Origin of the sequence: Marinihelvus fidelis, from assembly GCF_008725655.1 — a bacterium.
GTDB lineage: Bacteria > Pseudomonadota > Gammaproteobacteria > Xanthomonadales > SZUA-36 > Marinihelvus > Marinihelvus fidelis.
Window position 1 is genome coordinate 403,351 of record NZ_VYXP01000002.1, and the last position, 115,109, is coordinate 518,459.

Annotated in this window: 104 protein-coding genes (2 of these 104 only partly in view); 44 read left to right on the forward strand and 60 right to left on the reverse strand. The window is 64.3% G+C overall.

Annotation, left to right across the window (positions count from 1 at the left end; translation table 11 throughout):
- From F3N42_RS03185 to F3N42_RS03210, 6 genes are all read right to left on the reverse strand, one after another.
- Positions 1–2,372: the 5' portion of a hypothetical protein gene (locus F3N42_RS03185; RefSeq protein WP_150862925.1), read on the reverse strand. The gene continues 232 nt to the left of window position 1, outside the view; only the first 2,372 of its 2,604 coding nucleotides appear in the window; it begins with the start codon at positions 2,370–2,372; its stop codon lies off the left edge, out of view.
- Positions 2,369–2,758, reverse strand: coding sequence for a DUF2304 domain-containing protein (locus F3N42_RS03190; protein ID WP_150862926.1), 390 nt, complete (start codon positions 2,756–2,758; stop codon positions 2,369–2,371). Before F3N42_RS03190 ends, F3N42_RS03185 begins: the two co-directional genes overlap by 4 nt.
- Before the next feature lie 32 nt (positions 2,759–2,790).
- A complete protein-coding gene (locus F3N42_RS03195) occupies positions 2,791–3,483 on the reverse strand; it encodes a glycosyltransferase family 2 protein (RefSeq protein WP_150862927.1) in 693 nt (230 codons plus the stop codon).
- Entirely contained in the window at positions 3,480–4,637 is a 1,158-nt protein-coding gene (locus tag F3N42_RS03200) for a glycosyltransferase (protein ID WP_150862928.1), read from the reverse strand. Before F3N42_RS03200 ends, F3N42_RS03195 begins: the two co-directional genes overlap by 4 nt.
- Before the next feature lie 69 nt (positions 4,638–4,706).
- On the reverse strand, positions 4,707–5,816 hold the full coding sequence (locus tag F3N42_RS03205; RefSeq protein ID WP_150862929.1) for a sensor histidine kinase: 1,110 nt from the start codon (positions 5,814–5,816) through the stop codon (positions 4,707–4,709).
- Between the two features lie 91 nt (positions 5,817–5,907).
- Entirely contained in the window at positions 5,908–6,663 is a 756-nt protein-coding gene (locus F3N42_RS03210; protein WP_150862930.1) for a hypothetical protein, read from the reverse strand.
- Between the two features lie 113 nt (positions 6,664–6,776).
- On the opposite strand from F3N42_RS03210, the gene F3N42_RS03215 reads away from it, so the two are divergent.
- Positions 6,777–7,397, forward strand: coding sequence for a LysE family translocator (locus tag F3N42_RS03215; protein WP_150862931.1), 621 nt, complete (start codon positions 6,777–6,779; stop codon positions 7,395–7,397).
- Positions 7,398–7,414: 17 nt separating this feature from the next.
- Here the strand turns inward: F3N42_RS03215 and upp are convergent, their stop codons facing one another.
- Together upp and F3N42_RS03225 are read right to left on the reverse strand one after the other, a co-directional pair.
- The gene (upp, locus tag F3N42_RS03220) at positions 7,415–8,074 is read right to left on the reverse strand and encodes a uracil phosphoribosyltransferase (RefSeq protein ID WP_150862932.1); all 660 of its coding nucleotides are present in this window, start codon (positions 8,072–8,074) and stop codon (positions 7,415–7,417) included.
- A gap of 84 nt (positions 8,075–8,158) precedes the next feature.
- Entirely contained in the window at positions 8,159–8,689 is a 531-nt protein-coding gene (locus tag F3N42_RS03225) for a phosphatase PAP2 family protein (protein ID WP_150863158.1), read from the reverse strand.
- Positions 8,690–8,875: 186 nt separating this feature from the next.
- Between F3N42_RS03225 and F3N42_RS03230 the strand changes: the two genes are divergently transcribed.
- From F3N42_RS03230 to F3N42_RS03245, 4 genes are read left to right on the forward strand one after another with little or no spacing between them, the layout of a single operon-like run.
- Positions 8,876–9,997 (forward strand): ABC transporter permease, encoded by a 1,122-nt coding sequence (locus F3N42_RS03230; protein WP_150862933.1) that lies wholly within the window; start codon positions 8,876–8,878, stop codon positions 9,995–9,997.
- Positions 9,997–10,794 (forward strand): ABC transporter ATP-binding protein, encoded by a 798-nt coding sequence (locus F3N42_RS03235; RefSeq protein ID WP_150862934.1) that lies wholly within the window; start codon positions 9,997–9,999, stop codon positions 10,792–10,794. Before F3N42_RS03230 ends, F3N42_RS03235 begins: the two co-directional genes overlap by 1 nt.
- On the forward strand, positions 10,784–11,713 hold the full coding sequence (locus F3N42_RS03240; protein WP_150862935.1) for an MlaD family protein: 930 nt from the start codon (positions 10,784–10,786) through the stop codon (positions 11,711–11,713). The genes F3N42_RS03235 and F3N42_RS03240 overlap by 11 nt, the downstream gene beginning before the upstream one ends.
- A gap of 1 nt (position 11,714) precedes the next feature.
- Positions 11,715–12,332, forward strand: a complete 618-nt coding sequence (locus F3N42_RS03245) for an ABC-type transport auxiliary lipoprotein family protein (protein ID WP_150862936.1) — start codon at positions 11,715–11,717, stop codon at positions 12,330–12,332.
- 18 nt (positions 12,333–12,350) lie between these two features.
- Here the strand turns inward: F3N42_RS03245 and F3N42_RS03250 are convergent, their stop codons facing one another.
- From F3N42_RS03250 to F3N42_RS03260, 3 genes are read right to left on the reverse strand one after another with little or no spacing between them, the layout of a single operon-like run.
- Positions 12,351–13,538 carry a GNAT family N-acetyltransferase gene (locus F3N42_RS03250; protein ID WP_150862937.1) on the reverse strand — a complete coding sequence of 396 codons (1,188 nt, stop codon included), beginning with the start codon at positions 13,536–13,538 and terminating at the stop codon, positions 12,351–12,353.
- Complete coding sequence (murD, locus tag F3N42_RS03255) at positions 13,535–14,905, reverse strand: UDP-N-acetylmuramoyl-L-alanine--D-glutamate ligase (protein WP_191621206.1); 1,371 nt, start codon at positions 14,903–14,905, stop codon at positions 13,535–13,537. The genes F3N42_RS03250 and murD overlap by 4 nt, the downstream gene beginning before the upstream one ends.
- Positions 14,892–16,220, reverse strand: a complete 1,329-nt coding sequence (locus tag F3N42_RS03260) for an endonuclease domain-containing protein (protein ID WP_150862939.1) — start codon at positions 16,218–16,220, stop codon at positions 14,892–14,894. Before F3N42_RS03260 ends, murD begins: the two co-directional genes overlap by 14 nt.
- Positions 16,221–16,516: 296 nt before the next feature.
- On the opposite strand from F3N42_RS03260, the gene fusA reads away from it, so the two are divergent.
- The 3 genes from fusA to F3N42_RS03275 all read left to right on the forward strand — a co-directional run bounded on the left by fusA (position 16,517) and on the right by F3N42_RS03275 (position 20,392).
- Positions 16,517–18,538, forward strand: a complete 2,022-nt coding sequence (gene fusA / locus F3N42_RS03265; RefSeq protein WP_150862940.1) for an elongation factor G — start codon at positions 16,517–16,519, stop codon at positions 18,536–18,538.
- 151 nt (positions 18,539–18,689) lie between these two features.
- Positions 18,690–19,112, forward strand: a complete 423-nt coding sequence (locus F3N42_RS03270) for a hypothetical protein (protein ID WP_150862941.1) — start codon at positions 18,690–18,692, stop codon at positions 19,110–19,112.
- Positions 19,109–20,392, forward strand: coding sequence for a tail fiber domain-containing protein (locus F3N42_RS03275; protein ID WP_150862942.1), 1,284 nt, complete (start codon positions 19,109–19,111; stop codon positions 20,390–20,392). Before F3N42_RS03270 ends, F3N42_RS03275 begins: the two co-directional genes overlap by 4 nt.
- A 24-nt stretch (positions 20,393–20,416) precedes the next feature.
- On the opposite strand, the gene F3N42_RS03280 is transcribed toward F3N42_RS03275, so the two are convergent.
- The 8 genes from F3N42_RS03280 to rfbB all read right to left on the reverse strand — a co-directional run bounded on the left by F3N42_RS03280 (position 20,417) and on the right by rfbB (position 30,314).
- The gene (locus F3N42_RS03280) at positions 20,417–24,826 is read right to left on the reverse strand and encodes a glycosyltransferase family protein (RefSeq protein WP_150862943.1); all 4,410 of its coding nucleotides are present in this window, start codon (positions 24,824–24,826) and stop codon (positions 20,417–20,419) included.
- Between the two features lie 27 nt (positions 24,827–24,853).
- The gene (locus F3N42_RS03285; protein ID WP_150862944.1) at positions 24,854–25,444 is read right to left on the reverse strand and encodes a hypothetical protein; all 591 of its coding nucleotides are present in this window, start codon (positions 25,442–25,444) and stop codon (positions 24,854–24,856) included.
- Positions 25,445–25,503: 59 nt separating this feature from the next.
- Positions 25,504–26,520, reverse strand: coding sequence for a glycosyltransferase (locus F3N42_RS03290; RefSeq protein ID WP_150862945.1), 1,017 nt, complete (start codon positions 26,518–26,520; stop codon positions 25,504–25,506).
- Between the two features lie 13 nt (positions 26,521–26,533).
- Positions 26,534–27,148: a class I SAM-dependent methyltransferase gene (locus F3N42_RS03295; RefSeq protein ID WP_150862946.1), complete on the reverse strand. Its 615-nt coding sequence runs from the start codon at positions 27,146–27,148 to the stop codon at positions 26,534–26,536.
- Positions 27,149–27,258: 110 nt separating this feature from the next.
- The gene (locus F3N42_RS03300) at positions 27,259–27,828 is read right to left on the reverse strand and encodes a hypothetical protein (protein ID WP_150862947.1); all 570 of its coding nucleotides are present in this window, start codon (positions 27,826–27,828) and stop codon (positions 27,259–27,261) included.
- A 1-nt stretch (position 27,829) separates the two neighbouring features.
- Positions 27,830–28,369: a dTDP-4-dehydrorhamnose 3,5-epimerase gene (rfbC, locus tag F3N42_RS03305; protein ID WP_150862948.1), complete on the reverse strand. Its 540-nt coding sequence runs from the start codon at positions 28,367–28,369 to the stop codon at positions 27,830–27,832.
- On the reverse strand, positions 28,366–29,244 hold the full coding sequence (gene rfbA / locus F3N42_RS03310) for a glucose-1-phosphate thymidylyltransferase RfbA (RefSeq protein ID WP_150862949.1): 879 nt from the start codon (positions 29,242–29,244) through the stop codon (positions 28,366–28,368). Before rfbA ends, rfbC begins: the two co-directional genes overlap by 4 nt.
- Positions 29,241–30,314, reverse strand: coding sequence for a dTDP-glucose 4,6-dehydratase (gene rfbB, locus F3N42_RS03315; RefSeq protein WP_150862950.1), 1,074 nt, complete (start codon positions 30,312–30,314; stop codon positions 29,241–29,243). The genes rfbA and rfbB overlap by 4 nt, the downstream gene beginning before the upstream one ends.
- A 100-nt stretch (positions 30,315–30,414) precedes the next feature.
- Here rfbB and F3N42_RS03320 point away from each other — a divergent pair, with 100 nt between their 5' ends.
- The gene (locus F3N42_RS03320) at positions 30,415–31,428 is read left to right on the forward strand and encodes a glycosyltransferase family 2 protein (RefSeq protein WP_150862951.1); all 1,014 of its coding nucleotides are present in this window, start codon (positions 30,415–30,417) and stop codon (positions 31,426–31,428) included.
- Positions 31,425–32,294, forward strand: coding sequence for a sulfotransferase (locus F3N42_RS03325; protein ID WP_191621207.1), 870 nt, complete (start codon positions 31,425–31,427; stop codon positions 32,292–32,294). The genes F3N42_RS03320 and F3N42_RS03325 overlap by 4 nt, the downstream gene beginning before the upstream one ends.
- Before the next feature lie 13 nt (positions 32,295–32,307).
- Here F3N42_RS03325 and F3N42_RS03330 read toward each other — a convergent pair whose 3' ends face one another.
- The 8 genes from F3N42_RS03330 to F3N42_RS03365 all read right to left on the reverse strand — a co-directional run bounded on the left by F3N42_RS03330 (position 32,308) and on the right by F3N42_RS03365 (position 42,214).
- The gene (locus F3N42_RS03330; RefSeq protein WP_150862953.1) at positions 32,308–33,171 is read right to left on the reverse strand and encodes a sulfotransferase; all 864 of its coding nucleotides are present in this window, start codon (positions 33,169–33,171) and stop codon (positions 32,308–32,310) included.
- 9 nt (positions 33,172–33,180) lie between these two features.
- Entirely contained in the window at positions 33,181–34,431 is a 1,251-nt protein-coding gene (locus tag F3N42_RS03335; RefSeq protein WP_150862954.1) for a cysteine desulfurase, read from the reverse strand.
- Complete coding sequence (gene sufD / locus F3N42_RS03340; protein ID WP_150862955.1) at positions 34,428–35,708, reverse strand: Fe-S cluster assembly protein SufD; 1,281 nt, start codon at positions 35,706–35,708, stop codon at positions 34,428–34,430. The genes F3N42_RS03335 and sufD overlap by 4 nt, the downstream gene beginning before the upstream one ends.
- Positions 35,705–36,484: a Fe-S cluster assembly ATPase SufC gene (sufC, locus tag F3N42_RS03345; RefSeq protein ID WP_150862956.1), complete on the reverse strand. Its 780-nt coding sequence runs from the start codon at positions 36,482–36,484 to the stop codon at positions 35,705–35,707. The genes sufD and sufC overlap by 4 nt, the downstream gene beginning before the upstream one ends.
- A gap of 158 nt (positions 36,485–36,642) precedes the next feature.
- The gene (sufB, locus tag F3N42_RS03350) at positions 36,643–38,091 is read right to left on the reverse strand and encodes a Fe-S cluster assembly protein SufB (RefSeq protein ID WP_150862957.1); all 1,449 of its coding nucleotides are present in this window, start codon (positions 38,089–38,091) and stop codon (positions 36,643–36,645) included.
- A gap of 137 nt (positions 38,092–38,228) precedes the next feature.
- On the reverse strand, positions 38,229–38,687 hold the full coding sequence (locus tag F3N42_RS03355) for an SUF system Fe-S cluster assembly regulator (protein WP_150862958.1): 459 nt from the start codon (positions 38,685–38,687) through the stop codon (positions 38,229–38,231).
- A gap of 118 nt (positions 38,688–38,805) precedes the next feature.
- Entirely contained in the window at positions 38,806–40,284 is a 1,479-nt protein-coding gene (locus tag F3N42_RS03360) for an alkaline phosphatase PhoX (RefSeq protein ID WP_150862959.1), read from the reverse strand.
- A gap of 214 nt (positions 40,285–40,498) precedes the next feature.
- Positions 40,499–42,214, reverse strand: coding sequence for a hypothetical protein (locus F3N42_RS03365; protein WP_150862960.1), 1,716 nt, complete (start codon positions 42,212–42,214; stop codon positions 40,499–40,501).
- 135 nt (positions 42,215–42,349) lie between these two features.
- On the opposite strand from F3N42_RS03365, the gene F3N42_RS03370 reads away from it, so the two are divergent.
- The 7 genes from F3N42_RS03370 (at position 42,350) to F3N42_RS03400 (ending at position 49,476) form a co-directional block, all read left to right on the forward strand.
- On the forward strand, positions 42,350–43,339 hold the full coding sequence (locus F3N42_RS03370) for an aminoglycoside phosphotransferase family protein (protein ID WP_150862961.1): 990 nt from the start codon (positions 42,350–42,352) through the stop codon (positions 43,337–43,339).
- Positions 43,327–44,019, forward strand: coding sequence for an N-acetylmuramate alpha-1-phosphate uridylyltransferase MurU (gene murU / locus F3N42_RS03375; RefSeq protein WP_150862962.1), 693 nt, complete (start codon positions 43,327–43,329; stop codon positions 44,017–44,019). The genes F3N42_RS03370 and murU overlap by 13 nt, the downstream gene beginning before the upstream one ends.
- A gap of 136 nt (positions 44,020–44,155) precedes the next feature.
- Positions 44,156–45,304 carry an NAD(P) transhydrogenase subunit alpha gene (locus tag F3N42_RS03380; protein WP_150862963.1) on the forward strand — a complete coding sequence of 383 codons (1,149 nt, stop codon included), beginning with the start codon at positions 44,156–44,158 and terminating at the stop codon, positions 45,302–45,304.
- 12 nt (positions 45,305–45,316) lie between these two features.
- Positions 45,317–45,619: an NAD(P) transhydrogenase subunit alpha gene (locus F3N42_RS03385; protein WP_150862964.1), complete on the forward strand. Its 303-nt coding sequence runs from the start codon at positions 45,317–45,319 to the stop codon at positions 45,617–45,619.
- Positions 45,616–47,028 (forward strand): NAD(P)(+) transhydrogenase (Re/Si-specific) subunit beta, encoded by a 1,413-nt coding sequence (locus F3N42_RS03390; RefSeq protein ID WP_150862965.1) that lies wholly within the window; start codon positions 45,616–45,618, stop codon positions 47,026–47,028. The genes F3N42_RS03385 and F3N42_RS03390 overlap by 4 nt, the downstream gene beginning before the upstream one ends.
- A gap of 246 nt (positions 47,029–47,274) precedes the next feature.
- Positions 47,275–47,640 carry a DUF805 domain-containing protein gene (locus tag F3N42_RS03395; protein WP_150862966.1) on the forward strand — a complete coding sequence of 122 codons (366 nt, stop codon included), beginning with the start codon at positions 47,275–47,277 and terminating at the stop codon, positions 47,638–47,640.
- Between the two features lie 105 nt (positions 47,641–47,745).
- Positions 47,746–49,476 carry a hypothetical protein gene (locus tag F3N42_RS03400; protein ID WP_150862967.1) on the forward strand — a complete coding sequence of 577 codons (1,731 nt, stop codon included), beginning with the start codon at positions 47,746–47,748 and terminating at the stop codon, positions 49,474–49,476.
- Here the strand turns inward: F3N42_RS03400 and hda are convergent.
- From hda to F3N42_RS03415, 3 genes are read right to left on the reverse strand one after another with little or no spacing between them, the layout of a single operon-like run.
- Positions 49,445–50,161, reverse strand: coding sequence for a DnaA regulatory inactivator Hda (hda, locus tag F3N42_RS03405; RefSeq protein ID WP_150862968.1), 717 nt, complete (start codon positions 50,159–50,161; stop codon positions 49,445–49,447). The genes F3N42_RS03400 and hda overlap by 32 nt on opposite strands.
- Positions 50,162–51,238: an AI-2E family transporter gene (locus F3N42_RS03410; RefSeq protein WP_150862969.1), complete on the reverse strand. Its 1,077-nt coding sequence runs from the start codon at positions 51,236–51,238 to the stop codon at positions 50,162–50,164.
- Entirely contained in the window at positions 51,235–52,350 is a 1,116-nt protein-coding gene (locus F3N42_RS03415; RefSeq protein ID WP_191621208.1) for a DUF2066 domain-containing protein, read from the reverse strand. Before F3N42_RS03415 ends, F3N42_RS03410 begins: the two co-directional genes overlap by 4 nt.
- Positions 52,351–52,447: 97 nt before the next feature.
- On the opposite strand from F3N42_RS03415, the gene purM reads away from it, so the two are divergent.
- The 3 genes from purM to F3N42_RS03430 are packed head-to-tail and all read left to right on the forward strand — an operon-like array spanning position 52,448 to position 54,905.
- The gene (gene purM, locus F3N42_RS03420) at positions 52,448–53,500 is read left to right on the forward strand and encodes a phosphoribosylformylglycinamidine cyclo-ligase (protein ID WP_150862971.1); all 1,053 of its coding nucleotides are present in this window, start codon (positions 52,448–52,450) and stop codon (positions 53,498–53,500) included.
- Positions 53,497–54,156 carry a phosphoribosylglycinamide formyltransferase gene (gene purN, locus F3N42_RS03425; protein WP_150862972.1) on the forward strand — a complete coding sequence of 220 codons (660 nt, stop codon included), beginning with the start codon at positions 53,497–53,499 and terminating at the stop codon, positions 54,154–54,156. Before purM ends, purN begins: the two co-directional genes overlap by 4 nt.
- Positions 54,153–54,905: a DUF3108 domain-containing protein gene (locus tag F3N42_RS03430; RefSeq protein WP_191621209.1), complete on the forward strand. Its 753-nt coding sequence runs from the start codon at positions 54,153–54,155 to the stop codon at positions 54,903–54,905. The genes purN and F3N42_RS03430 overlap by 4 nt, the downstream gene beginning before the upstream one ends.
- A gap of 11 nt (positions 54,906–54,916) precedes the next feature.
- Here F3N42_RS03430 and F3N42_RS03435 read toward each other — a convergent pair whose 3' ends face one another.
- Positions 54,917–55,150: a BolA family protein gene (locus tag F3N42_RS03435; protein WP_150862974.1), complete on the reverse strand. Its 234-nt coding sequence runs from the start codon at positions 55,148–55,150 to the stop codon at positions 54,917–54,919.
- 95 nt (positions 55,151–55,245) lie between these two features.
- Here F3N42_RS03435 and F3N42_RS03440 point away from each other — a divergent pair, with 95 nt between their 5' ends.
- The 16 genes from F3N42_RS03440 (at position 55,246) to F3N42_RS03515 (ending at position 70,174) form a co-directional block, all read left to right on the forward strand.
- On the forward strand, positions 55,246–56,229 hold the full coding sequence (locus tag F3N42_RS03440) for a calcium/sodium antiporter (protein ID WP_150862976.1): 984 nt from the start codon (positions 55,246–55,248) through the stop codon (positions 56,227–56,229).
- A gap of 32 nt (positions 56,230–56,261) precedes the next feature.
- Positions 56,262–57,233: a KpsF/GutQ family sugar-phosphate isomerase gene (locus F3N42_RS03445; RefSeq protein WP_150862977.1), complete on the forward strand. Its 972-nt coding sequence runs from the start codon at positions 56,262–56,264 to the stop codon at positions 57,231–57,233.
- Entirely contained in the window at positions 57,234–57,773 is a 540-nt protein-coding gene (locus tag F3N42_RS03450; RefSeq protein WP_224784662.1) for a KdsC family phosphatase, read from the forward strand.
- The gene (lptC, locus tag F3N42_RS03455) at positions 57,773–58,339 is read left to right on the forward strand and encodes an LPS export ABC transporter periplasmic protein LptC (protein WP_191621210.1); all 567 of its coding nucleotides are present in this window, start codon (positions 57,773–57,775) and stop codon (positions 58,337–58,339) included. Before F3N42_RS03450 ends, lptC begins: the two co-directional genes overlap by 1 nt.
- Positions 58,320–58,868 (forward strand): lipopolysaccharide transport periplasmic protein LptA, encoded by a 549-nt coding sequence (gene lptA / locus F3N42_RS03460; protein ID WP_150862979.1) that lies wholly within the window; start codon positions 58,320–58,322, stop codon positions 58,866–58,868. Before lptC ends, lptA begins: the two co-directional genes overlap by 20 nt.
- 1 nt (position 58,869) lies before the next feature.
- Entirely contained in the window at positions 58,870–59,589 is a 720-nt protein-coding gene (gene lptB, locus F3N42_RS03465) for an LPS export ABC transporter ATP-binding protein (RefSeq protein WP_150862980.1), read from the forward strand.
- A 17-nt stretch (positions 59,590–59,606) separates the two neighbouring features.
- Entirely contained in the window at positions 59,607–61,067 is a 1,461-nt protein-coding gene (locus tag F3N42_RS03470) for an RNA polymerase factor sigma-54 (protein WP_150862981.1), read from the forward strand.
- Between the two features lie 165 nt (positions 61,068–61,232).
- On the forward strand, positions 61,233–61,559 hold the full coding sequence (gene hpf / locus F3N42_RS03475; RefSeq protein ID WP_150862982.1) for a ribosome hibernation-promoting factor, HPF/YfiA family: 327 nt from the start codon (positions 61,233–61,235) through the stop codon (positions 61,557–61,559).
- A 39-nt stretch (positions 61,560–61,598) separates the two neighbouring features.
- On the forward strand, positions 61,599–62,054 hold the full coding sequence (gene ptsN / locus F3N42_RS03480) for a PTS IIA-like nitrogen regulatory protein PtsN (protein WP_150862983.1): 456 nt from the start codon (positions 61,599–61,601) through the stop codon (positions 62,052–62,054).
- A gap of 10 nt (positions 62,055–62,064) precedes the next feature.
- Entirely contained in the window at positions 62,065–63,027 is a 963-nt protein-coding gene (gene hprK, locus F3N42_RS03485; protein WP_150862984.1) for an HPr(Ser) kinase/phosphatase, read from the forward strand.
- Position 63,028: 1 nt separating this feature from the next.
- Entirely contained in the window at positions 63,029–63,901 is an 873-nt protein-coding gene (rapZ, locus tag F3N42_RS03490; protein ID WP_150862985.1) for an RNase adapter RapZ, read from the forward strand.
- Positions 63,898–64,281, forward strand: coding sequence for a PTS sugar transporter subunit IIA (locus F3N42_RS03495; RefSeq protein WP_150862987.1), 384 nt, complete (start codon positions 63,898–63,900; stop codon positions 64,279–64,281). The genes rapZ and F3N42_RS03495 overlap by 4 nt, the downstream gene beginning before the upstream one ends.
- Positions 64,281–64,547 carry an HPr family phosphocarrier protein gene (locus tag F3N42_RS03500; RefSeq protein ID WP_150862988.1) on the forward strand — a complete coding sequence of 89 codons (267 nt, stop codon included), beginning with the start codon at positions 64,281–64,283 and terminating at the stop codon, positions 64,545–64,547. Before F3N42_RS03495 ends, F3N42_RS03500 begins: the two co-directional genes overlap by 1 nt.
- 1 nt (position 64,548) lies before the next feature.
- Complete coding sequence (gene ptsP, locus F3N42_RS03505; protein ID WP_150862989.1) at positions 64,549–66,303, forward strand: phosphoenolpyruvate--protein phosphotransferase; 1,755 nt, start codon at positions 64,549–64,551, stop codon at positions 66,301–66,303.
- A gap of 120 nt (positions 66,304–66,423) precedes the next feature.
- Positions 66,424–67,788 carry a magnesium transporter gene (gene mgtE, locus F3N42_RS03510; protein WP_150862990.1) on the forward strand — a complete coding sequence of 455 codons (1,365 nt, stop codon included), beginning with the start codon at positions 66,424–66,426 and terminating at the stop codon, positions 67,786–67,788.
- Between the two features lie 10 nt (positions 67,789–67,798).
- Positions 67,799–70,174 carry a glycosyltransferase gene (locus tag F3N42_RS03515; RefSeq protein WP_150862991.1) on the forward strand — a complete coding sequence of 792 codons (2,376 nt, stop codon included), beginning with the start codon at positions 67,799–67,801 and terminating at the stop codon, positions 70,172–70,174.
- Between the two features lie 44 nt (positions 70,175–70,218).
- Here the strand turns inward: F3N42_RS03515 and tsaB are convergent, their stop codons facing one another.
- Genes tsaB through mrcB form a run of 4 tightly spaced genes read right to left on the reverse strand, consistent with a single transcriptional unit; the run spans position 70,219 to position 75,799 of the window.
- On the reverse strand, positions 70,219–70,920 hold the full coding sequence (gene tsaB / locus F3N42_RS03520; RefSeq protein ID WP_191621211.1) for a tRNA (adenosine(37)-N6)-threonylcarbamoyltransferase complex dimerization subunit type 1 TsaB: 702 nt from the start codon (positions 70,918–70,920) through the stop codon (positions 70,219–70,221).
- A 9-nt stretch (positions 70,921–70,929) separates the two neighbouring features.
- Entirely contained in the window at positions 70,930–72,861 is a 1,932-nt protein-coding gene (locus F3N42_RS03525; RefSeq protein WP_150862993.1) for an ATP-dependent DNA helicase, read from the reverse strand.
- A 6-nt stretch (positions 72,862–72,867) separates the two neighbouring features.
- Complete coding sequence (locus tag F3N42_RS03530) at positions 72,868–73,401, reverse strand: tetratricopeptide repeat protein (RefSeq protein WP_191621212.1); 534 nt, start codon at positions 73,399–73,401, stop codon at positions 72,868–72,870.
- Entirely contained in the window at positions 73,388–75,799 is a 2,412-nt protein-coding gene (gene mrcB / locus F3N42_RS03535) for a penicillin-binding protein 1B (protein WP_150862995.1), read from the reverse strand. Before mrcB ends, F3N42_RS03530 begins: the two co-directional genes overlap by 14 nt.
- Positions 75,800–75,992: 193 nt before the next feature.
- On the opposite strand from mrcB, the gene F3N42_RS03540 reads away from it, so the two are divergent.
- Entirely contained in the window at positions 75,993–80,423 is a 4,431-nt protein-coding gene (locus tag F3N42_RS03540; RefSeq protein ID WP_191621213.1) for a glycosyltransferase, read from the forward strand.
- Between the two features lie 18 nt (positions 80,424–80,441).
- Here the strand turns inward: F3N42_RS03540 and F3N42_RS03545 are convergent, their stop codons facing one another.
- Both F3N42_RS03545 and hrpA read right to left on the reverse strand, forming a co-directional pair.
- On the reverse strand, positions 80,442–82,640 hold the full coding sequence (locus F3N42_RS03545; RefSeq protein ID WP_150862997.1) for a bifunctional (p)ppGpp synthetase/guanosine-3',5'-bis(diphosphate) 3'-pyrophosphohydrolase: 2,199 nt from the start codon (positions 82,638–82,640) through the stop codon (positions 80,442–80,444).
- A gap of 25 nt (positions 82,641–82,665) precedes the next feature.
- Positions 82,666–86,412, reverse strand: a complete 3,747-nt coding sequence (hrpA, locus tag F3N42_RS03550; protein WP_150862998.1) for an ATP-dependent RNA helicase HrpA — start codon at positions 86,410–86,412, stop codon at positions 82,666–82,668.
- A 66-nt stretch (positions 86,413–86,478) separates the two neighbouring features.
- On the opposite strand from hrpA, the gene F3N42_RS03555 reads away from it, so the two are divergent.
- Positions 86,479–88,410 (forward strand): winged helix-turn-helix domain-containing protein, encoded by a 1,932-nt coding sequence (locus F3N42_RS03555; protein WP_150862999.1) that lies wholly within the window; start codon positions 86,479–86,481, stop codon positions 88,408–88,410.
- On the opposite strand, the gene F3N42_RS03560 is transcribed toward F3N42_RS03555, so the two are convergent.
- Positions 88,376–89,272, reverse strand: coding sequence for a TolB-like translocation protein (locus F3N42_RS03560; protein ID WP_150863000.1), 897 nt, complete (start codon positions 89,270–89,272; stop codon positions 88,376–88,378). The two genes, F3N42_RS03555 and F3N42_RS03560, sit on opposite strands and share 35 nt — an antisense overlap.
- A 131-nt stretch (positions 89,273–89,403) precedes the next feature.
- Between F3N42_RS03560 and F3N42_RS03565 the strand changes: the two genes are divergently transcribed.
- The 3 genes from F3N42_RS03565 (at position 89,404) to F3N42_RS03575 (ending at position 92,718) form a co-directional block, all read left to right on the forward strand.
- A complete protein-coding gene (locus tag F3N42_RS03565) occupies positions 89,404–90,441 on the forward strand; it encodes a threonine aldolase family protein (protein WP_150863001.1) in 1,038 nt (345 codons plus the stop codon).
- A 7-nt stretch (positions 90,442–90,448) separates the two neighbouring features.
- Positions 90,449–91,759 carry an APC family permease gene (locus F3N42_RS03570; protein ID WP_150863002.1) on the forward strand — a complete coding sequence of 437 codons (1,311 nt, stop codon included), beginning with the start codon at positions 90,449–90,451 and terminating at the stop codon, positions 91,757–91,759.
- A gap of 107 nt (positions 91,760–91,866) precedes the next feature.
- A complete protein-coding gene (locus F3N42_RS03575) occupies positions 91,867–92,718 on the forward strand; it encodes a hypothetical protein (protein WP_150863003.1) in 852 nt (283 codons plus the stop codon).
- Positions 92,719–92,786: 68 nt separating this feature from the next.
- Here the strand turns inward: F3N42_RS03575 and F3N42_RS03580 are convergent, their stop codons facing one another.
- The 3 genes from F3N42_RS03580 to F3N42_RS15560 form a co-directional block, all read right to left on the reverse strand.
- Positions 92,787–93,170 carry a hypothetical protein gene (locus tag F3N42_RS03580; protein ID WP_150863004.1) on the reverse strand — a complete coding sequence of 128 codons (384 nt, stop codon included), beginning with the start codon at positions 93,168–93,170 and terminating at the stop codon, positions 92,787–92,789.
- Positions 93,171–93,384: 214 nt separating this feature from the next.
- Positions 93,385–94,071 carry a 3'-5' exonuclease gene (locus F3N42_RS03585; protein WP_150863005.1) on the reverse strand — a complete coding sequence of 229 codons (687 nt, stop codon included), beginning with the start codon at positions 94,069–94,071 and terminating at the stop codon, positions 93,385–93,387.
- A 344-nt stretch (positions 94,072–94,415) separates the two neighbouring features.
- Entirely contained in the window at positions 94,416–94,661 is a 246-nt protein-coding gene (locus F3N42_RS15560; RefSeq protein ID WP_191621231.1) for a hypothetical protein, read from the reverse strand.
- Between F3N42_RS15560 and F3N42_RS03590 the strand changes: the two genes are divergently transcribed.
- The 3 genes from F3N42_RS03590 to F3N42_RS03600 all read left to right on the forward strand — a co-directional run bounded on the left by F3N42_RS03590 (position 94,660) and on the right by F3N42_RS03600 (position 95,915).
- Positions 94,660–95,106 carry a JAB domain-containing protein gene (locus F3N42_RS03590; RefSeq protein WP_224784664.1) on the forward strand — a complete coding sequence of 149 codons (447 nt, stop codon included), beginning with the start codon at positions 94,660–94,662 and terminating at the stop codon, positions 95,104–95,106. The two genes, F3N42_RS15560 and F3N42_RS03590, sit on opposite strands and share 2 nt — an antisense overlap.
- Positions 95,107–95,162: 56 nt before the next feature.
- Entirely contained in the window at positions 95,163–95,528 is a 366-nt protein-coding gene (locus tag F3N42_RS03595) for a hypothetical protein (RefSeq protein ID WP_150863007.1), read from the forward strand.
- Positions 95,529–95,699: 171 nt separating this feature from the next.
- The gene (locus F3N42_RS03600) at positions 95,700–95,915 is read left to right on the forward strand and encodes a hypothetical protein (RefSeq protein ID WP_150863008.1); all 216 of its coding nucleotides are present in this window, start codon (positions 95,700–95,702) and stop codon (positions 95,913–95,915) included.
- Between the two features lie 101 nt (positions 95,916–96,016).
- Here the strand turns inward: F3N42_RS03600 and F3N42_RS03605 are convergent, their stop codons facing one another.
- From F3N42_RS03605 to F3N42_RS03690, 19 genes are all read right to left on the reverse strand, one after another.
- A complete protein-coding gene (locus tag F3N42_RS03605; RefSeq protein ID WP_191621214.1) occupies positions 96,017–97,768 on the reverse strand; it encodes a LamG-like jellyroll fold domain-containing protein in 1,752 nt (583 codons plus the stop codon).
- Positions 97,769–97,820: 52 nt separating this feature from the next.
- Entirely contained in the window at positions 97,821–98,621 is an 801-nt protein-coding gene (locus tag F3N42_RS03610; RefSeq protein WP_150863010.1) for a glycine-rich domain-containing protein, read from the reverse strand.
- Positions 98,618–98,989, reverse strand: a complete 372-nt coding sequence (locus F3N42_RS03615) for a hypothetical protein (protein WP_150863011.1) — start codon at positions 98,987–98,989, stop codon at positions 98,618–98,620. The genes F3N42_RS03610 and F3N42_RS03615 overlap by 4 nt, the downstream gene beginning before the upstream one ends.
- 4 nt (positions 98,990–98,993) lie before the next feature.
- Positions 98,994–101,627: a phage tail protein gene (locus F3N42_RS03620; RefSeq protein ID WP_150863012.1), complete on the reverse strand. Its 2,634-nt coding sequence runs from the start codon at positions 101,625–101,627 to the stop codon at positions 98,994–98,996.
- Positions 101,624–101,956 carry a hypothetical protein gene (locus F3N42_RS03625; protein WP_150863013.1) on the reverse strand — a complete coding sequence of 111 codons (333 nt, stop codon included), beginning with the start codon at positions 101,954–101,956 and terminating at the stop codon, positions 101,624–101,626. Before F3N42_RS03625 ends, F3N42_RS03620 begins: the two co-directional genes overlap by 4 nt.
- Positions 101,956–102,441, reverse strand: coding sequence for a hypothetical protein (locus F3N42_RS03630; protein WP_150863014.1), 486 nt, complete (start codon positions 102,439–102,441; stop codon positions 101,956–101,958). Before F3N42_RS03630 ends, F3N42_RS03625 begins: the two co-directional genes overlap by 1 nt.
- Positions 102,441–106,001 carry a hypothetical protein gene (locus F3N42_RS03635; protein ID WP_150863015.1) on the reverse strand — a complete coding sequence of 1,187 codons (3,561 nt, stop codon included), beginning with the start codon at positions 105,999–106,001 and terminating at the stop codon, positions 102,441–102,443. The genes F3N42_RS03630 and F3N42_RS03635 overlap by 1 nt, the downstream gene beginning before the upstream one ends.
- Entirely contained in the window at positions 105,991–106,326 is a 336-nt protein-coding gene (locus tag F3N42_RS03640; RefSeq protein WP_150863016.1) for a DUF1799 domain-containing protein, read from the reverse strand. Before F3N42_RS03640 ends, F3N42_RS03635 begins: the two co-directional genes overlap by 11 nt.
- Before the next feature lie 32 nt (positions 106,327–106,358).
- Entirely contained in the window at positions 106,359–106,718 is a 360-nt protein-coding gene (locus F3N42_RS03645) for a hypothetical protein (protein WP_150863017.1), read from the reverse strand.
- A 154-nt stretch (positions 106,719–106,872) separates the two neighbouring features.
- A complete protein-coding gene (locus F3N42_RS03650; protein ID WP_150863018.1) occupies positions 106,873–107,820 on the reverse strand; it encodes a phage tail tube protein in 948 nt (315 codons plus the stop codon).
- Between the two features lie 3 nt (positions 107,821–107,823).
- Entirely contained in the window at positions 107,824–107,976 is a 153-nt protein-coding gene (locus tag F3N42_RS15565) for a hypothetical protein (protein ID WP_191621215.1), read from the reverse strand.
- A gap of 2 nt (positions 107,977–107,978) precedes the next feature.
- Complete coding sequence (locus tag F3N42_RS03655; RefSeq protein WP_150863019.1) at positions 107,979–108,368, reverse strand: phage tail terminator protein; 390 nt, start codon at positions 108,366–108,368, stop codon at positions 107,979–107,981.
- The gene (locus F3N42_RS03660) at positions 108,365–108,940 is read right to left on the reverse strand and encodes a hypothetical protein (protein ID WP_150863020.1); all 576 of its coding nucleotides are present in this window, start codon (positions 108,938–108,940) and stop codon (positions 108,365–108,367) included. The genes F3N42_RS03655 and F3N42_RS03660 overlap by 4 nt, the downstream gene beginning before the upstream one ends.
- Before the next feature lie 2 nt (positions 108,941–108,942).
- Positions 108,943–109,224 carry a head-tail joining protein gene (locus tag F3N42_RS03665; RefSeq protein WP_150863021.1) on the reverse strand — a complete coding sequence of 94 codons (282 nt, stop codon included), beginning with the start codon at positions 109,222–109,224 and terminating at the stop codon, positions 108,943–108,945.
- A gap of 15 nt (positions 109,225–109,239) precedes the next feature.
- Positions 109,240–109,509, reverse strand: coding sequence for a hypothetical protein (locus F3N42_RS03670; RefSeq protein WP_150863022.1), 270 nt, complete (start codon positions 109,507–109,509; stop codon positions 109,240–109,242).
- Between the two features lie 60 nt (positions 109,510–109,569).
- Positions 109,570–111,426: a phage major capsid protein gene (locus F3N42_RS03675; RefSeq protein WP_150863023.1), complete on the reverse strand. Its 1,857-nt coding sequence runs from the start codon at positions 111,424–111,426 to the stop codon at positions 109,570–109,572.
- 4 nt (positions 111,427–111,430) lie between these two features.
- Positions 111,431–112,864, reverse strand: a complete 1,434-nt coding sequence (locus F3N42_RS03680; protein ID WP_191621216.1) for a phage portal protein — start codon at positions 112,862–112,864, stop codon at positions 111,431–111,433.
- A 74-nt stretch (positions 112,865–112,938) separates the two neighbouring features.
- On the reverse strand, positions 112,939–113,460 hold the full coding sequence (locus F3N42_RS03685) for a hypothetical protein (protein WP_150863025.1): 522 nt from the start codon (positions 113,458–113,460) through the stop codon (positions 112,939–112,941).
- Positions 113,461–113,467: 7 nt separating this feature from the next.
- Positions 113,468–115,109, reverse strand: partial view of a phage terminase large subunit family protein gene (locus F3N42_RS03690; protein WP_191621217.1) — the 3' portion only. It continues 140 nt past the right edge of the window; only the last 1,642 of its 1,782 coding nucleotides appear in the window; the start codon falls outside the window, past its right edge — the gene reads right to left on this strand; the stop codon is at positions 113,468–113,470.

Here is a 115,109-nt window from a genome sequence, read left to right on the forward strand (position 1 = left end):
GGGAGCAGTTGATACTTGCTGCGCCAGGCGAAATACTTGGGCTGGTTACGATCATAAAGAACCAGTATTCGGGCGGCTTCACCCGAAGGCAGTTTTTCTGCCACTTCGCTCAACCACGGGTCGAGGCGCCCCAGTTCGGTCTCTGACATCCGGTTTTCCACGGGCTGGGACAGTGCAGCCACTGAAAGGGCCATGCGCTGCACCCTGTTGACCAGCCAGCGCGCATCCAGCATGAACCATGCGACCAGCATCGCCAGCAGGATCACGTTGATCCTCTGGCCGCGAGGACCGAGCCACAGGGCCAACAGGACAACCACCAGCAGCCATGCCGCCACCAGCGTGGGCAGCGCCAGTCGCTGTGATTCGGCCCCACCCGCCAGTGAATGCGCGGAGCGCTGGGTCCACGGCTCGTACCCGAACCACTCTTCTGCCAGCAGGGCCATGGCCGAATCGACCCCTTTTTCCTCGATCACCGCTTTGCGCACACTAGCCTCCGCCCCTGCGCTTTCGAGGAACAGGAACCCGACCTCGGTCACGGTGCCGGACCAGTCTTCCGAGCTGCCAAGGTCGACCAGTTCGTCGTGATCCAGCAGCGTAATCCGGCTCACTTCGCCAGGTTGTGCCTGCAGGCGCCAGAAAAACGCCGGTGCGTCATCCGGGTCGATAATGCCATCGGCAAAACTCACATCCAGCCGCAGCAGGTCGCTGGTCCCGGCATCAATCTCGATAGGGCCGGAAGTAAGCAGCGCGACACCATCCTGGTAACGGTCAATGACGTAGGCATCGCCCTCGCGGTGCCCTTCTCCCATGACAAACTGCATATCACTGAATGGCTCGATGCCAGGTGCCCTGGCATCACCGGGTGTTGCGAGCCATATTCCCCCCAACAGAACCGCGACGGAAAGCAGCAGCGCGCCTGCGTACAGCCCTGTCACGCGCAGGCGCTGACCCGCCAGGGGGTTGCCGGCACTGGCGTCGGGAACCAACTCCTGGATCAGCAACATCGCCGCAAAAACTACGGCAGGGTAAACCTGCAGGGGCAAGCGGTTGATCGCGGTGTAGTCCGCCGCCCATTCGCCCTGGCTGGTAAAGCCGAAAATCAGCACCTGGGTGACAATAACGACGCCGAAGAATGCGAACACGACCCGGCGAACGGGCGCGCTGACCCTGCGACTGAGCACGGCCAGCAAGGCCAGTACCAGCAGGCTGGGCCAGGCCAGGTGCCAGTTGTCACGCACCAGCGTGTTCTGGACATAAGCGGCCCCGACATCGTGCCGGGCAATGGGAATCGCGCCTTTCAGCGGCACATGGAGCGTATTTTCGGCGATACCGATCGTACCGACGATTGGGAGTTCAATGATCCCGGGCTGCCACCAGAGCAACACAAGAACGGTGGCCAGCAGGCCGACAAGCACCCACCACAGGCGCCGCGAAGACGAGAGCGCGACGGCGAGGAACACGAACCCGGCGCATAACCACACCAGCCCTTCCGCCTTGACCAGCAGCCCCATCAGCAGCATGACCAGGCCCAGCGCCAGTTGCGACCGGTCCGAGCGCAGCACCCCGACCATCAGCGCGACGAAGCCCAGGCCAGCAAAACCCGCCAGCCAGATATCCGCGTAACCTCCCAATGACATGTGTGCGGCAAAAATCGGTGTGGAAACCAGGACCAGCAGCCCCAGCGCGGCCACCGGTGCCGCCACACCCATCGACCTGACCTGTCCATGCATCGCCAGTACGATCGCCAGGCCACACAAGATGACCGGGGTGTTGACCATCGCATCGTGCCACTGTCCCATGGACATCGCCGCCCACAACGGGATGATGGAAGGCAGCAACGGGTAGCTCAACGCCGGTTGTGTATAGGCCGCAGGCACTTCGGCTGACAACCAGCGGCCCATGTCGACGAAATCGAAGAGTTCGCCGTTCAGGAACCAGGCCTTCGCGCGGAATCCCCAAACAGTCCAGGCATCCCACGGGAACATCGGCAGGGTAATGATTTCCAGCGCAGACAGGGCGATGTGGATCGTGGCCACAGCCAGCAACACGCGGGTCATCACTCGGCCCAGTCGCCCGGGAGCTGCCGCGACAGGATCAGGGCCGCCTGAAGGGGCCGCAGGACTGAGCCTGGACATGGCAAAGGCCAGCGCCGTGACCACCAGCAGCAGGGCCAGGGCGGACCAATAGGCCAGTCCACCCGCCAGTTGATGGCTCACCAGCACGGCACCAAACACCATCACCGCACCAAAAAAGAAGCCATAACCCAGGTTCCGGTTGACCCAGGCCAGCGAACGCCCGCCGAGAACGGCGGAAAAAAGGAAATACCCGGCGGCCCAGGGAACCAGCTGGCCTGGAAGCAGACCCAGGCTCATTCGTCCCGGCTTGCCTGCTTGACCACTTCTGCCCCCTCGGGTCGCGACTCACGCTTGAGGCGATCAATCTCTGATTCGAGCATGGCGACCCGCTGCACCAGCCGGACAATCCGCGTTTCGTTTCGCGAAGACGCAATGTCAATGGTCAGAATCTTGATGACAAATACCGTCAGGCCGATGGTCAACGCCAGCACCGGGCCGGAAGCAATGCCCAGGAAGGATGCAAGCCGGTCCACGGCACCGGGATAGAAGCCGAGAACGACAAACACGGCGGCGACGGTGATCCACCAGATACCGAATCGGACATGCAGGTGGTCCCTGCGAATCAACAGGATGATGGAGATGGCCGCGGCCAGCCCTATGGCGCCTGATACCCAAGAAAACATCGTTAGACCCGTCGTGGAAGCGGCGCTTCCGGTTATCGTCGAACCCGCCGCTTGCTGAACCCCAGCAGGATCGTGTGGCACATGTAGTAGATCACGGCGAACCAGGAATGGTAGACCCGCGACGTACCGCTGCGTCGAGGGAGCATTGTAACCTCCACGTCATGGGTATCCAGTCCGGCGTTGCGAAGCAGAACCAGCACGCCGACATCCTGGTACTCCAGCAAGGTCGCCTGGCGCGATGCCAGCAGCCTGAAGGCGTCGCGATTATAGGCCCGGAACCCCGACGTGATGTCCTCGCGGGTCAACCCGGAAACCGCCTTGAGTATTTTCCAGGCAATTTTTCGCATCCACGAGCCACGTCGCACGCAGCAGCCGATGGTCACGTCGGACGTCCCCGACTCGACCGGGCCCAGCAGGTTGGGGATCCAGACGGCCTCATGCTGGCCGTCGGCATCCATGGTCAGCACGTTGTGATATCCAGCGCGGAGCGCGTAGCGCATACCGGCCTGTATCGCACCCCACGCACCCAGTTGTATGGATAACGGCAGGACCAGCGCACCGGCCTGCCTGGCCTTTTTGACGGTCGCATCGGTGCTGGCGTCATCGACGACGACGACATCCAGCCCGTGGTCCTCTCGAACTTCACGAACGACCTGGGCAATATCGCCCTGCTCGTTGTGCGCGGGGATCACGACCAGGCACCGCAAGTTGCGCACCGCTGTCATGCGGCCACCTCCTGGTAGACATCCACCAGGGCATCCACCGAGCGGTCAATGGTAAAACGCGCGTCGAACCGCTCACGACCGTTACGCCCCAACTGTTCGGCCCATTCACGGTCATCCCGAAGGGTTGCCATGGCCCCGGCCAGGGCGGTCACGTTCCTGGGCTCGACCTTCAGGCCGGTCACATCACCTTTCACGACCCATCCCATGCCTGAGCCCGGAACGGCGCTGGCAATGGTTGCACGGCCAAACTGCATGGCTTCGAGCAGGACCAGGCCAAAGGCCTCGGTTCGCTCGATGGACGGCAGGCAGACGCAGTCGCAGTGCGCCAGCATTGCCGCAAGTTCCGCATCATCGGCCTTGCCGTGAAAGCTGACACGGCGAGCCACCCGCAACTGTCGGGCCAGTGCCCGCAGTTCACGGCGCAGTTCACCCTGGCCAACGATATGAACATGCACGCCATCGACTTTCGCCAGCGCACGCAACAGCACGCCAAAGCCCTTGTAATACGTCAGCCGGCCCACCGCGAGGACATTCATCCTGCCGGGCTGGAAGGACGGCGGGCGCGGTGCTCCGGAATAGGCCTCGAACCGCGCCGGGTCCAGCCCCAGCGGCACGACCCGGCACTTGTCCGGGAACTCGGCCAGTGACTGGCTGCTGTCCAGGTACGACGGCGAGGTCGCGATGATGGCCGCGGCGCGCTGCAGCAGCTTGCGCTCCAGCGGCCGGTAAATGGCATACAGCGCCTTCATCAGCGCGCCCTGCTCGGTCGTAATCACGTCCGAATGCCAGTGAATCACCAACGGCACCGACCGCGCCTCGGCCAGGCTCAGCAGCCACAGCGCCGACGGATTGGGCAAGTGCACATGAATCACGTCAGGGCGAAATTCGCGAACCATGCGACGCAGGTCGGCGCGAAAGGCCGGGCTCAACGGGGTAAAGAACAGTTTCAACAGCGTACCGCTACGCCGGACGGCGAACTCGGCACCGTGATCTCCATGCGTCTCGCTGTGTCCTCGCACGGAGTGGTCGTGGTTGTGCACCAGCGCGGCCATATCCCAGCCACGGCGGGACAACGCGGTCATCACGTCCAGCAGGTAAGTTTCGACGCCGCCCTTGAATGGCGCGAAGTATTTTCCGATGTGCAGAACTTTCACGGAACGCGGAGACCCGGGGAAACCGCGTATTCTAACCGCCGGCCGGCGGCACGTACATTCAGGCGGGCATCAGGTTTCGTAGGGAATGCGGATACTGATGGTCAGGCCATGCGGGTCGGCCTGGCCCAGCCGGAAGCCATGACGGTCGCCGTACAGTTCCCACAGCCGCTCGCGGGTATTGCGCAGGCCCACACCGCAGGCGCCGGGAATCGCATTGTTCTCGATCTCTGCCCCGGGCCCGTCATCGGCCAGTTCCAGCAACAGTTCGCCGCCGAACACGCGCGCGGAAATGCTCAGTGATCCGCCTTCCTCGCGCTGCGCAATTCCGTACTTGATGGCGTTCTCCACCAGGGGCTGCAACAGCAGGCTGGGAATCAACGCGCGGCGGGCCTCGGGTTCGATGTCCTCGAGCAACTGCAGGCGCTCCTCAAACCGCACCTTTTCGATATCCAGGTACAGCCCGATGGCCTCCATTTCCTCGGCCAGGCTGACCTTCTGCATCGGGTCATTGTCGAGTGAGAAACGCAGGAACCGTGACAGCTTGTTAACCATGCGGTTGGCCAGCTCGGTTTCTCGCTCCAGCACCAGTGTCGAAATCGCGTTCAGGGTGTTGAACAGGAAGTGCGGGTTGAGCTGGTAGCGCAGCATCTTCAGCTGCGCCTCGTGTGCCATTGCCGCCGACTTCAGCGCGCTCTCCGACACACGCTGGAAAATCCGGTGATATTTAATGCCGAAATACAGCACGCTCCACGCCGCCATCACGGTCCAGCCGGAGGTAAACGTGGAAATATAGGAGACGCTCTGGTAGAGCTCGGCCGCGGCGCCCATCTTCTCCATCCAGGCGTCGTAATCCTTCTCCACCTCGATGAAGTTCATGAAGATCATGCTGCGCGCCTGCATCCACAGGAAACCGGCCACGGACGTACCCACCAGGAAGGCCACCGCCTGCAGCCATACTGCGCGTTCGATGACCGCCCGGTACAGGTAACGCAGTCCAAGCGTGATGACCATGCCGATGATCGAGATCACCACGACATAGACAAAGTAATACGGCGGCTGCTCACCCAGGATCTGGGTGGTATAGAGGTATTTCAGGAACACGCACCAGAAGCCCCATCCACCCAGGTGGAGCAGCCAGAAGAGCTTGCGCGGGTCCTTCATGATTCGATTCGGGATCATCCGCTCATTGTAGGGCTTTGGCGTTTAATGACACGTCTTTCCATCGGGCTGCCAGGGGCGTTTGTCCCGCCGGGCGTCGCTTTGTCGCAACTCAGTTCACCGCATCCTCGTCGACCCAGGGATCAACGACCACCAGGCCAAGCAACGTGCCATCGGCCGGGTTCAGTATCGCGGCGGCATCGCGCTCGCGCCCCATCACCGGCAGGAACGTTGCCATGTCGAGCGTCAAGCCTGCGTCTGTCACCGTTTTCCCGACAGGGCCCGCGCTCGCCGGCCGGGCCGCCACCAGCTCTGTCACCGGGCGCGTGGCCCGCGATATCACGCCCCGCCCGGCCACCCAGGGGCGCCAGAACTCCGGCCGGTGCTCGATATCGGGCAGGCCTTCGAACATGGTCTCCTGCAGAAGTTGCTGCGCGGCGTCCCCGGTGGGCATTTCCGCGTAGACGAGAACCGGCCCGGCGTTTCGGAGGCTGGCCGGCACCTGCGGCACCGGGCCCATGATCTCGCCGTTGCTGAGCACGTTCAGCCGGTCAACGGCGAACACCAGCCAGGCCGGCCGCTGCTGGCCCACCGCGTACACGCCCCACGCCAGCGCCCCGGCCTGCAACAGGGCGATGACGCACAGGTCGAACACCAGCCCACGCTTGCCCGGCTTGAACACCAGCGCCGTGAGCAATGGCCCGACGGCCAGGTGCGCCAGCACCATCACGCCCAGCATGACCCACGCGCCCTGCAGCACCGGGTACGGCCACGGATACCAGGCATGGAAGATCCAGCCCAGCACCGGCACCAGGACCGCCAGGCTGATGACGAGATGGATGGTGAAGGCCCGTTTTCTGCTTGTCATCGTTATCCGACCCACTTGGGAAGCAGCGAGATTATCAGGTTATCCGCCGGCTTGTGGCGGGCATCGCCGCTGCCGTAGCATGGCGCCATGCCTGCCGCCCGATATTCCAAGCCGTGACGCTGGCCGCGTGGTCGGCCGTGGCCGCCATCTGCGCGCTGGGCGCCATGACGCCCGGCCCCTCGCTGGCGGTGATCAGCCGCCATGCACTCTCGGGCGGGCGGGCGGCCGGTGCGGCAGCGGCCCTGGCGCATGCCCTGGCCATCGGCATTTACGCCTTTGCCAGCATCTCGGGTATCGCCGTTCTCGTGGCAAGCGGCACCACCGCCTACGCCATCCTGCAATGGGGCGGCGCGGCCTGGCTGGCGTGGATGGGTGTACGGGCGCTTTTCAGCGCGCCGGGCGACCCGGTTGCCGACACCCCGGCCACCACGCGCCGCGGGGCTGCCCGGGACGGGTTCCTGGTGGCCTTCCTGAACCCGAAAGTGGCGATCTTTTTCCTGGCGCTGTTCAGCCAGGTGGTCGGGCCGGACACGGCCACGGCCGAGCGGGTGCTGGTGGCATCCACGGCCATGGTCATTGACGGGGGCTGGTACCTGCTGGTGGCCTGGGGCCTGACCCGGCCGCGGTGGCTGTCATGGCTACGGCGGCATGGCCCGTGGCTGGACCGCCTGTTCGGTGTCCTGCTGCTGGGACTGGCGATTCGCCTGGTCTGGCAAGCGGTTACGGGCCCGTAGGCACCGCGCGGCCAGCGCTAGAGCTTGGTTCCGTAGGCCAGGTCGCCCGCGTCACCCAGGCCGGGCACGATGTAGGCCCGCTCGTCCAGGTCAGGGTCGATGGCCGCCACCCACAATGTCGCGCCATCGGGTAGCTGCCGCCGCGCCGCGTCCACGCCGGCCTGGCTGGCCAGCACGCACACCACGTGCAGTTCCGCCGGTTCACCCCGAGCCAGTAGGGCTTTCCAGGCCAGCATCATGCTGGTGCCGGTGGCCAGCATCGGGTCGCAGAGCAACAGGGTTCGCCCCTTGAGCGACGGGCTGGCCAGGTACTCGATCTCCACCTCGAACGAGGTTTCATCCCCGTCATGGCGTCGGTAGGCCGAAACAAACGCGTTGTCGGCCCGATCGAAGGCGTTCAGAAGCCCCTGGTGCAGCGGCAGGCCCGCGCGCAGCACGGTGGCCAGCACCGGCTGCCGGGCCAGCACCTGCGGACGCGCCAGCCCCAGCGGCGTCTGTACCTCGCGCTCGACATGCTCAAGGCGCTTGCTGATCTCGTAGGCGAAAATTTCGCCAATGCGCTCGATATTGCGCCGAAACCGCAAGGGGTCGTGCTGGATGCTGGTATCACGGAGTTCGGCCACCAGCGAGGTGACCAGCGAAGGGCGTTGGCCCAGGTTAACGAGTTCGACCGCCATAGTGGCCTAAAAGTACTTCAAGCCGGCAGGCGGGGCAACGCCGGTGGCGGTGACGGGTTCAGGCCCGGTCTTGCTGACCCGCGCTCAGGTGGGCAGCGGAATACTGGCGACGCCGGTAGCGACCAGGGCGCCAATGGTCGCGCCCAGCAGCACATCGGTGGGGTAATGGAGGCCCAGGATCACCCGCGAGGCTGCCACCAGGGCGGCGAATGGCACCAGCAGCCAGGCCCACACCGGGAATGCGGCGCAGACAATCAGCGTGAATGACACGGCGTGCAGCGTGTGCCCCGAAGGAAAGCTGTACTGGTCCAGCGGCGCGGCGCCCAGCATGATAGTGGCATCGTTTACGTAGGGCCGCTGCCGGTGGGTAACGTGCTTGACAAGCTTGTAGATGGCCACGCCCGCGACACCCGCCAATGCCATCCTCAGGCTCACGACCAGTCCGTCGCGACCATGCAGCGCCGGCAGCACCAGCATCAGCACGTACCAGAACTTGCCATCCCCCAGCTGGCTAATGGCGCGAAAGAAGCGCCGGACCGCGCGCCAGGCACAGGCGCGGTTGACCTGCTGGCACACGGCCAGGTCGATTTCGGCAAACCGCCTGGCATTCATCATCGGTCGGAACATGGCGGCGGACTCCGCAATGGCTCGATGCTCATAATGCGCCGCTGACATGTCCGGGTCGTGTCGATTTGGTGAAGCTTTGGTGACAGATATGGGCGGGACAGGCGATGGAATATGCTTTAATCTCGGGACCTTAACTGCGAGTTCCCGCCAGGGAAAAGGCCACCTGCGAACCGAATGGACGACAGCTTCCTCGATTTCGAGACGCGCGACGACACGCTGCTGGTCGATGTTCACGGTGAATGGGTGTTCGAGAACGTGTCGGCCCTGGAGCGCGCCAGTGCAAGTGTGCGTGACAGGGCGCAGCGGCATGTCGTGTTCCGCTGCTCGGGCGTCGAGTCCATGGACATCGCCGGCGCCTGGGTGCTCTATGACCGCTCACAGCAACTGACCGAAGACGGCGTCACCTCGGAGTTCGAGAACTTTCGCGCCGCCCACTTCAAGTTCCTGCGCCATATCATCAACATGGCCGCGCTCAGGGAGCCCGCACAGGGGCTGGAGCCACCTGGCCGGTCGCGCGCCGTGCAACGGGCGCTGGAACGGGTCGGCGAGCACTCGCTCAAGCGTATTGAAGACACCGGCCAGTGGGCCCGCTGGTTGTTTGATGCGCTGAGGCGCCCATCACGGCTGGTGATCGGCGAGACCCTCCAACAGGTTCACCAGGCCGGTGTTCGGGCCATTCCGGTGATCATGCTGATGACCTTCCTGATCGGCATCGTGCTCGCCTACCAGGGCGCCAGCCAACTGGAGCAGTTCGGCGCGCGGATTTTCGTGGTCGACATGGTCAGCATTGCGTTGACGCGGGAAATGGCCGGCCTCCTGGCCGCGGTCCTGGTGGCCGGTCGGTCGGGAAGCGCCTTCGCCGCCGCGCTGGGGACGATGAAGCTGAACGAAGAGGTGGACGCCATGCGGGTGCTGGGCCTGAACCCGAACCAGATCCTGATCCTGCCGCGGGTGCTGGCACTGCTGATCGCCCTGCCCGCGCTGACCGTGTTCGCCGATATCGCCGGCCTGGCCGGCGGCGCGCTGATCACCATCGGCGCGCTCGATATCACGCCGACGCAGTTCATCGAGCGGGTGACCCAGGCCACCAGCATCAATGACGTCATGGCCGGGCTGGTCAAGACGCCGTTCTTCGCCCTGCTGATCGCCGCGGTCGGCACCCTGCGTGGCCTGCAGGTCGAGCGCTCGGCCGAGGTCCTGGGCCGCAAGACCACCGATGCGGTGGTGCAGTCGATCTTCCTGATCATCTGCGCCGACGCCTTTTTCACCACCCTGTTCACCCGGATCGGCTTCTGATGAACGATACGCCCACCGATACGAGGCGCGAGCCGGCCATCCGGGTCCGCGGCCTGGTGAACCGCTTCGGGCGGCAGGTGGTGCACGACGAGCTGCGCCTGGACGTGGAGCGGGACGAAATCCTGGGCGTGGTCGGCGGCTCGGGCTCCGGCAAATCGGTGCTGATGCGCAGTATCCTGGGCCTGCACCGCCCCAATGCCGGCGAGATTACCGTGCTGGGCCAACGCATCCGCTACCAGGAGCCCGGCCCGCACACGCAGTGGGGTGTGCTGTTCCAGAACGGCGCGCTGCTGTCGAACCTGACCGTGCAGCAGAATGTTGAACTGCCCATCGCCCTGCACTCGGACATGCCGGTCGAGACCCGGCACGAACTGGCCAGCCTGAAGCTGCTGATGGTGGGCCTGTCGCTGTCGGTCGCGGACAAGTACCCCTCGGAGCTGTCCGGCGGCATGAAGAAACGCGTCTCGCTGGCGCGCGCGCTGGCCATGGACCCCAAGATCCTGTTCCTGGATGAGCCCACGGCCGGCCTGGACCCGATTGCCGCCACCGAGTTCGACGAACTGATCACCTACCTGCACGACAACCTCGATCTGACTATCATGATGATCACCCACGATGTCGACAGCCTGTTCAATACCTGCAACCGTATCGCGGTACTGGTGGATGGCAAGGTGCTGGTCGGCACCGCGGACGAAATCGTGGCCTCGCGCCACCGCTGGGTACGCAGTTACTTCGGTGTCCCGCGCGCCCGCCGCGCCTGGGCCGCCATGGACAAGGGAGACCGGCATGACGGCTAACAGGAATCTCTCGGTGGGCGTGTTCGTCACGGTTGCCCTGCTGGCCGGTATCGCGTTGACGCTCTGGGTGACCGGGCGCAAGGGCACGGAGCCCATGGAAGAATACGCCGTGGCCATCGAGGATGACGTCTCCGGCCTGGGCATGGGGGGGCCGGTCTACTTCCTCGGCGTCCGCGTGGGCGAGGTCGATGACATCGATATCGTCGCCGGCGACCCGCCACGCATCCGGGTTGGCATCCGTGTGCTGGCATCGACACCGGTCAACGCCGGCACCTGGGCCACGCTGGCCCCGCAGGGTGTCACCGGCATCTCGGTAATCAACCTGTCCAACGAACCCGGCAGCCTTGATCCCCTGGTGGCTGGCCATCGTGACCGGCCCGAGATTCCCTACCGCTCCTCCGGCTTTTCCGCGATCATGTCAACGGCGCCACAACTCGTGGCAAAAATGGAAGACCTTGTTGAGCGGGCAATCGCCTTCAGCAGTCCGGAGAATGCCGCCGCGCTGGGCCAGGTGCTGGCCAATATCGAATCGCTGACGAGTTCACTGGCGGAAAGGGAGTCGTCGCTGGCGGACCTGCCCGAAACCTTCAACCTGGCGATGCGTGATTTCCGCGCCACGGTCGGGCATTTCGACGCCCTGCTTGACCAGGCCGGGCCGGAAGCCGTCACCGCACTGCAGAACCTTTCCGTCGCCACGGGGCAGTTGAGCGTCACGCTGGAAAGACTGGAGCGCTGGACCTCGGTGAACCAGTCGGACCTGGACGAGTTCGCCGCCAACGGCCTGGGCCAGGTGCCGGCGCTGGTCACCGAGATGCGCTCGGCGGCACGCCAGCTGGAAAAACTCCTGGAACGCATCGAGGACAACCCGTCCAGCGTCATCTATAAACCGGCGCCGCGCGGCGTCATCGTGGAGGATTGAAATGCACGCCCTGCTTCGCCGAACCCTGCGCGCACTTCCCGGCGCCTGCCTGGCACTGGCAACCATGCTGGCGGCGGGCTGCACCACCCTGCTGGACAGTGAACAGCCCGCGCCCAGCACCTGGTGGCTGGCCCCCGCCACGCTCGATGTCACCACCATCGCCGGTCCGCCCCGGCCACTTTCACTGTCGATCAGCGTCGTGCCGGGGCTGGACACCGACCGCATCCTGACCCTGGAACCGGACGCGCGGCTGGATCACATCGCCGGTGCCCACTGGGCGGACCACCTTCCCGAACTGCTTGGCTCGCTGGCCATCCGCTCGCTGGAAGGTGCGCCCCGGTTCAGTGAAATCAGCATGAGTGACTACCGCCGGCCGGGCGAGTGCCGGCTGGCCATCGAGGCGCGTTCGTTCTGGGTCCGCATGGACGCCGACGGCCAGGCCCGTCACGTGGATGTCGAGCTGGCCGGTGCGTATCAATGCGATGACATCCGCACGCCCCTGGCCCTGACTGCCCGTGTACCGGTCAGCCAGACCCGCCTGCCGACCATCGTCGCGGCCTTCCAGGCGGCGACCGACGAGGTGTTCACACAACTGGCCGGTGTCCTCGCCGCGCCCTGACCACGCCCTTGTTCTGGCCTAGTCCTCGCCACTGGTGCCCGGGTCGGCACCGGTAGAAAACGGCAGGTACCGGACCGCATCCTCTCCGTACTGGCGGGCCGCCGGGCGCTCACGCTCAAGGTAGTCGTCGATAGCGCGGCGAAAACGGGTGTCGGCGATCCAGTGCAAGGATCGCGTGATGACCGGCTCAAAGCCACGCAACAGCTTATGCTCTCCCTGTGCGCCCGGATCGAAGCGGTGCAACCCCTGCTCAATACAGAATTCGATACCCTGGTAAAAACAGGTTTCGAAATGCAGCCCGCTGATCGGGGCGAGCGCGCCCCAGTAACGGCCATACAGCGCCTGCCGGTCATATAGGCACAAGGCGCTTCCGACGAGCTCGCCTTCGCGACGGGCCGTGACCAGCAGCAACTGTTCGGGCATGGCCTGGCGAAGGCGGGTAAAAAACGCCCGGTTCATGTAGCCGGCATGGCCGCTGTGCGCCTCGAACGTGCCGCGATAGCAACGGTAGAAGCCACCCCAGTCGTCATCGGTGATGTCCGGACCCGCCACCCGGGCCATGACCACGCCCTGCTCAGCGACCCGGCGCCGCTCTTTGCGCAGGTTTTTGCGCCGGGAAGACTTCAGGGTGGCCAGGAAAGCGTCGAAATCCGCATAACCGCGATTGTGCCAGTGAAACTGGATGTCTTCGCGGTGTAACAGGTGACCCGCCGTGACTTCGGCCTCAAGCAGGTCCTGCGACGCCCTTTCGGCAAACAGCAGGTGCCAACCCGAGCAGCCTTCCTGCTCCGCGAACTGCCGCAGGCCGTCGAGCAGCGCGGAAGCCGCGCCGTGGCGGTCAATGCCGGGTGCTACAGCGATCCGCGGCCCGGGTGACGGCGTAAATGGCGCCGCCGTCAGCAGCTTGGGGTAATACGCCAGGCCATGGCGCTCGTACGCGGCCGCCCAACCCCAGTCAAATACGAACTCGCCACTGGAATGAGTCTTCAGGTACATCGGCATGGCCGCGATCAAACGATCGCCGTCGTACAGGGCCAGGTGCCGGGGCGTCCAGCCGGTTTCGCTGGACACCGAACCCGAGGCTTCGAGCGCATGCAGGAAGGCATGGCGCATGAAGGGGTTGCGCATGCCGTCGTACTGCGGGAACAGGCCGTCCCAGGCCTGCGCGTAGACGGCGTCAATCGAGTCCAGGACCACGCATTTCATGCCGGCAACACCAGCCCCGCATGACGGGCGAAATCCTCGGCCCGCTCGATGTAGTCACGGTAGCGCGGAAAGCTGGGCGCCCCCGGTGACAGCACGACCAGGCCCGGTCGCCGGCTCACGGCCCGGGCGATGTCCAGCGCGTCGGCCATGTCCCGGCTCACATGCAGGCCGCCCGGGCATTGCAGCCCCCCGGCGACCAGCAGTTCCACCAGCTGCTCGCCACTGTCCGGCAGGCCAATGACCGCGTGCGGCGCGGTCTCGGCTATCGGCGCAACGAAAGGGCGCCAATCCAGCCCGCGGTCCAGCCCACCCACGAGCAGGGTCACGGCCTGCCCTGCCAGGGCCTGCAACGCCGCCAGCGTGGCGACGGGGGTCGTCGACAGGCTGTCGTCGACAAACGCCAGGCCGTCGCCGGACTCGCCCAGCCGCTGCAGGCGATGCGGCAAGCCCTGGAAGCTTTCCAGTGCCGACTGTGGGTCTGGCGGCGGCACACCCGCCAGGCGGGTCACCGCGACCGCGGCGGCGAGGTTCGCCAGGTTATGACGGCCCGGCAACGCCGCCGTCGGCTGCAACAGGCCGCCACCCAGCAGCTCGACCCCGGCCTGCCCCACCCGGTCGGCATGATCGACATTGAACCAGTGGACGTCGTCATGGCCCGCCAACGCCGCGCGCAACGCAGTGTCCGCACCATTGGCGACCAGCCCGCCCGGCCGGACCAGGCCGGCCAGGCGCAGCTTGTCCGCCCGATACCTGGCGGCGCCGCCGTGCCAGTCCAGGTGTTCGTCGGACAGGTTCAGCAGGACACCGTAGGCGGGCGCCCCCTCAAGGTCGCAGAGCTGGTAGCTGGACAGTTCCAAGACCACCCAGCCATCGTGGCCGGGGTCCAGGTCGAACAGCGGCCGGCCGATGTTGCCCGCCATCGTGACCGCGTGCCCCGCTGCCCGCAACAAGGTCGCCACCAGCGCGGTCGTTGTGCTCTTGCCCTTGGTGCCGGTCACCGCGATCACCCGGTCGCCGCCATGCTCCGCAAACCACAGCGACGATGCACTCGTGGTCCGTGAACCGGCGGCTACCGCCTCGCCCAGCGCGCCGCGGTACGGGCTGACACCGGGGGAGCGAACCAGGATGTCATGGCGGCACAGCTCCCGCGACGGCATGGGGCCGCAGACGAGCCGGTCCAGGCCGGGCCGGAGCTGCTCAATGAAGGCCGGTTCCGGCGCGTGTTCCGTGTACAGCGTCAACGGCCGCCCGGGGTGGCGCTCAACGAAACGGGCCCAGGTCGCACGCCCCTCCCGTCCGACACCCACCAGGCCGACATCGAGCGCGCCCAGTCGGTCGAGCGTCAGCGGCGGATCAGAGACGGACACGCGCGGCCACGTCCGCGGGTACGTGATGCGGGCCACGCCGTGCCAACAGCGCTTCCAGCGTGTCGTCACCCGTTTCCACACGCGGTGCCAGGTGCCGGATCACCGCACGGTCCTTCCACTCTTCCCGCGCTGCCAGCGCGGTGGCCAGGGCACGGCTTTCCGCCGCGGTGCCAACGCACTCGAAGGGCTTATCCGCTTCCAGCGCGCACAGGGCCTGGAAGCCCGGCAACTGGGCATCGTCATCCAGCAGCACCCGGCCGAAAATCCGTTCGATCGCCGGCGGCGGCAGGAACGGCGCCAGCGCCAGCGTGGTGAACCGGCACTTAGGGCAGTCGCCGCACCAGCGCCCGTCGATACGGGGGCCGTCGATGTGAAAGTTCCGGTTACAGCTGGAGAACACCTCGTGGTAACGCTCGAGCCCGGCAAACCGGCGTGCGATTTCCACTTCCCCCATGCTGCGCAGCAGGGAGAAGTACCCCACGCCGTCACCCAGGCGATCGTCCAGCAGGTCGGCCAGGCGTGTTTCGAAATCCAGGCTCTTGGCGTACTGGTGATTCACAGCGCGGCCATGGTCATCGACCAGGGTCGCCTCGTCTGCCGAGGCCTCGTTGGAGAACACCACCCAGCGATAGCCATAGAGCAGCGCCGCGCACAGCCCGACCAGGGAGTTGATCGCGGTGATCGGCACGTGGCCATTCCAGGCGCCGGCCGCGTTCATCTGCTGCAGCTCGGGGGCCAGGTGGCGCTCGATGCGGATGAACGGCAACCCGGCCGCGGCGACCGTCTCGGCAATCAGCGCCGAACCACCCACCGCGAAGGGCTGGATTTCGATCCCGGCCCCGCGCAGCATCTCCAGGCTGACCAGGCTATCCTTGCCACCCCCCATGGCCACCAGGGCACGGTCCGGCAGTGCCAGGTCCGTGACCCGTTCCGGGTACTCGCTGGTGATCCCGAAGCGGATCCGGCCGTCTAGATCGATTTCGTTAACATGCGCGAATTCCGCCAGCCCACGGGAGTAGAGTGTCTCCAGGAACACCGCGGTCGACGCGTCGATGGCATGGCTGCCGGTGTCGATCACCGGCGGCAGCCCGGCCTTGTAGTAGCTGACGCCGGCGACCAGGTGTAACAGCCCCATGACCTGGGTAAACGCGGCCTGGCGGGACGCATCGGATGGCCACGGCGCCCACGGAAAAACCAGTCGCTCGACCAGTGGCGGGCCGTCATCAAACGACCAGCTCATGCGCAGTTCACCCGTCGCCGGATCGTATCCGTAGTCGAGGAAATGGAAGGTTTCGGCGGTTTGGGGGCTGGTCATTTGGTGAGTGGTGAGTGGTGAGTGGTGAGTGGTGAGTGGTGAATGGTGACGGGTGGGGGGTGGCGGGTGCAAGGGCCAAGGGGCAGCGACCGTGGGCCGGCGTGTAAAAAGGCGCGGCGCCGAAGCGCCGCGCCAGGGTACGGGTCGCCACTTTGTGGCTCCCCGGGAGGGAGTGGAGTGTCGGGGTCATCATAGGCTCGCGTGCCTGAACGCCGGCTGAACTTGCCCGCCCCCGGCGCGAAGTCTAGGATGGTGTGTCCCGGTCCGGCGACCCGGACCCCGTCGAGGAGTTCCGTATGCCGTCTTATCGTACCGAGGACATCCGCAACATCGCGCTGGTGGGCCACACCGGCTGTGGCAAAACCACCCTCACAGAGGCCCTGCTGGCCGCCACCGACACCATCGGCGAGGCCGGCACCGTCGAGCGCGGCAGCACCATCACCGATCACGACAAGCTGGAGCAGCGCCACGGTCACTCGTTGGATTCCGCCATCGCCAGCTTTGATTTCGAAGGCATTCACGTCAATATCATCGATACGCCCGGATTCCCCGACTTCCGCGGCCCCACGCTGGCATCGATGACCGCCGTTGAAACCAGCGCCGTGGTGATCAACGCCAGCGCCGGCATCGAGCTGTCGACCCGCCGCCTGATGCGTCGTGCCAAGCGCCGCCGCCTGTGCCGCATGATTATCATCAACCGCATCGACGCGCCGGAAATCGACCTCGAGACCCTGGTCCGGGAAATTCGCGACGAGTTCGGCCCCGAATGCCTGCCCATCAACCTGCCCGCCGACGGCGGTACCACGGTACGCGACTGCTTCTTCGAAACCGACGGCGATACGGATATTTTTTCGCTGTCTGCCGCGCACGACGAGATCATCGACCAGGTGGTCGAGATGGACGACGAGCTGATGATGAAGTACCTGGAAGGCGAGCCGCTGGAGCGTGGCGAACTCCATGATGCCGCGGAACGGGCGCTGCGCCGCGGGCACCTGGTACCCATCTGCTTTACCTCGGCCACCAGCAGCGCGGGCATTCCGGAACTGCTGAAGCTGTGCAAACGGCTGGTGCCCAACCCCACCGAGGGCAACCCGCCCGCCTACCAGCGAGGCGGCGGCAGCGACGGCGAACCAGCCGAATGCAAACCCGACCCGGCTGCCCACGCGCTGGCGCACGTATTCAAGATCACCAACGACCCTTTTGTCGGCAAGATGTGCGTGTTCCGGGTCCACCAGGGGACGATCACACCGGACTCGATGTTGTTCATCGACGACGACCGCAAAGCCTTCAAGGTCAATCACCTGTTCCGCCTGCAGGGCGGCAAACACGAAGAGGTCGACGCCGGCATTCCCGGCGACATCTGTGCCGTCGCCAAGCACGACGAGATTCACTACGATGCCGTGCTGCACGACTCCCACGACGAGGATGGCTACCGTATGCGGCCGCTGGATTTCCCCCAGCCCATGTACGGCCTGGCGGTGACCTCGTCCCAGCGCGGCCAGGAGCAAAAGCTGTCGACGGCGCTGCACAAGCTGACCGAAGAAGACCCCTGCTTTACCGTCGAGCACCACCAGGAACTGAACGAGACCGTCATGCGAGGGCTGGGCGAACTGCACCTGAGGGTAATGCTGGAACGCATGGCGGAAACCTACAATGTCGACGTCGACACCCGTCCGCCGCGCATCGCCTACCGCGAGACCATCACCCGCCCGGCCGAAGGCCACTACCGCCACAAGAAACAAACCGGCGGCGCCGGCCAGTTCGGCGAGGTGTTCCTGCGCGTGCGCCCCCGCGGCCGCGGTGAGGGCTTCGAGTTCATCAACAAGGTCGTCGGCGGCTCAATCCCGACCTCGCTGATCCCGGCCGTGGAAAAAGGCATCCGCCAGATCCTCGACGAAGGCGCCATTGCCGGCTTCCCGCTCCAGGACCTGGAAGTCGAGGTCTACGACGGCAAGCACCACCCCGTCGACTCCAAGGAAGTCGCCTTCGTCACCGCCGCCCGCCACGCCCTGCTGGACGCCATCGAGCACGCGGGCCCACAGATCCTGGAGCCCATCGTCTCCGTGGACGTGACCGTGCCGGACGCGGTGATGGGGGACGTGACGGGCAACCTGGCCTCGCGCCGGGCGCGGATCAACGGCACGGAGTCTTTACGTGGCGGGTTGATGACGATCAAGGCGGATGTGCCGCTGAGCGAGCTGTCGGACTACCACACGGAATTGAAAAGCCTGTCGCAGGGCGCGGGGAGTTTTACGATGGAACTCAGCCACTACGACCCGGTGCCGGGCAATGTGCAGCAGAGGATGGTCAGCATTTAGACACAAGAATCCCCAGTCCCACTGTATTGCCTCCAGCAAAGTTTTTCGCCACTGCTATGTTTAGTGCAAGGCAGGCGCAACTTTCTTGAAGATTGTGCGTACTTCCTATTGCTAACCAAGAGCAATCTAATCACGAAAACGGAGGTTTACCATGTCTGGAAAGGACAGATTGAAGCTTGGGGCCTTGATATTGCTGACATTTGGGACATGCACGGCAATGGCAGGGTCTGTGGAAGACGTCACACTCGCAGATGTGAGTATTGGGACGGGGGAGGTCAGTTTTTCTACGTTGGACCAGGAATCGGAACATTTCCTGACGGTCAGTTGCACGAATGGCGAAGTCTCGCGACACAAATTCAAGAAGGGAGAAAACCCTTGGTTCATCCCCTTGAGTCAAAATGGCGAAATCATGAGCGACGCCAATTGCAGTTATGAACTACGGCTGGTCAGGGATGAATCCCTGGACCTGGAGCAAAGCGTTTCCTACATTCAAAGCGGCCAGTTCCAGGTTGACCGTGGACTGATTTACGTCGATGACACTTCAGCGTTTGACACAGCGGAGGTGCTGCAGTGAGAACACCCAGCAAAAAATTCCTTGCCTCATCGATTGCCCTGGCCATGGGGTTAGGCGCAACCAGTGCATACGCCCAGGTGCTTAACGGCGATCATATCGTTGAAGGGCAATTGTGCGCTTCACAATCAAACCTGTGTACTAATCCGGAATCCTACCCGACGGGTCCAAGCCTGAATGCCGATTTCAAGGCCAAGGACGACTATCCGATGATTTACCTGGAGGACAACGGAGACACGGACTGGAGCCTGTTGGTCGACTGGGATGCAACCGGTTCGTACTTTCCACGCGGTAGTTTCGCAATTGGCAGAACGCCTAACCCAAGCACAAATTACCAAGCCTATCCGTTTGTGATTCAAGAAAATGCGCCCAATCGTTCCTTGTACATCGGTTCCAGTGGGCGAATCGGTATGGGCACAAGCGCACCCACCGAAGAACTGGAAATCTCTTCCTTTGACCCAACAATCGCACTTTTCGACGTTGATGGCGTCACGTGGGAGATCAACAGCAACTCCAACAGTACGATTTTTGATATCGCCAATGCGACAGCTGGCACATCACCTTTCGTACTTGAATCGGGAGCGCCGTCGAACGCATTGCGAGTCGATAATGCTGGGAATGTCGGATTTGGAGTGGGAAATCCAGCACGTCAAGTTCACCTGTCAGGCACGAATGCCGTATTTCGGATGGACCGGCCCTCAAACACTGCCGCGTTCATGATCGTAAGGACAGACGGCGGCGGCACGCCAATGAAGACCTATGTGCTTGGCACCAATGCGTCTGATGTGAACAACGGAGAATTTGTCATCAACGATTTGGGTACCGCTGTTGGCGGCCCTGGTTCTCGCCGGATGACCATTCAGAATGACGGGTCGGTCGTATTTACAGGCGTTGTTTCCGCACCCAATTTCATCTCACCCAGTTCCAGGAAGCTCAAGGAAAACATTGAGGATATCGACGACCCGATCGGAATTGTCAATCGACTCCATGGCGTGAAATTCGACTGGATTGAGTCGGGTGAGCCGGCATTGGGATTCATCGCTGAAGAAGTTGCAGAAGTGCTTCCGGACATTGCTGCCCATGACAAGGATACCGGCGAAGTGGCTGGCATGAGCTATGTTGCCGTTATCCCGATCCTGGTTGAAGCACTCAAAGCCCAGCAGCTTGAAATTGCTGGCCTTCGTGAAGAGTTGGAAAGAATTGAGTCCGTTGAAGGTCGACTCGCACTGGTTGAGTCCATGTTGATTGGGCAAAACACCGAGCCACTCTTGGTTAAGCAATAAGCCACTGATCACCCGGCCAGGGGATTACTTACCCTGGCCGGGTTTCTTCTGTTCACTCAACAATCTCTGAATGTGTTGATGGAAGTGCCCAGCCCGAGCATCCATGCAATGTGACTTGGCTACAGCTTCTGCCAGGCTTTTTCGGTCCGGCATCCGAGATTCCGCTTCAGTCTTCGCCTGCTCGACACGGGCCTTCAAACCGGCCGGTGTACCATCATATTCGTAGACCAGGTTTCCAAAGAGCTCGGCAATTCCCGGTACCGAGTCGGAAACAACAACAGCGCCACAACCCGCCAGGTCAAACAGGCGGTTTGAAACAAATCCGTACTCGCGCATCGTTTCCCAATGATCGTTCAGGACGACTGCGCAATTGGCATAGGCGTCCGCGAGCTCAGCGTTGTCAATGTGCTCGCCGGCGATGTACTTGCGGTCTATCAGCTTTTCCCAATGCGTTCCATACACCTTGATATTGATACCCGCTTCAATCGCGTCCCTGACAATGTCACGCAGTACGCCCCTGGAGTTGCCAACGAAGAGGACGTCCTCATTGCGGACCCTGTCATCACGCCAGTTGAACCGCGCAGGGTCTGTGCACTGGAGCAAGGGCAGTACAGGGCGACTCAGCTCTTCGTCCAGTTTGTGCGCGTGCGCGACAGATGCGACGAACACCAGGTCATAGCGCTCGTATTCCGCCGACTCAATTTTGTCCGGGTGACTGATATTCCACATGATATTGAGCTGGTGTGAGCGCGGCTCGTACTCGGACAACCCCCTCATTACGATGACGACATCATCCTGCTCTGCCCGCGGTTCATACCAGTCAGAAAGCACATCCAGGCGCACGCGGTAGCCCAGTTTTTGCAGGGAACGCGCTAGTGCTGAGGCCAGGTGGTAATCGCCCCATTCATTGGCCAGGTCCCAACGAGGAACGGGCAACTTGATCGCAACCCGGGTCTTTTCCGCGAACTTTTCCAGGATGCTGTTGAGTGACCTGGCTCGCCTGTCGTACGTGTGCCTCTCAAGCACTAAGCCGCGTAGGCGGTTGACCAGCGCCTCCCGTTCACCAGGGTTGGACAGGTAATAGTCCACCAACTCGGTTAATTCATCCGCGGAGTCCCAGGTCGGTAATTCGCCATCAAACGTTTCGGCAGCGCCCCGCTGTCCATTACTGAGCACGAGCGCGCCTGATGCCAATGCGTCGAACACGCGACTGTTGACTGATCCCCATGGCCGAGTGACGTGGTTGGCATCATCAATGACGAGCTTGGTGCTTGCATACACGGCAGGAATATCGTCATAAGGCACGGGGCCGAACCAGCTGCCCTGGAACTGCTCATGGTCGTCCCATCCGCTTCCAAACAGTTGGAAGCGCCACGACAGCTCGTTCGGATCGAAGTCTTCAATGTCTCTCCTGGCGTTCCAATAGCTTCCGGTGAAGCAATAGTCGCTCTCGTACTTATCGTGGGAACTGCCTTGCACATCGAATCGCTTGGGGTTAGTTGCGATTTTCATTACTTCTACTGCAACTGGCGTTAACCGCGAAACGTAATTTGCGGACTTTTCGGAAGAACAAAATGCGATGTCGTACAGGTCAAACCAGTCGTGCCTGACCCAGCGATCGAACCAGTTTCGCAACCACGCCATCCTGACCAGGCCAGGTGCCGCGTTCTTGATGTTTCGCAGGTCATAGGCATCGATGAGCACGAGCACACCGTCAAGCCCGCGGCAGTCGTACCAATTAGTCGTTTTACTCAAACGAGGAAGAAAACGGCATTCCCACCCATACTGTTCAGTCAGCGACGAAGCGAGTTCCGACGCGGTGAAATAGTCCCCCGCCGTCGTATTCGGGTCATCGTCTGTGACGACGAGTCCCAGCCTGAATGGTGCGTTGTTTCCAGCGCCAGGGAATAGCTTGAGATAGTTTCTGGTGACGTATCTGTTATACCGCTCTCGGAACAGTTCTATATTTCCCAACCGCCGCTTGGCGACCGCCCTGTTATCATCTTTCTTTTGCGAGGCGCTCTCATCATGAATTGCCGACAGGGACGCATTAAGCACAATTTTCTTATTGAGGTTCCGATGGATGGTCAATGAAAGATCAACATCCTCGTAACCATAGACGTAGCCTTCATTAAATCCACCGACTGCCCAGAAATCCTCAAATCTGCATGCCATCAGCGCGGCAGTTACCGCTGGCACTTCGAAATTTCCTGGCGTATTTCGTTCCTGCGTGACGTTGTACGGACGGGGAAATTTGAATTGCTCGTCATAACGGAAATTGATGCCCCCATGCTGAAGCTGTCTGTCATGAGGGTTTTCTGATGGGTAATAGAGGTTGAGACCAACTGCGCCAATGCCCGAATCATCATCCAACGCTTTCGTAAGTTGCTGGATGACAGGGCGGTCGAAAATAATATCGTTGTTGCAGAACACCATGTGTCGGCCACGCGCGAACACCGTCGCAAGATTGTTCGATCTTGAATAGGTGTCATTGCGGTCAAGCTTGATATAACGCAACGGCAAACGCGACCCGAGCGACTCAACCAGGGCCTCAGTTTCGTCGTCCGAGGCGTGATCGACAATCAACCACTCCGCCAGCTCGCGACGATGGTGTTCAAGGTAGCTGGTGAAGAGGTTTTTCAGATGATGGGCGCCATTCCTGGTAAGCACAATGATGCTGGTCTCTGGAGAGCAGGCGGCCCACTGTGCGTTTGACGCCATCCTCTCGATCTGTTCCGTCGCGCCTCCTTCACAGGCTTTGAGACTTGCGCGAACACGGTGAAACTCTTGTTTGAGCAGGTCAAGGGATGTCTCACCGAACCCGGCTGTCGCAGGTGCCATCAACAGCCTGAGCTGGGGCTCAATTAGCTTCCAGCTCTTACTATCAAGAATGTCACCCAGCAACTGGACCAGTTGCCTGGCGGGGGCCAAAACTTCAGTGATACTGGAAACGGCGACGGACACCATGTCCATGGCAGCCAGGTTCTTGGCTCGGAGCCCCGAGGTTACGCTGGACACCAGTTCCGAACAGGTCTTGTGCGCTTCGCTGAGGCTTGCGAACTCAGCCTCGACATGAACCAGGCGATCCTGCAACTTGATATTGGCTGACTGGAAAGACGATTTTTCAGTGATTGCGCTCTTTAACTCGAACTCCAGGTTTTCAACCACTTTCCGGGCCGAATCAAATTGCTTCCTAAGCGCTTCGGTCTCTTCTCGAGCACGCGGAAGCTCCACTGCCATTTGCTCCAACAGTGTTTTTGATCCGTCAAGCAGCTGATCCAGCGCATGCCGTTGGTCGTTGACACTACTTAACAGTCCACGCATGTTGCGAAGCTCGGCAGCCACCAGGCTATGCTGACCCTCTTTCTGCCTATACAGGTGGGCCAGCACATTCTCCACCAGGACTTCATCCAGGCCGACCTTTATGCTCTTCTCCCCAATGCCCTTCAGCGATTCGAAGCCGACGGGAATTTCATGGCGTTCGAGTGTCAGTTCGGGCCGGGTAATTGCAACATATCGTGATTCGATGGACTGGAATCTTCCCCGCATCTGCTCCCATCGATTGAAGCGGATTTCATGTTCCCGGCGAAGAATTTCTGCCGTTGGCTCGACGATGTACTCCGGAACGTCCGGTAGCGCCCCACCCTGCATTTCGGTAAACCAGGCGGCGAGATGATGCGTTGCGGGCAATCGCTCGCCTTCGAATTGTGACCGGTACAGGCCCTTGTCTGAAAACGCGTTCAGACGCTCTTCGTCAATTTTCAATGATTGCCCTGTCTGGGCTTCCACGAACTGCTGGATTCGCACCAAAGGCTCCACTGGCCGAAGGACGAGATCTTCAAAATTAACCACAATGTGCGGGCGTTTTTTGGCCGCCTTAGTTGCGAGATGAAGGTACCGCTCGGTCAGAAAGTGGGTAAATTCAGGAGCGAAACCGTTTCGAGTTGCCAGGCTGGTCGCGATTTCTTCCGGCATCCGGTTAACGAAAACAGTAACGACACGCTGACCCAGTGCCTGATACCACAAGGGAGCCAGCAGACAGAGCCTGGGATCTTTGACGCCGATCAAATCATGACCTGAATTTGAGTCAATCGACGCGATAAACCTGCTAATCCATTCACTGTAGATACGAGTTGCTTCGTCTTCTGCGGTCAATGTCCGGTCATCAAAACCCGACACTTCCGCCCAGTCACACTGTTTGGAAAACAACAATTCGTCATTGCGATGACGAAGCTTCAGGTGCTCCCTGAAACCCTTTGGATTTTCCTCGTTTGGCGCCATGAAATCTGATGGCTCGCCGAAATAGACGCCTGCGGATTCCAGCAATCCACAAAGCAAAGAGGTTCCAGATCGGTGCATTCCAAGAACCAGCACAACTGGTTTGGAAACCGCTTGACCGTCCAGCGTTTGGCCCGTATCTCTTTCGTTTGTCATGAGTAACCGCTTAGCTCAGGGCTGTGCTCAACGAGGCGTCAGAAACAGGCCCATGTACTTGGCCAACGCGCGCGCTGAAACCAGACCAGGCTCAATCTCGAATACAGCCATACGGTTGTCGACGATTTCTGAGGGTTTTGTAAAGTTTTCAACGACGTGGTACTCGGACCGCTCAGCATAGTCATCAAAAATCAACCGGATCGGTCGGCGAGACCAAACGCATGTTGCCAAAAAGCAGGCCGGACGGAACCGACCATCGACCAGAACCAGGTCGGGAGAAAGGTCATGTTCTTCACAGTAGTCCCATGGTCGAAAGGCGTAATCAGGCCAGGCACGAAAGGCCTTTTCGTCCTCTGGATAACCCCACTTTCCAGTTAATCCGATGTCGACGTGAATTGGTACGACTTTTCCGGGCAAGTCCTGTTCTTTGTACGCACCCATGATCCCCAGGAGCCACTTGGGATCTGACTCAACCGATAGCACTGTTTTTCCAAGGCGCGCGCCAAGAAGTGTACTGCCTCCCGCGCCGTATTCGACGACGACACCCGCTTCTGCGTACGACTGTTCCAAATAGGCCTTGCACGCACTGGTCATCGCAACACTGAACTGATCAAACAATTTCCACCTCCATAAATGTCCATGAACTGGCGCAATGCGGCTGCCTGTTCAACCAAAACTCAATCGTGATTCGTCACGGCCGTTACCCGTTTCTGGGCTTCCCGCATTAATCGCGCACTGCGTTGCTCAGAGAGCATGTAGATTTTTGTGAATCGGCCGGAAACGAAATTTCTGGCTATCGCTGCGGGAGACATGATTCGCTGATAGTAGCGCTCAACTTTGCGCCGCATGTACCAGATCTTCCACCTGGGAGCCCGATAGATTTGCTGCAGTTTTGACTCCAGTTCATCCAGTGATTCGTAAATCACCGCCGTGTGACCATCCTTGAGTCCCGGGTGAAAGAGCTGAGCATAAAATGCGTGGATAACAGGAATGCACCCGACCGACATTGCTTCAGCAACGTTGTGGGAAAAGGGCATGTATACACCTGGGCAAGCAAGGTAGAAATCAAATCTTGCAAGTACGTCCAATAACCCATCGCGAGGAATCTTAAAGTTTGCGCTGTCCAGCACAACGCAATGTCGATCCAGTTGACGTTCCAGACGATCCTGGAACGCATCAAGGCTCGAGAATTGAACGGCTAGTTGCCGATCCAATAAATGCTGGCAAATTTTGTATCTGTTGGGGGTCTTGAATGGCGGAAAATTCTCAATCCGTTGATAGAGTTCAGCGTTCATGGATCCGATCATGAACACAGACTGATTTCTTCTGGTGCCCTTTTGACGAGACACCCTGGAACCAAACTGAAAGACAGCCGGATGAGGCGTTATCGGTACGTAGTAGTCATTCTTTCCAGCCGTGTCAGCCCGATCCAACACAATGTGATCGTAGTATCGTGGGCTCAGCAGGTTCTCAGTGACGTGAAAATGGTCGCCAACAGGGGGATGCGCCAAACTGACGATATCTTCCTTTAGCAGCATTTCCGTGAACCGGTTCGACGCCAATTCATCCTCTGTGGTCTTGTCTGGATTAAAGAAGACTCGGTGACCAGCAAAATCCAGGCACTTGACAAGGTTATACAGGTATCTGGAATAGGCTGCAGGCTTCTTGATGTCGAAATAAACAGGCATCTTCATGACATTGCCCGTGTCAGTGCCCGGAAGCTACATGCCGCAGAAACTCCGTTTGAAATAATTCCATGGCAGCAGGATTGATCTCAATATCCCTCGATCGGGTTGCCTCAATAATCAATAGGTTAGGAACCCCTGATCCTTTGCTGTACTTACCATGTCTTTCAATGTCACACAGTTCAGCGTGGCGGGAACACCCATAGTCCTCAAAACGAATATCCGTATATCCGAGTTGATCAAACAAATACTCCAGAAAATCGTGGTCGTATAGAAACTGGTGTCCCCAGCCGTGAAAAGCGCGGTTAGTCCGCAAGACATGCATGACACGCTCATCACTCGCAAACTCCCGAGCCAGGGGGTAGTGACTGAGCATCACCCATTCCAGGTTGGGCGTGGTCAACCTGATGGTCCCGCCGTCCCGCAGGGAATGCCCCGCATTCCTGAGAAACGCAATTGCATCCTCCAGGGCAAGATGCTCAATAAAGTGTTCACCATAGACAAAGTCAACGTCTTCGAAAGGCCATTCTTTGGTGACATCAAGTACTTGATCGACGCCCTTAAAACTTCGAATGTCGACATTGGTCCAGCCCTCCAATAGGTTATGAGGACCACAGCCAACATGGATTTTTTTCACAAACTCTCTCCTTCATTCGACACGGCCACACGTCCAAACTGCGACTGGGCGTCGCAGTTCGAATTAGCCAACAACGACTTCAATCAAATTCCGCTCAAAACCCACGCCGATCAACCACAATCCGCTTCGTAAAGCCGCTTTTCGAGACTGACCCAGACAGGATTCCTTTCGTAGGCTTCTTTCGTCAATGTTGACTGATTGTCAGGTGGAATTGTTTTCTTTGGCGCCTTGTTTTCATGCACATTAAACAATGCAGTTTTCTGTCCATCTGAAATGGGCAAAAACCGACCGACGACATCTATAAAATCGTTCGCCATGAACTCAACACGAATCCAATGTTTAATCGTCTGATATTCAAATAACTCAAGGCAGTAATCCGCAGGGGTCGGCGGTTTGGTTGGCCACCAAACCAATCCCTGTTCCGTAATTTCATCGGGGTTTTCGAGTCCGCGATGTCGGGCCATGTGTGCATTGTGACTCGCAATCCACTTGTGGAGTCGCCTGAAATTCAGAACCCGGACCTTGCCCTCTAGTGAAGGACTGAAAGCCCTGTGCTTTCGGGGTTCTGATACCGGGTCGATAATAAGCGTGCCGTTATCAATAATTTCGAACATTTTGTGGGTAGAATTTCCACCGGCCTTGCCGAGGTGCGCCCAAACAAACTGATCACCAATAACCATGTTACGTCCGACCAATTGCGAATAGCGCTGGCAGCGCATTGTCTTTATCGGACAACAACGCATCGCTCAGTGGCCAAGCAATATCGACATCTGGGTCATCCCACTTCAACCCAGACTCTCCTCCAGGGTCGTAATAGTCGGTGCACTTGTATTCAATATCCGCTATTGCCGAGATTACTTGAAACCCATGGGCATACCCGGGCGGGATGTAAATCTGGTTTTTCTTCTCCGAGCTGAGATAAACGCCCACCCACTGTCCGAAAGTCTCTGACATCGGATCGATATCTACGGCAACATCAAACACTTCGCCCGAAATACAACGTACCAGTTTGCCCTGCGGCTTGCGTGTCTGGGTGTGGAGACCCCGCAGTACGCCCCGGCTTGACCTGCTGTGGTTGTCCTGGACAAATCGCAAGTTAGGGCCGAGCACGTCCGCGTAGCGGTCTTCCCTGAACGTTTCCAGAAAAAATCCACGCTCATCCTCAAAAACACGTGGCTCGATAACGACGACACCTTTCAGTTTGGTTTCAACAATCTTCAAAGTTCGCGCTCCAACAGGCCTACGAGGTATTCACCGTAACCACTCTTGATCAACGGAGCCGCCAGTTTGCGAACGGTCTCGTCATCAATCCATCCCTTGTTGAGCGCGATCTCCTCCGGACAGGCCACCTTCAGCCCCTGGCGCTTCTCCAATGTCTGGATGAAATGCCCGGCCTCCATGAGCGCGTCAAAGGAGCCGGTGTCCAGCCAGGCCATGCCTCGCCCCATCCGCTCAACACTGAGGTCGCCCTGTTCCAGGTAGCGCTTGTTGACGTCAGTAATCTCGAGCTCACCCCGGGCTGACGGCTTAATGTCCTTGGCGATATCGACGACGTTCTGGTCATAGAAATACAGGCCAGTCACCGCGTAGTGGCTCTTGGGCTTTGCAGGTTTTTCTTCGATCGAGGTAGCGACACCCGCCTCATCGAACGCTACCACGCCGAAGGCTTCCGGATCACTCACCCGGTATGCGAACACCGTCGCACCATCGGCCTGGGCTGAAGCTGCTTCAAGCTGTTCCTGCAGCCCATGCCCGAAAAACAGGTTGTCTCCCAGGATCAACGTACTGTGATCGTTGCCGATAAAGTCCTCGCCAATAATAAACGCCTGTGCCAGCCCATCCGGTGACGGCTGCACGGCATATTCCAGGTTGATGCCCCACTGGCTGCCGTCGCCCAGCATGTTGGAAAACCGCCCAGTGTCGGCGGGCGTCGAGATAATCAGGATGTCCCGTATGCCCGCCATCATCAGCGTAGTCAGCGGGTAGTAGATCATCGGCTTGTCATAGACCGGCAGCAGCTGTTTGCACACGCCCAGCGTGACCGGGTGCAGGCGCGTGCCGGAGCCGCCGGCCAGGATGATGCCCTTACGCTTCATGCCACTTTCTCCCCGGAACCCAGCCGGCCCAGGCGGTAGTCGCCACTCAGTACGCGTGACCACCAGGCCTCGTTGCCCAGGTACCACTCGACGGTCTTTCTCATGCCGGTTTCGAAGGTCTCTTCGGGCTTCCAGTCCAGTTCGCGGTGAATCTTGCTGGCGTCGATGGCGTAGCGCACGTCGTGGCCGGGCCGGTCCTTCACGAAGGTCACCAGGTCGCGATAGGCGGCAACGCCAGCGGGCTTGTCCGGCCGAAGCTCTTCCAGCAGGTCGCACAGCGTGTGCACGACGGCCAGGTTGGCCTTCTCATTCCAGCCGCCGATATTGTAGGTCTCGCCCACGACGCCCTGCTCCAGCACCCGTACCAGAGCGCGCGCGTGATCGTCCACGAACAGCCAGTCACGGATTTGCTGGCCGTCGCCGTAGACCGGCAGCGGCTTGCCGTCCAGCGCGTTCAGGATCATGTGCGGGATCAGCTTTTCCGGGAACTGGCGCGGGCCGTAGTTATTAGAGCAGTTGGTCACCAGCACCGGCAGGCCGAAGGTCCGACCCCAGGCGCGCGCCAGGTGGTCGGAGCCGGCCTTGGTGGCCGAGTATGGCGAGCTGGGCGCGTAGGCGGTGTCCTCGGTGAAAAGGTCGTCGGTGCCTTCCAGGTCACCGTAGACCTCGTCGGTGGACACATGGACGAAGCGGAACCGGGACTGGGCCTCGGTATCGAGGCCGGCAAAGTGCTGGCGCGCGGCTTCGAGCAGGCGGTAGGTGCCGACCAGGTTGGTCTCGATGAAGTCGCCCGGCCCGTCGATGGACCGGTCGACGTGGCTCTCCGCCGCCAGGTGCAACACGGCATCCGGGGCGTGACGCTCCATGATGGCCGTAAGCGCGTCGCGGTCGCAGATGTCGGCATGCTCAAACGCGTACCGATCCGAGTCCGCAACATCCGCCAGCGACTCGGGGTTGCCGGCGTACGTCAGTTTGTCCAGGTTGACGACAGAGTGGGTCGTGTTCTCAATGATGTGGCGCACCACTGCGGAGCCGATAAAGCCGCAGCCGCCCGTAACCAGAATATTCAATGTAGCCCTCGGGTAGAGACGGAGGTGAATCAACGCGTGATTCTACCCCATACCGCCCCGGCGGGTTGCCCTCGACGGCGGATTCGGCAATATTGCCGCCATGCGCCCCGATTACGTTGAAGCCGTCCTCGAAGAAGCCCGACAACTGGATTTCGAGGTCCAGTCACCACGACCCGCAGCAGCCGACCGCCTGGCCCCTGTGTTGATTACCGTCGTACGCGACGAACGATCGGCCATGGAAGGTTTTCTCGCACACTACCGCCAGCGCGGCGTGCGCGAGTTCGTGGTCATCGACAACGGATCTACCGATGGAACACCCGACATGCTGGCCGCGGAGGACGACGTTACGGTCACCCCGGTCGACCGGCCATTTCACTGGACCGCCAAGCAGGCCTGGATCATGCGCGTCATCGAGACCATCGGCTTTCACCGCTGGTACCTGGTGGTCGACGCCGACGAACGGGTTGTATTCAGCGGCGATGACCACTATTCGTTTTCCAGCCTGGCCGCCCACATGGAACTGGAAGGCCAGTGGCGCGTGCGCGGCGTGCTGGTGGACATGTACGGGCCCGGCCCGTTGCTGGAAGCGCCCGAAGGCCCACTCGAGAGCACCCACACGCTGTTCGATGCGGAGGGCTATCACGAGGCCCTGACCGGGCAGATGGTGTCGGTGAAAGGCGGCCCGCGCCGCCGTGCTTTTCGGGCCGACGGTATCGAACTCGACCCGGAACTCAGCAAGTACCCACTGTTCAAACTGGCCGAGGGCGAGTTGATGGCCAATCCGCATCATCACTGGCCGTACGAGGAGAACTTCAAATCGCCATGTTACCTGGGCATCCTGCACTACAAATTTGGTGCGGGGCTCAGGGAGAAAATTGGCAACGCCATCGCAGAGAAAAACTACTGGAACGACAGCGCCGAGTACCGCGCCTACCAGGCCGCGTTCGCTGACGACCCCGCGCTTTCACTCGCCTTCGACGGCTCACGACGATACACATCGCCCGGTGACCTGGTCGACTGCGGCCTGCTCAGATCACCCGAATGGAAAAAACACCGCTGGCCGCGGCGGCTGAAACAGGCCCGCGCACGGCTGGCAGGACTGGTGAAATCATGAATACACCCGCGGGCCGACTGCCCGATTTTCTTTGCATCGGGGCGCAGAAGTCGGCGACGTCCTGGCTGAACGCCAACCTGATGCGCCACCCGGACATCTGGATTCCGCCCATCAAGGAACTCCATTTTTTCGATCACCTGTTTATCCCGCGATTCCGTACCTGGACCCGCCGGCATATTCACAATCACGTGGACAAGGCCATACGCCGGCACCTGAAGAACAACGAATCTCCGGACCTCGACTTCCTGCATTACCTGACCACGCTGGCGACGCAGGACCTGTTCACAGAGCGCTGGTACCGGGGCGCCTTCAGCTGGAAGAAAGGCGACGGCAAGTGCCTGGGTGAAACCACACCCGAGTATTCGACCATCCCGGCCGATGGCATCGCCTATCTGCGACAACTCCTGGGGGAACCCAGGCTGATCTACATCATCCGCGACCCTGCGGACCGGGCGATGTCACAAATGCGAATGAACCTGCTGAAGCGCTTTGGCGACCAGGCCGAGCCTGAAACATCCCGCTGGTCGCTGCGCCGGTGGCGCAAAGAGTTGGACAACGACGAAATCCATCAGCGCGGCCACTACTCGGCCTACGTACAGGAGTGGGACCGACAGTTCGCTCCTGAGCGGATGCTTTACCTTCCCTATGGCCGAATTGGTGAAGAGCCGCTCAAAGTACTGGCCGAGGTGGAGTCATTCCTTGGGTTGCGAGCGCACAATCGCTACCCAAAAGCCAATGAACGGATTCACCGTTTGCGACCGCTGCCCATTCCACCGGCCGCCGAGGAGGCGGCACGAGAGATTTTCGCGCGTGAAAGGGAATTCATTCGGCTCCGTTTTGGAGACGCGTTCGCGAACCTGACGTGAGCAGACTGCCTGATCAGATCCGATCCAGGAATGCCTCTCCGAAACGCGCCCGCAGGTAAGCGTACTGCGGGGCGCAAATCGCCTCGATCCGCTCCATCAATTCCGGCTCGATGGGCTGGCGACCACTGTGGCTGTTGGCCTTTGGCACGCGCGAAAAATCGATCGACTGGTGATCCAGCCCAAACGTGTTTTCCAACAGTTGCACCACGCTGGCCGGGTCGCCCACCAGGTCACGGAACGCGAAAACGCTGTAAGGGATGCCCGTCGCGTCCAGCTGTTCAAGTGCATGCCGGTAGTCACCCCGGGGCGGCTGCGATGATTCAAGCCACTCAATCCGTTGCCGGGCCGTTGCGCTCGCGAGTTCGGGCTTTCGGTTAATCGTCATTGAAAACCCGGACACCATACGCCTGACCGGGTCGCGAATGACGAGCATCGCATGAGCGTTGGGCAACAGGCGCCTGATGTGCTCGAAACCTTCACGCCCCATGGTCATGTAATGCGGTGTGAAATCGCACAGCACCGTGTCCAGGCCGCGCCGCAAGCGCGAACGGATGACTGGGTTCTTCAGAAAAAGGTCGCGATACCAGGCGTCGCTGCCAACACGCGCGGTGTCCCCCAACTGGCGCAGATAGGCCCGCTTGTAAAATGCCAGCCTTCTCGAGTTTTCAAGCGCCAGGTCGACTCTTTCTGTCACCCGCCCAACCAGGTAATCGGACGCCTCTCCCCCTGCCACCTGGGTAAAGAAGTGCACTTCCTTCAACGGTGAAAACTGGAACGCGTCATGCTGCCGGAGCGCCTTGTGCAGCCAGGTCGACGCCGTTTTCTGCGCGCCGATATGGATCAGCGCCGGCGTTTCGATCACCACGTCCTTCGGCATGGCCAATGCTCAGCCAAACATCTCGCGGACGCCATGCAGCGCCTCGACCAGAACATCAAACTCGGCCACGGTGTTGTAAACCGCCAGCGACGCACGCGCTGTGGCCGGCAGGCCGAACCGGGCGATCGCCGGCATGGCGCAATGGTGCCCCGTACGGATAGCAACGCCGTAATGGTCGATGATCGTGCCGATATCGTGGGGATGGACGCCATCGAGCGTGAACGAGATCACGCCGGCCTTCGCCCTGGCGGTACCGACGATGTTCAGCCCCGGCACGCTTTGCAGGCGCTCCGTGCCTGCGGCCAGCAACGCCGCCTCGTAGGCCGCCACGCGGTCCATGCCCAGGCCGTCGAGCCAGTCAACGGCGGCGCCGAAACCGACGGCGCCGGCGATGTTGGGCGTGCCCGCCTCGAACTTGTTGGGCGGCGCGGCGTACTCGGTGCCGTCGAAACTCACCTTGAGGATCATTTCGCCTCCGCCCTGGTACGGCGCCATGGCCTTCAGCGTCGCCATCGGCGCCCACAACGCGCCGACACCCGTGGGGCCGTACATCTTGTGCGCGGAGAAACAGTAGAAGTCGCAGCCCAGCGCCTGCACGTCCACGGCCTGGTGCGGCACCGCCTGTGCGCCGTCCAGCAGCACGGGGATGCCTTTTGCCTTTGCCCGCGCACAGATCTCGGCGACCGGGTTGACGGTGCCCAGCGCGTTGGACACGTGTACCACCGCCAGCAGCTTCACGCGCGGCCCCAGCAACTCGTCCATGGCGTCGAGGTCGAGCTCGCCCGCGTCATTGAACGGGATGACCTTCAGCGTCGCCCCCACCTGCTCGCACAGCATCTGCCAGGGCACGATGTTGGAGTGGTGCTCCATTTCGCTGACGACGATTTCGTCGCCCGGCTGCAGTCGCGGTCGCAGGAAGGCCTGCGCCACCAGGTTGATCGACTCGGTGGTGCCACGGGTAAAGACCAGCTCGTCCCGTGAAGGCGCGTTGATGAACTTCGCGACCCGTGTCCTCGCACTTTCGTACGCGTCGGTGGCTTCCTGGCTGAGCAGGTGCACGCCGCGATGAATGTTGGCGTTCTGCGTTTCGTAGAAACGGCTGACGGCATCGATGACCGCGCGCGGGCGCTGGGCCGAGGCCGCGGTATCGAAATACACCAGCGGCTTGCCATGCACCTGGCGCTCGAGGATCGGGAACTGAGCGCGGATCGACTCGACGTCCAGCGCCGGCGCCGTGCCGGTGGCGGCCAGGTCGCTCATTCCTCGACCCCGGTGTAGCGCGAAAGCTCGGTGGCCAGCAAGTCGCGGGCCGCGGTGTCACCGGCGCGGTCAACGGCGGCCCGGCAAAACGCGCCGATCAGCACCTCGCGCGCCAGCGCTTCGTCCAGGCCACGGCTGCGCAGGTAGAAAAGTGCCGTGTCATCCAACTGGCCGACGGTGGCGCCGTGGCTGGCGACTACTTCATCGGCCTCGATCACGAGTTCCGGCTTGGTGTCGACCTCGGCATCGGCCGACAGCAGCAGGTTGGCATTGGACTGGTGCGCCTCGGTGCCGTCCGCACCGGGCGCGACATGCACCTTGCCGGAAAACACCGCCCGGGCGCGGTCATCGACCACGCCGCGGAAAAACTGCTCGCTGGTGCAACCGGGCGCCGCGTGCTCGACGGCCAGGTGGTAATCCACGTGGGCCTCGCCGCGCGGCAGGTAGGCACCGTTCAATGCGCATTTCGCGCCTTCACCGGCCAGGCGAACGATCAGTTCATGCCGCGCCAACCCGGCGCCGATATCCAGGCCATCGTACTGGTAGCTACTCTGTCCGGCCTGTTCGACGTGGGTACGGGCGACCTGCATAGTGCCCTCCTGCGTCGTCTGGAGCCGTGCGTGGTTGAGCCTGGCACCTGCTGCCAGCCGTGCCTGCATGACGATATTCAGGTCCAGCTGCGCCGAAGCCTCGCCGCCATCCGATTCGACCAGCGACAGGCTCGCGCCCTCACCCAGGTCAATACACAGGCGGCTGTTACGCAGTCGCGCATCCGCGCCACCAACGCCGCGCCACTCCAGGGCCACGCGCCCGGCGTCGACCCCCGACGCCACCCGCAGCACCAGGCCGGCGCCCAACGTCGCGTTATTCAGCGCCACCAGGGCATCGGCCGCGCCATCGGCGGACGGTTCCGCCAGCCATTGGGCCAGCGCGCCGTCATCCGCTTCGATGGCCTGCTCCAGCGAGACCAGCTCGAGGCCATTCGGCAGCACCCCTTCAATACCCGCCAGCGCGCCATCCACCACCACAACACGGACGGCGCCCGCGATCGCTTTTGAACTCGCAGGCAACGACCCGGCCGTTACCGCTGGTGAATCACCAACAGGCCCAATGGGTCGACGGTTCAGCGGCGTGTACTTCCAGGCTTCGACCCGGGATGTGGGCAGGCCACTGACGCTGAAGGCCTGAGCCCCGCGCTCGCGCAACTGTCGCGCCCACTCGGGCCCGTCCGCGACGTTGGTCGCGAATGCCTGGAGCTGGTCGACCAGCGTGCTCATGCGGGCGCCGCCGCCTCGTCGAGGCCACCAATGCCGCCGTCCTCGAGCCACTGGTAGCCCTCTTCTTCCAGCCGCCTGGCCAGGCCCGGGCCGCCGCTGGCGACGATCTGGCCGGCCGACAGCACGTGCACGCGGTCCGGTTCGATGTAGTCCAGCAGGCGCTGGTAGTGCGTGACCAACACGATGGAGCGGTCTGGCGATCGCAGCCGGTTGACGCCCTCGGCGACGGCTTTCAGTGCGTCGATATCAAGCCCGGAATCTGTCTCGTCCAGGATCGCCAGCGTCGGCTCCAGTACGGCCATCTGAAAAATCTCGTTGCGCTTCTTCTCGCCGCCGGAAAAACCTTCGTTGACGGCGCGATGCAGCAGGTCGTCGCTGATGTCCAGCACCTTCAGCTTCTCCCGCACCAGCTTCAAAAAGCCCACCGAATCCAGCTCCGGCTCACCGCGGTACTTGCGCTGGGCGTTCAGTGCCGCACGCAGGAAATAGGTGTTGTTTACGCCGGGAATTTCCACCGGGTACTGGAACGCCAGGAACACGCCTTCGCAGGCCCGCTCCTCCGGCTCAAGCTCGAGCAGGTCCTTGCCCTGGTAGGTCACCGAACCGCCCGTGACCTCGTAACCCTCACGGCCCGCCAGCACGTTCCCCAGCGTGCTTTTGCCCGAGCCATTCGGCCCCATAATGGCATGAACCTCACCCGCCCCAACCTCCAGGTCAAGGCCCTTCAGTATAGATTTGCTCTCAACACTAGCGTGTAAGTTTTTGATACTCAACATAACGTTATACCAACCTTAAGTGCATTCTAGTTTCCGCAAATGACGCGAATGCCGCAAATTAACGCGAATATTTATTAACGAATATATTTTCGCGTAATTTGCGCAATCCGCGTAATCTGCGGTAAAAAGTTCGTGGAACCCACGCCCCAATCCGGCAACTACCCCACCGCCCCTTCCAAGGAAATCTCCAGCAAAGCCTTCGCCTCCACCGCGAATTCCATCGGCAGCTCACGGAACACCTGCTTGCAGAAACCGTCCACGATCATGCTCACGGCATCCTCTTCCGAGATGCCGCGCTGCAGGCAGTAGAACAGCTGGTCCTCGCCGATCCGGGATGTGGTGGCCTCGTGTTCGACCTTGGCCGTCGGGTTCTGCACCTCGATGTACGGGAAGGTGTGCGCGCCGCAGCGCTTGCCGATCAGCATCGAGTCACACTGGGTGAAATTGCGCGCACCCTCGGCCTTCTTGCCCACCTTGACCAGGCCCCGGTAGGCGTTCTGCCCGCGCCCGGCGGAGATGCCTTTCGAAATGATCTTCGAGCGCGTGTTACGCCCCATGTGGATCATCTTGGTGCCGGTGTCGGCCTGCTGGAAGTTATTCGTCAACGCGACCGAATAGAACTCGCCGACGCTGTTGTCGCCGCGCAGCACGCAGCTGGGGTACTTCCAGGTGATGGCGGACCCGGTTTCCACCTGGGTCCACGAGATCCGCGCGTTGTCTTCGCGGCAGTCTCCGCGCTTGGTGACGAAGTTGTAGATACCGCCCTTGCCTTCTTCGTCGCCCGGGTACCAGTTCTGCACCGTCGAGTACTTGATCTCGGCGTCTTTCAGCGCCACCAGCTCCACCACAGCGGCGTGCAGCTGGTTCTCGTCGCGCATGGGCGCCGTGCAGCCTTCCAGGTAACTGACATAGCTACCCTCTTCGGCCACGATCAGCGTACGCTCGAACTGGCCGGTCTCGGCCGCGTTGATGCGGAAATAGGTCGACAGCTCCATCGGGCAGCGCACCCCCTTCGGAATGTAGACAAAACTGCCGTCGGAAAACACCGCGGAGTTCAGCGCCGCGAAGTAGTTGTCGACTCGGGGCACGACGCTGCCCAGGTATTTGCGAACCAGTTCAGGATGGTCCTGTACCGCCTCGGAAAATGAGCAGAAAATCACCCCGGCCTTCTTCAGCTCGTCCTTGAACGTGGTGCCCACGGACACGGAGTCGAACACTGCATCGACGGCCACGCCGGCCAGGCGGGCGCGCTCATGCAGGGGCACACCCAGCTTGTCGTAGGTCTCCAGCAGCTTCGGGTCGACCTCGTCCAGACTCTTGGGCCGGTCCTTGTCGGACTTGGGCTGGGAGAAATAGGAAATGGCCTGGAAGTCGATCGGCTCAATCTCCAGGTGGGCCCACTCCGGCGGGCGCATCTTCAGCCACTTGCGATACGCGCCCAGGCGCCACTCCAGCAACCATTCCGGCTCGTTCTTGCGCGCTGAAATGGCCGCGATAACGGATTCGTCCAGACCGGGCGGCAACGAATCGGCCTCGATGTCGGTGACGAAGCCGTGCTTGTAACGGCCTTCCAGTCTGCGTTCGACTTCTGAATTTGCTGTGCTCATTTCGTTCTCGAAAAATCTCACTCGTTACGGACGGTGGGTTTGGAGCGAGGAGGGAGGAGTAAGGAGGGAGGAGTGAGTCGGAACCCCTTCCAGGAACACACGCTCCTTTCGCCTACCTCTTATCTCCTGCCTCCTACCTAGACCAACGTCGCTATGCGAAGCTTTGGCAACTCACCGATACCCGCCGAACTGTCCGGCGCGCCGGCCATGTCGGCCAGGCTGACCTGCTCCAGTGCCGTGGTCACGGCGCGGCTGATCTTCATCCAGTTCTCGCGTGCGTTGCAGCTGGCCTCGACCGAACACAGCCCCTCGTGGATGCTGCACTCGGTCATGGCAATGGGGCCTTCAATGGCGGCGATGATCTCCGCCACGCTGATCTCCGCTGCCGGCCGCTCGACCCGGTAACCGCCACGCGCACCCCGGAACGAACTCACGGCGCCGCTGCTGGCCAGCAGCTTCAGTATCTTGCTGGCGGTCGGCAGCTCGATGCCCGCGCGGTCGGCCAGCGCCTGTGCGCTGAGCACCTCGTCGCCGGAAGCGGCGAGTTCCACCATCAACAGGATGGCGTAGTCGGCAAGTTTGCTGATTCGCAGCACGTTGGATTCCACGTGGCCGTACAGGGATATATATAGTACCAGATCAGTACGCTTTAAACCTGCGGACACAAAAAAACCCGCGCGACCTGCGCCGCGCGGGTTCCTGGAACCAAGGGGTTCAGGGTGTCGGGAAGCCAGCCCCGCTCAGGTCAAACTTCCACAGTGAATCACCGATACCGTCCGTGACGTTGTCCAGATCGGTGCTCTCCGGGTGCTGCACCGTGATCATGAACTCGGTCGGAACCACCGGGTTGAAGATCAGGCCGGTGGCCTCGGATTGCGCCACGCGCAGCGACAGGAAGTGGTCGACGGACTCGGCCACGCCGTCACCGTCCACGTCGCGGGCAAACCAGACATCACCACCGGTGGACGAACCGTTCGGGGCGTCCTCGATGATGTAGATATTGCCGTGGACGTCCTGGGCCAGGTTATCCGGTGAGTTCATGGCCGCGGTGGTGCCGGCGTAGCCGACGTTTTTCGGCGTTTCGGCATCACCGGCGAAGACGCGGACCATGGCCTTGTCATCGCCCAGTTCCTCGACCGAGTAGACGATGCGCTCGGAGGTCGCGGCGAAGTACAGCACCTCGTTGCCGTTGGCCAGCTTGCCGACCTCGGCGTCTTCCGGGCGCCCGTAAGGCGTGGCACCCAGTTCGTCCGCGGCCGGACGGCCGCCACGGGTATCGTCGGCCGAGTTCGGGTCGTTGGTTGGGCCATTGCGGAACGGGCTGACCTGGGTCAGCGGCTTGCCGCCCGGGTTGGTCATCGGCACCCAGGTCGCCAGGCCCGTACGGGTGGCGGTGGCGTTGCTGCCTTCGTTCCAGTTCAGGTTGGCTTCGCCGGCGTAATCGTCGACGACCAGCACGAAGACCTGGGCCTTCTTGTCGTAGTGGCTGGCGGGCCCGCTCTTGCCCTTGCCACGACCCTCGCCCGGCCAGACCGCCTTGTACACGGCGCCGGAGTTCCACTCGTCAACAAAGTACAGCGCGCTGCCGTCGGCGCTGAAGCGCAGGCCCTCGTGGGCGGTGTTGGGAATGCTGTCCAGTTCGCGGATCTTGATATCTTCGACCGGGGCGAGCGGGTTCAGCACCTCGATGACACGGCCTTCGCCTGCCCATTCCTCGGCCAGCAGCAGCGTGCCCTCGGGCGTGAACGTGGACGGGTCGAATGCCGCGTAGTCGTTGCTCCAGTCGCCTTCCAGGCCGGCCAGGTCACCGGCGAACAGCACCATGGTCGTGTCGGTGACGGTGTCATACCGGGACACGCCGGCGCCCACCAGGGTCTCGTGCGGGATGAACACGTAACGGCCGGTCGGATCGTAGGCGACCATGTCGAACATGGACGCGTTGCGGCCCAGGCCGGGAACGCGCACCACGGACTGACCGGCCGCGGACTCGACCTCGGCCAGGCTGGTCAGCTGAGCCTGGGTCACACCAGCGGGGGCCACCCACGGCTGGCTGGCTTCTTCTGCCGAATTCGGCAGGGTGACGGAAGCGGACTCGGTTAACGGTGTAAACCAGGTATCGGTGCCGGCGAAGGCCGCGGGGGCCAGGGCCAGCGCGACAGCCGCCGCAACGGGCGCTTTAATCGTCTTGAACATCGGTAGCTCCTCTGGAAATTGGGGCCCATTCACGGGCCGTTGGGGAAGCAGGGGGCTGACGGACTGGCAGATGCGACCGCCCCACTGCCTCCCGCCAGTCTAGGAAGCGTTCATGACAGCAGGACGCAGAATCTTTGACGGTTTGCGGACAGTTTCGTGACAAAAAGGGCCGTAGGCTTAAAGCCGACTCTTTGCTGTCACGTGAGATGCCGGCTCAGGGGGAAGCCGAGGTCACCGCGCTGCCGGAGGCGGCGCGGTTACGCCAATCGAGTCGCATGTCCCACTCAAACACCCGCTCGTCGGGCAGCGTGGTCGCGGCCTCGTTGTCGACGTTCTCCAGCACGTTGACCGGCGGCGTGACCGTGGCGTCGCGGCCGAACACGAAATCCTGGTCGGCAACGATCACGCGATAGGCCTTGTTCAGCACCAGCGCGCGCTCGCGCGAGGGCGTGATCAGGCCGTAGACATCGCCGGCGGCGCGCACCGAGGCAATATCCAGTTCGCCGGCCTTGTTAAAGAAACGATCCTGCATCTCCGGGTTACTGCGGAACTCACCGCCGCCGCCGACACGCTCCAGGTAGACCTCGTACTCACCGCGTGTTTCGCCGTGATTGGGCGCGTCCGGCATGCCGGCCAGGTTGATATAGCCCCAGCCCTCGGCGCCGTCGACCTTGCGTGCGAAGCTGAAGACCTTGTCCGTGGTGCTGCCGATGGACGAGTGGCAACCCATGCAGAACAGGTTCTCTTCATAGGTGGCCGCGCGCAGCTGGCCTGACACACCCTCGATAAAGCCCTGCAATACCCAGCCCATCTCGTTGGCCAGGCCGTTCGGGCCCATCGAGATATAGCCCGGCATGTAGCCCTGGTCCTTGGCATAGCCCTCTTCCAGGTAGGCGTTATAGAGCCCGAACTTGGGCATGACGTAGAGCTTGCGCATGTAGCGCACCTCTTTCATTCGCGTCGACGGCGCGATCCGCCCCTCGGCGTCGAAACCGACATAGCGCACGGTGTGCAGGAACTCCGTTTCCAGCGGGTACAGGTGCGTGGCCTTGTACCAGTCGCTCGCCTGCCCCACCCATTGGTCCATGGCGACGATGCGCCGCGCGCGACCCAGCAAGCCATCGCCATCGAGGTCGACGCCGACGACGGATTCGTCGACGGGGCGCACATCAATCTCGTCCAGCGCCTTGATGTTGGCTTCCAGGATGGCGAGATTGGCGCGGTAGACATCCCGTGATGGCGCACCGTCCGCAGTACGGCGGAACGGCTCCGGCAGGCGGATCATCACGTCGTCGGTGGACCCGTTCGTCGGCCAGAAGGTGCTGGGCATCGGCTTGTAGTTGAAGGCGACCCAGTCGCTGCCGTCCAGGGCGAAGCCTTCGTCGTCGAAAGCCGCCGCGCCCCGCTGCAGGTTGTCCAGGTCCGGCACCCAGCCGCGGAATTCCGCCTGGCGCAGTCGCTCCGGCAGGGCCGAGTAGTTGTCCTCGGCGATCCAGTCGAGGATCTCTTCATCCGATATGGCCGCCACGCGTTCACTGCGGTCCTCGAACAGGTTGGCCCAGTGGTTGGTCATGCCCTGCTCGCTGAAGCTGTAGGCGCGCTGCAGGTGGCCATCATTCATGCGGTTCTCGTGGCCTTCGACCTCGGCCTGGTGGCACACGTAACAGGGGTTGAACACGCCCTCGGTGCGGGTGTAACACTGCGGCGGGATCACGGCCTCGCGGTTATAGGTGACCCGCGGCCCGTAACGGTCCGGCGTCCAGGGAATGACACTGTCATCCAGCTTCAGCCGGTCGATGATCTGCTGGTGCAACGCCGCATCTGACGCCGGCTCGGCCAGGGCGACCCGGTCGTCCAGGCGGCTGTTGGCGGCAGTAAAACTGATCATGACGGGCAACATCAGCCCGGTGAAGGCAACCAGGGAACGCATCAGAGACTATCCTCGAACAGGGGTCCCGGCGGCACCCATGACCGACGGGTCCGGACGAGGTTAGCGCCGGCCAATGACCACCCCGTGACGGAGATATGACATCCCAATGACGGTCGCAGCGGTTAGAATGCGCCGATGACCGTATCATCCGCATCACTGGCACAGACCGACCGCCGCGCCGGCCAGGCCCTGGCCTGGGCGGAAGCCCAATTACAGCGTGCGCTGGCCATCGAGCCGCTGGCCGGTGACGCCAGCTTTCGTCGCTATTTCCGACTCCGTGACGACGCATCGTCGTGGGTGGTCATGGATGCGCCGCCGGACCGTGAAAACTGCGCCCCGTTCATCGACGTCGACCGGCGCCTGCGCGACGCCGCCCTGCCCGCGCCGGCGATCATCGCCGCCGACCTGGACGCCGGCTTCCTGCTGCTGGACGACCTGGGCGACACACTGCTGCGGGATGCACTGACCACCAACAACGCCGATGCCTGGTTTCCGCCCCTGCTGGACATGCTCGGAAGTTTCGCCTCGTCGGTCGACGCCTCTGGGCTGCCGGCCTATGACCGCCAGCAGCTGCTTGTGGAACTTGAATTGTTTCCGCACTGGTACCTGGAGCGCCACAAGGCCTGCCGGCTCAGCTGCGAGGACTGGGATATCTGGGAGGCGCTGTGCACCCGGGTCATCAACACGGCGCTGGGGCAGCCGCAGGTGTTTGTCCACCACGACTTCCACTCCTGCAACCTGCTGGTGCAGCCGGACGACACCCTGGCCGTCATCGATTTCCAGGACGCCGTGCGCGGGCCGGTCACCTATGACCTGGCCTCACTGTTGTGGGACCGTTATATCCACTGGCCGAGATCACGCCTGGAGGGCTGGATGGAGGCCGCGCGACAGCGGCTGGCGCCGGATACCGACAGCGCCACCTGGGTCCGCTGGTGCGACTGGATGGGCCTGCAACGCAACCTGAAGATCGTCGGCATCTTCGCCCGGCTGCACCACCGCGACGGCAAGGCCGGCTACCTGCCGCTGATCCCGATGTTCTGGCGCTACCTGGGCGACGTGCTGCCGCGCTACCCCGAGTTCGCCGAATTCGCCGAGCTACTGGAGCGCCTCAAATGCGCGCCATGATCCTGGCGGCGGGCGCCGGTGAGCGCCTGCGGCCCCTGACCAACACGACGCCCAAGCCGCTCATCGATGTGGGCGGCAAACCGCTGATCGAGTGGCACCTGGACAACCTGGCGCGCGCAGGCTTCCGCAACGTGGTCATCAACACCGGCCACCTGGGCGAGCAGATTCCAGCCGCGCTGGGGCATGGCGAGCGCTGGGGCCTTTCGATCACCTATTCAAAGGAGCCGGCCGAGGCGCTGGAAACCGGCGGCGGCATCCACCATGCCCTGCCCCTTTTGGGCGATGGCCCGTTCCTGGTGGTGTCCGGCGACACCTGGACCGATTTTTCCTTTGCCGCGCTGCGGGCGGTGAAGTGCGACTACGCCCACCTGGTGCTGGTCGATAACCCGCCACATCACCCGGACGGCGATTTCGCCCTGGCCGGCGGGCGCGTGAACACCACCGGCGAGCCGCGCCTGACCTTCGGCGGCATCGCCGTCTACCACCCGCGCATGTTCAGCGGCTGCCAGCCCGGTCGCTGGCGCATCACCGGCCTGCTGCGCGACACCATCGACCAGCACCTGGTCACCGGCCAGCGCCACCGCGGCGCCTGGTTCGATTCCGGCTCACCCGAAAGGCTGGAGCGCCTGCGTGCCGAGGTATGCAAGCGTATGCAGACCGCTACGCAATCGGTTGCATAGGCTTATCCGCTTGATTTTTACGGGTCGCACGGCTACAAGATAGGCGCTCACCCGGGCGGGTCATGCCCCCGTCCAGAACAAATAAATTGGCGCGACCAGGTATCGCGCCGGAAATTGGATTCTGGGAGATCTGCCAATGCCTATCAGTGTCGCGGTCTTAAAAGAGACCGCCGGGGGTGAACGTCGTGTCGCGCTGGACCCCGCCAGCGCAAACAAGCTTGCCGCCAGTGGATTCAAGGTCCTGGTGGAAGCGGGAGCGGGAGCCCAGGCGGGCTTCAGCGACGCCCAATATGATCAATGCGAAGTGGTGACTGACCGCGCCGCCGCCCTGGGCCAGGCCGACGCCTGGTTGTGGGTCGCACCGCCTGTCGCCGCCGATGTCGCCGCGGCCAAGGACGGCGCGCTCGGCATGGGGCAGGTGTTCGCGCACCGCGACGAAGCCCTCGTCGATGCCTTCAACGGTCGCAACATGACCGTCATGGCCATGGAACTGGTGCCGCGCATTACCCGCGCGCAGTCCATGGACGTGCTGTCCTCGCAGGCCACCGTGGCCGGCTACGAGGCCGTGCTGCGCGGCGCCACGCTGGCGCCGAAGCTGTTCCCGATGCTGACCACCGCGGCCGGCACGCTGCGCCCCGCCTCGGTGGTGGTCATCGGCGCCGGCGTCGCCGGCCTGCAGGCCATCGCCACCGCCCGTCGCCTGGGCGCGCGCGTGGAGGCCTACGATATCCGCTCCGCTGCGCGTGAGCAGGTCGAGTCACTGGGCGCCAAGATGATCGACACCGGCGTCAATGCCGAGGGTGAAGGCGGCTACGCCCGCGAGCTCACCGACGAGGAAAAACAGCAGCAGGCCGACAAGCTGGCCGAACACCTGGCCAAGGCCGACGTGGTGATCTCCACCGCCGCCCTGCCCGGCCGCCCGGCGCCGAAAATCATCACCACGGCGATGGTCGAGGGCATGGCGCCCGGCGCCGTCATCGTCGACCTGGCCGCCGAGTCCGGCGGCAACTGCGAGCTGACCCAGCCCGGCCAGAGCGTCCTGCACGGCGCAGTCACCGTCGACGGGCCGCTGAACCTGGCCTCCGGCGCCGCGCGCCACGCCAGCGAGATGTACGCCCGCAACCTGCTGAACCTGATGGACCTGTTCCTGGGTGAAGACGGCGGCAACGGCTCGCTGAGCTTCGACTTCGAAGACGAGGTCGTCGACGGCACCGCACTCACCCACGGTGGCCAGCTCGTCCACCAGCGCACGGCCGAGCAGCTCGGCCGCACCACGAACGGCTGACCGGAGGCTCACATGGAAGGCTTTATCGCACTGTATATCTTCATGCTCGCGGCCTTTACCGGCTACGAGATCATTTCCAAGGTCCCGGTCATCCTGCACACGCCGCTGATGTCGGGCTCCAACTTCGTCCACGGCATCGTGCTGGTCGGCGCCATGGTGGCGCTGGGCCACGCCGACACCACCACCGAGCAGGTCATCGGCTTTATCGCCGTGCTGCTGGGCGCCGGCAACGCGGTGGGCGGTTACGTCGTCACCGAGCGCATGCTGGAAATGTTCAAGCCCAGCAACAAGGACAAGAAGGGTGACGCGTCATGAGTGAGTTCCTGGACCCGAAACTGGCCGGCTGGCTGATCGACGCGGCCTACTTCCTGGCCGCCATCCTGTTCATCCTCGGCCTGAAGAAAATGAGCCACCCGACCACCGCCCGCGGCGGTATCGTCTGGGCCGGCATCGGCATGGTCGTGGCCACGGTGATTTCCTACCTGACGCCGGACATGCACAACTACCTGCTGATGACCGCGGCGATCTTCGTCGGTGGTGTACTGGCGTGGTGGACCGGAAAGAAGGTCGCCATGACCGACATGCCGCAGATGATCGCGCTGTACAACGGCATGGGCGGCGGTTCGGCCGCGGCGATTGCGGCCGTGGAGCTGCTGCGCCTGATGACCGGCAAGGGCCTGTCGCACGACATACCGGCCGCGCGTGAACTGGCGGTGATCGGCGCGCTGATCGGCACCATCGCGTTTTCCGGCTCGCTGATCGCTTTTGCCAAGCTGCAGGGCTGGATGCGCAAGGTCTACCGCTTCCCGGGCCAGCAGGTCTTCAACGCGCTGGTATTCGTGGCGATTATCGTGCTGGGCTTCATGCTGGCGCTGACCGATTTCACGGCCTGGCACTTCATCGCGTTCTTCGGCCTGGCGCTGCTGTTCGGCGTGCTGATGACGGTGCCCATCGGTGGCGCCGACATGCCGGTGGTCATTTCGCTGTACAACGCGCTTACCGGCCTGGCGGTCGGCTTCGAGGGCTACGTGCTGGATAACCCGGCAATGATGATCGCCGGCATCGTGGTCGGCTCCGCCGGCACGCTGCTGACGCAGCTGATGGCCAGGGCCATGAACCGGCCGCTGACCAACGTGCTGTTCGCCGGCTTCGGTACCGGTGACAGTGGCGGCGAAGGCGTTGAGGTCACCGGCAGCATGAAGGCCATCGACCCGTCGGATGCGGCCATCACCATGGCCTACGCCGACAAGGTCATCATCGTGCCCGGTTACGGCATGGCCGTGGCCCAGGCGCAGCACAAGATCTGGGAGATGACCCAGTTGCTGGTCGACAAGGGCGTGAAGGTGGTGTTCGCCATCCACCCGGTGGCCGGGCGCATGCCGGGCCACATGAACGTGCTGCTGGCCGAAGCCGGCGTGCCTTACGACATGATCTACGACCTGGAAGACGTCAACAACGAGTTCGGCACCGCCGACGTGGCGCTGGTGATCGGCGCCAACGATGTGGTCAACCCGGCGGCGCGCAAGGACAAGTCCAGCCCAATCTATGGCATGCCCATCCTCGATGCGGATCACGCGAAGAACGTGTTCGTGGTGAAACGTGGCCAGGGGACGGGCTTTTCCGGCATCGAGAACCTGTTGTTCTTCGAGGACAATACACGGATGTGCTATGGGGATGCGCAGGATGTGGCGCAGAAGTTCATTGCTGGGGTGAAGTCGCTTTAGGGCGGGCTTTTTTACCGCAGATTTCGCAAATTGCGCAAATTGGCGGAATTATTTTGATGTATCGCGAAGGCCCTGGCGTAAGTCGGGGCCTTTGCATTGGTGTCGCGAAGGCCCTGGCGTTGGTCGGGGGCTTTGTTGTGGTTGCGTGGCCGGAGGCTGTAGTCGTTGGCCAGCACGGAAGAAAACGGCTAACTTATGTTGCGGCTCACTGGTTTTGGGGGGCCGTCAAAAAAGAGGAGGAGTGCTATGAATTGGTACCTGACCGTACTGAAGAAATACGCGCAGTTCAGTGGCCGCTCACGGCGGTCGGAAATCTGGTGGTTCATCCTGTTCAACATCATCGTGACCATCGTTCTGTCGATCATCGATAACGTGACGGGCACCACCAACGCCAGCGGCTACGGCATCCTGGGCACGATCTACGCCCTGGCGGTACTGCTTCCGAGCATTGCCGTCGGCGTGCGTCGCCTGCACGATACCGGCAAGACCGGTTGGTGGATCCTGATTGGCCTGGTGCCGTTCGTCGGCTGGATCGTCCTGATCGTGTTCTACTGCATCGACAGCGAGCCGGGCACGAACCAGTACGGCCCCAACCCCAAGGGCGTCGGCTGACGATAGCCTGAAGCGCATGTCCCCGGGTCAAACGGCCCGGGGACTTGTGTATGGTGTTGTACTGTGGTATAACACCTAACCATGCACTCACCGGAACCACACACCATGACCCGAACCCGACTGTTCTCCCTGGCCGCGGCCACTGCCCTGGCCGTCTCAGCCTGCTCGAAAGACAGCGCCCCGGCCGGCTCAGATGCCGATAACCCGTTGCTGGCCTACGCGCCGGCTGATACCGAGTACGTCGTCGCCAACCTGGCGCCACCCCCCGAAGAGGTGCTGAACGCCTGGCTGGCACGGGCGGAGCCGCTACTGGACGAGATCCAGCAGATGCTGACCCAGGCCCGCGCTGACCTGTCTTCCGGCCAGGTCGATTCCGACGACGAGGAACTGGTGAACCTGGCTCTGGCCGTGATCGACGAGCTCGATGGCAAGATCAACCGCGAGGGCCTGGAATCCATTGGCCTGTCGATGCGCTCCTACCAGGCCATCTACGCCGACGAGCTGCTGCCGGTCTTCCGCGTCGCCCTGTCCGACCCGGACGCCTTGCGCGCCACGATCGGCCGTGTCGAGGAAAAAGCCGGGATGGTCATTCCCGAATACGTGGTCGATGACCGCGCCTACTGGCATATCGCCAATGAAGAATGGCCGGTCTCCATCGCGCTCGCGATTGTCGAGGATCACCTGGCCGCCAGCGTGCTGCCGGCCAACACGGCGGGCGAGTCCACGCCGCAGCTGCGCCGCCTGCTTGGCCTGGACATGCCGGCTACCAGCTTCGCCGATGGCGACGCGCTGGCCTCGCTGAACGCCGAGAACGGCTACACGGCCTATGGATCGGGCTACCTGGACACGGCCCGTGTCGTCGAGACCATCTACACCACCGGCACGGCGCCCAACAATCTGCTGGGCTACGCCATGGGCACCCCGGTGGAGAGCACCGACCCGGCCTGCCGTGCCGATGCCGACCGCATCAGCACCGCGATGCCGCGCATGATCACCGGCGTGACCGAACTGACGGCGGACAGCTCATCGAACGAGTCACGCATCGAGCTGGCGCCGGATATCGCCGCCGGGCTCGCCGCCCTGGTCGCCGATGTGCCGCCGGCCGCGGACGATGACAGCCTGTTCGCCAGCCTGTCCCTGAACGTCAACGTGGGCCGCCTGCGGGCCTGGGCGCTGGAGCGTCTGGAAGCCTACCGTGCCAACCCCTTCGGCTGCCCCGCGCTGCAGGACCTGAACCTGTCCGTCGACCAGCTGTACACGCAGCTCAACCAACCGGTCATGCCGTTCATCGGCAACCTGAAAGGCCTGCGCCTGCAGTTGGCGGACCTGGGCGACCTGTCCGGACTGTCCACGGGCGACTTCGACCTGGCGAACCTGGCCGGCCTGGCGTCACTGGAGGTCGAGAGCCCGCAGATGCTGGTGGGCATGGCGAAGATGATGATCCCCGGCTTCGACCAGCTGGACCTGGAACCGGGCGGCGACCCGGTGGAACTGCCGCAGGAGCTGATGACGGTGGTTACGCCGGAGTTCGCGGCGCATGCCGTGATGAGCCGCGACGCCATCGGCCTGTCCTTCGGCAAGGACCAGTCCGGCCAGCTGGTGGACTTCCTGGAAGAAGACAACGACCCTGACGGCGTCGTCTTCTCGGCGGAGTACGACACCGCCTCGCTGATGGAGCTGCAGAACAGCAGCCTGGAGGCCTACGCCGCCGAGACCGGCAACGACACGTCAGCGGAGCTGATGCGCGCCTACGAGGCCATGATGGGGCGCACCCGTGTCGAGGTCATCTACGATGACCGCGGCATCAGGTTCCGTCAGCACCAGACCTTCCGCTGAGCACCTGGCGGGCCAGCGGCACCGTGATCCGGCGTTTGTCGGTAAACGCGGCCTGCCGCAGCCGGTCCGCCGCATCCAGCAGCCGGGAGAGATCCCGGCTGCCGCGGCGCAAAAGATAATCCACGACATCATCCGGCAGGTCCGCGCCCTGGGCGCGGGCGTGCCGGATCATCACTTCGGCCTTGTCGGCATCGTCCAGCGGCAACAGCTCGGCCCGCAGGCCCCAGCCCAGCCTGGAGACCAGGTCGGGCAGGCGGATGGGCAGAGCGCCCAGGTTTTCGCGGGCAGACACGACCAGGCGGCCGTGATCGGCGCGAACCCGGTTGATCAGGTGAAACAGCGCCTCTTCCCAGTCGTCATCGCCGGCCACCCGGTCCAGGTCGTCGACACAGACCAGGTCGATCCCCTCAAGGCCGTCCAGCGCCCCTGCCCCGCCCTCCGGCACGCGTTTCAGGCCCAGGTAGAACGCCGTCATGCCGGCCTCGCGGGCCGCCAGGCAGGCGCCGTTCAGAAGGAAGGTCTTGCCGCTGGATTCGGGGCCGCGCAGGAACAGGTTGGAGTCGGGCTCGGCCACCACGGCACGCACCGCGTCCACGGCGGCGCGGTTGGGGCCGATAACGAAATCATCCAGCCGCCCCTCGCGTTTCGGCTCCAGGGGCAGGGGCATCTGCGGGGAGAACAGCATTTACGTGCCCGTATCCCGGTACCAGGCGCTATGCTGGTAAAGGTCGTGCACGTGACGGACGATGACATTGCCGGCCGCCGCCACCGGCAAAGCCAGAAGGATGCCCAGGAAGCCGAACAGCTGCCCGCCGGCCAGGACGGCGAAGATCACCGCCACCGGGTGCAGGCCGATGCGGTCACCCACCAGGAACGGCGTCAGCACCATGCCCTCCAGCGACTGGCCGACGGCGAACACGCCCAGGACCAGCACCACGTGCAGGATGTCGCCAAACTGGAACAGGGCGATGCCCACGGCCAGCGCCATGCCGACGAATGAGCCCAGGTAGGGCACGATACTGAGCAGGCCGGCGACCATGCCAATCAGGAAGCCCATCTGCAGGCCGATGGCCCAGAGGCCGATGGAATAGATCACGCCCAGGCCCAGCATGACCAGCATCTGGCCGCGGATAAACGCGCCCAGCACCTCGTCGATCTCGCGCGCCAGCGTGTTGATCGTGTTCACCCGGCTGCGCGGCAGCAGGCTCTGGATACCCGCGATCAGTCGGTCCCAGTCACGCATCAGGTAGAAGGCCACGACCGGGATCAGGACCAGGTTGGTGACCAGCCCCATGACCGCCTGGCCGCCCTTGCCCAGCGTGCCCATCACGCCGACGGCGGCGCCGCTGATTTCCTTCCAGTAGTCCTTGAGCAACTGCGCCATGTCGCCGGTATCGGGCAGCGTGCCCTCCAGGCCCAGCTGCGTGCTGACCCACGGGATCGCCGTGTGCGTGATCCAGTCGAGGTATTCCGGCATCTGCTCGACCAGTTCCCGCGCCTGGCGTACCAGCGCCGGGATAATCACCAGCAGGGCCACGGTGAACAGCGCCACCAGGCCGGCGAAGACGATGACAACCGCCAGGGTGCGGCCCAGGGTCCAGCGCCGGATCGTGACCGTCTCAAGGCGGTCGACCAGCGGATCGGACAGGTAGGCGATGCCGGCCGCGGCCGCGAACGGCGTGATGACCGGCGCCAGCCGCCACAGCAGCCAGCCGCCCAGGACCAGCAGCGCCAATATGAACCAGCCGCGGGAACTGTTCATGAGCCGGGCGCCTTGTCTTCGCCCGCTTCGTCCGCGGGTGGGGCGTCAATGGACCCCGGCTCGAGCGGCACGGCAGGCTCACGCTCCGGCCGCCGCAAACGGTACTGGTCGGGTTGATCACCCGCCTCAAGCACCCCGTCGCTGCGGATCGCCTGCGCCAGGTAGCTGGCATCGGCATTCAGCGCCACGTCCAGGCGGACGCCGTCCGGCCCCGCGCCCATCACCCGCAGGTCGTCGACCAGGCCAAGGTCCTGGAGGTAGGACAGGACTTTTGCGTAATCGTCGGCACTTTCCAGCCCGGTCACCCTCATGCTGGTGCGAGTGGCCACCAACCCGGCGGGGCCGATGGAATGCGCGGCGGCCACGTGATCGACCAGCTGGTGCGTGCCATCGACCAGCGCCTGTACCAGGTCGGTGGAGCGGGTCCGCCAGGCGGCCACGTTGTCGCCGTCTTCCCAGTTAAAACGCACGTTCCATTCCGTGCCTTCGCGCCGCGCCGCGATGATGACCACACCGTCGGTGGCCGCGCCCGAGGCCAGCAACTGGTCGGCATAGCCGCCCCAGAGCAGCTGCAGGTCCAGCGACTGGCGCAGTTCCTCGTCGAGTTCCGGCCACGCCAGCGGCAGGCCGCGCAGCTCGGCAATCCGCGCCATCGCGGCCCAGGCATCTTCGTATTCCACCGGCTGCAACTCGCGGCCGCCGTTGTCCTCGACCACCACCCAGGCCACTACCGGCTCACGCTGCGGTCGCCAGCGCGGCAGCTGCATCTCGCGCACCAGCCGGTCGACGGCCGCCGGCACGAAGCTGGCCACCAGCATCAGCCGGTCCTCGGTCAGGCCACCGGGACGCAGGATCTGGTCTTCGCGGTACTGGAAGGCCACCAGCAGGGCATCGGGATCGGCCAGGGCCGATTCCAGTGCGGGCTCAAGGGGAATGTCCCAGCGCCCGCTTTGCTTCTGCAGCACGTTGATCAGCGCGTCCGGCGTGGCGGTGCGACGCTCGGCATCACCCTGCGCCGGCACCTCGGCGGCGCCGGAGTAAAGATCGACCGCCGTTGCCATTGAGCTGAACACGATGGCGAACGCCAGAACGGACAAATGGAGAATTCTCATGCGGCTGGTGCCCCGGGGGAATGGCAGAGTGGTCTTCCGGAATCGGCAAATACGATACCATATGCGGCCATTTCCACGAACCGCACGGAGCCGGCCCATGGGCGACGCCACCAACCCCGACCAACCGCTCAGCTATCGCGACGCGGGTGTCGACATCGACGCCGGCAACGCGCTGGTTGAACGCATCAAGCCCGCGGTGAAAACCACGTTCCGCAAGGGCGTCGAGACTGGCATCGGCGGCTTCGGCGGCCTGTTCAGCGTCGACCGTGACAAGTACCGCGACCCAGTGCTGGTGTCCGGCACCGATGGCGTCGGCACCAAGCTGATGCTGGCGCGACTGCTGGACCGGCATGACACCATCGGCATCGACCTGGTCGCCATGTGCGTCAATGACATCCTGGCCTGCGGCGCGGAGCCGCTGTTCTTCCTCGATTATTTCGCCACCGGCAAGCTCGAACTGGACCAGGCGCAACAGGTGATCGAGGGCATTGCCGAGGGCTGCCGCCAGTCCAACTGCGCCCTGCTCGGCGGCGAGACGGCCGAGATGCCCGGCATGTACGGCGCCGGCGACTACGACCTGGCCGGATTCGCCGTCGGCGTGGTCGAACGTGACCGCATCATTGACGGCCGTCGCGTGGCCGCCGGCCATCGCCTGCTCGCCCTGCCCAGCTCCGGGCCGCATTCGAACGGTTACTCGCTGATCCGCAAGGTGCTGGAGCGCTCCGGCGCCGACCCGTCCATGGCGCTGGGCGATCACAGCCTGGGTGAGGCCCTGCTGGCGCCCACCCGCATCTACGCGCGCACCGTGCTGGCCCTGCTGGAAGACCACGCCATCGACGGCCTGGCGCATATCACCGGCGGCGGCATCACCGAGAACATCACCCGCGTGCTGGGTGACAGCCTGGGTATCGAGGTCGACACCGCGGCCTGGCCGCGTCCGGACGTGTTCGACTGGCTACAGCGCGAAGGCGGCATCGAGGCGACGGAAATGCTGCGCACCTTCAACTGCGGCATCGGCATGGTGCTGCTGGTGGATGGTGCCGAGGCCGATACCGTCAGCGCCGCCCTGCAGGACATGGGCGAGGACGTGTTCGACATCGGCCGCGTGGTCACCGTGGCCGACGATGGCGAGCGGGTCCGCTACCTGTGAGCTCACCGCTGCGCGTCGCCGTCCTGATTTCCGGGACCGGCTCCAACCTGAAGTCCCTGCTCGACGCCCGTGACGCCGGCCGCCTGGATCTCGATTTCGTCCGCGTGATCTCCAACAGGGCGAACGCGCCGGGGCTGGCGCACGCACGCGCCGCCAACATCCCGTGGTCGGTGATCGACAAGGCCAGTGCCGGTGACGTGGGCCAGGACCGCGTGGTGGGCGACACCCTGGCCGCGGACGCGCCGGACCTGGTGCTGCTGTCGGGCTACATGCGCATCCTGGGCGCAGAACTCGTAGACCGGTTCGAAGGCCGCATGATCAACCAGCACCCGTCGCTGCTGCCGAAGTACAAGGGTTTACACACGTACCAGCGCGCCCTCGACGCCGGTGACAGTGAACATGGCGCCAGCGTGCATTTCGTTACTTCCGAACTGGACGGCGGCCCGGTCATCGCCCAGGTCCGCATCGGTGTGCAGGCGGACGACGACGCCACGTCGCTGGCGGCGCGCTTGCGGCCCCTTGAGCACCGCCTGCTGGAAGAGGTCATGGCCCTGTTCACGCAACGGCGGGTGACCATGGACGGCGAAGGTGTCCGCGTCGACGACCGGAACATCGATCAGCCGCTGCAATGGACGCCGGAAGGATGGCAGGCTTGATCCCCCATCGCCTCGCCCAGTTTATCGCCGGCGCCCTGCTGGCGGTCACCGCCGTTCATTTGGCGGCTGACGGCCGCCCGGCGGACTTCGAGGCCACGTTCGAACTGGTTCGCAACGACAAGCTGGCCGGCGAGTCCACCGCGACCTTCAACGGCGCAGGCGCGCATTGGTCATTGTCATCGAAGAGCGAGGGCACGCGTGGGCTGGCCCGGTTCCTGGGCCTGGAAGAGCACACCGTCAGCGAAGGCACCTGGCTGGACGGCGCGCCACGCCCCGATCGCTATGACCAGTCCGTCAAGGTGGCGGTCAAGACCGTCGAAACCCGCGCCCGGTTCGACTGGGACGCCGGCACGGTCGTGTCGACCCACAAGGACGGCGAGGACACGCTGCCGTTAACGGCCGGCACGCTGGACCCGGGCACCATCGCCCTCAGAATCCGTACCGGCCTGATCGCCGGTGAGCGTGAGTGGACCCTGGACGTGGTCGACGAGGACAAAATCGAGTCGCAGCGCTTCGTGGCCCACGCGCCGGAGCGCCTGGATACCGCGCTGGGCTGTATCGAGACCGTTCGCGTGGACCGCGACCGCGGGCCGGAAAGCACCCGCTATACCCGCACCTGGTACGCCACGGCACACGGCTTCGCGCCGGTGCGCGCGACCCACGGCAAAAAGGATGGCGATCACATCGAAACGCGGATCACCCAATTGAAGGTGGCGGGCCAGTCAGTGGCCGCCGGGGCGGCATGCTGACCGTGCGGACTTCAGTCGCCCGCTTCCCCCGGGGCCAGGCAACGCAGCCCGAGGGCGTGGATCTCGCGACCCATTTTCTCGCCCAGCGTGGCGTAGACCATGCGGTGACGCGCCAGGGTGGGTTTTCCCGCAAAGTCGGGGCTGGTCACGACCGCGTCGAAATGCGTGCCGTCATCGCCGCGGACGTCCACGTCGGCGCCCGGCAGGCCCGCGCGGATCATTTGCTCAATCGTCTTGCTGTCCATAGACTAGCGCTCAAAATGGAGCGCGCCATCATAATGGAATCCTGCGGCAACGGACACACCCGCGTCACCCCGCTCGACCCGGTCTGGACCATGCCATGCTGACCTTCATCATCCAGTTGATCGGCGGCTTCCTGCTGCTGGTGTGGGCTGCGGACCGGCTGGTCGCCGGCGCCTCGGCCACGGCCAGGAACCTGGGCGTTTCGCCGCTGATCATCGGCCTGGTCATCGTTGGCTTTGGCACCTCCGCACCGGAACTCGTGGTCTCCGGCGTGGCCTCGGTGCGCAACAACGCCGGCCTGGCGGTGGGTAACGCCATCGGCTCGAACATCGCCAACATGGGCCTGATCCTGGGGCTGACCGCCATCGTTTACCCCTTGCGGCTGGAGTCCAGCACGCTGAAGCGCGAATACCCGCTGCTGCTGCTGATCATGCTCACCTGCCTGTTCATGGCGCTGAACCTGGAGTACACCCGGCTGGAAGGCGTGATGCTGCTGGGCGGCCTGTTCGCGATGGTCGCCTGGCTCGTTCGGCTGGGCACCAGGCGGCCGGCCACGGACCCGTACGCGCAGGAACTGGAGAAGGAGATCCCCACCGACATCCCCACGCGCGTGGCGGTGTTCTGGCTGTTGATCAGCCTGGTCGCCCTGCCCGCCGCGTCGCATTTCCTGGTCGAGGGTGCGATCGGCATTGCGCGGATCTGGGGTGTGTCGGATATCGTCATCGGCCTGACCGTGGTCGCCTTCGGCACCAGCCTGCCGGAACTGGCCACGGCGCTGACCAGCGCGGTCCGGCGTGAAGATGACCTGGCGGTCGGCAACATCATCGGCTCGAACATGTTCAACCTGCTGGGCGTGCTCGGCATCGCGGCCACCATCCGGCCCATCGCGGTGGAACCGGTGTTCATCACCCGCGACTTCCCGGTCATGCTGCTGCTGACCGGCCTGATGTTCCTGATGGCCTCCGACTTCAGGGGCCCGGGGCGTATTGGCCGTGGCGCGGGCGTGGTCCTGCTGGTCATCTTCGTCAGCTACCAGGTCATGGTCATCGCCGGCGCCGTGGGGGCCGACCCCGCGGCCTGAACCGGCCGCGTACCCGGAGTACACTACGGCTGATGAACAGCGACGCCATCAAGACCCTGGCGCGGGCCGTGATTGAAACCGAGGCCCGCGCGGTCAGCGCGCTCGTCGACCATGTCGATGACGATTTCGCGCGCGCCTGTGAAATCATTCTCGGCTGCACCGGCCGGGTCGTGGTCCTGGGCGTGGGCAAGTCCGGGCATATCGGCAACAAGATCGCGGCCACGCTGGCCAGCACCGGCACACCGTCGTTTTTCGTCCACGCGGCCGAGGCCAGCCACGGCGACCTGGGCATGATCACTGGCAACGATGTGCTGCTGATCCTGTCCAACTCCGGCGAAACCGACGAGGTCAAACAGCTGCTGCCGGGCCTGCGTCGCCTGGGCGTCGGCATTATCGCGCTGACCGGCAACCCGGCCTCGTTCCTGGGCACGCATGCGGACATCAACATCAACGTGTCGGTGGCCGAAGAGGCCTGCCCACTGGGCCTGGCGCCCACCTCCAGCACCACGGCCGCGCTGGTCATGGGCGACGCGCTGGCGGTGTCACTGCTGGAATCACGCGGCTTTACCCGCGAGGATTTCGCCCGCTCGCATCCGGCAGGCCAACTCGGCCGCCGGCTGATCATTCGTATCTCCGACCTGATGCACAGCGGCGACGCCATGCCGGTCACCCGCCCCGGCGCGACCGTGACCGAGGCCATCGTCGAGATGACCGGCAAGCGCCTGGGCATGACCGCCGTGGTCGATAACGATGACCGGGTACAGGGCGTGTTCACCGATGGCGACCTGCGCCGGGCGCTGGAAAAAGGCATCGACCCGCGCACGGCGCTGATCGACGAAGTCATGACCCGCAACGGCAAGTCGATCGGCCCGGATGCACTGGCCGTGGACGCCGTCCAGATCATGCAGGATCACAAGATCCAGGGCCTGCTCGTCATCGATGATGACGGCCGGTTGGCGGGAATCCTGAACTTCCATGACCTGCTGCAGGCCGGGGTGGTCTGAGTGCCCAATTATGACCCGCAACTGCTGGCGCGCGCGGCCCGGGTCCGGCTGCTGGCACTGGATGTCGACGGTGTCCTCACCGATGGCCGCCTGTACTTTGACAACGCCGGCAACGAAATGAAGGCCTTCCACACCGGTGACGGCCTGGGCCTGAAAACCCTGCAGGCCACCGGCGTAACGCTGGCGCTGATCACCGGGCGTTCGTCGGACATCGTCACCCGGCGCGCGGCGGCGCTGGGCATCCGCCATGTTTACCAGGGCAGCGACAATAAGCTCGACGCCTGGCGCGATCTGCAGGCCGCCACCGGCATCGCCGACGATGACTGTGCCTATGCCGGCGACGACTGGATCGACCTGCCCATCCTCTCGCGGGTGGGCCTGGCCATCAGCGTTCCCAACGGCGACGAAGCGGTCCGCAAGCGCGCCCACTGGGTGACGCCAAGGGCCGGCGGCGAAGGCGCCGCACGTGATATCTGCAACCTGTTGCTGGCCGCGCAAGGCCATCTCGACCCCGCCATCGCCCGGTACCTGCCATCATGATGTCACCGCGCACCCGCCGGGGCATCATCCTGCTGGGCGGCCTCTGTCTGCTCAGTTTCTGGGCGTCGCGCCAGGACACGGACGGCGAAGGCGGACCGATCAAGGGCCTGGACACGCGCCTGGACTACGCCCTCGGCAACTTCAGGATGCTGGCCTACGATGAGCAGGGCACGCCGGTGGTGACGCTGTGGGCGCCGCGGCTGGCCAACGACGCGGCCACCGGCATCGGCGAACTCGACTCGCCCCGCGCCGAACTGCACCACGAGGGCTTCCGCTGGAACATTGACGCGCAACACGCGACGATATCCAGCGACCGTGAGATCATCCAGTTTTCCGGTAACGTACGCATGGTCAGGGAATCCGGCGAACCATCCGACCACCTGGAAATCGAATCCAGTGAAGTGATGCTGGAAGTGACACCCCGGCTGGCGTCATCGGACCAGTGGGTCGATGTCGCCGACCCGGCAGGAAAGATGCGGGCACTGGGCTTCAGTGTCGACATGCTGACCAACCATTACCATCTTGAGAGCGGAATTACAGGAACGTATGAGATCCAGGCGAATTGATCGATGGGCCGCGGCCACCCTGCTGCTGGCCACCCTGAATGCCGCCGCGCTGCAGACCGACCGGCAGCAGCCGCTCGACGTCAAGGCGGACTCCGGCGACGGCACGTTTGGTGACGGTGTCACCGTGCTCAGTGGCAATGTCGAGGTCAACCAGGGCACCCTGCACATCACCGCTGACCGCGCGTCGGTGGAGAAACTCGACGGCAAGGTTCGCCTGGTCACGCTGCAGGGCCAGCCGGCCGTGCTTGAACAGGAAATCGAGGAACAGGGCCTGGTGCGCGCCGAGGCCCGGACCATCACCTACCAGGTGGGTGACGGCCTGGTGAACCTGAATGGCGAGGCCGACGTGACTCACCCGCAATACCACATTACCGGCGACGCACTGACCTACGACCTGAACAAGCAGCACTTCCAGGGCGTGGGCGGCGATACCGGCGATGGTCGCATCCGCATTCGCATGGACCCGGAAGTGGCCGACGAGGCCGCGGCCTCACCGGCGACCCCGGACGACGGGAACGACGGCCACTGACGTGCTGGTTACCGAGAGCCTGCACAAGTCGTACCGCAAGCGCGAAGTCGTCCGCGGCGTCAGCATGCGCGTCGAACCGGGCAAGGTGGTCGGGCTGCTGGGCCCCAACGGCGCCGGCAAGACCACCTGCTTCTACATGATTGTCGGCCTGATCCCGGCCAGTCACGGCAGCATCAAGGTCGACGACATCGATATCACGCACGAGCCGGTCAACGTCCGTGCACACCTGGGCGTTGGCTACCTGCCGCAGGAAGCCTCGATCTTCCGCAAGATGTCGGTGCGCGACAACGTGCTGTCGATCCTGGAGATGCGCCCCGACCTGGACGCCGAGGCCCGCGAGGACCAGTTGCAGTCGCTGCTGGAAGAACTGGGCGTGGCGCACCTGTCCGAGCAATCCGGCATCAGCCTGTCGGGCGGCGAGCGGCGGCGGGTGGAAATCGCCCGGGCACTGGCCACGCGGCCGCGCTTTATCCTGCTGGACGAGCCGTTCGCCGGCGTCGACCCCATTTCCGTGGGCGAGATCCAGAACATCGTCGAGCACCTGACCGACCGCGGCATCGGCGTGCTGATCACCGACCACAACGTCCGTGAGACCCTGGGCATCTGCGACCATGCCTACATTCTCAACGAGGGCCGGATCCTGGCCGAGGGCGCGCCGGACGTGGTGCTGGACAACGAAGACGTGCGCAACGTCTACCTGGGCCAGGCCTTCCGGCTGTAGGCGGGGTACGAAGCGTCATGGTCGATCATTCACTGCAATTACGCCTGAGCCAGAAGCTGGCGCTGGCGCCGCAGTTGCAACAGGCCATCCGCCTGCTGCAACTCACCCGTATCGAGCTGCGCGAACACCTGCAGGCCACCGTCGAGGCCAACCCGCTGCTGGACTTCGACGAGCCGGGTGGCGAGGCCGCGGCCGACAGCGCGGACGACTGGGACACGCCCTCCCAGGGTGAAGACAGCAGCGCCGCGGCCGATGACCCCTACGGCGACTACGACGACCAGTGGGGCGAAGACATGGGCGGCGGCGAACAGTGGGCCGAGGCCGGCTTCAGCGTCGAGCGCGAGAACCAGATCGCCGACGAGTCCGGCGATTCGCTGCGCGACCACCTGATGTTCCAGGTCGAGCTGGGCCAGTTCAATGACCGCGACGCCGCCATCGCCACCGCGATCATCTTCGCGCTCGATGAAGACGGCTACCTGCTCGACAGCATCGACGATATCCGCGACTCCCTGCTGCCCGACCTGGAAACCGACGAGGCCGAGATCCGCGCGGTCATGCGCCGCGTCCAGCGCATGGAGCCCGTCGGCGTGGCCACCAATGGCCCGGCCGAATGCATCCGCGTGCAGCTGGCCGTGCTGCCGGCCTCGACGCCCGGCCGCGACCTGGCCCAGCGCGTGGCGCGGGACTACATCGACCTGGTGGCCGACGCCGAGCTCGAACGCCTGAAGCGCGAAACCGGTGCCGGTGACGACGACCTCGAAACCGCGCTGGACCTGATCCGTTCGCTGGAGCCCCGCCCCGGCGCGCGCTACGACAACCGCCAGCAGGAATACCTGGTGCCGGATGTCTACACCCGCCAGGTCGAGGGCCGCTGGGTCACCTACCTGAGCCCGGACAACGACCCGCGCCTGAAGCTCAACACCTACTACGTCCAGCTGCTGCGCCAGTCCGGCGGCGAGGACCGCAAGTACCTGCAGGGCCGCCTGCAGGAAGCACGCTGGCTGCTGTCCAGCCTGGAGCTGCGCAACCGCACGCTGATGAACGTGTCGCAGGCCATCGTCGACCACCAGTCCGGCTTCATGGACGACGGCGATATCGCGATGAAGCCGCTAATCCTGAAAGACATTGCCGAGCAGGTTGGCGTGCACGAATCCACGGTGTCGCGCGCCACCACCCGCAAGTACATTTTCACGCCACGCGGCCTGTTCGAGCTGAAGTACTTCTTCTCCAGCCACGTGCGCACGCTCGACGGCGGTGACATCAGCGCCATCGCGGTCAAGGCCCATATCCAGTCACTGGTCGAGGCAGAGCCCGCCAGCAAACCGCTCAGTGACCAGGAACTGTCCCGTTTATTGCGCGAAGCCGGCATCCGCGCGGCCCGCAGGACCGTGGCCAAGTACCGGGAATCCCTGGGTATCGGCTCAAGCAGCGAGCGGCGCCGTGCCTACCGTCGACTGGCCGCGCGCGCGGTGGACTAGGAAAGCGGCGTCGCCGGGTATAGAATCTGCTCATGACAGTTTCTTTGCGAAGCCGCCCGCCGCGAACCCTGTGCGGACTCTACGGACGGTTCGAACTCCAGAGTTGACCCTGAAGCTGGCCCCAGCGGGCCGGTCCCTTTCCATCTCGAAACCAGGAGAAGGAAAATGCAATTGACGATTACCGGACACCACGTCGAAGTCACCCCCGCCTTGCGCGCCTATGTCACCGAGAAAATGCAGCGCCTGTCGCGGCATTTCGACAAGGTCGTGACCGTTGATGTGATCCTGAACGTTGAGAAACACACGCAGCTGGCGGAAGCCACCGTCAACGCGGGCGGACGTACGCTGTTCGCCAATGACAACGCAGACGACATGTATGCCGCGATCGACGGCCTGGCCGACAAGATCGACCGCCAGGTGCGGCGCCTGAAAGATCGCCTGCGCGACCACCACCACGAAAAGCCTGATTACCAGGCGGCCGAGAACATCTGACCCGCGCCTGAAAAGACCGGTTACCGAGAATCAAACCCCATGCTTGTCGACGACCTGATCAGCCCGGACAGCGTACTTCCCGCCGTCCGCACCAGTAGCAAGAAACGCCTGCTGGAAGTCATCAGCAACGCGCTGGCCAACGAAGACGAAGGCCTGAGTTCGCGGGAAATCTTTGAAAGCCTGTGTGCCCGGGAACGCCTGGGCAGCACCGGGCTGGGCAATGGCGTCGCCATCCCGCACGGCCGCGTCAGCGGTTCGTCCAGGGTCCAGGCGGTGTTTATCCGCCTGGCGCGGCCACTGGCCTTCGATGCCGTCGATGGCAAACCCGTCGACCTGCTGTTCGCGCTGGCGGTGCCGGAACACTGCACCAGTGACCACCTGAAGCTGCTGGCCGAGATCGCCGAGAAATTCAGCGACCAGGAACTGCTGGAACGCCTGCGTAACACCGAAGACGCCACCGAGCTCGCGCAGCTCCTGTCACGAACCCGGCACTGACCGCGGAACGGTGACCCGCACGCTCACAGCCCAGGACCTGTTCGACAAGCTCAGGCAGCGGCTGGACCTGCACTGGGTGACCCAGCCGGGCGATCACGACGCCGCGGTGCTTTCCGACCGCGACATGTCGGCCCGCCCGGCACTGGCCGGCTACCTGAACCTGATTCACCCGAACCGGGTGCAGGTGCTGGGCGTTGAGGAACTCGACTACCTGGCCTCGCTGCCCGCAGACAGCCGCGGCGATACCATCGCCGCGATCTTCAGGCCCGACCTGCTGGCCATTGTCGTGGGCGGCGCCCATGACATCCCCAATGACCTGGCCGAGGCCGCCGCGCAGGCCGGCAAACCCCTGCTGGCGTCGGGCAAGTCCAGTTACGAGCTGGTGAATTTCCTGCAGTACCACATCTCACGAGTCCTGGCCCGCCGCTGCACCATGCACGGCGTGTTCATGGAGGTGTTCACAATCGGCGTGCTGATCTCGGGCGATGCCGGCAGCGGCAAGAGCGAACTGGCGCTGGAACTGCTCAACCGCGGGCACCGGCTGATTGCCGACGACGCGCCCGAGTTCACGCAGATTTCGCCGGAAATCATCGATGGCTCCTGCCCGGAGGTCATCCAGGACTGCCTGGAGGTACGCGGACTGGGCGTGCTCAACGTGCGGGAGATGTTCGGCGACGCCACCATCAAGCTGAACAAGTTCCTGCGCCTGATTATCCACCTGAAGATTCCCGAAGACGCCAGCCGCCCGCCCGAGGTGGACCGCCTTCGCGGTGACGCGACCACGCGCCGGGTGCTGGACCTGGACATCCCGCAGATCACCCTGCCCGTTCTGGCCGGCCGCAACATGGCCGTCATCGCCGAGGCCGCGGTGCGTGATTTCATGCTGCGGATGAAGGGCTACGACGCTACGGCGGCCTTTATCGAGCGCCATTCGCGTATCCTGCGTGGGCAGCTATCGCCCTGGGAGGAATGAGGTGAACACCGAGGCGCAACCACAGATCGTCATCGTCAGCGGCCTCTCGGGCGCCGGCAAATCGACGGCGCTGAAGGCCCTGGAAGACATGGGCTTCCACTGCATCGACAACCTGCCCGCGCGGCTGATGAACGACTTCGCCAACCACGTGCGTGAGGACCGGGAGCTGTACCGCAAGGTCGCCCTGGGCATCGACGCGCGCGCCCCGGGGCTCAAACTCGACGACGTGCCGGGCTGGCTCGATGGCCTGCGCGAGAGCGGCCTGAACGCGCAGCTGCTGTTCCTGGGCGCCGACGACGCCACCCTGGTGAAGCGCTTTTCCAAGACCCGGCGGCGCCACCCGCTGTCGCAGGACCAGCGCGGGCTGAAGTCGGCCATCGCGCATGAGCGTGAGCTGCTGCGGCCCGTGGCCGACGCCGCCGACCACGTCATCGACACCAGCACCATTAATATTCACCAACTCACCCACGAGACCTGGAAGTGCGTGGCCCGGGACAGCCGTGACATGACCGTGGTGCTGCAGTCCTTCGGCTTCAGCCACGGCGCGCCCACCGATGTCGATTTCCTGTTCGATGCCCGCTGCCTGCCCAACCCGCACTGGGACAAGTCGCTCAGGCCCAAGACCGGGCGTGACGCGGGCGTCGCCGAATGGCTGCAGCAGGAACCGCTGGTGCAGAAGATGGGTGACGACATCCTTGCCTACCTGAAAACCTGGCTGCCGGAGTTCGAACGCGTGCACCGGGCCTTCGTCACGGTGGGCATCGGCTGCACCGGCGGCCGTCACCGTTCGGTCTACCTGGCCGAGCGCCTGAAACGGGAACTGTCCGAAGACTACCCGGAAGTCGTCCTCCATCACCGCGAGCTGTCGTCATGAGTTCCGTCAACCTGGTGCTGGTCACCCACGAGGGTATCGGCAGTACGCTGCTGGCCCAGGCCCGGCGCATCCTGGCGGACGAACTCGAGGGCACGGTGGTGGTCGAAGTCGGCTATGACGAAGACATCGGCAGCACCACGCTGGAAGCCCGCATCGACTGCGCCGACAGCGGCGCCGGCGTACTGGTACTGACCGACGTGCCCGGCGCCACACCCAGCAACCTGGCCCAGGTGGCCGCCGCAGGCAAGCACCGCGTGGTCGTCACCGGCCTGAACCTGCCGATGCTGATCCGGGCCTGGAACTACCACCAGCGGCCACTGGAGGAACTCGCCGTCATCGCCGTCGATGGCGGCCGCAACGCCATCGGGATGGTCTCCTGATGCCGTCCCGGGACACCGTCATCTGCAATGAACTGGGGCTGCACGCCCGTGCGGCGGCGCGGCTGGTCGAGTGCGCCAACCGCTTTGATGCCGCCGTGCACCTGACCCACGGTGACCGAACGGTGAATGGCAAGTCGATCATGGGCGTGCTGATGCTGGCCGCGGCGCGCGGCACCACCGTCACCATCACCACCGACGGCGCCGACGAAGGCGCCGCCCTGGACGCGCTGGGCGAGCTGGTCAACAACGGCTTCGGGGAAAACTGACATGACCCTGGCGCTCTCCGGCCATCGCGTCGAGGACGGCATCGCCGTCGGCCGCGCCCACGTGCTGCAACGCAACGAGATCGAAATCGGTGAGTTCAAGATCGCCAGCCAACGGATTCCCACGGAAATCGAGCGCCTGCGCCAGGCCTTCGTCGATGCCCGCGCCAACCTCAGTGCCCTGGCCGAACGGCTGCAGGCCGCGGCCGGCGCCTCGGCCAGCGAAATCATCCGCACCCACGTGCTGATGCTGGACGACTCCAGCCTGCTGGACGGCGCCATTGACCATATCGAGAATGACCAGTGCAACGCCGAGTGGGCCATGCAGTTGCAGCTGGAAGCCCTGCTGGCGGAATTTCGCACCATCGACGATGACTATATTCGCAGCCGCGCCGACGACGCCGCGCAGGTCGTGCGCCTGGTACAGAAGACCCTCGCCGAGGAAGGCGGCGGCGAAGTCCTGGGTGACGTTCCCGACCGCCTGGGTCACACCCTGGTCATCGCCACGGAACTGACGCCCGGCGAGATGGCGGTGCTGCACGAGCGCGGTGTCGCCGGCGTAGTGACGGAGCACGGCAGCCCTTACTCGCACACCGCCATCCTGGCGCGCGGCATGGGCATCCCCACGGTCATGGGTGTGCGTCGAGCGCAGTCGCTGATTACCGAGGGCGAACAGCTGATCCTGGACGGCCATTACGGCGTGGTCTTCGCCGACCCGGAAGAATCCATCCTGCGGCACTACTTGCAGAAACAGTCGGAATCGGTACGCTTCCGCCAGGCGCTGGACACGCTGCGCGCCAGCCCGGCCGCCAGCATCGACCACTGCGAGATTGCCCTGCTGGCCAATGCAGAACGGCCGGACGACATGCGCCAGGCCCTGCAGGACGGCGCCTGTGGCGTCGGCCTGTACCGCAGCGAGTTCCTGTTCATGTCCGGCGAGCCGCCCGACGAAGAGCAGCAACTGGCTTACTACACCGAGGCCATCGAGGCCCTGGGTGGCGCGCCACTGACCATCCGCACGCTCGATATCGGCGCCGACAAGACCGCCCACCTGCTCGATTTCCAGGCCCTGCGCAGCAACCCCAATCCGGCGCTTGGGCTGCGCGCCGTGCGCCTGTGCCTGCGCGAGGTGGAGCTGTTCAAGATCCAGCTGCGGGCCATCCTGCGCGCCAGCGCGCGGGGGCCGGTTCGCATGCTGGTGCCGATGCTGACCACGGCCAAGGAAGCGCGCGCCGTGCGGGCGCTGCTCGACGAGACCCGAAGCGAGCTGGAGCGCGCCGGCCAGGCCTATGACGCCGGCATGCCCATGGGCGGCATGATCGAGGTGCCCGCTGCGGCCCTGAGCCTGGAGAGTTTCGCCGGCGAGCTGGATTTCCTCTCCATCGGCACCAACGACCTGATCCAGTACATGGTCGCCGCCGACCGCGTCGACGAGCACGTCGCGCACCTGTACGACCCGCAACACCCGGGCGTCATCCACCTGCTCGGGCACGTGTTCGAGACCGCCCACCGGCTGGATCTGCCGGTGGCCGTGTGTGGCGAGATTGCCGGCGACCGCCGTTACACCCGGCTACTGCTGGCGCTGGGCCTGACCGAGTTCAGCGTACAGCCGCGCGCGGTCCTGGAGGTCAAGAAAGTCATCAACGAAACCGATGTCGGACGCATGCGCGGTGCCATGGCGCGCTGGCGTGAGCAGGGCGAGGACCCGCGCTTCCCGACGCTGGTGCAGTACCTGGATCACGCCCAGCTGCACGGCTGATCCGTTCCTGCCAGGGCCAACCCATTGCGCCACGGTGCTTGGAAGGCCCGGCCCCTTCGCTGATAATAGGCCACTGAGGGCGCCCGCCAGCCGGTGGGCCGGTGCAACGGGGAGGCTCCCATGGGCGACAAGGTGTTGGAAGAAAAAATCGCCCGGCACCACGAGTCGCTCTCCGAGGCGCTCGGCAGCGGCACGCGGGCGCAGGTCCGCCAGCTGATCAACAATCTCTCGGCCGCTGAAATCGGCGACCTGCTGGAGTCCCTCCCCCCCGCCAAGCGTATCGCCGTCTGGGAACTGGTCGACACCGAACTCGACGGTGAAGTGCTGGTCGAGGTCAACGACGAGGTCCGCCAGGGCCTGATCCGCGGTACCGATGATGACGAGCTGGCCGCCGCGGTCGGCGACCTCGATATCGACGACCTGGCCGACATTCTCGACGACCTGCCCGACACGGTGATCCGCGAGGTCCTGTCGTCGATGACCCGGCAGGATCGTGAGCGCCTGCACCAGGTGCTGGCCTTCCCGGAGGATTCCGCCGGCGGCCTGATGGACCCGAACGTGCTGACCGTCCGTCGTGACGTCAGCCTGGAAGTGGTGCTGCGCTACCTGCGCGCCCGCGGTGAACTGCCCGACCTGCTGGACGTGCTGTTCGTGGTCAGCCGCGATGGCCGTTACCTGGGCGATATCCGCCTGTCCGACCTGCTGACCCAGGACCCGGACCGGCTGGTTTCCGAGTTGATGCAGCCCTCCCCCGCCGTGCTGCCGGTCGACATGCCGGCCGCACAGGTGGCCACCGAGTTCGAGCACCACGACCTGGTGTCGGCACCGGTGATCGACGCCGGCGGCCTGCTGGTCGGGCGCATCACCATCGATGACGTGGTCGACGTCATCCGCGAAGAGGCCGAGCACTCGGTCCTGACCATGGCCGGCCTGGACGAGGAAGACGACATGTTTGCGCCGGTGGTGAACTCCGCCCGCCGCCGCTGGATCTGGCTCGGCGTGAACCTGGTCACGGCGCTGCTGGCGGCGCTGGTGCTGTCCTGGTTCGAGCCGACCCTTGAGCAGATCGTCGCTACCGCGGTGATGTTCCCCATCGTCATGAGCATGGGCGGTATCGCCGGCACGCAGACGCTGACACTGATGATCCGCGGCATGGCCACCGGCCAGGTCAACGCCAGCAACATGGCCTTCATGTTCCGCAAGGAAATCGCCGTGGGCATCCTCAACGGGCTTGTGTTCTCGGTACTCATCGGCCTGATCGCCTGGCTGTGGTATCGCGACGTGGAACTCGGTTTCGTCATGGCGTTCGCGATCCTGCTCAACCTGTTCGCCGGTGCCATCTCCGGCGTGCTGATCCCGATCGCGCTGAAACGCATGTCCATCGACCCGGCGCTGGCCGGCGGCGTAGCACTGACCACGGTCACCGATGTGGTGGGCATCCTCAGCTTCGTCGGCCTGGCGACCTACATGATCATCGGCACCTGAACCGGCACCGATGCGCGTCCTGATCATCAGTCTCGAAGCGCCGCTGGACGACGGCCGGGTGGCCAGCGGCAATGCCGTCCGTACGCGCCAGCTCAGGCGCGCTCTGGAAGGCGCTGGACATGACACCACGCAGGCCTGGCTGGCGCCACGCGGGCAGCGGGCCGACGGCGCGTTCCACACCAGGGACCAGCTGGCCGGCATCATTCGCAGCGAACGCCCGGACGTGCTGCTGGTGGGCTGGTGGGAACTGCTGTCACTACTGCCCTACGAGCTGGACGCCCCGGTGGTGCTGGACTTCATTGCCCCCAGGCCGCTGGAGAGCCTGTTCGAAACGCCTGGGCGCGTGGCGGCCGAAATGGGTCGCCTGCGGCTGGCACTGCGGCGCGTCGACCTGGTGCTGGTGGGCACGGCCGGCCAGGCCGGCCTGCTCCACTACCCCCTGATCGAGGCCGGGTTCGACCTGCGCCAGGCCAACCCCGTGTGCGTGGTGCCGATGGCCGGTGATATCTGTCCAGGCCAGCCGCCGGAACCGGGCACCGCGCCGCTGACCCTGGTTGCCGGGGGCGTCGACTGGCCGTGGCGCGACGCCGGTGACTATCTCGACGCGATCGAGGCCGCCGTGGCCGGCTCGGATGGCCGGCTGGCCCTGGTACGACTGGGTGACCAGGGCCCGGACGGCCGTGCGGGCCTGCTCAGCCACGGCGACTACGAGGCCCTGCTGTCCGGCCAGGCGCATATCGGCGTGGAACTGGGCCATGCCAACATCGAACGCCGCCACAGCCTGTCGTTTCGCGCCATCGACTTCCTGCGACACGGCCTGCCGCTGTTGTGCAGCGACCACCTGCCCATCGCCCGGTGGGTCGAGGCCTATGATGCGGGCTGGGTGGTCAGCGACCCGGCCGATATCGCAGCCATCCTGGAAAGGCTGCGGCGCGACCCCGAAGCATGGCGCCGCTGCCGCGACAACGCGCTGCGCCTGGCCACCGAGAGGTTCGAACCGGACACCGCGGCCGCGCCGCTACTGCGCTGGATGGCGTCGCCGCGGCCCGCGCCCCGGCTGGCCGTGCATGGCGTGGCGGAAGCCGACCCGCCGGTGATCGGCGTGCCGCCATTACGTGAACGCCTGGCCCGCCGCTACCGGCTGGCCCGGCGCGTGCTGCTGGCGCGGATGCTGGGGCGCAAGCCATGTGGCGATGCCATCGTCATGGTCACGCGCAGCGACCTGTTTCCCACCGACCACGGCGCGGCCGTCAAGATCGTCGAGACGGCTCGTGGCCTGGCCTCGCATGACCGCGAGGTCGCCCTGGTCACCGATGACCGCAAACACTGGTTGCGGGTGAGTGAGGACGGCCACTTCGAGAAAGTCCGCTACCCCTGGTGGCTGAAACTGTTCGCGCGGCCGCTGCCCTGGGTCAAGCTGGACCACTACACCCGCGACATTCCGGAGAGCAACGCCTTCCTGTACCTGCCGATGACCGACGGCAGCTGGTTCTGGCGCGTACTGCATGTCGCCGGCCGGACCGGCGCCGGCGTACTGCAGGCCGAATTCCCCGCCTACGCCTTGCCCTGCCGCCAGGCCGCCGATGTGCTGGGCGCCGCCACCGTGCTGGTCGAGCACAATGTCGAGTACGCACGCCTGCGCGACCAGGTGCCCGAGCTCAGCGACGACCAGTTCCGGCGCCTCCGGGCCATCGAGATCGACCTCTGCAACCGTGCCGACGCGGTGATCTGCGTGTCCGACAACGACCGCCAGCGGCTGGCCGAAGACGGTGTTCACCCGGGCCTGCTACACACGGTGCCGCATGGCATCAACCTGGTTGCCTTCGACAGCGCGGTCGCGGCGCCCGCCCGGTCGCAGTTCGGTATCCCGGATCACGCGTTGCTGATGGCTTACCACGGCACCTTCGCCTATCCGCCCAACCGCGATGCGCTGCAGATGTTCGCCGACGAGATCCTGCCGCGGCTGCAGGCGGAGGGCATCGACGCCCACGTGCTGGCCATCGGCCACTCGCCACCCAGCGGCCTGCACCCGAAGATTCACTGCACCGGTAGTGTCGAGACCGTGCCCCCCTGGCTGAAGGCCGCCGACATGGCCGTGGTGCCCCTGCGCGACGGCGGCGGCACGCGCATGAAAATCGTCGATTGCTTTGCCGCGGGGCTGCCGGTGATCAGTACCGCCAAGGGTATCGAGGGGATCCCGGTCGTCGATGGCCGCGAGGCGATGGTTCGTGATGAATGGGATACGCTGTGCGCCGCTGTGGCCAATGTCGCCGCCGACCCGGCACTGGCCGAACGCCTGCGCTCGGGCGGCCGGGCACTGGCCGAATCCCTGGACTGGAGCGAGATCGCCCGCCGATACCTGGCGATCCAGTCGACCCTGCGCTAATCCAGCCTGCAAGCGCTACTCGCGCGCAAGGATTCCCGCGAATCTCAGGCCGGGCGCCGGCCCTCACCGGGCTTGTCAGCCACCTTGTCACGCAGGTACACGGGCTGCGCCTGCTCGGCGGGCAGGCCGTGACTGGCCTCCAGCCAGGGCTCCGCGAGCGCCGCAATGACGGCGGCATCCGGCCAGTGGTTCACCCGCAACGGCTGGTTGGCTGCGGCGGTGGCGAGTTCCGGGTAACGCTCGAAGCCATTACCGAAGGCCGCGTCGCCATCGGCCAGCAGACCGGCGGCAACGGCCGGCGCGCACACCTGTTCGGCCCCGACCGGCAGCATCCAGCCATCGACCTGCTCGAAGCGTGCGGCAAAGACCTCGTCCATGCGCGCGTCCATGGCCACGACACAGGCCCGGGCGTTGCCGCCATCCTCGATCACCTGCCGCAGCGAACGCTGGGCAGTGGCCTGCAGGGATGACACCGGCACCACCGGCAGGTCGGCGCCCCAGGCCAGGCCCTGGACCACGCCGATGCCGATACGCAGGCTGGTGAAACTGCCGGGCCCGCGACTGAACGCCACCGCGTCCAGCGCCGGCAGCGCCAGGCCGGCATCCGCCAGCAGCGCCTGCACCCAGGGCAGCAGCCGCTCCGCGTGCCCGCGCGGCGCATGCTCGTAGCGCTGCAGCACCTGGCCGTCCAGGGACAGGGCGACGGAGCAGGACTCAAACGCGGTTTCAATGGCAAGCAGTTTCATGTTCAGTCCTCAGGAGGCCGCCGCCGCGACCCCGGGTGTGGCAAAAAAATCGATGACCTCGTCCACCGTGTCGGTGCGCCGCATCGGCGGCAGGCTGTGCAGGAAAGCGGCGCCGTAGCCCTTCGTCGTCAGGCGCGGGTCGCAGACCACCAGCACGCCACGATCGGCGACATCCCGGATCAGCCGCCCGGCGCCCTGTTTCAGTGCGATCACGGCGCGCGGCACGGCCAGGTCCATGAACGGGTTGCCACCCTCGTCACGCAGGCGCGCGCTCTGCGCCTCCATCACCGGGTCATCCGGCGCGGCGAAGGGCAGTTTGTCGATCACCACCAGTGACAGCGCCTCGCCCATCACGTCCACGCCTTCCCAGAAACTGGCGGTGCCCAGAAGCACGCCGTTGCCGGATTCGCGGAACGATTTCAGCAGGCTGCTGCGCGGTGCCGTGCCCTGCACGAACAACGGGAAGTCGACCCGTTGCGCCAGCCAGTGTGCCGCCGCCTGCAACGCGCGATGCGAGGTAAACAGCAGGAAAGCACGGCCCTGACTGGCCTGCAGCGCGGGTTCCACCGTCTCCAGCACGGCCTCGGTGTAACCCGGGTGATTGGGCTGCACGCGCAGCGCCGGCGTCCACAGCAAGGCGTTGTTCGGGTAATCAAACGGCGAGCCCAGCGCCAGCGTCGTGGCGTCGTCCAGCCCCATCTCGCGGGTGAAATGGCGGAAGTCGCCGTTAACAGCCAGCGTCGCCGACGTAAACACCCAGGCGGCATCGAGCTCATCGCGGTAGCCGGTGAAGGCCTCGGACACATCCAGCGGCGTGATATGCAGGCCAAAGCCGCGGCCCCGGCGCTCGAACCAGCGCACTTCGCCGGCGCCGGCCGAATCGAGCCGGTCGAACTTGGCCTGCATTTCGTCGCGGCGGTCGGCGCAGCCGTCCAGGCCGCGGCTGACACCCTCCAGCCCCGCCAGCGGCGCGGCCAGGTCGGCGACGGCCTGGTCCAGGCCCTGCAGGGCCTCGCGAATCTCGGCGTGCTCCAGCAGCCGGTGCCAGGGCCCGCGGTCGGGCAGGCGTTCGGCCAGGCTCGCCCGAAGAACTGCGAGCGCGTCCTTGCAGGCCGCCACTTCCGTCCGCACCGCGCCCAGCGCGCCGGGCACTTCGCCAGCCTCGGCCAGGATGTCCTTGCACAGGTCGTCGACCTGGCGCGCGGTCAGGCTGACGCCAAAGAACCGCGACGCCAGTTCCGGCGCCTGGTGTGCCTCGTCGACCACGAACAATTCGGCGCCGGGCAGGACCTCGCCGAAGCCTTTCTGCTTCAGCGCCATGTCGGCGAACAGCAGGTGATGATTGACCACGACGATGTCCGCCTCCTGGGCGCGGCGGCGCGCGCGGGCGACATGGCAGTCGTCATAGTCGGGGCACTTGGTGCCCAGGCAATTCTCGTTGGTGGAGGTCACCAGTGGCCACAGGGCGCTGTCTTCGGGCAACACGTCGGCTACCGACAGGTCGCCGTCGCGGGTGCGGCTGGACCAGTCGACTACGCGCTGCAATTGCGCCGGGGCCTCGCGGCTGGGGAATTCGCCGCGCTCGCGGGTCAGTTCCATGCGGTGCAGGCACAGGTAGTTGGCGCGGCCCTTCAGCAACGCCGCCTTCGGGCGCTTGCCCAGGGCCTCGGCCACCAGCGGCAGGTCACGGAAAAACAGCTGGTCCTGCAGGGTCTTGGTCCCGGTCGACAGGATCGCCCGGCTGCCGCTCTCAATGACCGGCACCAGGTAGGCCAGGGTCTTGCCGATACCGGTACCCGCCTCGGCCACCAGCACGCCGCCGTCGGCCAGCGTGTCCTCGATCGCCTCCGCCAGTTCGATCTGCGCCGCGCGCGGTGCGAATGCGGTCAGGCGCTGCGACAGCGGCCCCTCGGCGCCCAGTAACGCGGCGCTAGCACCCATGCCGGCTCAGAGACCCTGCGGCTTGGTGACCATGCACTGGTCGGCGCGACCACTGGCCTCGCGGGCGCCGGCGTTGTCGCCCAGTTGCTCACGGGCCAGGCCGATGGTGCGCCAGTTACGGGCGCAAATCTCGCCCACGCGGGGGCCGATGTCGAACGAGCGCGTGGCGAAACTCAGCGCCTGCGCGTAGTCCTGCTTCTGCACCTGTACCTCGGCCATGTGCTGCAGCAACTCGGGGTCACGCGGCTGGATACGCAGCGCGCGCTCCAGCAGGATGGCCGCCTGGTCGTAGTTGCCGGACTGCTCGGCCCGATCGGCCTGGCTGGTCAGTTCGGCCACCGCCGGGTTTTTCAGCGGGTAGACCTGCACGCCGGCGCTTTCCGCCTTCGCGGGCGCACGCACTTCGGCATCGACATCACGCTCTTCGATAGGCGCGGGCGTGCTGCGCCCACCGGCGCAGGCCGTCAGCAGCAGGGCCAGGGCAACCAGGCCGGCGCCATTGCGCAGCGGCCGCAGCGGGAATGCTTCAATCCTTGTCAAACCATTTCCTCCAGAAACTCTTTTCTTCCTCGGATTCGTATCGACCACCGCAGGAGACTGCGGTCGCGGGCTCGGAGCCGGCCACGAACGGCATCTGGATCGCGCCATCACAGCCCTCCTCGCTGAGCGTATTGGCCACCGGGTCCACCCAGCGCCACGACGCCCCTTCGGGCAGGTCAAAACTGACGGGATCCACGGGGAGTTGGCGGAACAATCCGGCCCAGACACGCATGGCCGCGTTGGCGCCGGTGACGCCCGCGGGCCGGTTGTCATCCAGGCCCACCCAGGCCACGCCGACCAGGTCCCGAGTATATCCGACAAACCAACTGTCCCGGCGTTCATTCGTGGTGCCGGTCTTGCCCGCCATGCCTTCGGCGCCGACCAGTGCGGGCAAGGCGCTGGCCGTGCCGTCGGTAACCACGCGGGTCAGGCCGTAGTTGAGCACGGCGATGGCGTCGCGGCGCGCCTGCGGGGTCAGTCGCAGCGGGTAGCGGTTCAGGGTTTCACCCGCCGGCGTCTGCACCGCGGTCACCGCGCGCAGCGGCACGCTGTAGCCGCCGGCGGCGATGGACTGGTACAGCTGCGTCACTTCCAGCGGCGTCAGTTCCACCGCGCCCAGGAAGGTCGATGGCACCGCCGGCACCGGGTGTTCGATGCCCAGGCGCTGCAGGCGCGTGACCAGGTGGTTGACGCCAATCTGCATGCCCAGCCGCACGGTCGCCTGGTTGTAGGACCGCGTCAGCGCCTCCAGCAGGCTCACTTCGCCGTGCGATTGCTTGTCGTAGTTGTCCGGGGTCCAGCGGCTGCCGTCGGGTTGCACCAGGGAAATGGGCTCATCCTCGATCCGGGTCAGCCAGCTGTAGCTTTGCGGGTGCTCCAGCGCCAGCAGGTACACCAGCGGCTTGATCACCGAGCCCACCTGGCGCCGCGCATTAAGCGCGCGATTGAAGCCGCGGCGGTTCGGGTAGCGGTCACCCACCAGCGCACGAACCTCGCCGCTGTCGACGTCGGCCAGTACCAGCGCGCCCTGCAGGTCGTTGGGCAATCCGCGCGAGCCCAGGTCATCCAGGCCGCGGCTGACGGCGTCCTCGGCCGCGGCCTGCGCCGACGGTGCCAGCGTGGTGAAGATCCTCAACCCCTCGCTACGCAGGTCGTCCTCGCGATAGTCACGCTGCAGCTGGTCCCGCACCAGGTCGACAAACGCGGCGTAACGGTTGCGCCCAAAGCCGGGGGTGTCGGTCACGCCCAGTGGCCGCGCCTTCCAGCGGGCCGCCTCGTCGGCGGCAAGCAGGCCGGTTTCGGCAAAGACATCCAGCACCCGGTTGCGCCGCTCCAGCGCCCGCTCCGGGTTGCGACGCGGGTTGTAGTACGAGGCGCCGCGAACCAGCCCCACCAGCAGGGCCACCTGGTCCGGTTGCAGCGTGTCCAGCGGCTGGCCGAAGTAGTACTCGCTGCCGCGGGCGAAGCCATGGATGGCTAGGTTGCCCTGCTGGCCCAGGAACACCTCGTTCAGGTAGGCCTCGAGGATATCGGCCTTGTCGTAATGCCACTCCAGCAACAGCGCCATCAGCGCCTCGTTGATCTTGCGCGGCAGGGTCCGCTCATTGCTGAGGTAGAAATTCTTGACCAGCTGCTGGGTCAGCGTGCTGCCGCCCTGCACTGCGCCGCCGGCGCGCAGGTTGGCCCACATCGCCCGCGCGATACCCCGCGGATCAACGCCGTAATGGTGCTTGAACTGGCGGTCCTCGACCGCCTGCAGCCCGGTGACCAGCAATTCGGGGACATCGGCCAGTGACACCAGCGACCGGTCTTCCTCGTGCAGCGGGTAGATGGACGCGATCTCGGCCGGGTCCAGCCGCACCAGCCCCAGCTCGGCGCCACCGGCGGGTGACGCCAGGCCCGTCACCTGGCCATCGGCGACGCTGACGCGGAAGCGCAGCGCTTCCTGCACCCCGTCGTCAAAACGAAACTGGCGGCGATGAATCTCGAAACGGCCGCCGGCGCTGCTGAATTCGCCGGGGTCGTCCGGGTTGTCCACGCGCCGGTAACCGGCGGCATCCAGCTCGCGCTGCAGGGCCCCGGGTGACAGGCGCAGGCCGGAATAGAGGCTCAGCGGCCGCGCATACACGCGGCTGGGCAGGTCCCATTTTCGGCCCTCGAACTCGGCCACGACCACGTGGTTGAGCCAGAGTGTCCACGGAATGAGCAGCCCCAGCCCCAGGCCGATGGCCAGCAGGCCCCAGCGCCACAGTCGCGCCAGCAGCCCCGGGCGCTTCTTCGCCGGTGCCGCCTTGCGGCCGGGTCGCCTGGCTTTTCGTGTCGTGCCGGTGCTGCCGTGTTTGGACGCGGTCTTTTTTCCGGTCTTCTTTCGGGTTCCGGAGGTTTTCTTATTGGCCATGTGTCAGGGTGTTCTCGCGGGTGACAAGCGGGTCCCCAGCGACCATAATGGCCCGGTTTCAGCCGCCACCCATGCGTGTAGATAAAGGGAACGTGGGCCCATTCTAGCCAGCCCGCGCCCCTGTGCGCCATCACCCGATATGCCCGAATCCGACCATTCCATTGACGCCGCCCCCAACGCGAGCGCCCTGCCAGTGATTTTCATCCACGGCGGCGGCCAGGCCGTGACTGCCCCCATGGTGGAGGCGCTGTCAGCGCTTGGTGTCGAGGTCTTCAGCACGGACGGTGTGGGATGTTCGACCGCAACCGGCATCAGCGCCAGCTCGCTTTCCGACCTTTGCGCCCACATCGGCCAGGTTGCCCCGGGGCGTGGCCTGGTGATCATGACCGCCGGCCTGCAGATCGATGCCCATTTGCTCGAAACCGTTGCCGCGGAGCTGGACCGGAGTAGCGAACAGTTGCAGGTGGCCACCGCGTTCAGCAACGCCAGGCCTGGGCTGAACCCATACGCCGGCCTGCCGGGCGTTGATGAACTGGACGATGCGGCCGCGCCGATCGCCCTGTTGTCGCGTCCACGCCGCTACCGCCTGAATGAGTGGCCCACGCACTTTGCTGCGCTTTCCGCTGCCGCCGTCAGGCAACTCGCTGAACCCGGAACGGATACCCGGACCGCTGTAGGTCGGCTGAATCGCGCCGGGGGCACCCTGGAACTGTTCGAATCATGGTTCGTTCGCGACACGGCGCGCCCACTGTCACGCGGGCATGACCTGGAGCCGCACGAAACACCCCGGGCCGCCGCCTGGGGGCACCTGGGCGAACGGTTGCGCGCCTGGGCAGGAGCCGACCAGCTCCTGGACCTGCCCTTGCCCGGACAGCCGTGCCCAACAACGCTCCACATCACCCACAGCTGGGGCGGCGGCGTGGCCACCTGGGTTGCCGCGATGATCCAATCGGATGATGGCGTGCACCTGCAGCTGCGTTCCGAGGCCGCCGAGAGTGGCCAGGGCGCGGGGCAGAAACTGGGCTTATACCTGGGTAACCGCCTGGCGGTTGCGCTTGACGAGTGGTGGTTACAACCCGCGGTTCATGTCACTGACACGAACAATCCCCAGTACCGGGCGATCCTTGACGACATCATGCGGCGCTTCGGCATCGACCGGGTCATCATCTCGTCGCTGGTGGGCCACAGCCTGGACGCGTTCGACACCGGCCTGCCCACGATCCAGGTGCTGCATGACCATTTTCCGGCCTGGCCACTGCTGGCCGTACACCCGAACCAGTATGACGGCGACCTGGAAGCCGCACTGGAAGACCCACGGGCGACAGAGCCATTTGGCGCCATCCCTGCCGAGGACTGGCGGGACCTGGCCTGGGCCTACGCGCAATGCTCCAAAACGGCCACGCTGGTCGCCCCCAGCCAGTCGGTCGTGGACATCCAGTCCAGCCTCGACGCGACATGGGCAAAGCGCGATATCCGCGTCATCGGACACGGCATGCCGCCGCTGCCCGGCGCCGCGCCAGTCGCACCCAGGGACCGGAGCGACGGCCGCCTGCGGCTGGTGGTTGCCGGCCGGGTACAGGATGGCAAAGGCGCCCGCCTGCTCGAACAGGCGATTGCCCCCCTGACAGCACTGGCGCAGGTGTACCTTGTTGGCACGGGTAAGGGCGGCGAGCGATTTTTTGGTCGCGCCGGCGTCAACGTGATCATTGATTATCGGCGTGAAGACCTGCCCACGCTGATGGCGGATATTGGCCCACACCTGGCGTTGTTGCCTTCGGTGGTGCCAGAAACATTCAATTACACGCTCTCGGAATTGCAGGCCCTGGGTATTCCCACACTGGCGACGCGCCTGGGCTCTTTCCCGGAGCGAATCATTCACGGGGAGACGGGCTGGCTGTTCAGACCCAGTGCCGACGACCTGGTTGAGCAACTCGAGTCGCTGGCGGCGGACCGATCGGCGATTGACGCCGTACGCGCCAATCTTGTCAACGTTTCGCCAACGACGATGACGACCATGGTCGCCGACTATCGCGCGTTGCTGCCGGCGAGCATGCCAAGCCACCATGAGCGCTCAACCCGCCCAGCGACACCTGCAGACATCGAGGCCGGCGCGTGGCGAGACCTGGCGGGCCGCCGTTCTGCAGACATCGCCTCAACGGAATCAGAACGCCAGGCCCTCGCGGACGAAGTCAGGCAGCGCACGGCCTGGGCGGAAACCGAGAAACGCCAGCGCGCGGCCGAAGCCGTATTGTTCAAGAAGCAGATCGCCGAGTTGCAGGCACAACTTGATACCCGTGCGCGCCAGGTCGCCGAGGCGGAAGATGAACTCATCACCCGCGCCCGTCACATTGAATTCCTGGACAGGGATATCGTTCGCCTGACCCAGTCTCTGGAACAACTGCGCGACGAGCACGCCGCCGTTCTGGGCAGCCACAGCTGGCGCCTGACCGCACCGCTGCGGGTTAGCCGCCGGGTGCTGGCCAACGCCAGGCGCGCCCGGGCCTGGAATCCCGCGCGCTGGCCGTGGCTGACGGCGCAGCTGTGGCGCAACCTGTCGACGGCCGGCCTGGGCGGCACCCTGCGGCGGATGCAGCATTTCGAGTCGCGCCCTGCCCCCGTGATTGCCCCGCCGACCGTGAAACCGCTGCGGCCCGTGACCGATACCAGTCAGCCTGTTACCGCACCGGCGGCCGTGCCCTGCAGCGACACGCCCAGGGTCAGCATCATCATCCCGGCCTACCGGCATTTCGAGGCCACGGCGGCCTGCCTGGCCAGCCTGGCGGAGACGCGGTGTGATGCCGCCATCGAGATCATCGTCGCCGACGATGCGTCCGGCGATGACAGTGTCGATAAACTGGCCGGGGTTGAAGGCCTGCGGCTGATTGCCGCCGAAGACAACCTGGGCTTTATCGGCAACTGCAACCGCGCCGCCGAGCAGGCGCGCGGCGAGTTTGTCTGCTTCCTGAACAATGACACTGAGGTGCTGGACGGCTGGCTGGATGCCCTTCTGGACACCTTCGAGCGCTTTCCGGACACCGGCATCGCCGGCGCCCGACTGGTTTACCCGGACGGCACGCTGCAGGAGTGCGGTGGGCTGATCTTCAGCGACGGATCCGGCTGGAACTACGGCCGTGGTGACGACCCGTCGCGGCCCGAGTACCAGTACCCCCGCGAATGCGACTACGTGTCCGGCGCCTGCCTGCTGGTCCACCGCGACCTGTGGCAGGAGCTCGGCGGCTTCGACAGCCACTATGCGCCGGCCTATTACGAGGACACCGACCTGGCCTTCCGTGTGCGTGAGCGCGGCCTGAAGGTCTACGTGCAGCCGGCAGCCACGGTGATTCACCACGAAGGCGTCAGCTCCGGTACCGATATCGGCAGCGGCGTGAAGCGCTACCAGGCCGTCAACCGGGAGAAGTTCCTGGAGCGCTGGGCGGACGAACTCGCGCAGCTGCCGGCGCCGCTGTCCGGGCCCGAAGACCGCGCCGGCCTGCGCCGCGCCCGCGACCACCGCCTGCGCGGCCGGGTGCTGCTGGTGGACGCCTACACCCCGGAACCGGACCAGGATTCCGGCAGCGTGCGCCTGACCGCGCTGATGCGCTGCCTGCGGGACATGGGCTACGGCGTCACCTTCTTCGCCGACAACCGCGCCCACGCCGGGCGCTACACCCAGGCCCTGCAGGCCGACGGCATCGAGACCTGGTACGACCCCTGGCTGCGCTCGCCGGGCGACTTCCTGCGCGAGCACGGCGCAGACTTCGGCCATATCATCGTCAGCCGGCATTACGTGGCCGTGCATTACCTGGCGGCCTGTCGCAAATGGGCGCCAGGGGCGAAGTTCATCTTCGACACCGTCGACCTGCACTACCTGCGCGAGCAGCGACTGGCGGAGCTTGAGGACAGCACCGCGCTGAAGCAAACGGCGCGCATGACCCGGCGCGCCGAACTGGCGGTTATCCGTGATGCGGATGCCACCATCGTCGTCAGCGATGTCGAACGCGGCGTGCTGGCCGAAGACGCGCCGGGCTGCCCGGTGTTCATCCTCTCCAACATCCACGAGGTGCGCGGCCACGGTGCCGGCTTCGAGGCGCGCGAAGACCTGTACTTCGTCGGCGGCTACCAGCATCCGCCCAACATCGACGCGGCGACCTGGTTCGTCGAGGACATCTGGCCACGGGTGCGCGCCGAGCTGCCCGATGTGCGCTTCCACCTGGTCGGCTCCAAGGCCACACCGGAAGTCGAGGCGCTGGGCACCCACGAGGGCGTCCGTTTCCATGGCTTCGTGGACTCGCTGGACCCGTTCCTGGACGGCTGCCGGCTGTCTGTGGCACCTCTGCGCTACGGCGCGGGCGTCAAGGGCAAGGTCAACCAGGCCATGGCCCATGGCCAGCCGGTGGTGGCCACGTCGGTGGCGATCGAGGGCATTCATGCCGAAGACGGGCGTGACGTGCTGGTCGCCGACGATGCCGAGGCGTTCGCGGCAGCCGTAGTACGGCTCTACCGCGACCCGTCGCTGTGGCAGTCCGTCGCCGACGGTGGCATCGCCAATGTCGAGGCCAACTTCAGTACCGAGGCCGCCCGGCGCGACGTGGAAACGCTGTTCGGCGCCCTGGACAAGGCCTGAGCCTGCCGGGCAGGACGCTTAACCCGGGTCCTTACGCGCGGCCGGCGGCTCGCGCAGACGGCGCGCCTCGATCACGTTGCGAACACCCGACAGGCGGCTCAGCAACTCGCTGAGCTGCTCGTAGCCACGCACATCCACCTGCATGCGGATCTCCGACATGTCGCTGTCGCGGTCGCGGTGGCCATCGATATCCATGACCGTGGCCTCGGCCGAGGACATGACCGCGGAGATGTCACGAAACAGCTCGCGACGGTGATAGGCGCGCACCAGGATGTCCGCGCGGTAGCGATGGTCGGACTTCTGCCCCCAGCGCACCTGCAGTAACCGGTGCGGCTCCTGGGCCTGCCAGCGCAGCACATTGGCGCAGTCGTCGCGATGGATGGTTACGCCGCGACTGCGGGTGATATAGCCGACCACGGAGTCCCCCGGCAGCGGCTGGCAGCACCGCGCGATGGTCGTCATCAGGTTGCCGACCCCCTCGATGACGATGCCACCTTCACCGCCGGCCCGGGCGCTGGTACGGGCGCGCTTGGACGGCTTGCTGAGCAGGTCCTCGGCCGTGGTCTCCACGTCCACCGTGCGCTGGCGCTCGGCCGCGCTGGTCACCTGGGCGACGGTCAGGTCGCCATTGCCGACGGCGGCGTAGAGGTCGTCCAGCGACTTCAGCCCGAAGCGCTCCGGCACTTCGGCCAGGTCGGCCACGGCCAGGCCCATGCGTTTCAGGTCACCCTCGACCAGCTCGCGGCCCTGGGCCAGGTTCTCCTCGTGTGATTCCTTCTTGTACCACTGCCGCACTTTGCTGCGGGCGCGGGCGCCGTTGATGTAGCCCATGCGCGGGTTCAGCCAGTCACGGCTGGGCCGGGCCTCCTTCGCGGTCAGGATTTCCACCCGGTCGCCGTTCGACACCTGGTGCGTTAGCGGCACGATGCGGCCGTTGACCTTGGCGCCACGGCAGCGGTGCCCCACCTCGGTATGCACGTGGTAGGCAAAATCCAGCACGGTGGAGCCCTGCGCCATGTCGATGACCTCGCCGCGCGGGGTCAGCACGTAGACCCGGTCCTCGGTGGTCAGTGAGCGGAAGCCTTCCAGCAGCGATTCGTCATCCAGCGCGCCATCATCGCCGTCGAGCAGCTGGCGCATGGCGGTGACCTTGCGCTCGAAGGCAGGGTCGCTGGGGCCGCCTTCCTTGTAGCGCCAGTGCGCGGCCACGCCCAGCTCCGCGTGCTCATTCATGTCGTGGGTGCGGATCTGCACCTCCACGGCCTTGCCCTCGGGTCCGACAACGGCGGTGTGCAGCGACTGGTAGTTGTTGCCCTTGGGCGTGGTGATGTAATCGTCAAACTCGCCGGGGATGGGCTGCCAGTGCGTATGCACCAGGCCGAGAACGCTGTAGCAGGCCGGCAGGTCGTCGACCAGCACCCGCACGGCGCGCAGGTCGAACAACTCGTGGAAATCCAGGCCCTTGCGTTGCATCTTCTTCCAGATGCTGTAGATGTGCTTGGGCCGCCCGACCACTTCGCCCTTGATACCGGCCTCGGTGATCACGGCCTGCAGCCGGTCGATGAACGTGGCGATAAAGCGCTCGCGGTCGGCCCGGCGCTCGGCCACCTGTTTGGCCACGCGCTTGTAGGCCTCGGGCTCCTGGAACCGGAACGCCAGGTCCTCCAGCTCCCATTTCAGCTGCCAGACACCCAGGCGGTTGGCCAGCGGCGCGTGGATCAGCATGGTCTCCCGGCCGAGCTCGGCGGCGCGCTCCGGGTCGTCCTTGGCGGTCCTTAACTGCACCAGCTGCCAGGCCAGCGCGATCAGCACCACGCGCACATCGACCACCAGTGCCAGCAGCAGGCGTCGCAGGCCCTCGGCGCTGCGCCCGGTGCTGCCGACCGCGGTTTCCGACTGCACCTGATGCAGTCTCGACAGGCTGTCGAGTTGCTGCTGGACGCCTTCGGGCAACTGCCCCTGCCAGCGGGCCATGTCCTCGCCATGGCGGCCGGCGATAAACAGCATGGCGCTGCACAGGGTGCGCGGGTCGGCGGCCAGGCCGGCCAGTTCGTGCAGCAGCGGCTCGAGTTCTTCCAGCGCGGCGGCGCCCTTCAGCCCCTGTCCGGCCAGCCCGTCGAACAGGCTCAGCGCGTCGTCGGCCGGCATACCGGCTTCACGGTGATAGCGGTCCAGCCAGTCGCGCACCCGGGCGCGTGTGTCGGCAACGGCGGTCATACCCAAAGAATAACGCAGGCCGGGTTCAGCGGGGGGTGGCGTCGGTCACATCCCGCCAGGCGGATTGCAGGCGCTTGGTCGATACCTTCTCCGCGGTGCCCAGGCGTTGGGCGAACACGGACACGCGGTATTCGTGCAGCAGCCAGCGATAGCGGTCGACGGCTTCGTCGTAGGCCGCACCGGCTTCCAGGTGGCGGGCGTAACGGTCCCACAAGGGCGCGATTTCGGCCTGCAGCCGGGTGTCACGGGGCGGGTCCAGCCGCAGCTGTTCCAGGCGGATGGACGTGGCCTCCAGGTAGCGGGGGTACTCGGCCAGCCGTTTCGGCCCAAGGTCCAGCAGGAAGCCCGGATAGACCAGGTCGTCCAGCGCCGCCTGCAGGTCGGCGGCGGCATCGGGGTGGTTCGCGCCGGCCTTGCCATCGAGTGCGCCCTGGATCGCCGCGGCCGTGGCCAGCACCTCGCCCAGGCGCCGGGCCTGGCGCTGGAACAGCGGGCCGATGTCCCGGCGTACGCGGTCGGCCAGCGCGACGAACGCGGCCTCATCGCGCACCGCCACGGCCTCGTCGCCCGCTGCGCCGTAGAGCACGTGCCAGGCCAGGTCGTCGACCAGCGCCAGCGCATCACCCCAGGGCGTCCATGCCAGCATCGCATCGCGCGCCACGCCATGGTGCTTGCGCAGCGACGACAGCCTGTCGGCCAGCGCCAGGGCCAGCAGCCGGTGCACGCCCTCGACATGGTAGGCGGCGGCTTCGTCGGCGGTGTCGAACAGGCGCAGGCCGACCGCGTCGTCCTGGTCCACCAGCGCCGGGTAGGCATCGACACGGTCACGACCACGCACCTTCACGGGCAGCTCACCCACCGACCATTCAAGCAGGCCATCGCGGTTGAAGCCCTCGCCCTGGCGATCCATGAACTGTCGTTGTGCCTGGGCGCCAAACTTCGCCTGCAACGCATCCAGGTCACGGCCCTCGGCCGCGGTTTCCCCCTCTTCACCCAGCACGACCACGCGCATGCGCAGGTGGTCCGGCAGGCGGGATTCATCGAAATCGGCCGCGTTGATGTTCACCCCGCCCAGGTCGGACAGCACCGTGGCCAGGCGTTCGGCCAGCGACCGTGACCCCGGCTCGCCCAGCTGCCCGGCGGCGGCCTCGGCAAACTGCGGCAGCGGCGTCAGCGCGCGCCGCACCGGTTTCGGCAGCGTGCGCATCATCTCGACCAGCTTCTCGCGCTGCAGGCCGGGCACCGTCCACGACAGCCGCGCCGCGTCCAGCGTGTTGAGCAGTTCCAGCGGCACGGTGACGGTGACGCCATCGTTGGGGTTGCCGGGCTCGAACAGGTAGGTCATCGGCAAGCGCCGGCCGGCAACCTCCAGCTGGTCCGGGTAGAGGTCTTCCGGCGCGCGCCCGGCATCGTCTCGCAACAGCACGTCCTGGCCCAACACCAGCTGGTCGCGGCCCTTCTCGCCCAGCCCGTCCAGCCACTTCGCCAGCGATTTGGCCGAGTTCACCTGGTCAGGCACGCGGGTGTCGAAATATTCGAACAGGTCGCGCTCGTCGGCCAGCACATCGCGCTGGCGGCGCTTGTGCTCCAGGCGCTCGACGGCCTCGCGCGCGGCACGGTTGGCCTTGGCGAAACCGGCCCGGGTGTCGAGCTCGCCGCGCACCAGCGCGTCCATGATGAAGATCCGCCGCGCCTCCGCCGGGTCGATACGGGCAAAGTCGACGCGGCGCTTCTCGGCCAGCACCAGGCCGTACAGCGTGACCTGCTCCCAGGCCATGACCCGGCCCCGGCGTCGCGACCAGTGCGGATCGAAATGCGTGCGCTTGAGCAGGTGCGCGCCCTGGCGCTCAATCCACTCCGGCTTCACCCGCGCGTTGACCCGCGCCCAGGTCTTAGTGGTTTCGACGATCTCGGCCGCCATGACCCACTTCGGCGCCGCCTTGAACAGCCCCGAACCCGGGAAAATGTGGAAGCCGCGGCCGCGGGCGCCTTCGTAGCCGTGTCCTTCCGGGTGTTTCAGGCCGACGTGGCTGAGCAGGCCGGAGAGCAGCGCGATGTGCAGTTTTTCGTCGTCGCCATGGCCACCCTTCAGAGGCAGCCTGGCTTCACGCGCCAGGTCGCGCAGCTGCTGGTACAGGTCGAACCACTCCAGCACCCGCTGCCAGGCCAGGAACTCACGCCGGCAGGCCTTGCGGAACTGGTTGCCGGTGAGCGACCTGCGCTGCTTGCGAAGGTGCTGCCACAGCGCCAGCAGGGCGGCGAAATCGGAGCCCGGCGTATCGAAGCGCGCATGGGCCTCGTCGGCCGCCTGGCGGGCTTCCAGCGGCCGCTCGCGCGGGTCCTGGATGCTCAGGGCGGCCGCCAGCACCAGCGTGTCCTCCAGGCAACCCAGGCGCGCGCCTTCCTCGATGATGCGCGCGAAACGCACGTCCACGGGCCAGCGCGACAGCCGGTCACCGGTGCGGGTCAGTTCGCGGGCCGCGTCGACCGCCCCCAGCTCGAACAGCAGGTGGCGCGCGTCGTTGATCATGCGCGGCGCCGGTGGCTCCAGGAACGGAAACTCCTCGATCTCGCCCAACCCCATCGACAACATCCGCAGGATCACCGACGCCAGCGAGGTGCGCAGGATTTCCGGCTCGGTGAATTCCGGGCGGGACTCAAAATCGGCCTCGTCGTACAGGCGCACGCAGGTGCCTGGCCCCAGGCGCCCGCAACGACCCGCGCGCTGGTTGGCGCTGGCCTGCGACACCGGCTCGATGGGCAGCCGCTGCGTGCGCGAGCGGTGCGCGTAGCGGCTGATCCTGGCCAGGCCGGAATCAATGACGAACTTGATGCGCGGCACCGTCAGCGACGTCTCGGCAATATTGGTCGTCAGGATGATGCGGCGCTCCGGGCCGGGGTGAAACACACGCTGCTGCTCGGCGCCGGACAGCCGCGCGTACAGCGGAAGGACCTCGGTATGGCGCAGGCTGGCGCGATTGAGGAAGTCGCGCGCCTCGTGAATCTCGCGCTCACCCGACAGGAACACCAGGATGTCACCGCGCGGGTCGATGCGATCCAGGCGCTGCACGGCCTGGCGGATGCCCTGGTACAGGCCGCGGTCGTCGTCGCGGCCGCCGTCAGACTCGTCCAGCGGCTGGTAGACGATGTCCACCGGGTAGCCACGCCCGGACACCTCGATGACCGGCGCGTCGCCAAAATGCTTCGAGAACTTCTCCGTGTCGATGGTGGCCGAGGTGATTACCACGCGCAGGTCCGGCCGCCTGGGCAACAGCCGCTTCAGGTAGCCCAGCAGGAAATCGATGTTCAGGCTGCGCTCGTGGGCCTCGTCGATAAGGATGGTGTCGTAGGCGCGCAGCAGCGGGTCACCCATGGCCTCGGCCAATAGCAGGCCGTCGGTCATGAACTTGATGTAGCCGTCCTTAGAGGCATGATCGCGGAAGCGCACCTGGTAGCCCACCTGCTCGCCCAGCTTCACGCCCAGTTCCTCGGCCACCCGCGTGGCCATGGCGCGGGCGGCAATACGGCGCGGTTGCGTGCAGGCCACCTGGCCATCGATGCCGCGGCCGGCCTCCAGGCAATAACGCGGCAGCTGCGTGGTCTTGCCCGAGCCGGTTTCACCGGCGACCACCACCACCGGGTTGTCGCGGATGGCGGCAATGATGTCCTCGCGCCGCGCCGTGATCGGCAGCGCGTCGTCATACTTCGCCACCGGCGCCCCGGCGCGCCGCAGCGCCCGCCGTTGTTCCCGTTTGTCCGCGCTCGTTTCCATGGGCGCGGATTATACGTTCCGCCCGGCCATCAGCGAGGACGCAAGCCGCTTGCTAACATTAAGCGTATGACCGATACATTAACTATCCGTGCCTACCGTCTCGGCGAATTCATCCTCGACCTTGAGCGACAGTCACTCAGCGGCCCAGGGGGCGAGATCGAGCTCAGGCCAAAATCCTGGAACATGCTGCGCTACCTGGCCGAGCACGCCGGCAGCCTGGTCAGCAAGGATGACCTGCGCCTGGCAATCTGGGGGCACAGCGTTGTCACCGAGGCATCGATCACCCAGTGCATCGTCGACATCCGCAGGGCGCTGGGCGATGACGAACGCAGCCAGTTGCGGACCATCCCCCGGCGCGGCTACCTGCTGGAAACGCCGGTCAGCCCGCTTGAGTCCGCAACGGGCGTCAAAGCACGTGTACCCAGGGTGCGGCGAGCCGCTAGCCTGGGGGCCGCGCTGGCGATGACTGTCGCGCTGGCGCTGCTGTCATCGCCGCGAGAGGAACCGGCCGTTCCGGCTTCGCCCACCACGCCCGTCATTGCGGTCATGCCATTCGAGGACCTTGGGCCAGAAGGCTCGGATGCCTGGTTCGGCGACGGCCTGGCCGAGGAGACGCTGGACAGCCTGACGCGGCTCAAGGGCGTGCATGTCATCGCCCGCACCTCGTCGTTCTCGCTCAGGGGGCAGCCGCTGGATGTCCGCCAGATCGCGGATCGGCTGAACGCGAGCCATGTCCTGGAAGGCAGCGTCCGGCGCGTGGGCGACCAGGCGCGCATCACGGCCCAGCTGATTGACGGTGACAACGCCAGGCACCTGTGGTCACAGACTTTCGACATCACCATGGACGATGTTTTCGACGTCCAGCAAGGTATCGCCAGGTCGCTCGCAGATGTGCTGGAACTCGAGTTTCTGGACCCGCAGGCCCAACCCACCAGCGCCATGGCGGCGGAAGCATGGGCCCACTATCGCCGCGGCCTGTTCCTGTACAACCGCCGGAACCCCGGCGACCTCGAGCTGGCCAGGCAGGCCTATGAAAACGCGATCAAGGCTGACCCCAGTCACGGCCTGTCTTGGGCCGGCATTTCGGCGATTCACCACCTTGAGATCTACTCGGGTGAACACCCGGCCCGGTCACTGCGCATGATGGCCGAAACGGCGTCTCGCGCGCTGGAGTTGGCGCCCAATGACGCGACTGTCTTGATGCGTGCCGCCTGTGCGGCCATCAAGCGCGGCGACTGGATTCGCGCCGACGCATTGTTCAACCACGCACGCCAGGTGGCCCCCGACGACCCGCTGCTCCTCGCCGTCCAGGCCGGACGGCTGTTCGAGTCCAACGACATGGACGCGGCGCTGGACCTGCAACGCCGCGCCGCAGCCCTCAACCCCCTGGCCATGTCCACGATGTACAACCTGGTCGTCATGGAAACCTTTGCCGGCAATTACCAGGCGGCGCTGGACCTCTACGAAACGCTGCATGCCATGAACCCCGGTTCGGCGGCCGCAGTGTCCAATGACGCGGCCATCGCCTTGCTGTCACTGGGCAACGTGGAGCGCGCGCTAAGCGTGCTGGCGGCCGTGGGGCACACCGATCCAGGCTCGCAGGCCGTCCAGGTCGTGGCGCTCGAAGCGGCCGGCGATTCGGCCGGTGCAGGCCTGGCCTTCAATGAACTTGTGAACAGCGCGACAACGTACGAGGACAGGCTGGCCATCGCCTCCGTCCATGCCTGGCGCGGCGCCACCAACGAAGCCCTGGACCATCTGCGAGATGCCCTGCAGATGGCCCAGGCCGACGCCCCCACAAACTGGTCCCGCTACCAGCTACTCCTGTCCTCAACGCTGTTCAGCCGTATCAGCGGGCACCCGGACTTCAGGCAACATCACGCCGAAGTCGTGGCCCTGGACCGGCTGGCCGTGCAGCGCCTGGCGGCCGAGGCCGACGCCCTGGAGCTGCCCGAACTCGCCCTCAATTTCCCCCGCGAGCCTTCTCCCGCTCACTGACGTAGATTTCACCCGAGCGGCCGAAGTACAGCCGCGTCCTGTCCCAGGACATCGACGCCCGCGTTTCACCGGCCGGTGTGTTGATGCCTTCGTGCAACTGCACCGGCGCCGACCACGCATCATGGATGCTGTCACGGGTTGCCATGTAGACATCCTGGTTGCCCGGCTCGGCGCGATCGGAACTGAAGACCACCTCCAGCCCATCCTTGCTGACATTCGGCATCCGGTCGTCAAACTCCGTGTTCAGGCCGTCTACCGGAACGCCCGGGCCAAAACCGTCAGGCCCCAGTTCGCTGACGTAGATGTCGTGGTTGCCGCTGCCGGTGCTTGAGTAGTACAGGAACGCCCCGGCCGGGGTTTCAATATAGGACGGGCTGAATTCCTCGCCGGCGGAATTGGGGCCCTCACCCAGGTCGGCACAGCCGAGCCGGACCGGTTCCTGCCAGCCATGGGCTGGATTGTCACGGGTCAGGAAGATGTCGCCACCACCGCAGGCATCCTCGCCCCCCCGGCGCGAGACGAAAAACAGGTAATTGCCGCCAATCGATGTCGGGCAGAAGTCGTCCGCGTTCGAGTTCACCGGCGCGGGCAAGTTCTCCGCTGGTCCGAACGGTTCTTCGACGGAAGGACGCCACGCGCGCCAGATATCCAGGGCCCCCTGGCCGCCAGCACGCGGTGTGGCCATGTAGATCGAGTGACCATCACGCGACTCGAAGGGACAGCCGCCCTGGACGCTGTTGTCGGTATCATTGGCTGGCACAGGGTCGCCCCAGTCCGTATAGGCAGGCCCTGCCGCTGCCGCTACAGGCAGGGCGAGTGCAATGGCCGCAGCCAGGATATTTACTCGGTTCAGTGTGCGCATGACGTTGTCCTCGTGAGTGTGCGTGACCCAAACCTAGTCGCCAGCGCCCGATTCGGCCCCTGCAAACGGACAAAAAAAGTCGAAAAAAACGCTAAAACCGTATAATCGCCAGCATTCTCAAGGGAGCCCGCATGACCGCCAATTTCCGCAGTGACAACGAATCCGCCGTCGCCGGCCCGGTCATGGAGGCCATCGTGGCCGCCAACGAAGGGGCCGCGCATGCCTATGCCGAGGACGACTGGTCCATGCGCCTTGACCAGGCCTTCTCGGACCTGTTCGAGACCCCGACGCGGGTGCTGCCGATGGCCACCGGCACGGCCGCCAACTCCATCGCCCTGGCCACGGTCACGCCGCCCTGGGGATCGGTACTCTGCCACCGCCAGGCGCACGTCTACTCGGACGAGTCCGGCGCACCGGAGTTCTACGGTCACGGCCTGAGACTGGTACCTGTCGACGGCGCGCTGGGCCGCATGAGCCCGGACGCGCTGGCCCACGCCTACGCGGGCTGCGCCGGCCACGGCGTGCACAGCTACGTGCCGTCGGCCATGACCCTGACCCAGAGCACCGAGTCCGGCACGGTCTACCAGCCCGACGACATGGCCGCCCTGAACGCACAGGCCCGCGGCCATGGCCTGGCCACCCACCTGGACGGCGCCCGCTTCGCCAACGCCGTGGTCCGCCTGGGCTGTTCGCCCGCCGACACCAGCTGGCGCGCCGGCGTGGAGATGATGTCCTTCGGCGCCAGCAAGAACGGCTGCATGGCCGCCGAGGCGCTGCTGTTTTTCGGTGACGAACGCGACAGCCGCTACGAAACCGCCGAGCGCATGCGCAAGCGCGGCGGCCACCTGTTCAGCAAGATGCGCTACGTGTCCGCGCAGCTGCTGGCCTATATCAACGACGGCCTGTGGCTGGAGCTGGCCGGCAACGCCAACGAACAGGCCGCGCGTTTCGCCGCGATGGTGGCCCGCCACGCCGAAGCCGAGCTGGAGTATCCTGTCGAGGCCAACGAGGTCTTCGTGCGCTGGTCGACCGACGGCTTCGAGGCGCTGGAACGCGCCGGCATCGAGTTCCTGACCTGGCCCGGCCAGGACGACCTGGGCCGGTTCGTGTTCAGTCACAGCACCACGGCGGAGGACACCGACCGCCTGATCGCGGCCATGGGAGGCTGATCAAACAATGAACGACAATAACAACGACACCACCACCGAACTGCCCGACGGCCGCCTGAAACGCGACATCAGCCGCCTGGGCTTCAATGCGATCAACATCAACAGCGTCATCGGCGCCGGCATCTTCGGCCTGCCCGCCGTGGCCGCCGCCCGGGCCGGCGACTTCAGCCCCTGGATGTTCGTGATCTGCGGCCTGCTGACCTTCACGCTGGTGCTGTCATTCGCGCGCGCCGCCTCGCTGGTGAGAGAAACCGGCGGCGCGCTGCTCTACGCCCGCAAGGCCTTCGGCTCCTTCGTCGGCTTCCAGACCGGCTGGCTGAGCTGGCTCAGCCGCGTGGCGGCCATGGGCGCCAACACCAACCTGCTGGTCACCTACGCCGCGTGGTTCTGGGCGCCGCTGGGCGACAGCCCCTGGCGCCAGGTGGCGCTGACCGTGGTCATCGGCAGCATGACCTGGCTGAACGTGGCCGGCGTGCGCAACTCCATGGCCGCCATCTACGCCTTCACGATCCTGAAGCTGCTGCCGCTGAGCCTGCTCGTGCTGTTCGGCCTGGGCAAGGTCGACGTCGGCGCCCTGTTCGGCGCCGACATGCCCGAACTGGGCAGCTTTGGCAGCACCGTGCTGGTACTGCTCTACGCCTTCGTCGGCTTCGAAGGCACCGTCGTCAACGCCGGCGAAGCCCGCAGCCCCCGCCGCGACCTGCCGCGCGCGCTGATCCAGTCGATCACCTTCATCGCCGTGCTGTACTTCCTGGTGCAATGGGTCTCGCAAGCCACCCTACCCAACCTGGCCACCAGCGAACGCGCCCTGGTCGACGTCGCCAGCGTGCTCTTCGGCTCCATCGGCGCCGCCCTGCTGACCATGGGCGCCGTGTTCTCCATCGGCGGCAACCTGATGGGCAGCGTCCTGTCCGCCCCCCGAATGACCTGGGCCATGGCCCGTGACGGCGCCCTCCCCCCCTGGTTCGCCGCCGTGCACGACAAGTACCACACCCCCCACCACTCCGTGCTCTTCTACGGCGCCACCTGCCTGCTGATGGCCCTGACCGGCAGCTTCGTCTGGCTCGCCATGATGAGCACCCTGGTCCGCCTGATCGCCTACATGGTCGTCATCGCCGGCCTCCCCCGCCTGAAACAACGCGCCGAACCCCACGCCGACGAATTCAACATCCCCGGCGGCATGCTCATCCCCGGCATCGCACTGCTACTGTGCCTGTGGCTGCTCACCGGCGCCGGCCCCCGCGCCTGGCTGGTGACGGGAATTTTCTTTGCGCTGGGGTGCGGGCTTTACTGGTTTTCGCGGCGGAATACAGACTAAGACGAAAATTTCCTTCAAACACATCAGTAATCGACTGATGCCTTAGCCGGGTTTTGCAACTAATCTCGGAGTTACCCCCATTCAACTTCAACCGATTGGGGGTCACCATGAATTCCAGCCTAAAGTTTTTATGCGTATTACTCGCTGTAATAACCGTTCCTGCTGCAGAAGCATCCAACCGAGCAATTAATTGCGACGGTTGCACGTACACCACAAAGGCAAACCGTGCGAAACAAGCTGTAACCGAAGGATACGTCTATGTATTTGATGCGTTACAGATAGATGTGAAGAAGTTTCGCATTTATGACCAACTTCTAGGGGATGATCCAAGAGGCCGCACTGGAAAAGTTGCCCAACGACTTGACGTAGAACCGAAAATTCGCGACCCGTTTCATAATTTTATTGAATCGGTTAACGATATTTTAGGGGAGCGACTTGTCTTGCCTGACACGTTCGACGTTCGCTCTGTTGCAGGGGCGTTGTATGACCCTGCATATACGACAACATTGTTGGAATCCCACATGTATCAGCTGGAATCGCCACAGGCGTCTGTTAGTTGGTACTCCGAGCTTCTAGGTAACCTACTAGACCGTGGCATCCCTTACGTTGACGTAACTGGCGTTACCAAAGAGTTCACGATGACCGTTGAGTTTCCCGATGGGTCATACATGGATTTCGAGTTCACATACGAAATGAACCATGTGAACAACGATCTTTCAATCGAGATTGAGCCGGCCGGAAACGCCAGACTCGCGAACGGAGATCCGGCACCAACAAGCGACAGCTCGTTCCGTGAGCAGCGATTTGATGATGACTACGGTGCACTTTTTGAGTGGCAACGTTGGGCCAATGCTTTGGATGTGGAAATGCGCCACCGGCGAGCGCTCGGAAACTATTCCTACATGGTCTGCAAAGTCGACCAATACAGGGTCGTGTGTACCCTCTATAGGGCACCTTGAAATCAAGCCGCACCGAATTGCGCCAGATTTCTGGCGCAATTCGATTTAGCTAACTGGCAGTCAGCAGACTAATTTGTAGAAGGGGTGCCCTTAACTTTGGTGCCAGGAATAGCGTCAACCGAACGAATGAACCCCTTGAACGCCGCTTCAATCTGTTCATCCGGCTTTTCAGTTTCAACTGTTGTTTTCAACGTAAACGGGTTTGAAGAAACCTGCTCAGTGCTAATCACAAAAGCACGCACACTGGCGTTCACATAATCTAAAACGTACACAGTTCCTTGCTGTGTCATACCTATCGCCTTTCGGCGAGCTTCTTCAAGCGAGCAGTCATCACATACAACAACTCGGTTCTGCTCAGCCGCCAAAACAGTTAATGGCACACAGCACATCACAACAGCCACACTCGCCAAAATCCATCCAACTCGAACAGCTAACTTTTCTATGATTGCCATAACGTTTCTCACATACAATAAAAACATTATAGAGTTTCAGGGATTTTTTTCAGGATAAGCACCTGAACTTCAAGGGTTAATCAAGCGAAGTCGTTAGAAAACCCTAGTTGCTACCAGTTACGCTGGCAAGGGAAGCATACGGGTCAAGTCGACGGCACGGGATCGAAAGTACCGTAGGCACGGTAATCCCCCTTTAGTCCGCGCCGGGGGCAATTTATTTGGCGATGCGTGTAAGGAGTCGTAACGTGGCCTGACAGTCACCGATGGCGGTATGGTCGCCACCCCGCAATTTGTACCAGCGGTAATGCCCCCGCCGTTTGTCCCATTTTGCTCTGTGCAGACTGTCCAGAAACATGGCACAAGCAGATTCAAATTCGGGCGCTGGGCAACCGGCTGCTTTCGCACTTTGTAGTATCAACCGGGTGTCATACTTGGCGTTGAATATCACAACTTGCCGACCTGATACCGCTGCCTGAATCTTATCCTGAATTTCGGCAAAGCCGGTGGCGTTTGCAACGGCTTCCGGCGATATGCCGTGAATCGCTTCCGCATCTGGCCAGGACATGGCATTTGAAGGCTTTACGAGAGTGTCGAGCAGCGTGTTGCCATGGCCGTCGATGATGCCGACTTGTATGATTTCGCAATCATTGCCAATGCCAGTCGTTTCTGTATCCAGAATAGCAAGGCTATCTGGGTTCGCTAACAACTCGCGGGCGATCTTCACGGCGCTTGCCGAATCTTCAGCCTTCAACTTCTCGCTGGGCTCGTTCTGCTTACCAATAAGCCGTTGGAGGGTAGCGGCATCATCGCTTTGGCGCGAGGATCCCGTGATCCGTTTCAATAACGCCCATACACCATAGGCCACAAGCGCGACGATCAGAATCGGAATAAAAGCTTCCATATCCCCCCCTTTCCAATCTCTCCTCAAACCATAATAACGCCCCGCGCAGCCGGGGTGTCCGTACAACAATAGAAATGGGCAACCCGCGCCCCTATTTGTGCTGAAGAAACACGCGCTACTAGAGCTTACACGCACGCTCGGATGGTTCCGAAAACTCTTCTAGGGATTCCAAAAAGTCCCCGATATGCGACAAAGCGAAAATGCAAGCGCATTTGCATACATGGACGTTCACAGGGGTCGGCAAAATCGCCGTATGTGTTTGATTTAAATGGTGGGCCGTGTTGGGCTCGAACCAACGACCATCGGATTAAAAGACTGGAGCGTTTTGGCGTCACAGCTACGTTTCAGCCGATTTCTTCCAAAAAACACACCCGCGTAACCCGCTGTTTTTCATAGACCGGATCCCCGGTTTTTGGAACAAATTCCGCACCAACTTTTAGACGCTGTTTAGGTAATTGCTTCCTGGTGGGGGGCAACAAAAAGAATGGCGCCGTGCATTGATTAAAGTGTTGACTACCGCCCCAATGGGGCGGTATACTGTAATCGTTGGTCGGGCATCCCGCCATGACCACGAAACGGGAGAAATCCATGAAAGAGCAAGACCGCGTGATCGTCGAACAGGCTCTCAAGATCCTGCGTGACGAACTCGGCACCGTCGGTGTCGAGCTGACCGATCCAGCAGCTGCAGGCCAGTACTGCCAGCTGCGGCTCGGTGACCGGGAGCACGAAGTGTTCCTGGTGGTGTTCCTCGACACCCGCCACCGTGTGCGGGGCGCTGAGGAACTGTTCCGCGGCACCATCGACGGTGCCTGCGTCTACCCCCGCGAAGTCGCGAAAGCAGCGTTGATGAACAACGCCGCTGCCGTGATCGTCGCGCACAACCATCCTTCAGGAGTGACGGAGCCAAGCATGGCCGACCAGGCCATCACGCGCCGCCTGAAAGATGCGCTGACGCTGCTGGAGATCCGCCTTCTCGACCATTTCGTGGTGTCGGGCCAGGGCTTCACCAGCATGGCATCGAGGGGCATGATTTAGCCCCTCACACTTTGCCGGCAGGCGCACCGCCTGCCGGCTTTTTCGGAGAGACGAACATGAGTGAAGAACGCGCCATTTACCGAGTAGACCGGGCGGCGCCAGACAGCCTCGAAGCGTTCAAGTCGCGGCCCTGCGCCCTGCCCTTTCACGATCCTGGATACACGGCCCCCAAGCCATCCGAGATCGACGCCCTGATACAGCTTGCGGGTTGGTCCCAGGTCGAAACCGCGAAGATCGCCGGCGTCAATTTCAAAGCCGGGAAAGGATCCACGACCGTCCGCAAATGGCGGACGCCGGTGGACTCGTCCGAGCACCGAGGCATCCCCTACGCCGCCTGGCGGATCATGCTGGCCGCTGCCGGCGTGGTGACCATCGACCCCGCCGACTACACGCGGGATCAGCTGATGAGAGTGGCCGAGTAGAAAACGCCGACCAGGTGGCCGGCGTGGCCAGGGTGGACGGTTAGCCCCCGGCGAATGCCTTCATGGTGCGCCGGGTGCCGTTCAGGGAGATATTGCTGGAAAGAATCGCGACCACACCACCGTGCGCTCAGCGTGGCTTACAGTAGGGCCTCACTCAAACAGGGGAATATTATGAAAATCAAAGTCCGTGAACAGGGAAAGCCCAACGCCGAGATCAGGTACGTCGACGTGATTCAGGGGTTCAATTCTTACTACGACGGGAAGATGACCCGAAAGATGAAGGCACTGCCAGAGTACCGGCTTGCAGACACGGGCGAAGATGTGAACGAACAAAAGGACGGGACGTTCATCGGTATAACTTCCAAGCAGGTATTCGAGAGAGCCTAAAAGCGCCCCCGGCCGCTCGAAGGGGACGAGCTGGCCGGGGACTAGGGGATCATTTTCAGGATAGGCCACCCTGGGCGGCGTGTCTGTAGGAAATCGTCGCGCTATTCCGTAGTCATGGCGCCATGCAAGTGGTAGCCAACGTAAAGGTCCCCCGTGCGCTGAGAACGGGCGTCGAATCGCGCAAATGTTTGCGTTCCGCTACTGCCTTCAAATGGCACAACCTCACTCGGTGTGTCGTCATCGTCCTGCCAAACTACGCCCTTGCCATCCTTCAGGTAAAGCCACATTCGGCTATTAGACCCGGCAGGGAAACTGGTCGCGTTCCAGCTTGACGGGCCATAAGCGCCCCACATTGCCGAGCCGTCCGCCACGCTCATGTTTCGCCACAGGTTCAAAACGAACACGTTCGAGCCGTCGGAATACGCTTGCAGAACCGGGCCGAAATTGTAGCCGGAAAGCGTGGCCGAGATATTGACTGACCGAATGCCGTCAATGATGGCGAATGTTTCAACGTCCGTGCTTGTCAGGGTTTCGGGGCTGTCCAGCCTTAGCCCGTTCGCGTAGTTCGTGCTGGGCGACCTGATGCGCGACTCGCCGCCGTCTGTATCGAGTTCGTAGTCAGCGCCTTGTGATCCTGTCGACGTTTCAGTCCAGCCCCACGAATCCGGGTCGGTATTTTCAGATACCCACTCTCGGGCGTCGGCCTCGGTGATCTCGTATGCGTCATTAAACGGGTAACGGTGAATCAGACCTGAATGGCCGACCTTTTCCAGAACCGAAAAGTATTTCCAATGGAGGCCGGTATCGGATGCGATGACGATCGCACCGTTCGCCCACCCGCCGGCTGATGCGCCTTCGGCCTCGGCCGCCTCAAAGTCAGCGTATTCATGTGCCGTAACGACTTCCACCACCCCCGACCAATCCGAATAAACCCCGCCGTTCACGGCACGGGCGCGGTAGTGGCGGGTGTAGGGGGGCGAACCTTCAAACTCGAATGGTTCGTCGGGCGGGGTAAACGCGGCCGTGTAGCGAGCAACGCCGGTGGTGAACCGCAAGTCCTCGATATTCCCGTCGAGGCGACGCCCCACCAAATCCAGCGCCCCGGCCACGCCGCCGTCTACGCTTCCCGCCCATGTCCTGCTGTTTTCCAGCACGCCGTCGATGAACAGCCGGAACACGTCACCCTCGCGAGTAATCGCCGCATGATGCCATGCATCCTCGGACGGCCGCGTGTCCTCGACAATGGGGTTCGTGTTGCTGTAGTTGTAAGTGAAATCGACAAAATTGTTCGATTCGTTTGAATGCCCGGCCATGATGCCGTGGAAATTCGCCGCCCATCCACTCGGGTTCGTTGCGAACAAGTATGTCGGCGGTTGGTTGCCCACGTAAGAATCTTGATAGTAAAAGCACTCGAATGTGTAGTCGTCGGTTCCGACAATGAAACTGCTGTCAGCCGGGCCGCTGATGTAATCCGACGTGGTGCCGCCAAACAGGATTGATGCGTCGCCGTTGCGGGTTCGTCCGGTATCGACCTCGACGCTTCCGTTCAGGGTCAGCGCGTGGCCGTGTGAACTCCGATCAACAATGTCCGTGCCTCCGTCGGCGCCTTCGGCCTTGAGCAGTAACGCCACGTCGGCCCAATAGGGGTCGTCAGGCGATCCGTCGATCACATGGTCGTAATCGTCCGGGTTCGCCGCCAGAGTAGTCAGCGCCGCCCACGTTGTACCGTCCTCGCTGACCTGCACCTCGGTCGGGTATGCGCTGGTCACGGTTAGCCGTATCGTGTCCTCGGCCACGCCAATGGCCGACAGGCCCGGAACGTTCGGCACAAGGTTGTCTGTCGGCAGGTTCACGCCGCGCCGGGTCAGCACCGGCACCATAAACCGCGCTTTCGTCCTCACGCGCTTACCCCAACCACTCCACGATCACCCGACCCGCGGCGCCAGACTGCGGCGCCACGCCGCCGCTTGCGCTCGTGCCACCAGCGCCACCACCGCCGCCGTTGGCTGTAGGCGTGGCGCCATTGCAAGTGCCGCCGTTGCCCCAGGAGCCACCACCACCGCCGGCCTCGGCGCCGCCGGTGACGTAGGCCGCACCACCCAGGCCGCGAGAATCGCCACCCTTCGTGACCGTGCCAGTGCTGACGCCGGTGTGCTCGCCGCCACCTGGGCCGCCGCCCATGTAGCGCTCGAAGAACAGCCGCGAGTCTTCGCCCCAGCGGTCGTCCTCGATCTGCGTCCACTGGCGGCCGCCGCGGGCGGTCAGGCCGAAACCGGTGGTGTTGCCGCCGGCATTCGAGGATCCGGTGTTGCCACCAGCGCCGATCACCACCGGGTAGGACCCGCCGCCGGTCACCGCCACGGTCGACTCGATGATCTCGCCGCCCTCGCCACCTGGGCCATCCATGCCGCCGCTGTTCGGGTAGCCACCAGCACCGCCGCCGACCAGGATCACGCGCGCCCAGGTGGCGTTGTCCGGGGCCGTTAGGGTCTGGCTGCTGGTGATCTCTTCGCGGGTCAGCTGGCCGCCCAGGGTGGACACTGCGGCGTCCAGGTTGGCTAGGTTGTCGAGATCCGCCGCCGCGAGCGTGGCGGCCAGCTCGTCGAGCGTGGTGGAGCCGTCGATGTTGTCCAGGGCTTCGGCGCGATCTTCAGTGAGCCGCGCCAGCAGCGTGGAGATTTTGCCGGAGTTGATTAAGCCGCTCATGATGTGGTCGCTCCTGAAAAGTTGCCGCTGCCGTCGTAGCTGATGGCGATGGTGCCGTCGTCGAAGGTCTCGTAGCCGGCGCCCAGCCCCTTGTCGTACTGGCAGACGATCTGTGTGAGGTTGCCGCTGGACCAGGTGAAGGTGAATTTCATCTTCAGGCTGGCGCTGTCGTTATTGACCAGCTCGATGTAGTCCGGCTCGGACAGATCCGAACCGCTGGCCGTGGTGGCCCAGCCGGGAAGGATGAACACGCCACCAGCGAGCATGGCGATGATCCAGGTGATGTTGTCGCGCAGTTGGTCGAGATCTACGCCTTTGCCGGTGCCGTCATAGTTCGGGCGGCTGGTGTCGAGTGTGGGTGCAGCCATTGGATCAAACTCCTCGTGCGGTGATTTCGACGGTTGCGGCGGCCTGGGTGGCAGTTTCGTCCCAGGCGTACAGATCGCAGCCGTCCTCGTCGATGTTGTCAGCTGCCGCCTGGCGGAAGGTACTGCCGATCACGGTGAGCGTGACCTTCGGCGGGGTGACGAAGTCTTTCGTCCAGGTGACGGCCAGTGGTTGGCTGCCGGCGCCTGGCACGCTGACGGTCTGGGTTTCGACCAGGGGATTGCCCTGCAGGCTGGCCAGCACCGGGATCCGGATCAGCATTCCGTCGCCGGCGGCGCCGGTGCACTCCATGAGCGCCTTCATGTACCGGGCCTCGCCGTTGAAGCTGGTGCCGCCCTGGTCGGTGAATGTCGGGTAGTCCGCGCCTTTCGCGAACCGCGTGGTCTGGGTGACCGTGCCCTGGAATGTCGTGATCTGGGCGTTCCAGGCCCAGTTGGCGTCCTTGTCGACGCCCAGGTCCCACTCGTCGGTTTCCAGGCTGGACGCGCCCGCCGTCTGGTTCTCGATCCACGTTTCGGTGCCGGCGCCATCGTCCGTCCAGGCGTCCGTGGCCGGGCCGTCGTCCGTCCAGGCGTCGCCGGTGTCGGTGACGTAGTAGACGGCATCTCCGTGGACCTCGAAGCGGCGCATGTTGACCACGGTGTCGGCGTCGATCTCCTCCAGCACCAGGCCACCCGCCTGGTCGGCCGTCACGTTGATGACGGTGTCGGCGCGGCCGTAGGGCGCCGTCACGCCATCCGACTCCTGGCCCAGCGAGTCCAGCGCCTTCACCATGTAGACGAACGTGCCCACCGGCTGCGCGTTCAGCAGGATCCGCAGTGCATCGTGGCGGTCAGCCATGAGCACGGCGTTGGCGTGGCCCCAGGCGCCTGCTACGTTGCCGTCATAGTCAGCCTTCGGGATCCGCTTGATCCGGTAGCCAACCAGGTCGATGTCGATGGATGCGCTCCAGCTCAGGTTCACGAACTGGCCCGCCTCGAAACCCTGGGCATTGGTCGGCGCCGTGGGCAGCAGCAGCTTACCCAGGGCGGTGGCCGTGGCCGTGCCGGCGGAGGCGCCCTGTTTGCCCAGCACGTTGATGACCCAGACCTCCGCTGTGTATTCCTGGTCCTGCTTGATGGGCGGCGTCACCGCCAGGTGTGCGACCGGCCCCTGGTGGCTCACGGTCGTCTCCAGGACGACCTGAGCGCCTGTCTTCACCCGCACGCGGTACATCAGCGCCCAGCCCCAGTCCACGCCCGTCCAGGACACCTCCCAGCGGCTGAACGTCTTGCCGCCCTCGTCCACGAACAGCGTCTCGGTGAGCGTGGGCGTGGGGCCGTTGGGGATGTCGCCGGGGCTCGGCAGCGAGCTGTCCGGGAATGTCGGCTCCACCTGGGTGCTGTTCGAGTAGGCCGCCGGGTCGTATTCCCAGCCGAGGATCCGCCAGCGGCCCTTCTCGATGGCCTCGGCCTCGATGACGCGAAACTGCTTGGCCGTCAGGCCGATGGGGTGCGTGAGCGAAAACACGTCGCCCACGGTGATTTTCAGGCCGTAGTCGAACGTCTCGAACTGGCATTCCAGGTCGGTGAGGTTCGCCTTGTTGTAGACCTCCCTGCCCTTGCGCCTGGCGCAGCCGGCGATCTTGAAGCCGGGTAGCTGCAGGCGCGTCACGCGCAGCGGCGTGCCGGCCGGCGGGTCGTCAGTCCACCAGGTGGATTCGCGCCAGTCACCGGCGCCCGGGTAAGTCCAGGTCACCTCGACCTGGGTGGGCACGTCGCGCAGGCCGCGCTTTTTCAGGCGCAAGGATCCGCGCCGCACGTTGGCGTCAGTGAGCGCATGGTCGACGCTGGCCGGAGCGTCCGGAATGAACCGGATCTCGCCGCCGTCCGGCGCCAGGAACACGGCCGCGTACTCGCGCAGCGTCTTGATCCAGTCGCTGACCGGGCGCCGGTCCTCCAGTGACAGCCCGATGGCCCAGCGGGGCTGGCCATAAACCACGTCGTCGCAGCGATCCGCGGCGGTCTCGACGCTGTCCCAGTTGGGGGAGTGGTCGGTGTAGCGGTCGATGAAGTCCGCCAGGTGCAGGGCCGGGTTCTCGCTGTAGATGGTCGTCGCGGTGCGCGGGTCGTACACCTTGCGGCCCTGGATGATCGCTTCCAGCGCCAGGTCCTCGCCGGGCGGGATGGTCAGCACCGAGTAGCAAATCCCCGGCAGGTCGTCTGCCTGGCCCCACACGGCCGCCACTGTGGCGTCTCCGGTCTGGGCGGCGGTGCCCATGTAGTGGGTGGCCGTACCGCTGAAGGTGGCGCCGTTCAGGATCACCCGCTCGATGGCCTCCACCTCGCCGGTGCACCAGACCACCACCAGGACCAGGTTGCCGCCGCTGACCTTCGCGCGGACGATGTTGGCGCCCACACGCTCGCGGCCGTACACGTCCCGAATGACCGAACCCACGCGTGAAACCGTCAGCGTGCGCTCTGACAGGCTCGTCGACGTGTTCGAGGCGGTCACCACGTTGCTGGCGGAGATCTCCAGCCAGGGCGGTAGATCCGGGCCGGTGGGCAAGGGATTCGTGAACCGGCGCTTGTCTGGCTCGACTGGGTTGCGGTGTACCGGGTCTTTGGTCTTCGTGGTCACGGAGTGGCCTTCGTTCCGATCAGCTCACACTGCACCCGCACGCGCTGGCCGCGGCGCTCGATGACGTAGGGCTCACCGACGAAGTTCACCACGTAGTCCAGGCCGTGCAGCGTCAGGTCGTAAGGCCCCAGCGACGCCTCGAAGGCAGCCACCAGCGCAGCAAACTCGGTGAGCGAGATCCACTCCTCGATGATGGTGATGCGATAGCGCGTGCCGGCAGCGTCACGCCGCTGCTTGATGGTCAGGTCCTCGGCCAGGTCGGTCAGGATCCCAGCGTCGGGCGTGGCGCTCGAATCCCTGGAGATCGCGTACCCCGGATAGTCGGCCATTACTCAGACTCCACGGTGATGATCGTGTCGCCCCAGGTGATCTTCGCACCGGGGCGCGGCAGGCGCGTAAAAAGCGGTGGCGCTACGCGCGTGCGAGGGGCGTGGGTGCGGTCTCGACGTGTTCTGTGCAACGTCAGAGACGCGCTTTCGATGTCGAGCGTGGATTCGCCGCCGTAACCGCGGTAAACCTCGACCGCGTCGCCGTCGTGGTACTCGTAGATCTTGAACAGCCGGTCGCGAACACCGTCGACCAGGATGAGGCCGACGCCGATGTTGTCCAGGTTGGGGATCTGCAGCGTGGTGGTGTCATCGTTCAGCCGCCCTACCCGCACACCCACGGGCAGCCAGTTCTGGCCGTTCCACACGACCTGGAATGACGTGGTCCAGTACACCGGCGTGTCCAGGTCCGCCTCGACCAGGTAGACCGGCGTGGTGAGATCCTCGGCGATGGCCGCTTCGATGGTCCCTGAGAGCGTGCGCGGCATCAGTCGTTCACCAGGTCAGGTTGCTGGTTCACACGGACGTTGAACTGGATGCCGCGGACGGCGTTGGCCACCGCAGCAGCGACCTTGTCGCCCATGCGGTCGACGGCGTCTGACATGGCCATGGCGGAGGCCGTGGCCACGTCAGCGGCGACCTGGGCCGGATCCGAATGCGGGCGGATGTTGTCGTCGCCCGTTCCCGGTCCGCCCGGCTGGGTGTTGATGGGGTCGCCGGTGACGGGGTCGGGCGATACCGCCTGTTCCAGCGCCGTGGCGGCGTTCAGCAACGCCTCCGCTGCGCCCTCGTGCATCGAGGCGACCAGGGCCAGCGGGTCGACGATGTCTTCAGTCATGGCGCCGATGAGCGAGCGCAGCTCGTCAGCCTCCGCGACGACCGAGTCACGCACAGTCGAGAGCCTGGACCCGGCAATATCCGTCACGCCGCCGGTGAACGCCGCGAACTCGCCGACCAGGGCCGCCTGCTGCTCGGCCGACAGCAAACCCCACGCCTGGCCGGTCAGCCGCTGGATCTCCTGCACCGTCGCGGAGATCTCCGCGGGGTCGGTCATCGTGGCCAGGGAGTCCTTCAGGTCGTTGGCCTGGCTGCGCAGCTTCTCGTAGAAGCCGTCGTCACCCAGCAGGATCCGGTCGAACTGGTCGTTCAGGCCAGTGAAGGTGCCGGCCACCTGGGCGGCCACGTCGTCGATCTGGCCGAGCAGCTGCATCTCGGCGTGGTAGCGCGCAAGCGTCAGGTCGCCCAGGGCCATGACCGACTCGGCCGAGCCGTCGAAGTCTGCCGCCATGTCGCGGATGGCATCACCCAGCGCGTTGGCGGACTGGAAAAGCGTGCGGTTGTTGTCGGCGATGATCTGGGCGTAGTCGGACAACGGATCCGAGCCGGCAAACGCTTCCAGCGACGCCGTGGCGGCCGTGACGCGCTCGAAGTCCTGGGCAAATCGGTCCATGACCTGGCCCCAGTCTTCGCCGTTCTGGCGCATCCCCTCGATGACCGCGGCCAGCTCCGTGTACGAGCGGCCCGCCAGGGAGTCGCCCAGGGCCTCGAACAGCCGCTCGATGGTCAGGCCGACGTTCAGGCGCTCGATGCGCTCCTCGATGCTTCCAGCCTGGTTAACGAAGCGTTGCACCTGCTCGTCGAACACACCCACGATGGCGTCCACGCGCGAGCCGATGATCTCCTCGGCCGCGTTGGCCGGGTTGTTCACCTCGGCACGCCACCCCACCAGGGCATCCTGAACTGCCGCCAGCTGGTCATTGTCCAGGAACTCGGCCACGGCCGTGTCGATGGCCTCGATGGACTGCCGGACGCCGCCGGCGAACGTGTCCGACTCGTCAACGTGGCCGAACCCACCACGCCCGAACAGGCTAACCACCTCACCCAATGGCGTGGTGAACCGCTGGTCTTCCGGATCCGCGCCGCTGGCGCCGGATCCACCGAACGCGCCCTCGAAGTCTCGGCCGAAGAACTTACCGAACAGGCCGCCCAGGACGCCACCGATGATGCCACCCAGGAGATTGCCGATCACCGGGATGAACGTGCCAATGATGGCGCCCGCAGCCGCGCCGATACCCGCGTAATCCGGCCCGTCGAGTCGGTTGGAGTTGTCGATCAGGTTGCCCAGGGCTGAACCGCCGTAGTAGCCAATGGCGCCGCCGATGGCTGTGCCGCCCGCGGACTCGTTAAAGCCCGTCCAGGAGGCGCCGTTCTGCTGGCCGAAAAAGCCAGCGAAAGAGAATCCACCGCCGGCCGCGCCGGGCGCCTGGCCGTTCAGGTAGGGGATCTGAAACGCCTGCTGCACCGCTGCCTGGTTGCCGCCGCCCGAAGCATTCGCCGTTCCAGCAGCGAAAGAACCGGTGATCGCGCCTACTATGTTGCGGGTCGTCGCGGCGTGCAGCATCTCGGCGAGCATGTCTTCGAAGAAATCCTGGATCTTGTCGAAGGCGTCGCTGGAGCCCTTGATGAGATCCTTCCAGAGATCAGCGAACAGATCGTCGATGCGCTCAACGCCGCGCTCTATGGCCGTGTTCATTGTGTTGACCTTTTTGGTCAACTCCGGAATCGCCTTGCGGGCGGTTTTAACGGTGATCTCTTCCAGTCCGCCGGCTGCTAGTGTTGCGTCGATGTACTCCAGTTTCAGCAGGCGAAGAGCTTCCGAAAGGAGCTCCGCGCTAATCAGTTCACCATCGTAAGCAGCCTGAAGCTCTGCCTTCGCCTGGGCGTATTCACGCTCGATGCGCAACAGCGGAAACAAGCGGTCAAGGTGTGACTGGGCGGCTGATTTCACCTTTTCCATGGCTTTGGCGAGCTGTTCCATGTCTTCAGCTGTGCTTTCTGCCTCGCCGCCCAGGTCCTGGGTGATCTTCGCCTGACGCGTCATGATGTCGCCGACTTCTTCGACGACGTTCCCAACGCGGGTTTTCAATGACTCGCCGACGAACCCCATTGCATCGACCGCAGCCTTAGAGTGCTCTTTCGCGCTGGCAACGATCCGCTCGCCCATTCCATCAAAGGCGTCAGCGGCCGCTGCGAACTCGCCTTTTGCGAGGGCCGCCCCAGCCGCCGCCATGGTGCGGATGAACTCGGTGAACGGCGCCGCGAGAGCCTGGAGCGAGTGCAGTACCGAAGCACCCAGCCCGACGATGGCTTCGCCAACGAAGCCTGCGGTCTCGCGCACCACCACGAACGCAGAAACGATGGTCCGGGCGACTTTGCCCACCCGCTCACCAGCCGTAACCCAGCGGTCGGATGCTTTCGCGCCCTCATTGAAGTGCTGCATTAGCGCGACCAACTCCGGAATAAGTCCCTCACCGAACTGGTTGCGGACGCCTTCGCCCACTTTTCGGAGCTTTTCGAGCTCATCTTTGTACTGCGCTGACGCCTTCACCAGCTTGTCGGACATCACTGCGCCGACACGCTCAGCAAATTCCATCTGCTCTTCCAGGGCTTCAGCGCCCTGAATGAGCAAAGGAATCAGTTCGGCCTGGCGGGCGCCGAAGATATCCTGGGCGGCTGCGAGCCGGAGAGTCGGATCTTCAGTGTTTTTGATCGCGTCGGCGATCTTCAGAAACTGTTGCTCAGGGTTCAGGCCGCGCAGCTCTTCAACATTCAGCCCGATACGGTCGAAAGCCCGGTTGTAGGTGGTCATGCCGGACTCGGCATCGGCGATGGTCTTGGACATCTTCCGCATGCCCTTGTCGACCGTGTCCAGCGATGTGCCGGCGAGGCTCGCAGCGTGGTCCATGCCTGACAGGAACTTGGCGGAGACCCCCAACCGCAGGCTCATCTTGTGGGTCTTATCACCCACATCCGCGATCATCTTCGCCAGCCCACCGATGGCGCCTACTGCTCCCGCCGCGGCGCCTACTATCGCCGTCGCTCCAATAGCGACACCTCGAAGCTGGCGCACGCCGTCACCGAACGATTTGTTCGATTTCGCCTGCTCCAGGCGCAACTTCTTCATTTCCGCCTGGGTTAGGCGCATGGCATTCACGGCGCCCTTGGCGTCGCCGGTGATCAGAATGCCTGTCTTGAAGTTACGCGCCATCTTTCCTCGCCTGCTTCGCCCACTCGTTCAGGGCGCCTACTTCGATCTGCTGCACGTCGCGGAACAGCTCCCCGCGGCGCCTGGCGCTATGGACTCGCTCGCTGTCCATCACCAGGCCAATCGAGCTGTACTCCAGCCCACAAGCTCGGCCGTCCGGGCGCAGCCGCCATTGAGTCGATACACGGCAGAACAGCACCCAGGCCGGCCAGTTCTCAGGCCAGACCTCGAATCGCTCGCAAGGATCTGGCGCTTGGGGCTCCGGCTCAGCCTGGTCCATGATGAAATGCTGGTCGTCATCGTCATCCGGAGCCCCGTTGTCATTCATCAAAGGGCCGGCCCAGACCTGGCCGGCCTCAATCAGTTTTTTTGCCGCAGAGCCTCCCGGCCATACAGCAGCTCAAGGAATCCGTTCACGATGGCGGCCTGGTAGGGGCCGATAGTCAGCAGCTCGTCCAGGTTCTCCGTGCTGAACTCAACTGGCTGTTCGTCGGCGTCGAGCAGCCGATCCCAGCCGACCAGGTACTCGCGAATGATTTCGTCGTCAGTGAGCTTTCCGGCGGCAGCGTCTTTCGTGATCTGTTGCGCTGTGGGGCGGTCGGGGACCTTGAACTTGCAGTGGAACGGCACGCTCATCGTCTTCCCCAGGTCCTGGGGGAGCTTTGCCGTCACTTTCACGCTGACTGTGTCGCGTGCACCTTTGAAATGGATGTTTCCCATGAACGTTTTCCTGTGGGGGCCAATGTCTCGACCAAGGTACGTTCACGGGCGGTGGTGCTGGTATTGCGAGAAAAGGAAACCCCGCCTAACGGCCCCAGCCAGGCGGGGTTTCGGTGCCGGCGCTGCAGACGCCGAACGAAGAGCTGGCCGTCGGTTACCGAACGGTCAGCTTGACCTCGTCGTCGCCGGTGTCGCTGGGCAGCGCGTTGTACGGTCCGGTGCCCAGGGCCACGCCGTCGGAGTCAGACACGTTCAGGTCGGTGAACTGGCCCAGCGGCACATCGAGCTCGATGATGTTGCCGGTGGCCGTACCGTGCACCAGGTTGAACGGGCCCTTGTTGACGCCCGAGTGGCTCTCGATCAGGTCCGAGTAAACGTCCTTCGAGCCCACCTCGGGCACCTCGAACGCGATCTCGCCGGACGGCGCCCGATCCACGATCAAACGCTCATCGAAGTTGATGATGTTGCGGTTGACCACCTCGTTGTTCATGTTCAGCGACAGCGATTCCGCGCGCGGGCTGTAGCTGTCCAGGTCCAGCGTGGTGTTCGCCTGGTTCACCGGCAGCGGCGTCATGAAGGCACTGGTGTCGATGGTGTAGGCGCCGGCCGCCGTCGGAGTGGCGTAGGTGCCCCAGAACGTGAACCGCATGTACGGGAAGCCGCGGCGGGGGAACATGAACTCGACGTTGCCTCGGCAACCGGTCAGGATGTGCAGATTCCCGTCCATGATGTAGTACAGCGTCACCGACTCGAAGCTGGCCGAGACCGGGTCGTACTGGGTGTCAGTGGTGGCCGTGATGCTCTCGGCGAAACCACAGGCGCGCAGCAGCGGGCCGTAGGCCGGAGCCGTGCCGGCGGTGACCGCCGCGGATCCGGCGCCGGCCAGTTCCACTTCGAAACTGACCTGCACCTGCGGCTCGACGTTGATGCTCTCGTCGTGGCCCAGGGTTTCGCGGTCCAGGTTACGCTGGACCTTCTCACCGCCGTAGACCTCGGGAATATCGAGGTTCCGGGTCAGGATGGCGTTCGAGCCATCGGGCGTGGGATCGGTGCCGTAGACCGACTCGATCTTCGCAAGGATTCGCTTTTTGCGGAACAGCATGGCTTAGCCCTCCTTCGATTTCGTGGACTTGGCTGCTGCCTTGCCCGCAGTCTTGCCCTTGCCGGCCGCCTTGCCCTTCGGCGGCGCAGACTGGGTCCGCTCTTTCAGGACGCGCTTGCCGTCCTCGATGATGTAACTGCCGCCTTCGCGTGCCATTTTCAGATCTCCTTCCAACTTCGGAATGAATATGTTTCTCGCCACCAGGCGATACCGCCCTCGATCTCGACGACGGCCGCCGATTCGTGCTCGACCAGGTCATCACCGGCGGCGGGCTCCCATCCGCACAGTGCTGTTTCCAGCTCCGCCCGGCGGGCTTCCAGGTCGTCTGCATCGCAGACGATCAGGACGCCGATGGAGATCGTCTGTTCCTGGCGGAACCCGGTGTCGAGCCCGTTCTCGTCCGAATCAACTCCGGCCAGGTATACCAGGGCCGCCGGAAGCTGTGCTTTGAAGTCCGAGATCGGCTTCGTCGTCCATGCCTTTCGGACGGTAGCAAAGGCCAGAGCCTCGCTGGTAATGCGGCTGACGAATGCGTTTACGTGGCTCATAGGCGTCGAATTGCTCGGTCGATGGTGATCTTCATGGCGCGGTCAAACTCGATGGGTGTCTCGCGCCGCACGCGGGCCAGAACATCGTCCATGACCTCGGCGCGGCGGAGCATTTCCGGCACCGACATCGAGTACCGGCGGCGAATGGGGAGCCTGGCGCTGGTCTTCCTGGTGAACACCTTTAGGCCGTGAATGTCAGCGCCGAAACCACCCTTGAACACGAACCGGGGGCGGTCCTTGCGGATCTGCACGGAGACGCCCCGGCGCGGGCCTTTTTTCGACCGCACCTTGACCTGGCGCGCGCCGAACTTGTCCAGGCCGAGGCGTTTGCCGGTGTACTCAAGCATGTAGGCGACCGTGGCGCCGCCGTGACGGATCCGGCGGGGGCGTACTGCGCGCCCCATGTCCCGGGCCTTGATGTTGTACACCTGCCGGACTTCCTTCGACGCCGTCGTGCGCGCCTTCATGGCCACGCGCTGCAGCGCCATGGCCAGGGCCTTCTCAACGATCTCGCCGCCCAGCTGGCGGCGGATCTTCTCGTAGTTCTCGATCTCGAAACGAAGGGTCGCCATGACTACACCGTGACCGGGTGGCACAGGATCGACATGATGTAGCCATCATTGGCGATCTCTTCGGCCAGGCGGAAGTTCTCCGAGCCGACCGTGAGCAGTTGGCCCTCGGTCCAGCTGGTGACCACGTTGGTCTTGAAGTCGGCCGTGGTGACTCGACCAGAAATGTCGCCGTTAACGTCCTGGAGCTCGACATCGCGGTCGAGCACCACGGTGACCGGGGAGCCCGCCAGGGTGGCGTCAACAGCGCAGGCGTCGAACGCCGCGTAGCTGGTGGCGGCCTCCATGGCGGCGGCCTGGCGTTACTTGCTCGCCTTGGCGTCTGTCTTGGCTTTCTCGTCAGACGTTTTGGCGGTGGCTTTGGCGTCCTTCGCTTCAGCCTTCGCAGCGGCGGCAATCTCAGCCTTAGCGGCCTTCGACGCGTCCGAGCCCTCAGGGGCGAGTGCGCCAGTAGCTACAAGGTAGCGGGCGTCCTTGTCCTTCTTCGGGTCGACTGCAACGTCGGTGCCTTTGGCGTGCGGCTTGCGATCAAACACGCAGCCCTTGGTGAAGGTGTATTTCGACTTCGACATGGTTGGGGTCCTCTACTGGTGGTGGATCCCCGGGCCTTGCGGCCCGGGGCGCCTTCCCGCTTACGGGGTGTTGTTGATGGCGAAGGACTCGGGGTGACGGACACCGATGTCGATGTCCTGGAACACCCGGAGCACCAGGCCGCCGGCGGCCACCTTGGTGGCGGTATCGACCATCACGTCCAGCACGCCCCACATGCCCATCAGGACCTGCGAGTAGTCACCGAAGATGATCCGGTTCGCGCTCAGCTGCGTGGAGCGGTGGATGTCGTAACCGAGCTTGTCGGCCACCAGGACACCGGAGCCCGCGTCCACCTTGGTGGTGCGCAGCGTGCCGTACATCGCCGGGGTGGTGATGTAGGACAGGTCGCCCATCAGCGCGTCGTCCGCGTCGAGTGCGGTTTCGAAGCCAACCATCTCGATGAAGGTCGGCGCCGCTGCGGAGGCGATGGTCGCGGTGTTAACGCCGGACTGGCCGACGATGCCCAGCGGCTGGTCGTTACCGGAACCAGTGCCTTCCAGGCCAGCCTTGTCGATGGCCAGGGCGGCGCCCTTGGACAGGTCTGACATGACCAGCGCCTCGATGCCCGGGGTACCCTGCTTGATCATCTTGCGGGTGATCGGCACAGCGCCTGCCACCGTCTTCGGCGACAAGCTCAACAGGTCGAAGGCTGAATCGCTATCGGTGCCGTCGTCATCTTCGCCAAGCCAGTAAAAGGTCGCCCCTTCCGTCCGGCGCGGGATGTCGACATCGCCGACCAGGCCCGGCAGCGTGGTGATGCCGCGGCTGACCAGGACGCTGCGAGCGTACAGCTGCTCGATGAACGAGCCGGCCAGCAGGTTGTCGGCGACCAGGTTGCCACCGTCACCGGCCACTGCGACCTGCTGCTTACGCACCTGGATGTCGTGCGGGACGAAGAAGCCGCGGGCGTCGCCGCCCACCTGCTTGGCGACCGCTTCAGACGCGGCCCGCTCCAGACCGGCGTTCTTCCAGTTTCCGGAGATCGATGCCTGAATGGCGCGGACGATGGAGTACTGGCGAGTTTCCTTCTCGTCCATGTCCAGACTGGTGGCGGGTGCCTTGTTGGCGTCACGCTCGATCTTGCCCAGAACCTTGTCCCGGAAGTCGCCAACGCTGGCGCCATCCTGGACGGCGCGCTCGGCGTCATCGTTCATGTCGTACTTGTGACCCAGACGCATGATGGTCTGGACGCGAGCACGCTCCTGGGTGGCCGCCTGGTTCTCGGCGGCGGTGATGTCCACCGGGTCGTTGTTACCGGCGGCGTCTTTTCGCTTCTCAGGCATAGCCTTGTCCTCTTCAGTTGAGTCTGATTCGACGCCCGGGCCCACCAGGGACCGGAACGCCTGTTTCTGTTCAGCTTCGCCGCCGAACCGTTCTTCGAATTCCCGCCCCACGCCGACCGTCGGGTCAGCGGGCACGGAAACCGTCGAAATCTCGAAGGGCTCCCAGCGCAAAATGCGATAGGTTTCGCCTTCATCGTCGTCGTGCTTTTCCAGGACCATCTCGCGGATCCGGTAGCCGACCGACACCAGGGTGCGGATCCCGTCCGCCATGTCCTGGAAAATCTCCTGGCCTCGATCCGACCGGCTGAATCGGATGACTGCGATGCCACGCTTGTTCTCGACGCGGGCCTCCTCGATCACACCCACCTGGTCGTCCCAGCGGTGGTTCACCAGGAATGAACCGCCGTTATTCAGGCGATCCAGGTCAACGGCGCCGTCCGAGTGGTCCAGGATCTCCACGCCGTACCACCGCTCGACCTCGTACTCGCTGGAGAACGACAGCTCAATGCGGTCGTATTCGTCGCCCTCGGCGCGCTCCAGCACGCGGATCTGCGCGTTGTCCAGAACGCGGCAGTGATTCAGGCCGTGGTTTCCGTCTCGTTTGCCCTGTGGCATCCGTTTATTCCTCGTCGTTGGGCGCCGGTTCGGGCGCCGATTCCGTGGACTGAACTGGTTGTAGCACGATGCCCAGGGACTCAAGTATTGCGTTCTCGTCGTGGATCTCTTGCCACACGTCGTCGGGGTCCCGGCCCATGTCGCGGATGATCTCGCTGCGGGATTTCAGGCCGTTGGCCAGGGCCTTCTCCTGGGCGGCCATCTCCTTCTGCGGATCCACCCAGGCCCAGCGCCGTGGCTGCCAGCCGTGCGCCAGGTAATCAGTCAGAGGGCCAGCCGGCTGCGCTCCGGCGATAGTCAGGTAACCCATGTCGATGGACAGCTCGACCCACTGGCGGAAGATCGGCTCGTGGAATGACTCGATGAGCCACTCCTGCAGCAGTTTCCAGCTTTCCTGCTCGACCAGGGCGGCCGCGCGCAGCGCGCTGTAGTTGGCATCGGAGTAGTCGCCGGAGATCTCGGCGTAACCGGCGCCCCAGGCGGCGGCCAGTCCGCGGACGTTGGCCTTCACGAACCCCTCGAACGCGCTGTTCGGGCGGCTGGTGTCCGGGGGCTTCACGTCGACGCCATAGGGCAGGCGCCGGTATGTGCCCGGATCCGAGATGATCTCGTCCAGGCCGTCGTCGGTATCGTCGGCGTCCGGGTCGTCACCTTCGTAGGTGTCGCCCGACGCCGCCTCGGTGATCCAGCCCATCTGGCTGGCAGCGATCCGCGCGGCGATCAGCTCGGCCTCGTGGTAGCCGTGCAGCATTCCCAGCGCCAGCAGACCCGGCGCCACCCACGGCACGCCTCGATTCTGGATGGCGAACTCGGGCAGGTAGACGTGGATCATCGACTTGGCCGGCACAAACTTCAGGTCGGCCGTGCCATTGCCGTAGGCGGCCGCGTAGCCGTGGCGGGACTTCTTCGGATCCGCCAGGCTCATCCAGTAGCCGCGCACGCGGCCGTTGTCGTAGAACTCGATGCCCTGGCGGATGTAACGCCCGTTGCCCAGGTCCTCGGAGTAGCTGACCGGGATGGTTTCCGGATCCACGGTGGTGAGGCGCACCGGGTGGCCACGGTCACCGTCGATAATGGCGAAGAACTCACCGTCGGTGCAGCACGAGGTGATCACGTCCACCTGGAACTGCCGCCAACTGCGGCGCTCGGCCTTATCGACCGGACCACCCTTGCGGCCCCAGTCTTTCCAGCCGGCCTCGATGGCCTGGCGTGCCAACCGGTCTGGCTTCAGGCCACCGCGGTCGGTCACCCGGGATTGCAGGATCACGCCCCGGTGCCCGACGATGTTGGTGTGGCAGGCGCGGACGTATGCCTTGATGTGGCCGTTGTTGCGGTGCTTCTCGCGGGCGCGGGCTCGCAGCGCGGACAGGCCGGCATCAATGGCCACGTCGTTAGGGATCGGCGCGGTTACCCAGTCCATGGTGAACCGGCCGGCCATGGCCGCATCATAGAACCGTTTGGCCGAGCTCTTCCGAGGGTTACGCTTGGCGGTGCGCTTCTGCCAGGGCCACTTCATCGGAACGACGCCTGAATGCGATTGCTGCCGCTGCGCCGTTTCTGGCGGCGCAGCTCCAGGCGCAGGTAGTTGAGGATCTCGATCAGCTCAGCCGGGGCGTACTGCTCGATCTCGCGGTCGCGGTACTTCCAGCGTTTCTGGGTGCCGGTCGCATTGCCGGCCAGCTGCGCCTCGATAGCGTCGATGGTGATCTCGATCTGGGTGCGCGTGTCCAGGCCGCTGGACGCGGTGGCGTAGTCGGGCAGCACCTCGACCGTGCCGTCCTGGACCATGTAGCGGTCGGTTCCGTCGGTGACGAAAGCCTGGTAGCTGTAGGTGCCAACCTGGTAGTCGGCCGAGTCCGTGGGTTCGATCTCTACCAGGTAGTCGTCACCATCGGCGGTGGCGGTGATGGTCCGCTGGTCATCGGCCTGCACGAGCACCAGGGTCAGCGTCCAGGTCGAGGCCGGGTAGTCCGACAACGATGCCGACGTCGAAACGGTGACACCCTGGGTGAAGCATTTGGGGATCAGGCGCATGGCATCCTCAGTAATTCGTCACAAACCCACCGCGACGGCGGCGGCGTTGCTTGGCTTTCTTGCGCTGCTTGTTGATGCTCACCTGCTTCTCCGTCTCCTGTTCCTCTCCGCCGTCGTCGGGTGCCAGGCGTTTGGCGATGGCCCTGAAATTCGGGTTCAGGATCCGCGCCGCTGCGTATGCGTAAACCCGGTTGTCGAGCGCTTCGTTTCGCCCTACTGCCTTCCACATCCGCACCGGAACACCGTTCTTGTAGCGCTTCACCGGCACCTCGTTCGTCAGCTGGTCGAAGTACGTGTCGTCGTAATGCGCCGGGAAGTGGCAGTAGCCAGGGCCCGGCACGACCGTCTTCAGGTAGCTGAAGAACAGCAGCTCCTTGATCGCATCAACGCCGAGAGTAAACAGCGGAACCTTGAGCTTGTTATTGCGGGTCGGCCGGCTGACCACTTCGCGGGATCCGGCGGCGCCCTTGATGGCGAACACGCGGCCCGGGTGTTTCTTCGCGAACGTGTAGACCTCGGTGGTGTAGTGGCCACCGCTATCGACCGCGATGCCGGGGATGTTCATGGTTGTGCCGTCGTCTCGGGTCCAGCTGCTGTTGAGCAGCTCGTCCTCCAAGCGCTTCCACAGCTCGGCCTTGCCTGGATCGCCGGTGAGCACCCGGGTTTCGATGCCCCAGCTCTCCCAGCCCTCAGACCAGGCGACGATCTCGTACTCCAGTCGGTCGTCTTGGACATCAACGCCCGCGGTCAGCAGCAGCGCCTGGCGCGGCAGCTCCTCGCGCCAGTCGAACGGCTCGCGGCGGTTGGCGATGGCATCAGGGTCGGTGGTTTCTTCGGCCTCCTGCCAGACCTCGCCCAGGGCTTCGTTCACCCAGGTCTTCAACAGGTCCGGGCGCACCTTCGCAGTCAGGAAATCGTCGCGGGTTTCGCGCCAGGTGCGCCAGGTCGAGTAGAGCTCTGAAATGTGGAAGCTGGCGATGCCCCGGAATCGCTTGCTCGCGGTCCAGCCCAGGCCCGGCTCCTGGTCGGCGCGCGCGATCATGCGGGCCTTGTCGCCCTCCTCGATCACGCCGCCGCATTCCGGGCAGACCATCCAGACATCCTCGGACACCTCGCCGGTTTCTTCGTCTGTGTCCCAGTGGACGTTGTCCCAGATCAGGCGGTGGGCGTGGTCGCAGTGCGGGCACGGCACAAGGAAGTACCGCTGGTCGCCTTCCAGGAACTTCATCTCGATGCGCGAATTTCCCGACTCGGTCGGCGTCGAGATGCACATCCGCACAGCGTTGTGGAAGTTGTTCGCGCGCTTGTACGCCAGCGCCAGCGGGTCGCCGCGCTTGCCGACGGTCGTGGGGTACTGGTCGATCTCGTCGGCCAGCACCACGCGGATCGGGCGCGATGCCAGGGACGCCGGTGAGTTGGCGCCGGACATGGTCAGATGGCCGCCCGCGAACTTCTTGTAGAGTAGCCCGTTGTCGCCGTCGCGGCTCTTCGGATCAGGGAACGTCTTGGTCAACCGCGGGGTGTCGCGGATCATCGGCGCGACTCGGTCTTTCGAGAACGCCTGGGCCAGCTCCAGTGTCGGCTGCAGCAGCATGATCGGGCTCGGATCCTGCTCCGAGAAATAGCCGATGGCGTTCAGCAGCACCTCG

Excerpts from the sequence above, each read along its gene's own strand:
- lptC (WP_191621210.1), top strand. The coding sequence starts at position 57,773 with ATGTCACCGCGCACCCGCCGGGGCATCATCCTGCTGGGCGGCCTCTGT.
- F3N42_RS03470 (WP_150862981.1), top strand. The coding sequence starts at position 59,607 with ATGGTCGATCATTCACTGCAATTACGCCTGAGCCAGAAGCTGGCGCTG.
- F3N42_RS03630 (WP_150863014.1), bottom strand. The coding sequence starts at position 102,441 with ATGCCGCGCACGCTCTCAGGGACCATCGAAGCGGCCATCGCCGAGGAT.
- F3N42_RS03195 (WP_150862927.1), bottom strand. The coding sequence starts at position 3,483 with ATGACAGCGGTGCGCAACTTGCGGTGCCTGGTCGTGATCCCCGCGCAC.
- sufD (WP_150862955.1), bottom strand. The coding sequence starts at position 35,708 with ATGAGCACGCTGGTCGACCAGCTCCAGGCATTCGCGACCAACGTCGCG.
- F3N42_RS03205 (WP_150862929.1), bottom strand. The coding sequence starts at position 5,816 with ATGATCCCGAATCGAATCATGAAGGACCCGCGCAAGCTCTTCTGGCTG.
- F3N42_RS15565 (WP_191621215.1), bottom strand. The coding sequence starts at position 107,976 with ATGGCACGCGAAGGCGGCAGTTACATCATCGAGGACGGCAAGCGCGTC.
- F3N42_RS03280 (WP_150862943.1), bottom strand. The coding sequence starts at position 24,826 with ATGACAAACGAAAGAGATACGGGCCAAACGCTGGACGGTCAAGCGGTT.
- F3N42_RS03580 (WP_150863004.1), bottom strand. The coding sequence starts at position 93,170 with ATGGCAATCATAGAAAAGTTAGCTGTTCGAGTTGGATGGATTTTGGCG.
- lptA (WP_150862979.1), top strand. The coding sequence starts at position 58,320 with ATGAGATCCAGGCGAATTGATCGATGGGCCGCGGCCACCCTGCTGCTG.
- F3N42_RS03685 (WP_150863025.1), bottom strand. The coding sequence starts at position 113,460 with ATGCGCCTGATCCCCAAATGCTTCACCCAGGGTGTCACCGTTTCGACG.
- F3N42_RS03360 (WP_150862959.1), bottom strand. The coding sequence starts at position 40,284 with ATGTTCAAGACGATTAAAGCGCCCGTTGCGGCGGCTGTCGCGCTGGCC.
- F3N42_RS03300 (WP_150862947.1), bottom strand. The coding sequence starts at position 27,828 with ATGGTTATTGGTGATCAGTTTGTTTGGGCGCACCTCGGCAAGGCCGGT.
- F3N42_RS03555 (WP_150862999.1), top strand. The coding sequence starts at position 86,479 with ATGACCGATACATTAACTATCCGTGCCTACCGTCTCGGCGAATTCATC.
- F3N42_RS03515 (WP_150862991.1), top strand. The coding sequence starts at position 67,799 with ATGCGCGTCCTGATCATCAGTCTCGAAGCGCCGCTGGACGACGGCCGG.
- F3N42_RS03210 (WP_150862930.1), bottom strand. The coding sequence starts at position 6,663 with ATGACAAGCAGAAAACGGGCCTTCACCATCCATCTCGTCATCAGCCTG.
- murU (WP_150862962.1), top strand. The coding sequence starts at position 43,327 with ATGCGCGCCATGATCCTGGCGGCGGGCGCCGGTGAGCGCCTGCGGCCC.
- F3N42_RS03225 (WP_150863158.1), bottom strand. The coding sequence starts at position 8,689 with ATGATGAATGCCAGGCGGTTTGCCGAAATCGACCTGGCCGTGTGCCAG.
- F3N42_RS03395 (WP_150862966.1), top strand. The coding sequence starts at position 47,275 with ATGAATTGGTACCTGACCGTACTGAAGAAATACGCGCAGTTCAGTGGC.
- F3N42_RS03610 (WP_150863010.1), bottom strand. The coding sequence starts at position 98,621 with ATGAGCGGCTTAATCAACTCCGGCAAAATCTCCACGCTGCTGGCGCGG.
- F3N42_RS03585 (WP_150863005.1), bottom strand. The coding sequence starts at position 94,071 with ATGGAAGCTTTTATTCCGATTCTGATCGTCGCGCTTGTGGCCTATGGT.
- F3N42_RS03590 (WP_224784664.1), top strand. The coding sequence starts at position 94,660 with ATGAAAGAGCAAGACCGCGTGATCGTCGAACAGGCTCTCAAGATCCTG.
- sufB (WP_150862957.1), bottom strand. The coding sequence starts at position 38,091 with ATGAGCACAGCAAATTCAGAAGTCGAACGCAGACTGGAAGGCCGTTAC.
- hrpA (WP_150862998.1), bottom strand. The coding sequence starts at position 86,412 with ATGGAAACGAGCGCGGACAAACGGGAACAACGGCGGGCGCTGCGGCGC.
- F3N42_RS03410 (WP_150862969.1), bottom strand. The coding sequence starts at position 51,238 with ATGAACAGTTCCCGCGGCTGGTTCATATTGGCGCTGCTGGTCCTGGGC.
- fusA (WP_150862940.1), top strand. The coding sequence starts at position 16,517 with ATGCCGTCTTATCGTACCGAGGACATCCGCAACATCGCGCTGGTGGGC.
- F3N42_RS03545 (WP_150862997.1), bottom strand. The coding sequence starts at position 82,640 with ATGACCGCCGTTGCCGACACACGCGCCCGGGTGCGCGACTGGCTGGAC.
- F3N42_RS03600 (WP_150863008.1), top strand. The coding sequence starts at position 95,700 with ATGAAAATCAAAGTCCGTGAACAGGGAAAGCCCAACGCCGAGATCAGG.
- F3N42_RS03330 (WP_150862953.1), bottom strand. The coding sequence starts at position 33,171 with ATGCCGAAGGACGTGGTGATCGAAACGCCGGCGCTGATCCATATCGGC.
- F3N42_RS03250 (WP_150862937.1), bottom strand. The coding sequence starts at position 13,538 with ATGAAATGCGTGGTCCTGGACTCGATTGACGCCGTCTACGCGCAGGCC.
- F3N42_RS03445 (WP_150862977.1), top strand. The coding sequence starts at position 56,262 with ATGAACAGCGACGCCATCAAGACCCTGGCGCGGGCCGTGATTGAAACC.
- tsaB (WP_191621211.1), bottom strand. The coding sequence starts at position 70,920 with ATGAAACTGCTTGCCATTGAAACCGCGTTTGAGTCCTGCTCCGTCGCC.
- ptsN (WP_150862983.1), top strand. The coding sequence starts at position 61,599 with ATGCTTGTCGACGACCTGATCAGCCCGGACAGCGTACTTCCCGCCGTC.
- F3N42_RS03260 (WP_150862939.1), bottom strand. The coding sequence starts at position 16,220 with ATGACCAGCCCCCAAACCGCCGAAACCTTCCATTTCCTCGACTACGGA.
- F3N42_RS03640 (WP_150863016.1), bottom strand. The coding sequence starts at position 106,326 with ATGAATGACAACGGGGCTCCGGATGACGATGACGACCAGCATTTCATC.
- F3N42_RS03190 (WP_150862926.1), bottom strand. The coding sequence starts at position 2,758 with ATGTTTTCTTGGGTATCAGGCGCCATAGGGCTGGCCGCGGCCATCTCC.
- F3N42_RS03560 (WP_150863000.1), bottom strand. The coding sequence starts at position 89,272 with ATGCGCACACTGAACCGAGTAAATATCCTGGCTGCGGCCATTGCACTC.
- F3N42_RS03320 (WP_150862951.1), top strand. The coding sequence starts at position 30,415 with ATGCGCCCCGATTACGTTGAAGCCGTCCTCGAAGAAGCCCGACAACTG.
- F3N42_RS03575 (WP_150863003.1), top strand. The coding sequence starts at position 91,867 with ATGAATTCCAGCCTAAAGTTTTTATGCGTATTACTCGCTGTAATAACC.
- sufC (WP_150862956.1), bottom strand. The coding sequence starts at position 36,484 with ATGTTGAGTATCAAAAACTTACACGCTAGTGTTGAGAGCAAATCTATA.
- F3N42_RS03380 (WP_150862963.1), top strand. The coding sequence starts at position 44,156 with ATGCCTATCAGTGTCGCGGTCTTAAAAGAGACCGCCGGGGGTGAACGT.
- F3N42_RS03370 (WP_150862961.1), top strand. The coding sequence starts at position 42,350 with ATGACCGTATCATCCGCATCACTGGCACAGACCGACCGCCGCGCCGGC.
- F3N42_RS03675 (WP_150863023.1), bottom strand. The coding sequence starts at position 111,426 with ATGCCACAGGGCAAACGAGACGGAAACCACGGCCTGAATCACTGCCGC.
- upp (WP_150862932.1), bottom strand. The coding sequence starts at position 8,074 with ATGGCGGTCGAACTCGTTAACCTGGGCCAACGCCCTTCGCTGGTCACC.
- F3N42_RS15560 (WP_191621231.1), bottom strand. The coding sequence starts at position 94,661 with ATGGATTTCTCCCGTTTCGTGGTCATGGCGGGATGCCCGACCAACGAT.
- F3N42_RS03390 (WP_150862965.1), top strand. The coding sequence starts at position 45,616 with ATGAGTGAGTTCCTGGACCCGAAACTGGCCGGCTGGCTGATCGACGCG.
- F3N42_RS03525 (WP_150862993.1), bottom strand. The coding sequence starts at position 72,861 with ATGGGTGCTAGCGCCGCGTTACTGGGCGCCGAGGGGCCGCTGTCGCAG.
- mrcB (WP_150862995.1), bottom strand. The coding sequence starts at position 75,799 with ATGGCCAATAAGAAAACCTCCGGAACCCGAAAGAAGACCGGAAAAAAG.
- F3N42_RS03335 (WP_150862954.1), bottom strand. The coding sequence starts at position 34,431 with ATGAGCGACCTGGCCGCCACCGGCACGGCGCCGGCGCTGGACGTCGAG.
- F3N42_RS03665 (WP_150863021.1), bottom strand. The coding sequence starts at position 109,224 with ATGGAGGCCGCCACCAGCTACGCGGCGTTCGACGCCTGCGCTGTTGAC.
- F3N42_RS03440 (WP_150862976.1), top strand. The coding sequence starts at position 55,246 with ATGCTGACCTTCATCATCCAGTTGATCGGCGGCTTCCTGCTGCTGGTG.
- F3N42_RS03635 (WP_150863015.1), bottom strand. The coding sequence starts at position 106,001 with ATGGCGCGTAACTTCAAGACAGGCATTCTGATCACCGGCGACGCCAAG.
- F3N42_RS03670 (WP_150863022.1), bottom strand. The coding sequence starts at position 109,509 with ATGTCGAAGTCGAAATACACCTTCACCAAGGGCTGCGTGTTTGATCGC.
- F3N42_RS03615 (WP_150863011.1), bottom strand. The coding sequence starts at position 98,989 with ATGGCTGCACCCACACTCGACACCAGCCGCCCGAACTATGACGGCACC.
- F3N42_RS03270 (WP_150862941.1), top strand. The coding sequence starts at position 18,690 with ATGTCTGGAAAGGACAGATTGAAGCTTGGGGCCTTGATATTGCTGACA.
- F3N42_RS03650 (WP_150863018.1), bottom strand. The coding sequence starts at position 107,820 with ATGCTGTTCCGCAAAAAGCGAATCCTTGCGAAGATCGAGTCGGTCTAC.
- F3N42_RS03365 (WP_150862960.1), bottom strand. The coding sequence starts at position 42,214 with ATGCGTTCCCTGGTTGCCTTCACCGGGCTGATGTTGCCCGTCATGATC.
- F3N42_RS03645 (WP_150863017.1), bottom strand. The coding sequence starts at position 106,718 with ATGGGAAACATCCATTTCAAAGGTGCACGCGACACAGTCAGCGTGAAA.
- F3N42_RS03415 (WP_191621208.1), bottom strand. The coding sequence starts at position 52,350 with ATGAGAATTCTCCATTTGTCCGTTCTGGCGTTCGCCATCGTGTTCAGC.
- F3N42_RS03240 (WP_150862935.1), top strand. The coding sequence starts at position 10,784 with ATGACGGCTAACAGGAATCTCTCGGTGGGCGTGTTCGTCACGGTTGCC.
- ptsP (WP_150862989.1), top strand. The coding sequence starts at position 64,549 with ATGACCCTGGCGCTCTCCGGCCATCGCGTCGAGGACGGCATCGCCGTC.
- F3N42_RS03495 (WP_150862987.1), top strand. The coding sequence starts at position 63,898 with ATGAGTTCCGTCAACCTGGTGCTGGTCACCCACGAGGGTATCGGCAGT.
- F3N42_RS03500 (WP_150862988.1), top strand. The coding sequence starts at position 64,281 with ATGCCGTCCCGGGACACCGTCATCTGCAATGAACTGGGGCTGCACGCC.
- F3N42_RS03625 (WP_150863013.1), bottom strand. The coding sequence starts at position 101,956 with ATGGCCGACTATCCGGGGTACGCGATCTCCAGGGATTCGAGCGCCACG.
- F3N42_RS03680 (WP_191621216.1), bottom strand. The coding sequence starts at position 112,864 with ATGGCCGGCCGGTTCACCATGGACTGGGTAACCGCGCCGATCCCTAAC.
- F3N42_RS03290 (WP_150862945.1), bottom strand. The coding sequence starts at position 26,520 with ATGAAGATGCCTGTTTATTTCGACATCAAGAAGCCTGCAGCCTATTCC.
- F3N42_RS03400 (WP_150862967.1), top strand. The coding sequence starts at position 47,746 with ATGACCCGAACCCGACTGTTCTCCCTGGCCGCGGCCACTGCCCTGGCC.
- F3N42_RS03570 (WP_150863002.1), top strand. The coding sequence starts at position 90,449 with ATGAACGACAATAACAACGACACCACCACCGAACTGCCCGACGGCCGC.
- hda (WP_150862968.1), bottom strand. The coding sequence starts at position 50,161 with ATGCTGTTCTCCCCGCAGATGCCCCTGCCCCTGGAGCCGAAACGCGAG.
- F3N42_RS03660 (WP_150863020.1), bottom strand. The coding sequence starts at position 108,940 with ATGGCGACCCTTCGTTTCGAGATCGAGAACTACGAGAAGATCCGCCGC.
- F3N42_RS03385 (WP_150862964.1), top strand. The coding sequence starts at position 45,317 with ATGGAAGGCTTTATCGCACTGTATATCTTCATGCTCGCGGCCTTTACC.
- rfbA (WP_150862949.1), bottom strand. The coding sequence starts at position 29,244 with ATGAAGCGTAAGGGCATCATCCTGGCCGGCGGCTCCGGCACGCGCCTG.
- F3N42_RS03325 (WP_191621207.1), top strand. The coding sequence starts at position 31,425 with ATGAATACACCCGCGGGCCGACTGCCCGATTTTCTTTGCATCGGGGCG.
- F3N42_RS03235 (WP_150862934.1), top strand. The coding sequence starts at position 9,997 with ATGAACGATACGCCCACCGATACGAGGCGCGAGCCGGCCATCCGGGTC.
- hpf (WP_150862982.1), top strand. The coding sequence starts at position 61,233 with ATGCAATTGACGATTACCGGACACCACGTCGAAGTCACCCCCGCCTTG.
- F3N42_RS03245 (WP_150862936.1), top strand. The coding sequence starts at position 11,715 with ATGCACGCCCTGCTTCGCCGAACCCTGCGCGCACTTCCCGGCGCCTGC.
- F3N42_RS03230 (WP_150862933.1), top strand. The coding sequence starts at position 8,876 with ATGGACGACAGCTTCCTCGATTTCGAGACGCGCGACGACACGCTGCTG.
- purM (WP_150862971.1), top strand. The coding sequence starts at position 52,448 with ATGGGCGACGCCACCAACCCCGACCAACCGCTCAGCTATCGCGACGCG.
- F3N42_RS03655 (WP_150863019.1), bottom strand. The coding sequence starts at position 108,368 with ATGAGCCACGTAAACGCATTCGTCAGCCGCATTACCAGCGAGGCTCTG.
- F3N42_RS03565 (WP_150863001.1), top strand. The coding sequence starts at position 89,404 with ATGACCGCCAATTTCCGCAGTGACAACGAATCCGCCGTCGCCGGCCCG.
- F3N42_RS03595 (WP_150863007.1), top strand. The coding sequence starts at position 95,163 with ATGAGTGAAGAACGCGCCATTTACCGAGTAGACCGGGCGGCGCCAGAC.
- F3N42_RS03435 (WP_150862974.1), bottom strand. The coding sequence starts at position 55,150 with ATGGACAGCAAGACGATTGAGCAAATGATCCGCGCGGGCCTGCCGGGC.
- mgtE (WP_150862990.1), top strand. The coding sequence starts at position 66,424 with ATGGGCGACAAGGTGTTGGAAGAAAAAATCGCCCGGCACCACGAGTCG.